The sequence below is a fragment of the Shewanella sp. 0m-6 genome, from assembly GCF_052977325.1.
The window spans coordinates 173,015-265,561 of the sequence record NZ_JBRIMD010000004.1 but is presented as its reverse complement, the minus strand read 5'-3'; the positions used below and the strand labels follow the sequence as shown (position 1 = coordinate 265,561).

At 44.1% G+C, this 92,547-nt stretch carries 92 protein-coding genes and 3 tRNA genes (1 of these 95 running past the window's edge); 37 read left to right on the top strand and 58 right to left on the bottom strand.

Annotated elements, in window-relative coordinates; genetic code table 11:
* Window position 1: 1 nt before the first annotated feature.
* From ACVBJC_RS05170 to orn, 4 genes are all read right to left on the bottom strand, one after another.
* Window positions 2–77: transfer RNA gene (locus ACVBJC_RS05170), tRNA-Gly, on the bottom strand.
* A gap of 48 nt (window positions 78–125) precedes the next feature.
* Window positions 126–201: transfer RNA gene (locus ACVBJC_RS05165), tRNA-Gly, on the bottom strand.
* Between the two features lie 48 nt (window positions 202–249).
* A tRNA-Gly gene (locus tag ACVBJC_RS05160) sits at window positions 250–325 on the bottom strand.
* A gap of 196 nt (window positions 326–521) precedes the next feature.
* Window positions 522–1,067 carry an oligoribonuclease gene (gene orn, locus ACVBJC_RS05155; protein ID WP_447159582.1) on the bottom strand — a complete coding sequence of 182 codons (546 nt, stop codon included), beginning with the start codon at window positions 1,065–1,067 and terminating at the stop codon, window positions 522–524.
* A 112-nt stretch (window positions 1,068–1,179) separates the two neighbouring features.
* Between orn and rsgA the strand changes: the two genes are divergently transcribed.
* The 5 genes from rsgA to ACVBJC_RS05130 all read left to right on the top strand — a co-directional run bounded on the left by rsgA (window position 1,180) and on the right by ACVBJC_RS05130 (window position 8,138).
* On the top strand, window positions 1,180–2,244 hold the full coding sequence (gene rsgA / locus ACVBJC_RS05150) for a small ribosomal subunit biogenesis GTPase RsgA (protein WP_447159583.1): 1,065 nt from the start codon (window positions 1,180–1,182) through the stop codon (window positions 2,242–2,244).
* A 159-nt stretch (window positions 2,245–2,403) separates the two neighbouring features.
* Window positions 2,404–3,267, top strand: a complete 864-nt coding sequence (gene asd, locus ACVBJC_RS05145) for an archaetidylserine decarboxylase (protein ID WP_447159584.1) — start codon at window positions 2,404–2,406, stop codon at window positions 3,265–3,267.
* Window positions 3,268–3,281: 14 nt separating this feature from the next.
* On the top strand, window positions 3,282–4,160 hold the full coding sequence (locus ACVBJC_RS05140; protein WP_447159585.1) for a DMT family transporter: 879 nt from the start codon (window positions 3,282–3,284) through the stop codon (window positions 4,158–4,160).
* 69 nt (window positions 4,161–4,229) lie between these two features.
* Window positions 4,230–7,418: a mechanosensitive ion channel domain-containing protein gene (locus ACVBJC_RS05135; RefSeq protein ID WP_447159586.1), complete on the top strand. Its 3,189-nt coding sequence runs from the start codon at window positions 4,230–4,232 to the stop codon at window positions 7,416–7,418.
* A gap of 24 nt (window positions 7,419–7,442) precedes the next feature.
* Window positions 7,443–8,138 carry a glycerophosphodiester phosphodiesterase gene (locus tag ACVBJC_RS05130; RefSeq protein WP_447159587.1) on the top strand — a complete coding sequence of 232 codons (696 nt, stop codon included), beginning with the start codon at window positions 7,443–7,445 and terminating at the stop codon, window positions 8,136–8,138.
* A 71-nt stretch (window positions 8,139–8,209) separates the two neighbouring features.
* Here ACVBJC_RS05130 and ACVBJC_RS05125 read toward each other — a convergent pair whose 3' ends face one another.
* Complete coding sequence (locus tag ACVBJC_RS05125) at window positions 8,210–8,554, bottom strand: DUF3392 domain-containing protein (protein WP_447159588.1); 345 nt, start codon at window positions 8,552–8,554, stop codon at window positions 8,210–8,212.
* Window positions 8,555–8,603: 49 nt separating this feature from the next.
* Between ACVBJC_RS05125 and ACVBJC_RS05120 the strand changes: the two genes are divergently transcribed.
* Both ACVBJC_RS05120 and ACVBJC_RS05115 read left to right on the top strand, forming a co-directional pair.
* Window positions 8,604–9,530, top strand: coding sequence for a D-2-hydroxyacid dehydrogenase (locus ACVBJC_RS05120; protein WP_447159589.1), 927 nt, complete (start codon window positions 8,604–8,606; stop codon window positions 9,528–9,530).
* Window positions 9,531–9,711: 181 nt separating this feature from the next.
* Window positions 9,712–9,903, top strand: a complete 192-nt coding sequence (locus ACVBJC_RS05115) for a bacterioferritin-associated ferredoxin (protein ID WP_447159590.1) — start codon at window positions 9,712–9,714, stop codon at window positions 9,901–9,903.
* 65 nt (window positions 9,904–9,968) lie between these two features.
* Here the strand turns inward: ACVBJC_RS05115 and parC are convergent, their stop codons facing one another.
* From parC to nudF, 7 genes are all read right to left on the bottom strand, one after another.
* Window positions 9,969–12,236: a DNA topoisomerase IV subunit A gene (gene parC / locus ACVBJC_RS05110; protein ID WP_447159591.1), complete on the bottom strand. Its 2,268-nt coding sequence runs from the start codon at window positions 12,234–12,236 to the stop codon at window positions 9,969–9,971.
* Complete coding sequence (locus ACVBJC_RS05105) at window positions 12,236–13,339, bottom strand: PQQ-dependent sugar dehydrogenase (RefSeq protein ID WP_447159809.1); 1,104 nt, start codon at window positions 13,337–13,339, stop codon at window positions 12,236–12,238. The genes parC and ACVBJC_RS05105 overlap by 1 nt, the downstream gene beginning before the upstream one ends.
* A 77-nt stretch (window positions 13,340–13,416) precedes the next feature.
* Window positions 13,417–15,303 (bottom strand): DNA topoisomerase IV subunit B, encoded by a 1,887-nt coding sequence (gene parE, locus ACVBJC_RS05100; RefSeq protein WP_447159592.1) that lies wholly within the window; start codon window positions 15,301–15,303, stop codon window positions 13,417–13,419.
* 55 nt (window positions 15,304–15,358) lie between these two features.
* A complete protein-coding gene (locus tag ACVBJC_RS05095; protein WP_447159593.1) occupies window positions 15,359–15,931 on the bottom strand; it encodes a YqiA/YcfP family alpha/beta fold hydrolase in 573 nt (190 codons plus the stop codon).
* A 27-nt stretch (window positions 15,932–15,958) separates the two neighbouring features.
* Window positions 15,959–16,798: a 3',5'-cyclic-AMP phosphodiesterase gene (gene cpdA, locus ACVBJC_RS05090; protein ID WP_447159594.1), complete on the bottom strand. Its 840-nt coding sequence runs from the start codon at window positions 16,796–16,798 to the stop codon at window positions 15,959–15,961.
* 21 nt (window positions 16,799–16,819) lie between these two features.
* Complete coding sequence (locus ACVBJC_RS05085) at window positions 16,820–17,254, bottom strand: DUF1249 domain-containing protein (protein WP_447159595.1); 435 nt, start codon at window positions 17,252–17,254, stop codon at window positions 16,820–16,822.
* Window positions 17,255–17,326: 72 nt separating this feature from the next.
* Window positions 17,327–17,929 carry an ADP-ribose diphosphatase gene (gene nudF / locus ACVBJC_RS05080; RefSeq protein ID WP_447159596.1) on the bottom strand — a complete coding sequence of 201 codons (603 nt, stop codon included), beginning with the start codon at window positions 17,927–17,929 and terminating at the stop codon, window positions 17,327–17,329.
* Window positions 17,930–18,220: 291 nt separating this feature from the next.
* Between nudF and tolC the strand changes: the two genes are divergently transcribed.
* The gene (gene tolC, locus ACVBJC_RS05075) at window positions 18,221–19,540 is read left to right on the top strand and encodes an outer membrane channel protein TolC (protein ID WP_447159597.1); all 1,320 of its coding nucleotides are present in this window, start codon (window positions 18,221–18,223) and stop codon (window positions 19,538–19,540) included.
* Between the two features lie 104 nt (window positions 19,541–19,644).
* On the opposite strand, the gene ACVBJC_RS05070 is transcribed toward tolC, so the two are convergent.
* The 3 genes from ACVBJC_RS05070 to ACVBJC_RS05060 are packed head-to-tail and all read right to left on the bottom strand — an operon-like array spanning window position 19,645 to window position 21,848.
* On the bottom strand, window positions 19,645–20,382 hold the full coding sequence (locus ACVBJC_RS05070; protein ID WP_447159598.1) for a TIGR04219 family outer membrane beta-barrel protein: 738 nt from the start codon (window positions 20,380–20,382) through the stop codon (window positions 19,645–19,647).
* A gap of 2 nt (window positions 20,383–20,384) precedes the next feature.
* Window positions 20,385–21,356 (bottom strand): DUF2333 family protein, encoded by a 972-nt coding sequence (locus ACVBJC_RS05065; protein ID WP_447159599.1) that lies wholly within the window; start codon window positions 21,354–21,356, stop codon window positions 20,385–20,387.
* A gap of 12 nt (window positions 21,357–21,368) precedes the next feature.
* A complete protein-coding gene (locus ACVBJC_RS05060) occupies window positions 21,369–21,848 on the bottom strand; it encodes a copper chaperone PCu(A)C (protein ID WP_447159600.1) in 480 nt (159 codons plus the stop codon).
* A gap of 33 nt (window positions 21,849–21,881) precedes the next feature.
* Between ACVBJC_RS05060 and ACVBJC_RS05055 the strand changes: the two genes are divergently transcribed.
* Window positions 21,882–22,619: an enoyl-CoA hydratase-related protein gene (locus tag ACVBJC_RS05055; protein WP_447159601.1), complete on the top strand. Its 738-nt coding sequence runs from the start codon at window positions 21,882–21,884 to the stop codon at window positions 22,617–22,619.
* Between the two features lie 228 nt (window positions 22,620–22,847).
* On the opposite strand, the gene ACVBJC_RS05050 is transcribed toward ACVBJC_RS05055, so the two are convergent.
* The 5 genes from ACVBJC_RS05050 to ACVBJC_RS05030 form a co-directional block, all read right to left on the bottom strand.
* Window positions 22,848–23,048, bottom strand: a complete 201-nt coding sequence (locus ACVBJC_RS05050; protein WP_447159602.1) for a PspC domain-containing protein — start codon at window positions 23,046–23,048, stop codon at window positions 22,848–22,850.
* 128 nt (window positions 23,049–23,176) lie between these two features.
* Window positions 23,177–23,485: a hypothetical protein gene (locus ACVBJC_RS05045; protein ID WP_447159603.1), complete on the bottom strand. Its 309-nt coding sequence runs from the start codon at window positions 23,483–23,485 to the stop codon at window positions 23,177–23,179.
* A gap of 230 nt (window positions 23,486–23,715) precedes the next feature.
* The gene (gene dusA, locus ACVBJC_RS05040; protein WP_447159604.1) at window positions 23,716–24,702 is read right to left on the bottom strand and encodes a tRNA dihydrouridine(20/20a) synthase DusA; all 987 of its coding nucleotides are present in this window, start codon (window positions 24,700–24,702) and stop codon (window positions 23,716–23,718) included.
* 226 nt (window positions 24,703–24,928) lie between these two features.
* Window positions 24,929–25,879, bottom strand: a complete 951-nt coding sequence (locus ACVBJC_RS05035) for a LysR family transcriptional regulator (RefSeq protein ID WP_447159605.1) — start codon at window positions 25,877–25,879, stop codon at window positions 24,929–24,931.
* Window positions 25,863–26,840 (bottom strand): LysR substrate-binding domain-containing protein, encoded by a 978-nt coding sequence (locus tag ACVBJC_RS05030; RefSeq protein ID WP_447159606.1) that lies wholly within the window; start codon window positions 26,838–26,840, stop codon window positions 25,863–25,865. The genes ACVBJC_RS05035 and ACVBJC_RS05030 overlap by 17 nt, the downstream gene beginning before the upstream one ends.
* 426 nt (window positions 26,841–27,266) lie before the next feature.
* Between ACVBJC_RS05030 and ACVBJC_RS05025 the strand changes: the two genes are divergently transcribed.
* Entirely contained in the window at window positions 27,267–29,447 is a 2,181-nt protein-coding gene (locus ACVBJC_RS05025) for an OmcA/MtrC family decaheme c-type cytochrome (RefSeq protein ID WP_447159607.1), read from the top strand.
* Window positions 29,448–29,595: 148 nt separating this feature from the next.
* Here the strand turns inward: ACVBJC_RS05025 and ACVBJC_RS05020 are convergent, their stop codons facing one another.
* The 3 genes from ACVBJC_RS05020 to dnaB all read right to left on the bottom strand — a co-directional run bounded on the left by ACVBJC_RS05020 (window position 29,596) and on the right by dnaB (window position 33,567).
* On the bottom strand, window positions 29,596–30,921 hold the full coding sequence (locus ACVBJC_RS05020) for a hypothetical protein (protein WP_447159608.1): 1,326 nt from the start codon (window positions 30,919–30,921) through the stop codon (window positions 29,596–29,598).
* A 69-nt stretch (window positions 30,922–30,990) separates the two neighbouring features.
* The gene (gene alr / locus ACVBJC_RS05015) at window positions 30,991–32,067 is read right to left on the bottom strand and encodes an alanine racemase (RefSeq protein WP_447159810.1); all 1,077 of its coding nucleotides are present in this window, start codon (window positions 32,065–32,067) and stop codon (window positions 30,991–30,993) included.
* Window positions 32,068–32,160: 93 nt separating this feature from the next.
* Entirely contained in the window at window positions 32,161–33,567 is a 1,407-nt protein-coding gene (dnaB, locus tag ACVBJC_RS05010; protein ID WP_447159609.1) for a replicative DNA helicase, read from the bottom strand.
* A 123-nt stretch (window positions 33,568–33,690) separates the two neighbouring features.
* On the opposite strand from dnaB, the gene ACVBJC_RS05005 reads away from it, so the two are divergent.
* Window positions 33,691–35,910 (top strand): S46 family peptidase, encoded by a 2,220-nt coding sequence (locus tag ACVBJC_RS05005; protein WP_447159610.1) that lies wholly within the window; start codon window positions 33,691–33,693, stop codon window positions 35,908–35,910.
* A gap of 219 nt (window positions 35,911–36,129) precedes the next feature.
* Here the strand turns inward: ACVBJC_RS05005 and rplI are convergent, their stop codons facing one another.
* Genes rplI through rpsF form a run of 4 tightly spaced genes read right to left on the bottom strand, consistent with a single transcriptional unit; the run spans window position 36,130 to window position 37,574 of the window.
* Entirely contained in the window at window positions 36,130–36,582 is a 453-nt protein-coding gene (rplI, locus tag ACVBJC_RS05000; RefSeq protein WP_012278732.1) for a 50S ribosomal protein L9, read from the bottom strand.
* Window positions 36,583–36,609: 27 nt separating this feature from the next.
* Window positions 36,610–36,837 (bottom strand): 30S ribosomal protein S18, encoded by a 228-nt coding sequence (gene rpsR, locus ACVBJC_RS04995; RefSeq protein WP_005497284.1) that lies wholly within the window; start codon window positions 36,835–36,837, stop codon window positions 36,610–36,612.
* Window positions 36,838–36,848: 11 nt separating this feature from the next.
* Window positions 36,849–37,154: a primosomal replication protein N gene (gene priB, locus ACVBJC_RS04990; RefSeq protein ID WP_447159611.1), complete on the bottom strand. Its 306-nt coding sequence runs from the start codon at window positions 37,152–37,154 to the stop codon at window positions 36,849–36,851.
* A 6-nt stretch (window positions 37,155–37,160) separates the two neighbouring features.
* Window positions 37,161–37,574 (bottom strand): 30S ribosomal protein S6, encoded by a 414-nt coding sequence (gene rpsF / locus ACVBJC_RS04985; RefSeq protein ID WP_447159612.1) that lies wholly within the window; start codon window positions 37,572–37,574, stop codon window positions 37,161–37,163.
* A 345-nt stretch (window positions 37,575–37,919) separates the two neighbouring features.
* On the opposite strand from rpsF, the gene ACVBJC_RS04980 reads away from it, so the two are divergent.
* On the top strand, window positions 37,920–38,663 hold the full coding sequence (locus ACVBJC_RS04980) for a DUF481 domain-containing protein (protein ID WP_447159613.1): 744 nt from the start codon (window positions 37,920–37,922) through the stop codon (window positions 38,661–38,663).
* 230 nt (window positions 38,664–38,893) lie between these two features.
* Here ACVBJC_RS04980 and rlmB read toward each other — a convergent pair whose 3' ends face one another.
* The 8 genes from rlmB to zapE form a co-directional block, all read right to left on the bottom strand.
* Window positions 38,894–39,634: a 23S rRNA (guanosine(2251)-2'-O)-methyltransferase RlmB gene (rlmB, locus tag ACVBJC_RS04975; RefSeq protein ID WP_447159614.1), complete on the bottom strand. Its 741-nt coding sequence runs from the start codon at window positions 39,632–39,634 to the stop codon at window positions 38,894–38,896.
* Entirely contained in the window at window positions 39,635–42,118 is a 2,484-nt protein-coding gene (gene rnr, locus ACVBJC_RS04970; RefSeq protein WP_447159615.1) for a ribonuclease R, read from the bottom strand.
* A 41-nt stretch (window positions 42,119–42,159) separates the two neighbouring features.
* On the bottom strand, window positions 42,160–42,783 hold the full coding sequence (locus ACVBJC_RS04965) for a tetratricopeptide repeat protein (protein ID WP_447159616.1): 624 nt from the start codon (window positions 42,781–42,783) through the stop codon (window positions 42,160–42,162).
* 169 nt (window positions 42,784–42,952) lie between these two features.
* Window positions 42,953–44,248 carry an adenylosuccinate synthase gene (locus ACVBJC_RS04960; protein WP_447159617.1) on the bottom strand — a complete coding sequence of 432 codons (1,296 nt, stop codon included), beginning with the start codon at window positions 44,246–44,248 and terminating at the stop codon, window positions 42,953–42,955.
* A 66-nt stretch (window positions 44,249–44,314) separates the two neighbouring features.
* Window positions 44,315–44,503 (bottom strand): DUF2065 domain-containing protein, encoded by a 189-nt coding sequence (locus ACVBJC_RS04955; protein WP_447159618.1) that lies wholly within the window; start codon window positions 44,501–44,503, stop codon window positions 44,315–44,317.
* A 665-nt stretch (window positions 44,504–45,168) separates the two neighbouring features.
* Entirely contained in the window at window positions 45,169–45,561 is a 393-nt protein-coding gene (gene rpsI, locus ACVBJC_RS04950; protein ID WP_249000655.1) for a 30S ribosomal protein S9, read from the bottom strand.
* A 14-nt stretch (window positions 45,562–45,575) separates the two neighbouring features.
* Window positions 45,576–46,007, bottom strand: a complete 432-nt coding sequence (gene rplM / locus ACVBJC_RS04945; protein WP_012278742.1) for a 50S ribosomal protein L13 — start codon at window positions 46,005–46,007, stop codon at window positions 45,576–45,578.
* Between the two features lie 364 nt (window positions 46,008–46,371).
* A complete protein-coding gene (zapE, locus tag ACVBJC_RS04940) occupies window positions 46,372–47,481 on the bottom strand; it encodes a cell division protein ZapE (protein ID WP_447159619.1) in 1,110 nt (369 codons plus the stop codon).
* Window positions 47,482–47,776: 295 nt separating this feature from the next.
* On the opposite strand from zapE, the gene ACVBJC_RS04935 reads away from it, so the two are divergent.
* The 3 genes from ACVBJC_RS04935 to degS all read left to right on the top strand — a co-directional run bounded on the left by ACVBJC_RS04935 (window position 47,777) and on the right by degS (window position 50,888).
* Window positions 47,777–48,142, top strand: coding sequence for a ZapG family protein (locus tag ACVBJC_RS04935; RefSeq protein WP_442529498.1), 366 nt, complete (start codon window positions 47,777–47,779; stop codon window positions 48,140–48,142).
* Window positions 48,143–48,307: 165 nt separating this feature from the next.
* The gene (locus ACVBJC_RS04930; RefSeq protein ID WP_447159620.1) at window positions 48,308–49,663 is read left to right on the top strand and encodes a DegQ family serine endoprotease; all 1,356 of its coding nucleotides are present in this window, start codon (window positions 48,308–48,310) and stop codon (window positions 49,661–49,663) included.
* Window positions 49,664–49,805: 142 nt separating this feature from the next.
* Window positions 49,806–50,888: an outer membrane-stress sensor serine endopeptidase DegS gene (degS, locus tag ACVBJC_RS04925; RefSeq protein ID WP_447159621.1), complete on the top strand. Its 1,083-nt coding sequence runs from the start codon at window positions 49,806–49,808 to the stop codon at window positions 50,886–50,888.
* A gap of 688 nt (window positions 50,889–51,576) precedes the next feature.
* Here degS and ACVBJC_RS04920 read toward each other — a convergent pair.
* The 11 genes from ACVBJC_RS04920 to ACVBJC_RS04870 all read right to left on the bottom strand — a co-directional run bounded on the left by ACVBJC_RS04920 (window position 51,577) and on the right by ACVBJC_RS04870 (window position 60,270).
* Window positions 51,577–53,247, bottom strand: coding sequence for an Ig-like domain-containing protein (locus ACVBJC_RS04920; RefSeq protein WP_447159622.1), 1,671 nt, complete (start codon window positions 53,245–53,247; stop codon window positions 51,577–51,579).
* 190 nt (window positions 53,248–53,437) lie between these two features.
* Window positions 53,438–54,076 (bottom strand): response regulator, encoded by a 639-nt coding sequence (locus ACVBJC_RS04915; RefSeq protein WP_447159623.1) that lies wholly within the window; start codon window positions 54,074–54,076, stop codon window positions 53,438–53,440.
* Window positions 54,054–55,202, bottom strand: coding sequence for a sensor histidine kinase (locus ACVBJC_RS04910; RefSeq protein WP_447159624.1), 1,149 nt, complete (start codon window positions 55,200–55,202; stop codon window positions 54,054–54,056). The genes ACVBJC_RS04915 and ACVBJC_RS04910 overlap by 23 nt, the downstream gene beginning before the upstream one ends.
* The gene (locus ACVBJC_RS04905; protein ID WP_447159625.1) at window positions 55,171–55,458 is read right to left on the bottom strand and encodes a hypothetical protein; all 288 of its coding nucleotides are present in this window, start codon (window positions 55,456–55,458) and stop codon (window positions 55,171–55,173) included. The genes ACVBJC_RS04910 and ACVBJC_RS04905 overlap by 32 nt, the downstream gene beginning before the upstream one ends.
* A 141-nt stretch (window positions 55,459–55,599) precedes the next feature.
* Window positions 55,600–56,862 (bottom strand): UDP-N-acetylglucosamine 1-carboxyvinyltransferase, encoded by a 1,263-nt coding sequence (murA, locus tag ACVBJC_RS04900; RefSeq protein WP_447159626.1) that lies wholly within the window; start codon window positions 56,860–56,862, stop codon window positions 55,600–55,602.
* Window positions 56,863–56,883: 21 nt separating this feature from the next.
* Window positions 56,884–57,135 carry a BolA family protein gene (locus ACVBJC_RS04895; protein ID WP_447159627.1) on the bottom strand — a complete coding sequence of 84 codons (252 nt, stop codon included), beginning with the start codon at window positions 57,133–57,135 and terminating at the stop codon, window positions 56,884–56,886.
* 13 nt (window positions 57,136–57,148) lie between these two features.
* The gene (locus ACVBJC_RS04890) at window positions 57,149–57,442 is read right to left on the bottom strand and encodes an STAS domain-containing protein (RefSeq protein ID WP_447159628.1); all 294 of its coding nucleotides are present in this window, start codon (window positions 57,440–57,442) and stop codon (window positions 57,149–57,151) included.
* Window positions 57,442–58,110, bottom strand: a complete 669-nt coding sequence (locus tag ACVBJC_RS04885; RefSeq protein WP_447159629.1) for an MlaC/ttg2D family ABC transporter substrate-binding protein — start codon at window positions 58,108–58,110, stop codon at window positions 57,442–57,444. Before ACVBJC_RS04885 ends, ACVBJC_RS04890 begins: the two co-directional genes overlap by 1 nt.
* A gap of 29 nt (window positions 58,111–58,139) precedes the next feature.
* Window positions 58,140–58,610, bottom strand: a complete 471-nt coding sequence (gene mlaD, locus ACVBJC_RS04880) for an outer membrane lipid asymmetry maintenance protein MlaD (RefSeq protein ID WP_447159630.1) — start codon at window positions 58,608–58,610, stop codon at window positions 58,140–58,142.
* A gap of 75 nt (window positions 58,611–58,685) precedes the next feature.
* Entirely contained in the window at window positions 58,686–59,471 is a 786-nt protein-coding gene (mlaE, locus tag ACVBJC_RS04875) for a lipid asymmetry maintenance ABC transporter permease subunit MlaE (protein WP_447159631.1), read from the bottom strand.
* Complete coding sequence (locus tag ACVBJC_RS04870; RefSeq protein ID WP_447159632.1) at window positions 59,458–60,270, bottom strand: ATP-binding cassette domain-containing protein; 813 nt, start codon at window positions 60,268–60,270, stop codon at window positions 59,458–59,460. Before ACVBJC_RS04870 ends, mlaE begins: the two co-directional genes overlap by 14 nt.
* A gap of 174 nt (window positions 60,271–60,444) precedes the next feature.
* Here ACVBJC_RS04870 and ACVBJC_RS04865 point away from each other — a divergent pair, with 174 nt between their 5' ends.
* The 12 genes from ACVBJC_RS04865 to mgtE all read left to right on the top strand — a co-directional run bounded on the left by ACVBJC_RS04865 (window position 60,445) and on the right by mgtE (window position 70,021).
* Window positions 60,445–61,404: a calcium/sodium antiporter gene (locus ACVBJC_RS04865; protein ID WP_447159633.1), complete on the top strand. Its 960-nt coding sequence runs from the start codon at window positions 60,445–60,447 to the stop codon at window positions 61,402–61,404.
* A 46-nt stretch (window positions 61,405–61,450) separates the two neighbouring features.
* Complete coding sequence (locus tag ACVBJC_RS04860; RefSeq protein ID WP_447159634.1) at window positions 61,451–62,428, top strand: KpsF/GutQ family sugar-phosphate isomerase; 978 nt, start codon at window positions 61,451–61,453, stop codon at window positions 62,426–62,428.
* Window position 62,429: 1 nt separating this feature from the next.
* Window positions 62,430–62,981, top strand: coding sequence for a 3-deoxy-manno-octulosonate-8-phosphatase KdsC (kdsC, locus tag ACVBJC_RS04855; RefSeq protein WP_447159635.1), 552 nt, complete (start codon window positions 62,430–62,432; stop codon window positions 62,979–62,981).
* Window positions 62,978–63,535, top strand: a complete 558-nt coding sequence (gene lptC, locus ACVBJC_RS04850) for an LPS export ABC transporter periplasmic protein LptC (protein ID WP_447159636.1) — start codon at window positions 62,978–62,980, stop codon at window positions 63,533–63,535. The genes kdsC and lptC overlap by 4 nt, the downstream gene beginning before the upstream one ends.
* Window positions 63,536–63,605: 70 nt before the next feature.
* On the top strand, window positions 63,606–64,145 hold the full coding sequence (gene lptA, locus ACVBJC_RS04845; protein WP_447159637.1) for a lipopolysaccharide transport periplasmic protein LptA: 540 nt from the start codon (window positions 63,606–63,608) through the stop codon (window positions 64,143–64,145).
* Window positions 64,142–64,873 carry an LPS export ABC transporter ATP-binding protein gene (gene lptB / locus ACVBJC_RS04840; protein WP_447159638.1) on the top strand — a complete coding sequence of 244 codons (732 nt, stop codon included), beginning with the start codon at window positions 64,142–64,144 and terminating at the stop codon, window positions 64,871–64,873. Before lptA ends, lptB begins: the two co-directional genes overlap by 4 nt.
* Before the next feature lie 136 nt (window positions 64,874–65,009).
* The gene (locus ACVBJC_RS04835; protein ID WP_447159639.1) at window positions 65,010–66,473 is read left to right on the top strand and encodes an RNA polymerase factor sigma-54; all 1,464 of its coding nucleotides are present in this window, start codon (window positions 65,010–65,012) and stop codon (window positions 66,471–66,473) included.
* A 29-nt stretch (window positions 66,474–66,502) separates the two neighbouring features.
* The gene (hpf, locus tag ACVBJC_RS04830; protein ID WP_447159640.1) at window positions 66,503–66,790 is read left to right on the top strand and encodes a ribosome hibernation promoting factor; all 288 of its coding nucleotides are present in this window, start codon (window positions 66,503–66,505) and stop codon (window positions 66,788–66,790) included.
* Window positions 66,791–66,792: 2 nt separating this feature from the next.
* Entirely contained in the window at window positions 66,793–67,236 is a 444-nt protein-coding gene (gene ptsN / locus ACVBJC_RS04825; RefSeq protein WP_447159641.1) for a PTS IIA-like nitrogen regulatory protein PtsN, read from the top strand.
* A gap of 207 nt (window positions 67,237–67,443) precedes the next feature.
* Window positions 67,444–68,298, top strand: a complete 855-nt coding sequence (gene rapZ, locus ACVBJC_RS04820; RefSeq protein WP_447159642.1) for an RNase adapter RapZ — start codon at window positions 67,444–67,446, stop codon at window positions 68,296–68,298.
* Window positions 68,285–68,560, top strand: a complete 276-nt coding sequence (locus ACVBJC_RS04815; RefSeq protein ID WP_447159643.1) for an HPr family phosphocarrier protein — start codon at window positions 68,285–68,287, stop codon at window positions 68,558–68,560. The genes rapZ and ACVBJC_RS04815 overlap by 14 nt, the downstream gene beginning before the upstream one ends.
* Window positions 68,561–68,656: 96 nt before the next feature.
* Window positions 68,657–70,021 (top strand): magnesium transporter, encoded by a 1,365-nt coding sequence (mgtE, locus tag ACVBJC_RS04810; protein ID WP_447159644.1) that lies wholly within the window; start codon window positions 68,657–68,659, stop codon window positions 70,019–70,021.
* Window positions 70,022–70,096: 75 nt separating this feature from the next.
* On the opposite strand, the gene ACVBJC_RS04805 is transcribed toward mgtE, so the two are convergent.
* Both ACVBJC_RS04805 and ACVBJC_RS04800 read right to left on the bottom strand, forming a co-directional pair.
* Window positions 70,097–70,888: a molybdate ABC transporter substrate-binding protein gene (locus ACVBJC_RS04805; protein ID WP_447159645.1), complete on the bottom strand. Its 792-nt coding sequence runs from the start codon at window positions 70,886–70,888 to the stop codon at window positions 70,097–70,099.
* A 333-nt stretch (window positions 70,889–71,221) separates the two neighbouring features.
* Window positions 71,222–71,896: an OmpA family protein gene (locus ACVBJC_RS04800; RefSeq protein ID WP_447159646.1), complete on the bottom strand. Its 675-nt coding sequence runs from the start codon at window positions 71,894–71,896 to the stop codon at window positions 71,222–71,224.
* A gap of 504 nt (window positions 71,897–72,400) precedes the next feature.
* On the opposite strand from ACVBJC_RS04800, the gene ACVBJC_RS04795 reads away from it, so the two are divergent.
* Entirely contained in the window at window positions 72,401–72,616 is a 216-nt protein-coding gene (locus ACVBJC_RS04795; protein WP_447159647.1) for a transposase, read from the top strand.
* A 148-nt stretch (window positions 72,617–72,764) separates the two neighbouring features.
* On the opposite strand, the gene ACVBJC_RS04790 is transcribed toward ACVBJC_RS04795, so the two are convergent.
* The 5 genes from ACVBJC_RS04790 to ACVBJC_RS04770 all read right to left on the bottom strand — a co-directional run bounded on the left by ACVBJC_RS04790 (window position 72,765) and on the right by ACVBJC_RS04770 (window position 79,075).
* On the bottom strand, window positions 72,765–74,132 hold the full coding sequence (locus ACVBJC_RS04790; RefSeq protein WP_447159648.1) for a hypothetical protein: 1,368 nt from the start codon (window positions 74,130–74,132) through the stop codon (window positions 72,765–72,767).
* A 244-nt stretch (window positions 74,133–74,376) separates the two neighbouring features.
* The gene (locus ACVBJC_RS04785; protein ID WP_447159649.1) at window positions 74,377–76,038 is read right to left on the bottom strand and encodes an FG-GAP repeat domain-containing protein; all 1,662 of its coding nucleotides are present in this window, start codon (window positions 76,036–76,038) and stop codon (window positions 74,377–74,379) included.
* Window positions 76,039–76,161: 123 nt separating this feature from the next.
* Window positions 76,162–76,590, bottom strand: a complete 429-nt coding sequence (locus ACVBJC_RS04780) for a GtrA family protein (protein ID WP_447159650.1) — start codon at window positions 76,588–76,590, stop codon at window positions 76,162–76,164.
* A gap of 8 nt (window positions 76,591–76,598) precedes the next feature.
* The gene (locus ACVBJC_RS04775; protein WP_447159651.1) at window positions 76,599–77,984 is read right to left on the bottom strand and encodes an ArnT family glycosyltransferase; all 1,386 of its coding nucleotides are present in this window, start codon (window positions 77,982–77,984) and stop codon (window positions 76,599–76,601) included.
* A 35-nt stretch (window positions 77,985–78,019) separates the two neighbouring features.
* Window positions 78,020–79,075, bottom strand: a complete 1,056-nt coding sequence (locus tag ACVBJC_RS04770; RefSeq protein ID WP_447159652.1) for a glycosyltransferase family 2 protein — start codon at window positions 79,073–79,075, stop codon at window positions 78,020–78,022.
* 130 nt (window positions 79,076–79,205) lie between these two features.
* Here ACVBJC_RS04770 and ACVBJC_RS04765 point away from each other — a divergent pair, with 130 nt between their 5' ends.
* Both ACVBJC_RS04765 and ACVBJC_RS04760 read left to right on the top strand, forming a co-directional pair.
* Entirely contained in the window at window positions 79,206–79,895 is a 690-nt protein-coding gene (locus ACVBJC_RS04765; protein WP_447159653.1) for a response regulator transcription factor, read from the top strand.
* Window positions 79,889–81,235, top strand: a complete 1,347-nt coding sequence (locus ACVBJC_RS04760) for a sensor histidine kinase (RefSeq protein ID WP_447159654.1) — start codon at window positions 79,889–79,891, stop codon at window positions 81,233–81,235. The genes ACVBJC_RS04765 and ACVBJC_RS04760 overlap by 7 nt, the downstream gene beginning before the upstream one ends.
* An 82-nt stretch (window positions 81,236–81,317) precedes the next feature.
* On the opposite strand, the gene ACVBJC_RS04755 is transcribed toward ACVBJC_RS04760, so the two are convergent.
* Entirely contained in the window at window positions 81,318–81,896 is a 579-nt protein-coding gene (locus ACVBJC_RS04755; protein ID WP_447159655.1) for an esterase/lipase family protein, read from the bottom strand.
* 231 nt (window positions 81,897–82,127) lie between these two features.
* Here ACVBJC_RS04755 and ACVBJC_RS04750 point away from each other — a divergent pair, with 231 nt between their 5' ends.
* The 4 genes from ACVBJC_RS04750 to ACVBJC_RS04735 all read left to right on the top strand — a co-directional run bounded on the left by ACVBJC_RS04750 (window position 82,128) and on the right by ACVBJC_RS04735 (window position 86,410).
* The gene (locus ACVBJC_RS04750; protein WP_447159656.1) at window positions 82,128–83,165 is read left to right on the top strand and encodes a class I SAM-dependent rRNA methyltransferase; all 1,038 of its coding nucleotides are present in this window, start codon (window positions 82,128–82,130) and stop codon (window positions 83,163–83,165) included.
* Between the two features lie 368 nt (window positions 83,166–83,533).
* The gene (locus ACVBJC_RS04745; protein WP_447159657.1) at window positions 83,534–84,703 is read left to right on the top strand and encodes an MFS transporter; all 1,170 of its coding nucleotides are present in this window, start codon (window positions 83,534–83,536) and stop codon (window positions 84,701–84,703) included.
* A gap of 192 nt (window positions 84,704–84,895) precedes the next feature.
* A complete protein-coding gene (rlmC, locus tag ACVBJC_RS04740) occupies window positions 84,896–86,050 on the top strand; it encodes a 23S rRNA (uracil(747)-C(5))-methyltransferase RlmC (protein ID WP_447159658.1) in 1,155 nt (384 codons plus the stop codon).
* A gap of 150 nt (window positions 86,051–86,200) precedes the next feature.
* Window positions 86,201–86,410: a TOBE domain-containing protein gene (locus ACVBJC_RS04735; RefSeq protein WP_447159659.1), complete on the top strand. Its 210-nt coding sequence runs from the start codon at window positions 86,201–86,203 to the stop codon at window positions 86,408–86,410.
* Between the two features lie 89 nt (window positions 86,411–86,499).
* Here ACVBJC_RS04735 and ACVBJC_RS04730 read toward each other — a convergent pair whose 3' ends face one another.
* From ACVBJC_RS04730 to ACVBJC_RS04715, 4 genes are all read right to left on the bottom strand, one after another.
* On the bottom strand, window positions 86,500–86,823 hold the full coding sequence (locus tag ACVBJC_RS04730; RefSeq protein ID WP_447159660.1) for a hypothetical protein: 324 nt from the start codon (window positions 86,821–86,823) through the stop codon (window positions 86,500–86,502).
* 110 nt (window positions 86,824–86,933) lie between these two features.
* A complete protein-coding gene (locus tag ACVBJC_RS04725) occupies window positions 86,934–87,449 on the bottom strand; it encodes a NifB/NifX family molybdenum-iron cluster-binding protein (RefSeq protein ID WP_447159661.1) in 516 nt (171 codons plus the stop codon).
* Window positions 87,446–87,742, bottom strand: coding sequence for a DUF134 domain-containing protein (locus ACVBJC_RS04720; protein WP_447159662.1), 297 nt, complete (start codon window positions 87,740–87,742; stop codon window positions 87,446–87,448). The genes ACVBJC_RS04725 and ACVBJC_RS04720 overlap by 4 nt, the downstream gene beginning before the upstream one ends.
* A 187-nt stretch (window positions 87,743–87,929) precedes the next feature.
* Window positions 87,930–88,715, bottom strand: coding sequence for an AraC family transcriptional regulator (locus tag ACVBJC_RS04715; RefSeq protein WP_447159663.1), 786 nt, complete (start codon window positions 88,713–88,715; stop codon window positions 87,930–87,932).
* A 110-nt stretch (window positions 88,716–88,825) separates the two neighbouring features.
* Between ACVBJC_RS04715 and ACVBJC_RS04710 the strand changes: the two genes are divergently transcribed.
* The 3 genes from ACVBJC_RS04710 to ACVBJC_RS04700 form a co-directional block, all read left to right on the top strand.
* Complete coding sequence (locus tag ACVBJC_RS04710) at window positions 88,826–89,950, top strand: multidrug effflux MFS transporter (protein ID WP_447159664.1); 1,125 nt, start codon at window positions 88,826–88,828, stop codon at window positions 89,948–89,950.
* A 287-nt stretch (window positions 89,951–90,237) separates the two neighbouring features.
* The gene (locus tag ACVBJC_RS04705; protein WP_447159665.1) at window positions 90,238–90,906 is read left to right on the top strand and encodes a YoaK family protein; all 669 of its coding nucleotides are present in this window, start codon (window positions 90,238–90,240) and stop codon (window positions 90,904–90,906) included.
* Between the two features lie 136 nt (window positions 90,907–91,042).
* On the top strand, window positions 91,043–92,547 hold the 5' portion of the coding sequence (locus ACVBJC_RS04700; protein WP_447159666.1) for a hypothetical protein. Its footprint extends 484 nt past the window's final position; 1,505 of the gene's 1,989 nt are visible here — the first part of the coding sequence; its start codon is at window positions 91,043–91,045; its stop codon lies beyond the right edge, outside the window.

Sequence of the window (92,547 nt, the reverse complement as noted above, 5' to 3'; positions counted from 1 at the left end):
TTGGAGCGACATATCGGGTTCGAACCGATGACCTATACCTTGGCAAGGTATCGCTCTACCAACTGAGCTAATGTCGCATAAATCTTTTTTACTTACCGAATGTAATCATCCCATAAGTTTTAATTTGGAGCGACATATCGGGTTCGAACCGATGACCTATACCTTGGCAAGGTATCGCTCTACCAACTGAGCTAATGTCGCATAAATCTTTTTTACTTACCGAATGTAATCATCCCATAAGTTTTAATTTGGAGCGACATATCGGGTTCGAACCGATGACCTATACCTTGGCAAGGTATCGCTCTACCAACTGAGCTAATGTCGCATAAATCTTAATTTTGCATCTTAGCTTGTAACCACTCACTAAAGGTATCGTTCTTTCCTCTAGCAACTGAGCTAATGTCGCATTTCAACTTTTATCAGTAATCACTAAGTTTGGTGCTTAGCGAAAAGTTGAGGCCGCATTATATGAAAATATCCCTACGGTGCAACCCCTTCTTGCAAATAAACTGACTGATTGGTCAAATTCTAAATACTTTCGCTCGATAAAACTGCAATTCGGCGATAGATTCTTCGATATCTTGTAATGCTTGGTGAGTATTCTTTTTACTGAAACCTTCCATCGCGGTTGGTTCCCAGCGACGAACTAGCTCTTTAATTGTACTCACATCGATATTGCGATAGTGAAAGTAATCTTCTAAAGCTGGCATATAACGATTTAAGAAGCGGCGATCTTGACCAATACTGTTACCGCACATAGGTGAAACACCTGCGGGTACATATTGCGATAAGAAGGCAATAGTCTCTGCAATAGCCTGCTCTTCATTAACAGTACTCGCTTTTACGCGGTCCACAAGGCCAGACTCACCATGATGTTTCTGGTTCCAGTCATCCATCAAAGCAAGCTGTTCATCTGACTGATGGATAGCAAAAACAGGCCCTTGCGCGATAATGTTGAGCTCTTTATCTGTCACTATTGTGGCAATTTCAATAATTCTGTCAACGTCAGGCTCTAGCCCTGTCATTTCCAAATCGACCCAAATCAGATTGTTTTCATCTATAGCCATAAAGCGACCTGTTATTCCTGTTAGCCTAAATTCAGGCTTTTTTGTTTTAGACCGTGTATCATACTGCTTTTTTAAGCAACACAAAATCACCTTTATCATTGAAGACTAATACGTGAGCAAAAAGAAACCGCTAAGCCATGGTCAATTACGCAGAATGCGGACCAACCAAAAAAAGAAATTACAGAGCCACGACGCAGGCGAAACGACTGACTTACAAGACAGTACGTTAGGCCCTGAGCAGCAAGGCACCATTATTTCCCGTTTCGGTCAGCACGCTGACGTTGAGACCGACGGAGGACATCTTGCTCGCTGTAATATTCGACGCAATATTAAAAGTCTGGTCACCGGTGATAAAGTTATCGTTCGTTTAGCCTTGACCAGTGAGTCGGGCGCTAGCCGTATCGAAGGCATTGTAGAGGCTGTTCATCCAAGACATTCGCTGTTATCACGCCCGGATCTTTATGATGGCGTGAAAATCATTGCATCAAATATCGATCAGATTTTGATTGTCACCTCTACACAGCCGGCGTTTACTACCCAAATCATCGACCGTTATTTAGTTGCAGCTGAAGACACAGGCATCCAACCTGTCATCATCTTAAATAAAGTTGACTTAATTACGCCTGAAGAAGCGCCTGAAATCGATGCTGCACTTGAACGCTACAAAGCCATTGGATACCAGATTTACCGCGTAAGCAGCATAACCGGTGAAGGTGTAGAGCAGCTACACGCGTTAATGGATGGCAAAGTCAGTGTCTTTGTGGGGCAATCGGGTGTCGGTAAATCTTCAATGATTAATGCCATGATGCCGGATGCAGAACTAATCACCGGAGATATTTCTCAAAACTCTGGCTTAGGTCAACACACAACCACCACAGCTAAACTCCTGCATATTGCAACTGGCGGAGATTTAATTGACTCACCAGGTGTGCGAGAATTCGCGCTCTGGCACTTACCTGCAGACAGAGTGGGCTGGTGCTTTATTGAATTTAGAGACTATTTAGGCACTTGCAAATTTAGAGACTGCAAACACTTAAATGATCCTGGTTGCTCAATTACCGAAGCTTTTAAAGCCGGTGAGATCACCGAAGACAGATACAATAACTACCACCGTATTATTGCTAGCTTAGACGAGCAAAGACATGCCCGTCATTTTAGAGCGGGTCCAGACGAATAATAACGACTCGATAACTGTCAAATCAAAATAGATAAAGCGGTACGATGGCAAACTTGAGTGACGCTGCACTTAACGCAGCCCACTTGTGAAAATGGCCCACCCGCTTTATTAAAAACAGATAGCACCTCAAAATAGGTGAAAGATTAAAGGATATTAAAATTGGATAAAGTTAAAATTGCCCTGCAGTACATGATGCCAAAGCATTTGCTTTCTCGCCTTGTAGGCAAACTTGCCGCTGCAGAAATGGGGTCAGTGACGACAGCCGCTATTAACTGGTTTATCAAGCAGTATAAAATTGATATGAGTGAAGCCGCGCAGCCAGAAGCCACTGCTTATGCAAGTTTTAATGACTTCTTTACTCGCGCATTAAAACCAGGGATTCGTCCATTATGTGATGACAATGATTATATCGTTCACCCTGTAGATGGCGCAGTTAGCCAACTCGGCCCGATTAAAGAAGGACGTATTTTTCAGGCCAAAGGACATGATTATTCTTCACTTGCATTGCTAGGTGATCAGGCTGATGATGCTAAGCGTTTTGAAGGCGGCGACTTTGCCACAATTTACCTTGCACCAAAAGACTATCATCGCATTCACATGCCAATTAAAGGCACCTTGTCTAAGATGACTTATGTTCCTGGTGAACTCTTCTCTGTTAATCCATTAACAGCTGAAAATGTGCCCGGTTTATTTGCACGTAACGAGCGTGTTGTCGCTATTTTCGAAACTGAAATCGGCCCTATGGCCATGGTATTAGTTGGCGCTACAATTGTGGCAAGCATTGAAACAGTTTGGGCAGGTACAGTCACACCACCAACAGGCAAAAAAGTATTCACTTGGGATTACCCAACTGAAGGCCCTAATGCATTGACGCTTGATAAAGGCGCTGAAATGGGCCGCTTTAAGCTAGGTAGCACTGTAGTGATGTTATTCGCTAAAGATGCCCTCGATGAATTTGCTACTGGAGTAGAACCAAAAAGCGTGACACGTATGGGTCAAGCTTTTGCAAAAATCGAAGACTAATCTCTAAGGTATGAATGGACAATAAAAAAACAGGGCTGTTAGAACTTCACTTCGCGGTGCTACTTTTCGGCGGCACCGCGCTGTTTTCAAAGCTTATCCCTCTTAGCGCACTCGATATCACCCTGCTACGCTGCGTTGTCGCTGCCACCGTATTAGCCTTAATCGTAAAGCTCAGTAAACAACGCCTGTCACTCAATGCTGGTAAAGACTACTTTATTGCCATAGGTCTAGGCATTCTTGTTAGTTTGCACTGGGTCACCTATTTTGCCTCTATGCAGCTATCATCGGTTGCCATAGGCATGATTGCCTTTTTTACTTATCCGGTTATGACCGTACTGGTTGAGCCTATCGTTACCAAAACAAAGCTTAAACTGGCTGATGTTGTCAGTGGCGTGGTGGTATTAATTGGTGTGTCTTTACTGATCCCGGAGGCGAGTCTAGGTAACGAGGTGACTTTAGGTATTGCTATCGGTATTTTATCTGCGGCACTATTTACAGCCCGCAATCTATTACATAAGCGATACTTTACCGCCTATAGCGGCCAGCAAGCCATGTTCTATCAGACCTCAGTTGCTGTATTCTTTCTGGCTCCATGGTTAAGTGTCGAGCTTAATACCATAGAGCAAAATGTATGGTGGTTAATTATTTTATTAGGCGTAGTGTTTACCGCTGCCCCTCATGCGCTATTTACTTCAGCATTAAGATTACTCAGCGCTAAAACGGTAGGATTAGTCTCATGCCTGCAACCTTTTTACGGCGCCATGCTGGCTTTATTCGTGCTTGGTGAAGACTTAGCAATGAAAACGATTATTGGTGGAATGCTAGTCGTCGCGACGGCCTTATTTGAAACCCAACAAAGTCACAGATCAAACCGAGCAAAAAAGAGTACATAGAGCGATTTATTTATCACGATAACTTGGCTACTATGAGCAAGTCCTTTTTGCCTTGTTCGTACTCTTATCATGCATCGTTTTTTATTACTCTTTCTGTGCTTATTCGCCTTATCCGCTAATGCGAACTCCCCACTCCAAATAGAGAAACGCCTTGGCCTGTCTCCCTCTAGTAGCGAGTCGACGCCACAAGAACAATTGAGCCTATTACAGGATAAAATTAACGATCTTGTCTTCACTGAAAATAGTGCCCGTGAACTACTGCAAAATTTTGATAAGCATAAACAAAACCTGCTCAATCAAATAAAAGATGCACAGAAGCCACTCACATCATCAAATCAAAAAGATATTAACCAACAAGCATCACTCGCATACCTACGCTTGTCGGAATTGAAAGAAGTAGAAATAAGCCTTAGTCAAAAAATCAATGCACTGATTAAATCCCATAATGAACTCCCAGATGCATTGGTAAAAGCTAGAGCTGCGCTGCAAAAGCACAAAAAAATCCGCATAGCTAAAGAACAAACGATTAATAACCAAATTTTGACGGCTCAGGGCGAACTGTACCAACAACATGTTAAGACCTTAGAAGCATTACTCGCAAGCAGCCAAAAAGAGATAGACCTTAATCAGTTACAGTTAAAGTTGGTACGTGAGCAACTCGCTCAGCAAGAACTTTTGATCGAACGCTTGAATCAACAAATCGTGCTACAGAGGCAAGCTCGCACTGAAGCGACCATTGCTGGCAGTCTTTTACCCAGTGGTAAAGACCACGACCCCGTAGCCCAAGAGCTCAGTGACAGTAACTTGCTTTATGGCGAAAGTTTAAAAAAACTGAATCACAAGATAAGCCTAGCACTGAGTCAACAAGAACAAGCCGAAGCCCTGTATCAAGCGCAAGCCATACAGTTAACCACTATTCAACAGCAGATTGGCTGGATTAAGCTCAACTCCGCCTTTGGTGAGCGTTTCTTACAGATGCTTCAAGCACTGCCTAAGCCGCCAAATCAGGATCCTGTACAGAACGAAATTGCCAATACTCGACTTGCTCGATATCAGGTAGAACAAGCGCAAACTCTTAATAGTCAGCAAGTGATAGATATTGGCGCCGATAACTCATTGCAAGCCAAACTGTTATCGTCTCAAGGCATGTTATTGCAGCAGTTGCTGCAAAGTTATGACCAATATTTAAGTGAACTGGCCGATCTTAGAGTTAGCTATGAGCAACTTAATCAGCAATATCTCACACTAAAAAGCACCTTAAATGAACATCTATTCTGGGTCCCCAATGCAAACAGTATTGGAGGTCTGTGGATCACCGACTTGCATCAAAGTATCCAATGGATGCTGCAACAAGCACCTTGGAATCAGATGCAAAGCTCTTTTAACGATCAAAGCTCGCTTTGGTCTTGGTGGCTGATCCTATTTGTCGTTAGCCTTGTCGCTCAGGATATCTTAACCCCTAAGTTTAAATCCGCCATGCGCCGCGAACTCGCTTTTGTGGGTAACGTTACCCAAGATAAGTTTATTTACACCTTCCATGTATTGGTTAACTCATTTTTCTATAGCCTATTAAAACCGCTACCAATAGTACTAGCAGGTGGCATTTTCCACCTTTCTAGCCATAATTTCGTCTCCGCAATTGGCATGGGGATCATGGCCCTTGGGATCTTGTATCAACTTTATCGATTTGTGTATCTACTAGCCCTAGACAGAGGCTTATTGATCAATCACTTTAAAGCCCCTAAAAGCATTGTAAGATCGGGACAAGAACGCTTCAGACAGTTCACCATTATGGCTACCCCATTTTTTGCCATCATGGCCTTTACTGAGATCATCGATACTTCATTGGTTCGAAACAGCCTAGGCCGTGGTGCATTTATCATTTTCTGTTTAATGCTGTTTTGGTTTTACAAAGATATGCTCAGCCTATCGAACAAACAAACCACTCCCGAACACAGCAAAAACAAAAAGCTCATTCAAAAACTCTTGTGGGCCATGTTAATCATTATGCCGCTTGCCTGTGCAGTTCTAGCATTTCAGGGCTATTACTACACTGCATTCCAGATGTTCCTGCAGTTGCAGCTATCATTAATTTTTGGCCTTGGTTTCCTACTGCTTTACCATCTCATTAAGCGTTGGATGTTAATTGAACGTCGTCGTATCGCCTTCGATCGCGCCAAAGCCAAACGTGCAGAAGTACTCGCGCAACGTGAAAAAGGTGATGTCGGTGTGAGTGAACAAGTCGATACCTATGAAGAACCGACGGTCGATCTGGAAACCATCTCTAGTCAGTCTTTAGGGCTAGTACGCTCATTGTTACTACTCGCGTTTCTTGCCAGTATTGTTGGTCTCTGGACCCAAACTCATACCGCACTGTTCTCACTACTTGATGGCGTCACGTTATGGTCTAGCAACACCACGATTAATGGTATTGAGCAACAGATCCCAATCACCCTTAAGTCCCTGCTGCTATCGCTAATAATCGTCGGTTTTTCGATGATGATAGCAACTAATCTACCTGGCCTTATTGAGCTAACCATTCTACAGAGGTTAGATCTCAGTCAGGGCACGGGTTTTGCTCTAACGACTGTAAGCCGTTATTTAGTCATATTATTTGGTGTACTCAGTGGCTTTTCAACCTTAGGGATGGAATGGTCGAAACTGCAATGGTTAGTGGCGGCACTGTCGGTTGGTTTAGGTTTTGGTCTGCAAGAGATCTTTGCAAACTTTATCTCAGGTTTGATTATTCTATTTGAAAAGCCTGTGCGAATAGGCGACACAGTCACCATTCGTGATTTAACCGGTACCGTGAGTAAAATTCAAATTCGAGCGACGACGATCGTCGATTGGGATCGCAAAGAGATCATCGTGCCCAACAAGGCCTTTATTACTGAACAATTGATTAATTGGTCTCTATCAGACCCGATTACACGCGTTATTGTTTATGTTTCTGTTGCACGAGACTCCGATCCTGCGCGTGTTGAAGCGGCACTTTATCAAGCGGTACAAGAATGTGATGATGCACTACTTTCACCTGAACCTGAAGTTTGGTTTGCAGGATTTGGCCAACACACCCAAGACTTTGAAGTTCGAGCTTATGCTAAAGACATGGGTGCACGCTGGCCATTAAGACATAAACTCCACAAGCAGATTAGCAAGAAGTTACGAGAGAACGACCTAGAGCTTGCTTATCCGCAGCTTGAAGTACATCTGTCCCCTACCCAGAGTAAGGACGTACAAAACTTGTTAAGAACCTAAACACAAGATTATTGAGAACTCGTTATGATGATATTTGCTCACCGCGGCGCCAGCGGTTATGTGGCTGAAAATAGTCTTGCAGCTTTTGCCAAAGCCGTTGAATTAGGTGCAAAGGCTGTAGAGCTTGATATCCACTTAGTCGAAGATGAGCTGTATGTATTTCATGATAGGCGCCTAGAGCCGAAAAGCTCAGGGACGGGTCTTATTGAACAATTCACTAAGGAGGCGTTAAGCTTAGTGACCATTGATGGTGAATCAATTCCAAGCTTAATCCAAGTGTTAAGCTTGCTTAACCCCCACAATACCTTAGTCAACATTGAACTAAAGGGACTAGCTTGCCTAGAAGCATTTATGGCTCTCTACCCAAAACTTCTTAGTGAACTTAAGTATGACGCTGACAAGCTATTGATCTCATCGTTTAATCATCCGTTTCTAGCGAGCTTTAAACAGCAATTTCCAGATGCGTTAGTTGCACCGTTAATCGAAGGTGTGCCACTCGAGCTCGCTCATATCGTCAGTCAACTCCATGCCTATTCAATCCATTTAGGGTTAAGTTTTACGACCCAAGAGATGGTTGATGATGCCCATAAGCGAGGTGCCAAGGTGTATGTTTATACTGTAGATAATCTTGACGATCTCGACATGCTAAAGCGAATGGGGGTCGATGGGATATTCACTAATTACCCAGACCGAGCACTGACTCATCTAGCGAAAAAATAGCGGCTCTGGCAAGCGAGACATTCGCTGATTTGCACAAAGTAAAAAAAATAAACTACACTAAAATTAACAACTTAAACTTGTCTATTGCGTTGTGCCCAGCTACCTATAGCGAAGAAAATGGTCACAAGCAAAACAAATAACCAGTGTAAGGGTATTTTGGCCATATATAGCGCTAACAATGGGCTTAAATTGATGATAATCAAACCATAGCCAAATGCATTCACAATCACAAAAATAAGTGTGCGTAGCAAAAACGAGCGCCCCGCAAAATATCGACGTAAAAAACGATTAATATCAGCGCCAAACACGACCAGACAGCAAGCGATAATTGCCGTTGAAACTTCAGCTAGCCAAGGGGTGATGAATCCGCCTAAATAGTTAAGAAATTCAATAGCATTAGATATTAGATTAGACATTGGCCAAGCAAGTTAAAACAAAGATAAATGTAGAATATAGGGAGTTAGTATGGGACACAAGCTACTATTGCTTACCAGAGAAAATGAGCGTTATCGCCAACTATTAAATTCGTGCCATCTTCCTAACACGCTCATTTTAGATGATGATCCTAAAAGTATTTTTAATGCCGATATCTGGTTAGCTGAACCACAATTGGCCGCTCCGCTGCTACCTCATGCTGCCAATTTAAAATGGATGCAATCGACTTTCGCGGGGGTCGACGCCCTGGTCAAACCTAGGCAAAGAAAAGACTATGAGCTCACCAATGTGAGAGGCATTTTCGGACCACTAATGAGTGAGTATCTGTTTGGTTACCTGCTGGCCTACCAAAGGCAGCATCGTAAGTATAAGACCCAACAGGAGCAGAAAATCTGGTTACCTGGCAGTTTTAAAACCCTACAAGGACAAACATTACTGTTACTAGGTACTGGCTCAATTGCCAAGCATATTGCTCAAACAGCCAAGCACTTTGGTATGCATGTTATTGGCATTAACCGTGGAGCTAAACCCACTAAAAGCTTTGATGAAGTTGATACTTTAGCCAACCTTAGCCGTTATTTACCCCAAGCCGATGCGGTTGCGAGTATCCTCCCCAGCACACCTGAAACACGAGGCGCACTAGACAAGCATACCCTGTCGCTCCTCAAAGAAGAGGTCGTGCTATTTAACCTAGGTCGCGGAGATGTACTGGATTTAGACGCGCTCTATCAACAGTTAATTTCGCACCCTGAGCAACAGGCGATTCTCGATGTATTTAATCAAGAGCCTCTGCCAGAAGAGCATCCAATTTGGTCCCTGGACAATGTTATCATTACACCGCATATTGCGGCGCCTAGCTTTCCTGAGCAGGTGGTAGAGATTTTTAGCAAAAACTTCCACAAGTGGATAAACGGCGAACAGCTTTCCCATAGAGTGCACTTTGAGCGTGGTTACTAATTAACGTCCAGTGGCGCACAAAATATGAGCAATACGGCAACCATAACAATAATGTGAGCTAAGCACGCTTTTTAATAACTGGCTTAGATGAAATGACCAATATCTATATCTAGTCGTTATTAGCATTGAGAATCATTTCCATTTATACTTCGGGCCATGTTCGATTTAGAGATGATATTCCATGTACGTTTGTCTTTGCCATGCAATCACTGATACCCAGATTAAAGAAGCTGTTAGCCAAGGTGACTCTTCTTTAGCTGACGTTAAAAGGCGTCTTGGTGTGGCTGATCAATGTGGGAAATGTGCCAAGATGGCGACGCAGATCATCCAACGACAAGTTGATATCGAACCGAATTTCTACGAAGTCGCATAAACACGATTCATAAAAAATGCAGCCAATGGGCTGCATTTTTTGTTTAACGGCTAGATAAATAAACCCTAAATTACAGGCTCTCCGTCTCCTAGCTCTACGCTATCAACACGTTGCAAGCCACGCGGTAACTTAGCACCACGGCGGCCACGCTCACCACGATAATGCTCCAAGTCACTCGGCTTTAAGGTTAGCTTGCGCTTACCAGCCCACAGGGTAACCGCAGTATCTTCTGGGATCACATTCAAATGCAATAGCAGTTCTTCACGGCTCTTAGCTCGTTCGCCAGGGATGCCGATGATCTTATTGCCTTTACCTTTAGAAAGCTGAGGTAGCGCATCAAGTGAGAACAGTAACATACGGCCCTCATTGGTAATCGCTAATATCGACTGTGCCTTTGACTTATCCACCTTCTGTGGCAACAACACCTTAGCATTAGCTGGCAAGCTCAGCAGCGCCTTGCCCGCCTTATTACGCGACACCATGTCTTTGTTGGCACAGATAAAGCCGTAACCCGCATCAGACGCTAATAAGTAGCATTGCTCCTCATCAGACAGAAGCAAATGCTCCATGGTCGCTCCAGGGGCTAAATTAAACCTAGTTGTAATAGGTTCCCCCTGAGATCGTGCTGACGGCAAGGTATGGGTTTCGGTGGCAAATGCCCTACCAGATGTGTCAATAAACACGCTCGGTTGATTACTGCGCCCTTGAGCAGAGCGTAAGAAGCTATCGCCTGCTTTGTAAGATAAAGTCTGACCATCAACATCATGGCCTTTAGCACAGCGCACCCAACCTTTCTCAGACAGCACAACCGTAACAGATTCTACTGCGACCAACTCTTGCTGAGTTAGCGCTTTAGACTCTGTACGCTCAACGAGTGGCGAACGACGCTCATCACCGTAATCTTCACCGTCTCTGATAAGTTCTTTCTTGATCAACGTCTTCATTCGACGCTCAGAGCTTAACAATAATTGTAACTTGTCACGTTCCTCTTCAAGCTCGCTCTGCTCACCCTTAATCTTAAACTCTTCAAGCTTTGCTAAGTGACGCAATTTCAAATCTAAAATAGCATCGGCTTGCTTATCTGATAAATCAAATCGAGAGATCAATTCAGCTTTAGGATCATCGTTATAACGAATAATCTCAATCACTTCGTCGATATTCAAAAATGCAATCATCAAAGCATCTAGAATATGTAATCTCGCTAAAATTTTATCTAATCGATATTCTAAACGGCGTTTAACCGTCGTCATTCTAAATGTGAGCCATTCAGTTAATAGCTCTAGCAAGCCTTTAACTTGCGGACGACCATTTAGCCCTAGTACGTTAAGGTTAACTCTAAAGCTTTTCTGCAGATCGGTGGTGGCAAACAGATGTGCCATCATCTGATCGCAATCAACACGATTAGAACGTGGCACTATGATAAGACGAACAGGATTCTCATGATCAGATTCATCACGTAGATCCGTCACCATAGGTAGCTTTTTAGCCTGCATTTGCGCCGCTATTTGCTCTAAAATCTTGCCACTACCCGCTTGGTGAGGCAAGGCGGTAATAACGACTTCACCATTTTCTACCGTATAAACAGCGCGAGCCTTAATCGAGCCTCGACCCGTCTGGTAAATTTTAGCGATATCGGCAGCAGGCGTAATAATTTCAGCTTCGGTCGGATAATCAGGCCCTGGTACAAACTCCATCAAGCGCGCTAAATCGGCTTTGGGGTTATCTAGTAGCTCTACACACGCGCCCACCAACTCTTTGGCGTTATGCGGTGGAACGTCAGTTGCCATACCAACGGCAATACCAGTAATACCATTAAGTAAGATATGCGGTAAGCGTGCAGGCAAAACCAGTGGCTCTTTCATGGTGCCGTCAAAGTTAACGCCCCAATCAACCGTACCCTGTCCTAGCTCACTGAGTAATACTTCTGAAAACTTTGACAGTCTCGCTTCGGTATAACGCATCGCCGCAAATGACTTAGGATCATCGGGCGCCCCCCAGTTACCTTGACCATCAACCAACGGATAACGGTACGAGAAAGGCTGCGCCATCAATACCATCGCTTCATAACAAGCACTATCACCATGAGGGTGATATTTACCTAAAACGTCACCGACTGTACGAGCTGACTTCTTATGCTTAGATTGAGCCGATAAGCCAAGCTCACTCATTGCATAGATAATGCGTCTTTGAACGGGTTTAAGTCCATCGCCAATATGTGGCAATGCACGATCCATGATGACATACATGGAATAGTTCAGATATGCCTCTTCCGTGAAGCGGCGTAGAGGCATTTGCTCAACGCCATCAAGGCTTAAATCTATCGCATCACTCATTAATCATTATCCTGTGACTGATTTTTTGCTGAGTCTCTATAGAACAAACGGTAAATATTGCCCTTTAGATCATCAGAAATATACATAGCACCATCGGGTGCAGTGACCAATGAATATGGTCTAGCGACGGGAAACTCTCCGTCTAAAAAACTCACTACAGTGCTTCTTTTGCTAACTTGGCCATCGTTAATCTCTAACATAACCACTTGATAGCCCACTTTACTTGAACGGTTCCAAGAACCATTTTCGGCAACAAACATCTGATTATGAAAACGTTCAGGGAACTGTGTACCACGATAGAAATGCAGCCCCTTAGCGCCAACATGAGCGGGTAACTCGTAATTTGGCGCAACCACTTTTAAGTTTTTAGGCTTATCATATGCGGGCTCTATAATGTCGGTAGCATGAATATATGGGAAGCCAAAATGACTTCCTTTGCGTTCAACTTTATTAATCTCATCCGGTGGTAGGTTATCCCCCATCCAGTCACGACCATTATCAGCGAACCAAAGCTGCTTATCTTCAACAGACCAATCAAAGGCAAGTACCTTTCTAACACCCGTAACGATTTGCTCACTCGCACCAGTTTCAATATCTATCGCCATAATACTGCTGTAGGGCGCTTCTGATTCGCACACATTACAGGGGGCTCCAATAGCAATATATAACAGCCCATCTGGGCCAAATTGCATGGCACGGCGGCTTTTCTTACTATTGCCCGGCAAGCGGTCGTAAACTTCTTTCGGACGTCCCGGCCTTTTTAGTCGAGACTCGATTTGATTGAAGCGTAAAATACGTCTCTGTTCAGCGACATATAACGCACCGTTATGAAATGCGATCGCCTCAGGATAATCTAAGCCTTTCGCTATCGTATAACGTTTGTCTACACGCCCGTCGTTATCGGCATCAACCAAAGCGGTAATAGTACCGTCTCGATAAGAGCCGACAAACAAAGTGCCTTTGTCGCCTATCGCCAACTGCTTAGCATCACCAAGATTGGAGGCGTATAAGGTTAAACCAAAGCCTTTTGATACAGTGATCATCACTGGATCGGCCGCTAAGGCACTACAGCTAAAAATAAAGTGAGCGCAAAGCAGCGACATCCCAACAGCTATTTGATTTCGATAGTTTTCAAACGTCATTATTATTCTTTTGTCTGATTAAAATCACAAACTACCGATTAGAGCAGGGCAAGATCACCCTTAGTCTCTAACCAAGTCTTTCTGTCTCCAGAGCGTTTCTTGGCTAAAAGCATATCCATAAGTGCCATTGTGTCATCGGCATCATCTATGGTTAATTGCACTAATCGACGCGTATTTGGGTCCATAGTGGTTTCACGTAATTGCAGCGGATTCATCTCACCCAATCCCTTGAATCGTGTAACTTGGACTTTTCCTTTCCGTTTTTCTGCGGTAATTCTATCAAGAATACCGTTTTTTTCCGCCTCATCGAGGGCATAAAATACATCTTTGCCGATATCGACACGAAACAGTGGTGGCATAGCCACATAAATATGTCCCAGCTCCACCAACACTCGATAGTGCTTCATAAAGAGCGCGCACAACAGTGTGGCAATATGCAGACCATCCGAGTCCGCATCAGCAAGGATACAGATTTTACCATATCTCAACTCTGAGATATCCGCACTATCTGGGTCACAACCAATCGCCACCGAAATATCATGTACTTCTTGCGAGGCTAATACTTGTGAAGCATCGACTTCCCAGGTATTTAAGATCTTACCACGTAGCGGCATAATCGCTTGAAACTCACGATCACGGGCCTGTTTTGCACTACCGCCCGCAGAGTCACCTTCCACCAGGAACAGCTCGCCGCGCATTGGGTCTTGGCCACTACAGTCCGTTAACTTACCCGGCAAAGCTGGGCCTGAAGTAATACGCTTACGCGCCACCTTCTTTGCCGCTTTCAATCGCTTTTGTGCATTATTAATACACATGTCAGCCAAGGCTTCTGCTTGCTCTGTATTGGTGTTTAGCCAGAGGCTAAATGCATCGCGTACGATACCCGATACAAACGCCGCACACTGCCTGCTAGACAGTTTCTCTTTGGTTTGACCGGCAAACTGCGGATCTTGCATCTTAATTGATAAAATAAAGGTGCTTCGATCCCAAATATCTTCAGGAGTTAGCTTAATGCCACGCGGCATCAAGTTACGAAACTCACAAAACTCACGCATAGACTCAAGCAAACCTTGCCTAAAGCCGTTTACGTGCGTACCGCCAAGTGGGGTTGGAATAAGGTTTACGTAACTTTCATTTAGGTAGTCACCACCTTCAGGTAACCATGTAATCGCCCAATCTGCAGCCTCTAAATTACCAGCAAAGCTACCGACAAATGGCACTTCAGGCAGTGTAGGCACGCCATTGATAGACGATTTTAAGTAATCTTCTAAGCCGCTTTCATAAAACCACTCTTGGGTTTCATTAGTTTGCTTATTAACAAACTTAATCCGCAGTCCGGGACACAGTACCGCTTTGGCTTTAAGTAAATAAGTCAGCTTGGAAATCGAAAAATTGCCAGAGTCAAAGTAGCTAGGATCTGGCCAAAAATGAACACTGGTACCGGTATTACGACGACCACAGGTACCCGTTACATGTAAATCTTCAACTTTTTCACCGTGCTCAAATGCCATCTCATAGACTTCAGCATTACGTCTCACGGTTATTTCGACGCGACTTGAAAGCGCGTTTACCACTGAGATCCCCACACCGTGGAGACCCCCTGAAAACTGATAGTTTTTATTGGAGAACTTACCGCCCGCGTGCAGCTTAGTTAAAATCAGCTCAACGCCTGGGATCCCTTCTTCAGGATGAATATCAACAGGCATACCACGGCCGTCATCGGTGACTTCCAGGGAATTGTCGGCATGCAAAATAACGTCGATACGGCTGGCATGCCCAGCTAATGCCTCGTCGACACTATTATCTATGACTTCCTGTCCTAAATGGTTCGGGCGCGAAGTATCGGTATACATACCGGGGCGACGTTTTACAGGGTCGAGTCCATTTAGGACTTCAATAGCATCTGAGGTGTATTGGTTTGTCATGGCACACATATTTTTATGTTATTCAGGCCATGTTGCGGCCCTACGGGTCTATTTGTCAAGAAAACAGATATTCACAGATAGAAGCAAGCTGGGCCTCATAACCAATAAAGCTATGGTCCCCATCCGGTTCTATTAAGAGCTTACAGCAGTGATATTTCTGCACGGCCTGTTTATAGTCGAGCACTTCATCGCCTGTCTGTAACAGCACATAAAAGCGATCTGGATTTAATATTGCGGGCGTATTGTAACGCGCGACGTCTTGCTTATGTTCAGCAACGACTTGGTAGGTCTCATCCGTATAGGGATTGTACTGAGTGCCAATGAATTCATCAAACAGTTCGAACGGTTTTACCGCAGGATTAATTAAAACTGCGCGTCCACCGTAAGTTTCTGCCAAATAACTTGCGAAATATCCGCCTAACGAAGAGCCAATATAGGTTAGAGACTCTCCCTCAGCTTTGGCTTTTTCAATAATATCGATCAAAAGTGCCATCGCTTCTAGCGGTTCGCTGGGCAGTTGCGGCTGTTGAAAATTCAGCTTGGGGTGATGTTGCGCAATAAAACGCGCGGTAACCACACCTTTGTCAGAAAGGGGAGAACTATTAAATCCATGTATATATAGCAGCATACTTCCTCACACTGCGGTTTTTCTTATCTAATAACCGCCAGCATCTTTATCGGGTGAAAATGTTTCGCCAGGTACCCGGTAAACATTAGTCAGAATGCTACCATCGGATTTAAGCTCCAGCAAACGGTATCCCGGTTGCAGTGCATCAAGGGCAAAGTATGGAGACTTGGGCTTAAACTGGATGCAGGTCGATGGGGTTGCCATCAGTTTAACGGCACCATGAGGACCTTTATGCTCAGTATCGATAGTTTGATGAATGTGCCCCCACAACAAACCTTTTACTTGAGGATACTGGACAACTCTTTCAATGAAGTCGCTGCCATTATCCATACAGTGTTGGTCAAGCCAGGTGCAGCCAGCAAGAACCGGATTGTGATGCATAACAAGTAAAGTATGACGTTCAGGCTCAGCCGCTATCGCGCTATCAATCAAGCCTAACTCGGCAGTGGACATATGGCCACCAGGGCGCCCTCTTACCGTCGAGTCCAACATAAGGATCTGCCAATTTCCAGCCAAAATACGCTTTTGACCAAATACTTTAGGCCCTTGCATATGTAGATTCATGATCCGTGGATCATCATGATTACCGGGAAGATAATGGCAAGGGAGCCCTAAAGGAGAAATAGCATCGACAAAATTGTGATACGACTCATTGGAGTAATCTTGACTAATGTCACCGGTTGCCAGCATGAAGTCGGCAGGATAGTTTACAGCTGAGATAGTATTAAGTACTGCCCCAAGACTTTGAGCAGTATTAACGCCGAGTAGCTGAGCTTCGGGATCGGCAAACAGGTGAGGATCTGTGACTTGCACGATTCTCACACTCTTAGCTTCAGTAATTGAATAAGAGATAGCCGTCTTTAGCAAATTAGTTACCCAATAATTAGATCAACTGACAAATTTAGTTAAGTTATCAATCTTCAATAACTCTTCTAGAAAAGCATTGACTTGGTACTTTTCATCCCGATGATGCATATGCATATTTGGATAATCATACACTGGTCGCAATTGGTAAATCTGTTGACTAGTTAACACTTCTGCTAATTTAGCATCATGGTAAATGCGCACAGAAACTTTAGGCGTTGAGATCAGCTGATGGTTACCGATGCAGCGGGAGATCTGTACCAATTGAGTGTATTTGGTATTTTCTAGCAAGCAAACATCGAGCTGACCAAACTCGCCTTTTACCCGCCATTGCATGCCCTCTGACGGTTCAAGGGTTAGCCAGCGCTGAATGTGCATATAGTTACGCCCACAAAGCGCCAAAAACTGACTGACATTAGGCTGATATTTTTTATTTTTTGCAAAGACGATATTTGACACGACTACATTCCAACACTTTCTCGTTAATTGCTTTAATACGGCGGTTTATCGTTAATCGACTTGTTTAGTGGATTATTTGGTGATTGTTTGATAATTAAGTTGCAACCAGAGCAAACCTATTACCGTAGAGGCGTTATCTATTCGTCCCTCTACCACCATGTTATACGCTTGCTCGCGACTGACAACATGCACCCGAATATCTTCATGCTCTTCATCTAGACCGTGAAGCCCCGTCGCATCTGCGGCGCACACTTTAGCCCAATAAAAGTCAAAACGCTCGCTCGTTCCACCCGGACTTGAAAAGTATTCATTAACCTTGCTCATACTCTGAGCGGTTAATCCGGTTTCTTCTTTTAACTCTCGATGCGCTATATCCATTGATGTTTGACCGCTATCAATCATCCCGGCCACCAGCTCAAATAACCAAGGTGATTTAGCACATTCAAGTACCGGAATTCGGATCTGTTCGATTAATACCACTTGGTCGGTAATGGGGTCGTAAGGTAGCACCACTACCGCATGACCACGCTCAAACACTTCACGTGACACCTCAGCGCTCCAGCCCCCGGCAAACAAGCGGTGTTTAAAGCGATATTCATCCATTTTAAAGAAACCTTTATACAAGGTTTTCTTACTGAGAAGCTCTACGTCGTTGCGATTAAAGGTACTGTTCATTTTTCATCCTAAACATACTTGTTTATAAAGGTATTTATGCCACAATAAATTCAAACAAAAAAATTAATACTATGATGAAAGCAGTACTAATCATAACGATTAAAAACTGTTACACTTCTGAGTTGACTTAGAATTTGTAGGTTTTTACTATTTAACCACTAAGTTTAGATGTATTGGGAAGCGTCGGGAAGCGCAAACCGTCTTACTTTTAGTTTTATAGGTAAGGCAAAGCTAAACATAACAAGTTAAATTCGCTCCTCAATGGAGAATTTTGTCTAAAAAGGACAGCAAATGAAATTCAAGATCCGTTCTCTATGTGCCGCACTGACACTTGCAGCTACCGCACAAGCAGCTAATGCTGATGACCTTCTACAAATATATCAACAAGCATTGACCAGTGATCCAATTGTGCTACAAGCTCAAGCCCAACGTGATGCTTTGTATGAACAGATTGAAGAAAACCGTGCGCCACTACTACCAACCATCAGTGCAAATGTAGGTTACGACAAAGCATGGAATGACCCGAGTGCTGACTCAAGTGGTATTGTTGGCGGCATAACGCTTAATCAAGTGATTTACGATCACAGCGCATGGGTAGGCTTAAACCTAGCCGAAAAAGCCGCTTCTCAAGCAGATTCTGCTTACGCATCGTCGCTACAGAGCCTTATTATCCGTGTAACTAACGCTTACTTTGACGTGTTAACCGCTATGGATGACTATGAGTTTCAAGGCGCAGAAAAGCGTGCTATTGGACGTCAGCTAGAGCAGACTAAACAACGTTTTGCTGTAGGTTTGACCGCAATCACTGACGTACACGAAGCACAGGCTCAGTATGACTTAGCTAACGCGCAAGAAATCCTAAGCCAAAATACCCTTGCTAATAGCTACGAAGCACTACGTGAAATTACAGGTATTGATCATAAGAGCATCGATATCCTAGATATGAATCGCTTTTCAGCAACAGCGGTTGCACCAGCATCTTCAAATGATTGGATTAAGATCGCAGAAACCAACAGCATTGACTTGATGACAACGCGTATCGGAAAAGATATTGCAGAAGAAACCATCACGCTTTATAAAGCGGGTCACATGCCATCACTAAGCTTAAATGCCGGTTACAATAAAGGGATTGAACAAAAGCCTGCCATGAATGGTAGTGACCAGTTTGATAACGGCACGGTTGGTGTAACACTGAGCATTCCTATTTTTGAAGGTTTCAAGGTCTCTTCACAAGTTAATCAAGCACAGTACCAATACGTAGAAGCAAGCGCAAAACTTGAGCAGACGCACCGTCAAGTGGTTAAAAATGTACGCAATAACTTTAACAACGTCGGCGCTTCTATCAGCTCTATCCGTGCTTACGAGCAATCAGTGATCTCTTCACAGAGTGCACTACAGGCCACTGAAGCTGGTTTTGAAGTCGGTACACGTACCATTGTTGACGTATTGAACAGTACACGAAACCTATATGACTCAAAGCGTAAGCTATCTGACGCACGTTATGGCTACATCAACTCTATTCTAGCGCTTAAGCAAGCGGCTGGTACATTAAACGAAGATGATGTTGCTTCAATTAACAATGGCCTTACTGCTCCTGTAAAAACTCAGTAACTCGTCTTGTTAAACATAAAAAAACCGCCAAATGGCGGTTTTTTTATGTGCGATTCTTAATAGTGATTAGTATTAAGAATCGCTGGAATTAGAATGCTAAATGATTAGAATACGAGTTCAACACCAGCAAAGTAACCTTTAAACTGCATGTCAGCCGTTACGCCATCGAAACCATTAACGTCAAACTTAAAGTCACGGTAACCGGCGCGAATACGGTAATCTAATGCTGCACCGTCAAAATTCCAGCCAAGGCCGACAGAGTAATCATAAACGCTAGACTCATCAACGCCCATCATTACATCAGCAAAACCATAAAGACCAAGACCTGGAACACCAACCTGCGCGTCGATATAACCCATTACAATGCCGCTATCGATATTTTTAGTTTCAGGGTGACCAGCATCAGATACGCGGAACTTACCGTCCATCTTCTTATAAGCTGCACCTAAATCCAGTGCTACGATATCGTTATCTAAGATCTCGTAGTAAAGCACGAAATCGGTGTTGCTTAAATCAGTGCTAGTATTCACATCACCTTGGAAATCGTGACCGTTATAGCTGAAATCAGCACCGCTCATCTTGCCATCAGCATCTAAGCTATTTTGTCTAATCTTCACATTTGGCACTAGCGGAATTGGATGCTCTACAGCAACCCAGATGCTTCCTTGCGAAGAGTCTTTATAATTAAACTCTTGCTGCGGTTGACCCTTCTCAGCAAAAGTTCCATTAGTATCAGCCTTCCAGTAGTCGCCACCGACTTTAAAACCTAAAACAGTAGCAGCCTGAGCTGAAGTGCCCACAAATGAACCTAATAGGGCACATACCAATAACGTCTTTTTCATAGTTAACCTTGAGTCAATAAGTTAGTTAGATCGATAACCGCAGCATTTGCGCGGGAGATGTAGTTTGCCATCACTAAAGAGTGATTAGCGACAACCCCAAATCCAGAACCATTAAGGATCATTGGGCTCCAAACAGGTTGTTGTGTTTCTTCTAGCTCACGAATAATCTGACGCAGACTAACTTGAGCATTTTTCTTTTCTAGTACATCGGCAAAATCGACTTCGATAGCCTTCATGAAATTCAGTAACGCCCAGGTGGCACCACGAGTCTCATAAAAAACGTCATCAATTTCCCACCAGCTGGTTTTGATCTCTTGCGCATCATAGCCAGGTGTAGATTGTCTGGCAGAACTATCGCCTGATAGATCGGTATTTAATCGTTCCTGCCCTACGCTTGCAGACAACCTTTGCGACATACTGCCTAAACGCTTTTGCACCTCTTTAAGCCACTCATTGAGGTTATCGGCGCGAGCATAAAACTGCGCATCAGGATTTTCAGCAGCCGTCATGCGAGCACGATAAAGCTTGAGTAACTTTACAGCGTCACGGTACTCACTCTCAGCACTAGGGACTAACCAACTTGTGTGCTCAATATTCAGTTTTGAATGCGCCGCTAATAAATCTTTATCAGCAGTTGATTGAGACTGTGAACGGCTAAACTCTTTGCGCATGATCAACGCAAGATCTCGCGTTTGCTCAATGGCTCCAAATTCAAATGCAGGCATGTTATCCATAAAAATAGCAGGAGGGGTCACATCATTTGACAGCCAACCACCAGGCTTATCCAACAAAGCTTCAATAGTCAAAATCAATGCGCTCGTTGTTGCATAACCAATAACATTGTCAACACTCTGCTGGTTATATGCGTTTTGCTCAATCGGTTCAGGCTCAACACTCCACCAGACACTAATCAGATAACCAATCAAAAAAACAACAATAACGGCTGCTAAGACTTTCTTCCATGTCACTTGCATTTGACTTGCTCCTTAGTGGTGATGATGCTGATGAGCACTATCGCTTGGTTTGGCTTGTTTCTTAACGGGTAAGTTAATCTTCTGCTTTGTTCCATCTGCAAATTTAAGCGTCATATCAACGCTAGAATCGATAACTAACGGCGCAACTAATCCCATTAGCATAATATGATTTCCTGATTCAGACAGTTCGAGGCGTCCATGAGAGTCTATGTCAAAGCCATCAACTTGACGCATTTTTATCATGCCATCTTCTTCTATTAGCGTGTGTAATTGCGCTTCTTTAGCAAAGGGAGCATCGACAGCGACTAAGCGAGTCGCATCACCATGATTCTCAATAGTGATATATGCTGCGCTGTTCGGTACGGTTGCAGGCATAGCGCGTACATAGCCATCAACAAGTACCACTTGCGCATAAGTTGTAAACGACAAACAGCTCAAAAGAACAAGGTTAAACAGTTGTTTGAATATTAGCTTCAATGTCTTAAACTCCATGTAAACCCAATTCGTAAAATGAGGACATAACGAATGAGCACGATTCAGGTTAGGGACGATAATGGGGTACGTATTATTACGTTTAATCGTCCGGATAAGCGTAATGCGCTTAACCTACAAATGTATACACAGCTAACAGAATACCTTATCCAAGGTGAGTCGGACAATGAAATTCGAGCCTTTATGTTTCGCGGTCAAGCAGATTGTTTTACTTCCGGTAATGATGTTGCTGACTTTTTACAAAATAGTGGTTTAGGTGCTGAACACCCAGCTTTTCGTTTCCTATTTTGCCTGTTAGAACTTAAAAAACCTGTCGTTGCCGCCGTAACCGGTGCAGCCGTTGGTATAGGAACGACCATGCTACTGCATTGCGATTTAGTTTATGCCGATAACAGCGCTAAATTTCAGCTGCCTTTTGTGCAACTGGCTCTCGTCCCTGAAGCGGGTGCGAGCATGTTACTCCCCCAAGTGGTAGGGCAAGCAAAAGCAAGCGAGCTGTTGATGCTAGGAGAAAGCTTTAATGCCGAACAAGCACTGTCTTACGGATTAATTAACGATATCATCGACAATGAAAGCATTTTTGATTTTGCTTTTAATCGTGCCCAGAAATTAGCGGCCTTGCCGCCTATATCGCTGCAAACAACAAAAAAATTGGTACGCTATAACAAGGATGCTGTACGAATACAGATGGAAAAAGAGCTTATAGAGTTTGAGGCGAGACTTGCAAGTGATGAGGCTAAAGCTCGATTTGCTGCATTTTTAAATCGTTAATCGGTTAAGGTTTAAGGTTTATTGCGCTTAGCTTTAATATGTTCAGCTTTAATGCGCTTGCTTCATCCAGTAGATACGGATGCTAATTATCAATGTTAGCATCCGTGTTTCATGGGTATTGTCACCGGATAATGACAATGCAGCTGATAACAAATTATGGTGATGCCTTTCGAGGGGGTCAGCACTCTCATTCAATTTTCCTCTTGCTCACTATTTTATACACTGGCATCAACATGGCTTTTCCCATTTTGGTAGCACTAAAGCTAATACAAAATAAGTAAGCAACCCCATAGCTGGATTACAAAATATAGCTACAGCACAGACCACTCGGGTCCACATGCAAGACCAATCAAACTTATCAGCCATTGCCGCTGCCACACCACATACTAATGAACGTGGATCTTTTAATCGATCAACAATATCACCCATAACAAACTCCCTTTTCTACTAATCTTCTAATTTGTGCCACTCTAGTGAACACACTAAACAAGCAAACATAACTAAACTAATCACTGGCAGTAGTAGCAATGCTATAAACTGAGCAAAGAACCACATGATTAATCCTTAATGACAGCACTTGTTACTAACGGCTTATCATTGTTTGTTGCAGTTAACTGCTCATTCACTAATTCATGCTCACTGCCTAAATCGAACATCATTTCAGACATTTGAGATTGGATAGACAGACTTAATTCAGTTTGCGCTTTACTCATCATCTCTTGCATCTGCGAAGAAATATTCTTTTCGATGTTGTTAGCCACATCGGTAATGATTGAGTTTTCAGCCTGAGCAGTGGTGCTTGCCGCTAGAAGTACAGCTGTGAATAGAGAAGCTTTAACAGTTTTCAATACAGTAGAATTAAACATAATGGATTCCTTTTCGAGTTTCACCTAGTTGTATGGTTCTTAATTACGTAAGAGCTAATTACATCGTAACTAATACAAGCTGTGTGCCAACTTTACAAAAATCAAATAACAATATGTTTTTAAAGGGGAATAACCGTAAAAGGCAGTTTTGTGTGGATGAGTAAAATTCAAACAATAAAAGATATTAGTGAAACTCACCAAGCGCTGGTGAATTTCACTAAATTGAATAATTACAAGCTAACGATGTCGTCCATAGCGGCTCGAGCTTGAGTGATAACCTCAATCCCAGCCCCTTGTTTGTGAGCATTTTCGCTTATATAACGGCGCCATATGCGTGAGCCCACCTCACCTTGGTAAAGACCAATAATATGGCGAGAAATATGGTTAAGGCGACCACCTTGCTTAAGGTGAGCTTCAATATAAGGCAGCAATCTTTCTAACACGTCATCACGGCTAAGTATCGGAGAGTCGATGCCACATAGCTTTTGATCGACTTCAGCTAGCATATATGGGTTTTGGTAAGCTTCACGGCCAACCATTACACCATCGAGATGCTGCAGATGTGTCTGACACTCTTCTAGGGTTTTAACACCACCATTGATACTGAGATTTAACTCAGGATAATCGCGCTTAAGTTGATACACGCGCTCATAATCTAAAGGCGGAATTTCGCGGTTCTCTTTTGGACTCAACCCCTGAAGCCACGCCTTACGAGCGTGAATAATAAATTCTTCACAGCCAGCAGCTTTTACTGTATCGATAAACTGCGTTAAAAACTCATAGCTATCTTGCTCATCAATACCAATACGTGTCTTAACAGTGACTGGAATATCTACCACCTGCTTCATTGCCGACACGCACTCGGCGACAAGTTCTGGCTCAGCCATTAAGCAAGCACCAAAGCGACCATTTTGCACTCTATCCGATGGGCACCCAACGTTAAGGTTAATCTCATCGTAACCACGCTCGGCAGCAAGCTTGGCACAAGCCGCTAGATCTACCGCATTTGAGCCACCCAATTGCAACGCCAACGGATGCTCTTCTTCGTTATAAGCGAGGTAATCGCCTCGTCCATGTAAGATTGCACCAGTCGTTACCATCTCGGTATATAGCAGGGTCTGAGAAGACATCAAACGCGCAAAATAACGATAATGCCTATCTGTCCAATCCAGCATTGGAGCGATTGAAAAGGTACGATTGATTGGTCTAACTGACATAAACTATTTATCCAACTCTATATAATGACTTATCTCACCGGAATCTAAGGGAGTGTCTATTTAGTAAAATACTCGCTCCCTAAACCCGCCGTGATAGATACCAGATTGAACAAGGTTATCAAGCAAGAAAAAGCAGCTGAAATGCAACAATGGCGCATTATAGCACTACATCGCGAGTTATAATAAAGCCCAGCAGCTAATGATTAGTGACTCATGGTTCTAAGCGCTATTTATGCGACGTCACAATATAGGACTCTAGTGTCTGTTGCAGCCACAAGGGAGCAACCACCCTTTTATCAATAGAACGTTTAAGCCATAAATAAACGGTGGGATGAGAAAAGCCTTCCAGTAGATACTTATCCTGGCTGAAATCGATTTTACTCGCATGTAAGCCATTAATATTTGATAAAAAATCTACAGCCCCCTGCACGCCAATAATCATAAATGCATCGGAATTTAGCAGACTGCTTGCCGCACTGCCTAAGTCTGGCGCGGTAGCATATACCTGCATTGGCTTTCCTTTCGCCTTAGCATAAACCCCTATCGGGGACTTATTGGCAGGAAATGGCATTGTCACCAGCTTAACCATGGGGTAGTCAATCATCTTGTCGATAGTCGGTGCATCCCAAATAGGATGCTCAGCACGCGCAATGAGATGGCCACCCCGGTGCTGAATAATCGACTTTGATAATAGCTCTTTTCTCGTTGATGGCTTAAAGCAAATTGCCGCATCGACTTCACCATCTACAAGCTGTTGCTCCGTATTTTCTGACCAAGCAACCGTCGAAATAGTAAAGTTAGGGTTGATACTATGCAGAGCGGCTTCTCTAATCACCTGCTGGGCTAACCCTATTTCTAATTGAGGCACCGTACTAATCACCACGGGGGGCTCTGCCACTGTAATACGACTAATCGCAGCGGTTTCTACCGAGATCGTGCATGAGATCATTTCAGAAAAGCAGGGGTATAAGCTATGAGTCAGCTCTGTAGGCACCTGTTTATTATTCTTGCGGATAAATAATGGATCATCAAATACCTCTCTTAATGCATTTAATGCGCGGCTGACTTTAGGCTGCGATAACCCCAGCGCATTAGCGACATCCTTGGTGCTATTTTTAAGGTAAAGCTGACATAAAATTTCAAGTGCACCAATATTGATACTAGATAACTTTTTCATTATAACCTCCACTTTCTGAGGCCATATTGGTTTGTATATACGCTTGGATCTCGTGGCCAATCCAATCTGGATAAGTCGTATTTTTTCGCATTTGCGTTAAGTAGTAGTGATAGCGACCGCTTCTTTGGTTAATCAACTCGCTAAGGCCGGAGCCGAGTTTCAACCCACCAATATTGCCCCGTTGACATAAAAATTCAATGGAATCTCGATGACATAAAAGTGCTACCGCATTGCTTTGCTCCAGTTGCAGCATTAGATCGGCCAGTAAACAAACCTTTCCCACCACGTCTAAATCCCTTGCACTATCTAAGGCATAACTCTCTAGAGGGTCAATCGCATCATAGTGCTCGTCGCCAGAAAAACTCATATATGGATAATCAAATATGTCCTCCACTTGCAGGAGCAGACCAGAATTCAGTAATGGGTGTTCCCGCCTAGCAACCAGCATATAAGCGTCTGACCTCGCGATTAAACTAGAGGTCAATTGCTCTGTATTATAAGCGCTATAGGTCACAGCGATATCCACATATTGCTGCTTGATAAGTTCAGCAACATTGCTAGTACAAGGCTTAATATGAAACAGATAGCTTTGCCGTTCTTGAGTCGCCCTTTGTTGCAGGTGCCGCAAAAGGTTGAGAGATAATGTGGGCGGACAAGCAATAACCACCTCACGCGTTCTCGTGTCATTACTGCTAACGTCTATACTCTCGCACATTTTCGCTAATTCAATCACGCGCTTCATTTTAGGATAGATTTCGTTAGCTAAATCGCTTCTCTCAAACCCTTGCTGCTTACGTATAAATAAGGGCGAATGCAGTGAATGCCTTAATGACTTTAAACTTCGACTGACTTTGGAGCTAGGAACACCTAAGGTTTGGCTAACCGTCGTGGCATTGAGTGATTCATACAATAGTACAAACACTTGAATATCAAATAAGTTATTAGCGTTTAGCTTGTTCATTTACCCTCAAATCAATCTCTTAGATTTACGTCCTAGATCCATTATTAATTAATCTAAACCAATCATTAACGCTTAGGTATACACTCCATCCATATTCGCGACACCAATATTAGTTAATACTCAATTTTGTGACCTAAGTTTAAAATTTCACACCCCGTGTAAGCCTCAAATTCTAGATTTGCAATATGTGAATTTTACACTTTCACATTTCAATATTCAGAGCAAACAACCAACTAAAAACCCAAGATCAAAATCAAACACCAAAAACCAAATGCCAAGGCAGTAGTAAAACCCAGCACCAAACCATTAAGCAGATTTAAAGACCAACGCCAACCAAACTGACTAAGTGATCAACTTCATATCAAATTACCACCTATAGCAATAACATTTTAGCAACCAAGAGTGGTTACCTTTAAGGAACGTATGATGATGATAACGAAAAGAAAAGCATCGTTAGCTCTATTGATTAGCTCTGCATTGCTAATCTCTGGCTGTTCAGATGGTGAAGACGGTAAGAATGGTGAAGATGGGGCACCTGGTGGTGGCGGAGAGCCGGGCACGTCAGGGCTGCATATCGACATGGCTGCAGATGCCATCGCCACAATCAATAACGCAAATTATTCCGACGGTATTATTAGCGTCGATTTTGAACTTGAAAACCAACAAGGTGTTGGCCTTTACGGCCTCAGTGCTGATAATCAATTTCATGATTTCCGCTTCTCTCTTGCCCAGCTTAAAACCAATGATGGCTCTGATCTTAAACAGTGGATCTCACTGTTAAATGAGACCACAAATGATGCTGGCACCACCTTTGAACAAGGCTTCGAAAAATTAAAGGATTGCGCTGAGTGCTTAGTCGACCATAAAGATGGTACCTATAGCTACACTTTCAATACCAACCTCACAACCGTAACCGATCCAGCAGGCGTAGTATTCGACCCCGCTTTGACTCAACGTATAGCGATTGAAATGCAGTTTGAGTATGACTCAGGCCATGAATTAGCAGAAAATGCCCACTATGACTGGCTGCCAGCCACAAATAGTACTGAGGGTGTTGAGACTCGTGAACTGGTCACACTAGAAACGTGTTATACCTGCCATCAGCCAGACAGTTTAAAAGCTCATGGTGGACGCCGTTTAGATATGGAAAACTGTCAGTCATGTCATAACGGCATAGTGTCAGACCCAAATGATGTGTCTGTTGAGCTTGGCCATATGGTGCACGCTATCCATATGGGACCAAATCGTGAAGGCAAAGACGCCGAAGGCAATGTCATCCCTATGCCTTACACCATTGCAGGTTACGGTGGCGATCACGCCTTTGACTACCCTGCATTCCCAACTAAGCCCTTTATGGACTGTGCGACTTGTCACGTGGAAGATGACACGCTTGCAGATAAAGACTTATGGTTAGCCAACGCCAACGCCAACGCGTGTACGGGCTGCCACACCGACTCACCTGCACAACATAAATCAGATAAAAACCCAGAGCTTGTCTGTACAGACTGCCACAGCGCCACTGTACATACCGATCATAAGAAACCTTATGAGGCGGCTGAAAACTACAGTGTTGAAGTCAGTAATGTCAGCATTAGCCCTGCAAACTTGATTGAATTTGACGTGAAAATAATGGATACAGCTGGTGCACTCGTCACTGAAGATGAAGTCTACAAGCAAGGTTATAGCAAGCCTTATATGGTTGTAAGCTGGGATGTAGAGAAAGACTATCCAGATTACAATCAATCTCCATACAGCGAGCGCCGTATCGACTTAAAAGATGATACTAAAGCCACTTGGAATACCGACAACACAGTCAGTGTTGCGGTAACCATGAACTTCCCAAGCGATATTGCTTCTCGCTCTTTAGAGGTTCTACCGGTCCTAAAAGTATGCTTCGAAGAAGGTAGTGAGACCCGCACAGATTGCAGTGCAGATAACGCCTACCCAGCTTATGTACAAACCGATGCTTACCGAGCGGTATTAAGCGATCCTGATGCGGTTGTCGCAGATAGACGATCTATCGTAGACACTGCGACGTGCTTTGGCTGTCACAGCAAAGAGTTCTACCATGATTCAAATGGCGTGAACTGTATTGCTTGTCATACCAATGATAAAAGCCTCAAAGGGAATGGCGAAGCTAGCAATGGCGTCGCACTACTGAAATCAACCAACTTCATGTACAAGGCGCACAAAGCTGAAGGCCATGATAATGGTCACGGTGGAAGTGGCACAATCCTTAAGACAGATTGTACGACTTGTCACTCAGCTGTTGAGGGTTGGGGTGGTCTAGCTTATGGCTTTGAATTAGGCCGTAATGCCGGTCAAGCCCACACAGTTCCTAGCACTCAAAGCCCTGCAGCCGATGAAACGGTTGAGACTTGGTACACCTCTTCTGATGCCGCTGCATGTATGAGCTGTCACCAGAAATACCTGTCTGATGCTGCCATGTCACATATTAGAAGCAATGGTGGTTACTTCGGTGCCAATAAAGATGCTGACCACATTGTTGATGTGAATGATGCGGGTAATGCTAAGGATGCTAAAGAAGCTTGTGCAACCTGTCATAGCCCACAGAAAGTCATGGAGCATCATGGATTTAGCTTATAGCTTTATCGTGTAAATTCTTATGCAAAAAACTGAGGTGCTAATTAGTCCCTAGCACCTCAATAAGCTCCATCCCTGCAAAAGTCAAAGGCACCTCAAGGTGCCTTTTTTGCATGTTTTGCATATACAGCCAACAAACCTTGCGGCTCGCTTAAAAAGGCTGGTTGACCATGATCCAGAATTGATTCGATTCAGCGCTAAAAGCAAGCTCAGCACGCACCACTATACTTTCAACTTCAAACCGAGCACCAAAGCCTGCAGACCACTTTAAGTCATCATGCAGTGCACTGGCGCTAAAGTCATCACTCACCTGCCCCGCTTCGGCAAATGCCACCCACTGCCACCAAGGCACATCATATAAGTTAAATACAGGCCATTCTTGCAGCGGCTGCCATCTAGGTTGGACGCGATATTCGGCGCTGTAAAGCACAGCTGAACGGCCTGTATAACGCTTACTCGTGTAACCACGCAGACGCTCAAAGCCGCCTAAACTAATACCGGCAAAACTTGGTGGACGATGATAATCACCTTGCGGTTCTGAAGTCCAAGTCGGGGTATCGGCTAAATAAAAGTTAAACGCTAAAATTTGTTGTCCAAACCATTCATTAGAGTCGATTGAAACAAACGCGCTTTGATCTAACTCCCAGGTGGTCCAGCTATTGCGCGAGCCACTACCAAAGTCACGGGTCACCTTAAAGCTGGTTTGCCCCCCCTGGGTGCTGTTTTTCCCGTTATCACGGTTATCCCAATCAAGCTCAACTGCCAGCCCCTTGGCTTCATCAGGCAAAAATTCATAGCCTTCGAGTTCACGGCTATGGGTAAAAGGGCTGAACTTAATACTGGTGACACCGGATTCCAACGGGTTCCAACTCGTTTCACCTCTGGCACGACCTAGACTGCGCACAGCACCTTGAGTACCTCGACCAATAGGCAATATATATCTGGCATGAAATTTAGTGAATGCCTCATCACCAAGCGTGATTACCCGCTCAGTATCGCCATAAGGCGCGGCTTGCTCTGGCACGTAATAGACGCCCTCTTTAAAGCGAGCCTGATACGTTTCTAACGAGAATAACCATTGGTCAACAGAGGGGAGCTGAAAGTCATTAAAACGCAGGTAGCTGACCCAGCTGTTGTTAGTGCTATATACACCAATGCCCAATATCGAAGACTGGATCTGCCCAGCGTGTTTGAGGACTCCTGCACCACCAAAAGCGGTACTTAAGCTTTCACTCGAAAACACGAAAGGCACGGCAGCAAACTCAGCATTATAATCAGCTATTGTTTGAGGGCTCTCTTGCTGTGATGAGCCAGGCTTATTCTGCTGTTGGCGTTTTGCCTTTGGTGTAACAGCTTCAATAATTACTGTTTCTTCACCGGATTGGCGTGCACTGCTTTGTTCTGCTGTAGAGGCTGCGATGGCCCAAGGCGACATAAAGCCTAGAGCTGCAATTGTACAGAGTTGATTCGTTTTCAATTTAAGACATCTTCTACTGCAACGGGCATCCAGCCTCAAATTGCAGCATCACATAAGTTGATTATTTGCTCAGTCTAGGCAAACTGCGACTCTTGGAGTCAATTTTGTTACAAGCTCGTAGGCGATAGTCCCTATATGCTCTGCCACCTCCTCTACTGGAAGGTCTTTCCCCCAAAGCACTGCGTTATCACCGACACAATCTTTAGCATCAGCGCCAAGATCCACCGTCAACATATCCATCGAAACACGACCAACAATAGGCGCTAATCGGCCATTAATTAATACTGGCGTACCGACAGGCGCGTTTCGTGGATAGCCATCTCCATAACCGATAGCAACCACGCCTAGCTTAGTATCTTTATCAGCAGTCCAATAACTGCCATAGCCAACTGGCTGCCCGGCTTTATGCTCACGTATGGCTATCAGCTGTGACACCAACTCCATCGCAGGAATAAGCCCATGCTTGGTACCCAGGTCGCCCACAACCGGTGACACACCATACAGTGCAATTCCAGGGCGGATCCAATTGGCCTGGCTTTGTTGCCAAAACAATGCCCCTGCAGAGTTAGCTAGGGTGCGATCGCCAGGTAAGTCTTTGGTTAGTTTATCAAAAGTGGCTAATTGTGCTGCAGTGTAAGGATTATCAGGCTCATCAGCGCAAGCAAAGTGGGTCATCAAGTTAATTGGCTTAGCGATGTTGTCACAGGCTAATAAACGCTGATAAACCTGATGGAACTCGTCAGGTACAAAACCTAAGCGATGCATACCAGAGTCGACTTTCATCCACACTGTGACAGGTTTGCTTAATGTTGCCTGTTCAAGCATTTCGATTTGTGATTCGTGATGAACCACAGTCTCAATATCATGCTCAACTAAGGTGGCTAAATCGGTTGCGCGAAAAAAGCCTTCCAATAATAAAAGCTTAGCTTTAACACCGCCAGCACGAAGCGCTAGGGCTTCTTCAAGACGCGCCAATCCAAAACCATCGGCATTATCTAAACATTGAGCCACGTTAAGTAAGCCATGGCCATAGCCATTAGCCTTAACAACTGCCATCACTTTACTTGACGGGGCAAGTGTATGTAGCCGGGCCAGATTATTCTTTAATGCGTGGCGGCTAATTTCTGCTCGTGGGAATGGTTTCAAAAGTAACCTTGTTCTATCTAATCTAAACATAAGAGCCTCATTGAGGCTCTATTGTAGGCAATCATGGTCGTAAAAGACCTTTATTGACGATAATTAATCTTCTTCGAATTGCGGACCGGCGTAATTATCAAAACGTGAGAATTGACCTTGGAAGGTTAAACGCACACGCCCAATGGGGCCGTTACGTTGCTTACCAATAATGATCTCAGCAGTGCCTTTATCTTCAGAGTCATTGTTATACACTTCATCTCGATAAATAAACATGATCAAATCCGCATCCTGCTCAATCGCGCCCGATTCACGCAAATCCGAGTTAACTGGGCGTTTATCGGCACGTTGCTCCAATGAACGGTTAAGCTGTGACAATGCAACCACTGGAATTTCTAGCTCTTTTGCCAAAGCTTTAAGTGAGCGAGAAATCTCTGAAATCTCTAACGTACGGTTATCTTTAAGCGCCGGAACCTGCATCAACTGCAGGTAATCGATCATGATCATCGACAAGCCGCCATATTCACGTGCGATTCGTCTAGCACGACTTCGAACGTCGGTCGGGGTTAAACCTGAGCCATCATCGATGTACATTTTACCTTGCTCAAGCATGATCCCCATCGTTGAAGACACGCGCGCCCAATCGTCATCATCTAGCTGACCAGTACGGATTTTAGTTTGGTCAACGCGGCCCAGTGACGCCAACATACGCATCATGATCTGTTCTGAAGGCATCTCCAAGCTGAAAATAAGCACGGGTTTGTCTTCGTGCAGTGCAGCTTGCTCACACAAGTTCATCGCGAAAGTGGTTTTACCCATTGATGGACGCGCGGCGACAATAATCAAATCGCCTGACTGAAAGCCAGCCGTCATTTTATCTAAGTCGCCAAAGCCACTCGAAACACCGGTTACACCATTACTTGGGTTATTGTAGAGCTCTTCGATTTTATCAACGGTCTTCTCAAGAATAGCTTTAATGCCTTCAGGACCTTCATTGGCATTGGCGCGCTGCTCAGCAATTTTAAATACTTTGGTTTCAGCTAAATCGAGCAGCTCGCTCGAGTTACGCCCTTCAGGGTTAAACCCCGCATCTGCAATCTCGTTAGCAACTTTGATCATATCGCGAACAACAGCACGCTCACGCACAATGCTGGCGTAAGAAAGAATGTTACCCGCACTTGGGGTATTCTTCGCAATTTCACCTATATAGGCAAAACCACCTACATCTTCGAGTTGGTCTTCAAGTTCTAGCTGCTCAGATACCGTGATCAAATCGATGGGTTGACCCGCGCTGACTAACGATTCCATCGCAGTAAAAATCGTACCATGAGCACGAGAATAGAAATCTTCCTTTACAACAGCTTCAGCCACTCGGTCCCAAGCATCAGAGTCCAACATCAACCCACCGAGAACCGATTGCTCAGCTTCAATTGAATGCGGTGGCATCTTCAGCGCGTCCATCTGAAGATCTCTTGGCTTCTCTTTGCCCTTAAAGGTGCGTTGTTGTGACATTAAATCTCCAAAATTCCAACGTTTAAGCAAAATGTGGTATAAAACTGGGGTCAGGCAAAGCAGGCATTTAACATCTAACGACCTGCAACTAAAAAAACACTATAACAATATTAAGGAAAGCACATGCGCAATGCATTGATTGCCGCCATCGCTCTATCGTCAGGGATGCTGCCATCAGCCGTAGCATTGGCCGATGAAGGACAATGGCAACCCTATCAAATGCCGTCTATCGCCGATAAGCTCAGCGAACGTGGCATCGATATTCCAGCTAAACAGTTAGCGGACTTAACTAGCTACCCAATGAACGCGGTAGTCGGACTGGGCTATTGTACCGCCAGTTTTGTTTCGCCCCAAGGCTTAGTTGTGACAAACCATCATTGCGCCTACAGAGCTATTCAATATAACAGCAAAAAAGAGCATAACTACCTTGCTGATGGCTTTTTAGCGACCAGTAAAGACAAAGAACCAACTGCTGGCCCAAATGAGCGCCTTTATATCACTGAAGCGGTTACCGATGTATCAGCGCGAGTAAAAAAAGATATTGGTGAAGACCCACTTAAGCGCTATGAAAACATCCAAGCTAATCGCAAAGCGTTAATTAAAGAGTGTGAAAGCAATGATAATTATCGCTGCTCAGTGCGAAGTTTCCACAACGGTTTAGAATACTACCTCATTAAACAGCTTATTATTCGTGACGTACGCCTAGTATACGCACCACCAGAAAGCGCTGGGGCATTTGGCGGTGATATCGACAACTACGAGTATCCTCGCCACTCAGCTGATTTTACCTTTTTACGTGCATACGTAGGAAAAGATGGTAAGCCAGCAGCCTTTGCTGAAGACAACGTACCTTATGTGCCAAAAAGCTATTTAAAGGTTAATGCTGACGGCGTTAAAGCGGGTGACGGTGTATTTGTTGCCGGCTACCCAGGCTCAACCAGCCGCTACCGTTTAACTAGCGAACTTAAGTTCGCTAGTGACTGGCTATATCCAACGCTTGCGACTCGCTATCAGCTGCGTATCGATACTATCGAAGCCATGAGCGCTAATGATAAAGACGTTAAAATCAAATATGCAGGCACGCTTGCAGGCATGGCAAACCGCATGAAGAAGTACAAAGGTTTGTTAGATGGCTTTAAAGCGACTGACATTGCAGGTATTAAGCAAGGCCGTGAAGATGATTTCAGTACGTGGCTTGCAAAAGATCCCGAGTATCAATCATTCCAAGCTCAGTTTGATGAGCTCGAAACCTTGTTAGTTGAGCAGCGCTTGCTGCGCCAAGGCCGTTATTACTTTGAAAACGCCCAAAGCAGCACACTGTTGTCGACGGCAAATAAACTATATCGTTTAGCTAAAGAAAAGCAAAAAAGCGATGCCGAGCGTGAAGAAGGTTATCAAGAGCGCGACATGAAGATGTTTAAGGCTCGCCTTAAGCGCTTAGACTCAAGCTTTGCGGTAAGTGTTGATAAGACACTTTGGATGCAAGACTTAGAGGCTTATTTAGCTCAAGACAACCGTGTCGCTCAGCTCGATGCCATGCTGAATGAAGGCGATAGCGATGTCAGCCTAAGTGAAAAACTTGATGCACTCTATGCGCTGAGCTCGCTAACCGATAAAGATAAGCGTATTGCCTGGATGGATGCCGACGCAACAGAGTTTGAAACCAGTGCCGACCCGTTTATTCGTCTCGCAGTCGCCCTGTACGCTCAAAACATGCAGGCCGAGAAAGATGCTAAAACATTGGCAGGTAAACTATCAAAAGCTCGCCCTGACTACATGAAGGCTATTATTGCTTATAACAAAGCTAATGGCTGGCCAGTATACCCTGACGCCAACGGTACGCTACGTATCACATACGGTATGGTTGATGGTTACCAATCAACCGATGCGCTTTATAAGCAGCCATTTACACGCTTAGAGGGTATTGTTGCCAAGCATACAGGTGAAGAGCCATTTAATGCGCCAACTAAGCTATTAGAAGCTATTGAAGCAAAGCGTTACGGCACACATGCAGTCGAAACTGTATATCAAGATCCCGCGTCTTGGTTATGCCGCCTATTCTCCTGCTTAGATAAGCCTGAGAGTTTTGGTTCTGTGCCCGTTAACTTCTTATCGAGTGTTGACACCACTGGTGGTAATTCTGGCTCACCGGTATTTAACGGTAAAGGCGAGCTAGTCGGCCTGAACTTTGACTCAACTTATGAAGCGATTACTAAAGACTGGTTCTTTAACCCAACCATCACTCGCGCAGTACATGTCGATATTCGTTATATCCTATGGATGATGGATGAGGTCGATAACGCACAAAACCTGATTGAAGAGTTAGATTTAGTGAACAACTAATCCGGTGCCATTGCACACTTAAAAGGCATATGAGCTACGCTTATATGCCTTTTTTATTTGCACTGCGACTCATGCTCTACCTTCTGCTTTCCTGCTTTCCTGCTTTCCTGCTTTCCTGCTTTCCTGCTTTCCTGCTATGCCATTTTCCAGACATAAAAAAACACCGCACTAATAAATTAGTGCGGTGTTTCAATTAAAGCATTTGCTTAGCGCAAATTATTAAGCTTCTGCAACTACAGAAAGTTTAACGATTGCTTTAACTTCAGTGTGAACTTGAACTTCAACTTCGAATTCACCAGTAGTGCGGATAGCACCTAGTGGAAGACGAACTTCGCTCTTAGCTAGTTCAACACCAGCAGCTGTAACTGCATCAGCGATATCACGGTTGCCAATAGAACCGAATAGCTTGCCTTCGTCACCAGCTTTAGAAGCGATAACAACAGACTCAAGTGCAGAGATTTTCTCAGCGCGTTGAGTAGCAGCAGCTAGGTCAGCAGCTAACTTAGCTTCTAGATCAGCACGACGTGCTTCAAAAACTTCAGTGTTAGCAGCGTTAGCAACAACAGCTTTACCTTGTGGTAAAAGGAAGTTACGTGCGTAACCCGCTTTTACTGAAACTTGGTCACCCAAGTTGCCTAGGTTAGCGATTTTATCAAGTAAAATAACGTTCATTTTATATTCCTCTAAATTAATGCAGTATTACTGATGTAAATCAGTGTACGGCAGTAGAGAAAGATAACGAGCACGCTTGATAGCGCGAGCTAGTTGACGTTGATATTTAGCATTTGTACCAGTGATACGACTAGGAACAATTTTACCACTTTCAGTGATATAGTTCTTCAAAGTAACGATATCTTTGTAATCGATCTCGGTAACGCCTTCTGCAGTGAAACGGCAGAACTTGCGACGACGGAAATAACGTGCCATGTGACAGTCTCCTAAGTTTTCAATTCGACATTTTCAGCGTGTAAAACCAAGCGATTTTGACCATTTCTGCTCTGTTGCAGATTAATGAAGCCTTCTACTTGTATTTCAACGCCGGCTGTTAGGTTTTTTGAAACGCTATTAAAGCGTTCTCCACTTAATACAACTTGGATTTGGCAATAAACGTTGCGGAGCATTTCTGCTTCATAACGCTGCGATTTGTGTTCTAACATCACTACCGTGTGGGCAATGCCTGCTGGACTATCAAACTGCCTGGAACGCGTAATGGTTCCTGCTAATACCAAATTGTTCGTGGTCAAAAAAACTTACTCAGCAGTGTTTTCAGCGCTTTCTTCTACTTCTTCAGTAGCTTCTGCACGAGGTGCACGCTCTTCAGATGAACGACGTGTGTCGCGCTCGTCTTTAGCTTTAGCCATTGGAGATGCTTCAGTGATGGCAGCTTTAGTACGCATAACCATGCTACGCAAAACAGCGTCGTTGAAACGGAAAGCTGTTTCAAGTTCTTCAACCGCTTCTGCAGTAGTCTCTACGTTCAAAAGAACATAGTGAGCTTTATGCAATTCGATGATTGGGTAAGCCAATTGACGACGGCCCCAATCTTCTAAACGGTGGATTTGACCGCCAGCTTGGGTAAGAATACCCGTGTAACGTTCGATCATACCTGGCACTTGTTCACTCTGATCAGGGTGAACTAAAAATACGATTTCATAATGACGCATTTTTTGCTCCTTACGGTTATCTAGCCTCGTTGTTGGCTCAGTCAGACCTAATAGAGGCAAGGAACTAATTAAAGTGACTGAATTAAGCCGCGGAATAGTACATAAACTCAAGCCAGAATTCAAGTAATAACTTAGCCTAGGCGTTAGCTATTTACACCCAATGATTAAATACACCAACAAAGCGCATAAGTAGCGGCTAACTCTTAGCTGTTACCGGGCTATCTCAGCTTGTGTTGTAGGATGAAAAGTGTAAGCAATCTAGTTTGCGTGCAGGCTGATTCTAGGTATTATGTCGCTACGACAAAGTAATGATCTCCAATTAGAAACACACCAAGAATAAGAATAATGCTAAAAACTCTCATTGTTGTAATTGCGCTAATGTTCTCGCAGGCGGCCTTCGCCCTCGTGCCACCAGACTACCAAGAGCCTCCTAGCGATCTGACGGCGGAAATTGAAGCGGGCTTCCAGCTCAATACCGGTAACACCGAATCCAGTAGCTTTAACGGCAGAACCAAATTGGTTTACGATACTAAGCAAACTCGGCAAGAGGGAACAGTTAAAGCTTACTTTGCTGCAGACGACGAGAAAACAACCGCAGAGAAATATGATCTTCAGTTGCAGTCTAACTATAAAGTTAATGGTGGTTACTTTTTTGGACGTGGTGACTTCACCTGGGATCAATTTGGTAGTTACACCCGCATAGCAACGGTTTCGGGTGGTTATGGTTTCGACACGATTAGCACGTCTAAAACTAAACTAAGTTTAGAAATCGGTCCTGGTTATCGTTATAATTTACCGATAGCAACTGATGACGCCCCTAATCCAGAAGCCTCGAAAGACATCATTTTGCGTACAGCGGCCAAATTTGAGATGAAACTACAAGAATACACCAGTTTAAATGCCGATCTAATCGCAGAGACAGGTGAAGACAATAATACTCTCACCCTAGATTTAGGATACAAGAATACCCTATTTCAAGACTGGGCATTTAAAATCGGCGTTAATGTAAAATATACTCAAGTGGTGCCTGAAGGGTCAAAGCAAACTGATACGATCACCGTGTTTAATCTACTCTATACCTTCCAATAGAGGCTTGCAGCACTCGGTTATAACGTTTCTAAACTCACATCAGTTTACATTACTCTTAATTGATGAGCTGAGTGAACTCGATATCAATCCGTATCTACCCGCTCCGTTCACTATCAATCTGTAGATACAAAAATGCCGATAAGAGTTTACTCTCATCGGCATTTTTAAACTGATGCTAACTTCAAAACTCAAGTTCAAACCTGAAACTCAAAGTTCATCACGCCCAAGCATTACGCAAGACGCTGGCGTACCGCTTCAAATAAGCAAACACCTGTCGCCACTGAAACGTTTAAGCTCGACACGCTACCCGCCATAGGGATCGATACCAAGGTATCACAGCTTTCACGTGATAAACGACGAAGACCTTTGCCTTCGGCACCCATAGCGATTGCTAGAGGGCCTGTCAGACTTGCTTGGTAAAGCTCACAGTCCGCTTCACCGGCTGCGCCGATGATCCAAATGCCTTTCTCTTGCAGGCTACGCATAGTGCGCGCAAGGTTAGTCACTTGATATAACGGCACCACTTCTGCTGCGCCACAAGCCACTTTACTGACAACTGGCGTTAAGCCCACTGAGTTGTCTTTTGGCACAATAACGCCATGTACACCTGCAGCATCAGCATTACGTAGACATGCGCCTAAGTTATGCGGATCGGTAACACCATCTAGAATCAACAAAAATGGTACTTCAGTTTTTTCTAGCATCGCTGACAAATCATTGTCACTCAGAATTTTTGCCGGCTTAACCTTGGCAACAACGCCTTGATGTTGGCCACCGTCAGACTTCTCGTCTAATGCTTTGCGAGAAGCGTACTGTACTGACACGCCCCACTCTGCAGCCATTTCAAGAATAGGAGTCAGTCTCGCGTCATCACGACCTTGAAGCACCCACATTTCAATTACACGCTCAGGGCTGTTTTTAAGTACCGCTTCAACTGCGTGTAGTCCAAAGGTCATATCTTGCTTTTTCATCTATTTCTTACTCGCTTTACGCTTGGCTGACTTAGCTTTATTTGCTGAAGATTTTTTTGCCGAAGCTTTTGTCTTTGTCTTGTTAGCAGCGCTGCTGCCGCTCTTATATTTACCGCTGCTAGACTTAGCGCCTGAGCGGCTCGGCTTGCGTTTCGCACCAGACTTAGATTCAGAGTCTGAACCACCGTCCGCGCCTTTGCCACTTGAAGACTCACGCTTAGAGCCAAGCTTTGCACCTTCGCGATTAACTCGCTCACGGGCCGTTAATGGCTTAGTTGGTCTACGACGTTTACCACCTGCTGAGTCACCTTCCATCATCAAGTCAATTTGACGGTCATCAAGATTAACCCCGGCAACTTTAACCGTTACCATATCGCCAATTTGATAAACCTGACCAGAGGCTTCGCCCACTAAACGTTGGCGCATATTATCGTATTGGTAATAATCACTGCCTAGACTTGAGATATGCACTAAGCCGTCAATAAACAGGTCATTAAGACGTACGAACATGCCAAAATGCGTTACAGAAGCAATAACCGCTTCAAATGTGTCACCGACATGGTCTTGCATAAACTCGCATTTAAGCCAGTCATTGACATCACGAGTGGCCTCATCGGCACGACGCTCTGTGGTTGAACACTCTTCACCAAGCTTATCAAGCTCTTCAATCTTATAATGATAACCACCATCAGCAGTCCACTGATCAGTTAAATTACCTTCTTGCTTAGCAAGTAGATAACGGATCACTCGGTGCAGTATCAAGTCAGGATAACGACGAATTGGTGAAGTGAAGTGTGAATACTCCTCTAATGCCAAACCGAAATGCCCTTCATTATCCGGGGTGTAAGTCGCTTGGCGCATAGAGCGCAGCAACATCACCTGAATAAGCTCGGCATCGGGTCTGTCTGCAATTTGCTCCATCACCGCTTGGTAGTCTTTCGGCTCAGGCTCTAGGCCACCAGCCATTGTTAAGCCACGCTCTTTAAGGAAGTCCTTAAAGTTCGTTAGCTTTTGCTCTGAAGGTGCCTCATGCACACGGTATAACACTTCACCTTTGTGCTTTTTAACAAACTTAGCTGACGCAACGTTGGCTAAAATCATACATTCTTCAATGATCTTATGCGCTTGGTTACGGTTACGCGGTACGATCTTGTCGATCTTACGTTGCTCATTAAAAATAAATTGCGTTTCTGTGGTTTCAAATGCAATGGCACCACGCTCTGCGCGAGTTTGTTCTAATGTCAGGTATAGCGACTGTAATGTCTGTAGGTGCGGGAATATCGGCTTGAGCTTATCGCTCACCTCTCCACCTTCAAGCATATCGGCAACCTGGGTGTAGGTTAAACGCGCATGTGAATGCATCACTGCTGGATAAAACTTGTAACCTGATAGCTTACCTACCGCCGAGATGGTCATCTCTGCAACCATACAAAGACGGTCGACTTCTGGCATCAAAGAACACAGACCATTAGAGATCTTCTCTGGCAACATAGGGATAACTTGCGATGGGAAATACACCGAGTTACCACGAGCGCGGGCTTCTTTATCGAGTGCCGATTCAGTGCGAACATAATGGCTCACATCTGCAATAGCCACCCATAAACGCCAGCCACCAGACTTTTTCTTCTCAGCGTAAACAGCATCATCAAAGTCACGTGCATCTTCGCCATCAATCGTAACTAGCGGTAAATGACGCAGGTCGACGCGGCCCTCTTTGTCAGCCTCGGTCACTTCATCAGGTATTTTACGTAGTTTTTTCTCAATCAAGCTAGACCAGGTGTGAGGTAGGTCGTAATTGCGTAGCGCAATCTCAATCTCCATCCCCGGCGCCATCTCTTTGCCTAGCACTTCAGTCACTTTACCTGCGGCTTTGACATAACGACCCGGTCTGCGTGTAAGCTCAAGTACCACGATATCGCCTTGACGCGCGCCTAAACGATCTTCTTCAGGGACTAGAATCTCTTGCGTAATGCGGCGGTCATCGGCAATCACAAAGCCCATGCCAGCGTCCAAGTGGAAACGGCCAACTAAAGCAGCGCTGCGCTCTTCCACTAAACGTACAATACGCGCTTCACGGCGACCTTTACGGTCGACACCCGCTTTTTGTGCAAGAACTCGATCACCGTGGAAATACATCAGCATGTCACGGTTATTAATATAAAGGTCGTCACCGCCTTCTTCTAGCTTCAAGAAGCCAAAGCCGTCACGGTGGCCAATAACGGTACCGGTTAGCAAGTCCATTCGTTCAGGTAAGCCATATGCTTTGCCGCGGGTAAAAACAAGCTCACCATCACGCTCCATCGCTCTTAGGCGACGACGAATAGCTTCTAGCTGTTCTTCACCTTCAATTTTTAAGGCTGTGGCAATGTGTTCACGGGTTAACGGGGACGTTTGCGAGCGCAAGTATTCCAAAATATACTCGCGGCTTGGGATAGGGTTTTCGTACTTCTCTTGCTCACGCTTAATATGCGGATCTTGTATCATTCATTTTCCAAATTATTGACATGACCTCTACTGGGGCATGCTTATTGTGGCGTTCTAAGGTGCTCTTTCTTTGCCCTAGCAACTGCGCTGGGCGGTATCTTTGCCTCTAACACCTTTAACAAATTAATTGCTTCGGCTTGCGTGGTTTCATCGCTAAACACTTCATTGTAAAGCCAATGAAAACCCACTTCGTAATCACGAGGACTACCATAGCCCTCACCAAATAACCGAACCAACATCATGCGAGCAGGCAGATCACCTGTCGCGGCAGCTGGCAATGTATATTGCACAGCGCGTTGTTTATCTTCGATGACAAATTTACCATCGTGATAATACTCAGCCATTCTAACCATGGCTTCAGCACTCCCCTGCTCAGCAGAGGTTTTTAACATAGCGATCCCACGCGGCGGGTTGGCCTTTACGCAGATCCCATAGTTGAGCATTTCCGCCCAAAGATACTGATACAAAGGCTGCTTTAGCACCTCAGCCCTTGCTTCAATATCCTGCACTATCTGGCAGTCATCACCTTTAACTTGCGTTAAATAACGTTTGCTCCGAATTAACTCAACCAGCTGCTCCTGAGTATAAACATCAACCGCCTTAGGAGTCGCAAAACTTGGTAAAGATAATATAGACAAAATTATAATCAATGCATAACGCAGCATAAGGATTCTCAATGACAATAGGGTTAATCTAATAACGTGTTATCAAGTGACCAATATTAAAGGATTACTCGAATATACTCTATTTAATGTCATCGGCAGTATAACGTATTTCTTGAGTACCGCTTTAGAGGAGTCAATAAAAAGGCCGCTAATTTGCGGCCTCTTGTTATTAACTAAACGGATTCACTAGAATCATGGTCTCGTTTCTATCCGGACCCGTTGAGATAATATCGATTGGCGTTTCTAACAACTCTTCTAGACGCTTAATGTAGTTCAATGCTGCTTGTGGCAGTTGCTCTACAGAAGTCGCACCAAAAGTTGATTCGCTCCAACCAGGCATAGTTTCTAGAACTGGAGTAACCAGCTCATAACCTTCAGCCGCTAGCGGTGTTGTCGTAGCAACAGTTCCATCTGGATACTGATAGCCAACACAAATCTTAACTTCTTCTAGTCCGTCTAGAACGTCTAGTTTAGTTAAGCAGAAACCGCTTACGCTGTTGATTTGAACTGCGCGCTTCATCGCAACGATGTCTAACCAACCTGGACGACGTTTGCGACCAGTAGTTGCGCCAAACTCGTGACCCTTAGTACCTAAGTAGTCGCCGATTTCGTTTTTCAATTCTGTAGGGAAAGGACCAGCACCAACACGTGTGGTGTAAGCCTTCATGATACCCAGAACGTAATCTAGATGACGAGGACCAAATCCAGAACCTGTTGCAACACCACCAGCAGTAGTATTAGAAGAGGTTACGAACGGATAAGTACCATGGTCAATATCTAGTAACGTGCCTTGAGCACCTTCAAATAGAATTGGTTCGCCAGCTTTACGTGCCTGATCAAGTAGCTCAGATACGTCAGTGCACATGCTCTTCAAGTAATCAGCAATCGCGAGAGCATCTTTCAATGTCTCTTCGTAATCAACTGCGTCGCACTTGTAATATTCAGTCAGCATGAAGTTATGGTAAGCCATCACTTCTTTTAGTTTAGTTGCAAACAATTCTGCATCAAACAGATCGCCTACGCGTAAACCACGACGAGAAACTTTATCTTCGTATGCTGGACCGATACCACGACCCGTTGTGCCAATTGCATTATTGCCGCGCGCTTTTTCGCGAGCAATATCAAGAGCACAATGGAATGGTAAGATCAGAGGACATGCTTCAGAAATTAATAAACGTTCCTCTACAGGTACGCCACGCTCTTTAAGCATGTTAATTTCTGTCATCAGAGCGTCAGGTGCTAGCACCACGCCGTTACCAATAATGCACTTAACATTATCGCGTAAGATCCCTGATGGAATAAGATGAAGAACGGTTTTATCGCCATCAATTACTAAAGTGTGACCCGCATTGTGGCCACCTTGGTAACGAACGACATATTTAGCCTGTTCGGTAAGAAGATCGACTATCTTACCCTTTCCTTCGTCACCCCATTGGGTGCCGAGAACTACAACGTTTTTGCCCATTATTTGCTGCACGGTAGTGGTTAAAACGGGATTTTAGCAGATCTATAGGGGCGGTAGGCAAGTAATTTATGAAAAAATAATCAATAACACCACACCAACAGTGACTAAAGAACCACCTAACCTTCGCAAAAGTTGCTGATTTTGATTGGAAATTTCTTTTAAGTAGGCCCGCCAACGATTTGGAAACAAAAGTGGCCCAATTCCTTCAATAATTAACACAAAACCCAATGACATCATGATTAACTCAAAAGACATAACAATGTGTTCCTTAGGGTGAACAATCTAGCGGATAAAACCGCAATAAAGTACTTAAACTAATCAAAAGCACTTCGGAGCCAAGCTATCAAACGAATACCTATTCTGTATCAAGATCTACTCGCTCTGCGAGAATTTAACGCTGCAGAGGCTGTGTTATTAGTTGCGTCTCGGTAACAGCTCCTGCGTTACTCTACTCCCTATATCCATATAGTCGTGCATTTATGGCATTCGCAGCGCCTGACCATCCAGATAGGGAGGAAATCTCTTATGTATGTAGAGAACATACAAGACCATGCTATTCGCAACAAGTGAAGAGACCTTTAAGCCTGTTAACACAACATCGTAAGCAGTAAAACTCGCCATTTAGAATGTGTTTTAGCTACTCATACCAATTGCACTAAGTATCTGTTCATTCAGTGGGAGGAAGCAAGCATTCTACCCGCCATTGGCCTTGAATTCGTTCGCCAACAAACACTCTTAAGTAGCTGACATTATTATACGGATTGGTATAAGCCCTAAAGCACTCGTGACAAGCTAGCACTTAACGCTTTTCAAGCTAACTGTTATAGCAAAATAAAGAGACACCATCAGCGATGATGGTAAATTTTAGGCAATAAAAAGCCCAGCATATAGCTGGGCTTTTTGAATTCTGAAAGCGAAAATTAACGCTTAGAGAACTGTGGCTTACGACGTGCTTTACGTAGACCAACTTTCTTACGCTCAACTTTACGAGCATCACGGGTAACGAAACCAGCAGCACGTAGAGAAGGACGTAGAGACTCGTCAAGTTCCATCAACGCACGGGTAATACCGTGACGGATTGCACCTGCTTGGCCAGTGTTACCACCACCCTTTACAGTTACCATGATGTCTAACTTCTCAGTCATTTCAACTAGCTCTAGAGGCTGACGAACAACCATACGAGAAGTTTCACGACCGAAGTATTCGTCTAGAGGTAGCTTGTTAACGATAATGTTACCAGTACCTGCTTTAGCGAATACGCGAGCAGTAGATGTTTTGCGACGGCCAGTGCCGTAGTATTGAGTTGCAGCCATTGCTATAATCCCGTTTAGATATCAAGTACTTGAGGTTGTTGTGCAGCGTGGTTATGCTCTGTACCAGCGTAAACTTTAAGCTTACGGAACATGGCACGGCCCAATGGACCTTTAGGTAGCATACCCTTAACAGCCTTTTCGATAATCATTTCAGGCTTATGAGCTTGTAGCTTCTCAAAAGTGATCTGCTTAATGCCACCGATGAAACCTGAGTGTGAATAGTAAACTTTGCCTTTAGCTTTGTTACCAGTCACAGCAACTTTATCAGCGTTAATAACGATGATGTAGTCACCAGTATCTACATGAGGCGTATACTCTGGCTTGTGCTTACCACGTAGGCGAGAAGCGATTTCAGTAGAGATACGACCCAAAGTTTTACCTTCGGCGTCAACGACGAACCAATCACGAGTGACTGTTTCTGGTGTAGCAGTAAAAGTAGTCTTCATTTACAAAAACCCAATGTTAAAATTCTGTCTCACATGCTTATGCCATTATTGGCAAAAACACAAAAAATGCCATTCCCCGCCCCTTCGAGCAAAGAATTAGGCTTTACAACTTCCACCTAAATGGTGGATAACGAGGGCAGGTTGCGGATTATAGACAAAGCTGAGTTAAAAATCACCTGTTTTTTTAGTTTAATTCTTATCAGTTTTAAATCATTGTTGGCCAACGCTTGCTCTATTTCAAAAAACGTTAACCTACTGTTTGCCGCTATCCGCATATCAAGGGCACTCGGTCCAAAAACGTGCCACATTGTCTGTCTCTACTCGGTTATTTTTAAAGAGTTTACGCTATTTAGCTGATTTACCTTTAGGGGATATGCTCTAAAGCAAGATAATCATGGGATTGCATCTCTGTTAGCCTTGACCGACAACGCCTAAATTCAAAGCTAAGTAAACCTTCTGTATAAATGTCTTCTAGTGATACCGCCGATGAGATAATCAACTTAACATTACGCTCATAAAACTCATCTACCATTGCCAGGAAGCGACGAGCAATATCATCTCCAGTCAAATGCTCACCCATCTGCTCAATATTACTGAGTAATACCGTGTGGTAAAGTCTGGCGACTTCCATATAGTCGCGTTGACTTCTTGGGCCATCACATAACGCTCTAAAGTCGATAAGCAAGACGCCCTGAGCTTGCTGACGTATATCGATCACTCTGCCGTCAATTTCTAATCCTTGGGTCGAGACCTCTGACTCTGGCGCTAACTTTTCAAAGTACTCATGCAAATTCTGCTCAGCTTTCGCATCAAGCGGTGAATGGAATATTTCAGCTTGCTCTAACGTTCTTAAACGGTAATCAACACCAGAATCGACATTTAATATATCGCAGTGCTTATTAATAGCCGCAATAGCGGGTAGGAAACGCGCGCGCTGCAATCCATTACGATACAGCTCATCAGGTATAATGTTAGAGGTTGCAACCAATGCTACCCCTTCTGCAAATAGTGATTCACATAAGGTGCCGAGCAACATGGCGTCTGTGATGTCTGAGACAAAAAACTCATCGAAGCAAATCACTTGGTATTGTGCCGCCATCTTTTTAGCGATGATAATCAGCGGGTCTCTTTGACCCTGTAGCTCGGCAAGATCAATATGTAATTGGTGCATAAAGCGATGAAAGTGTGCCCGTAACTTTTTATCGCCCGGCAAAGCATCAAAAAACGTATCCATAAGATAGGTTTTTCCGCGCCCTACTCCGCCCCACAAATATAAGCCTTGAACTGCAGGCTTGTGTTTTTTACTAAAAAATGAAAACAGACCGCCACTCTTTAGTGGGTGAGAATTTAAAGCAAGCAGATCATCATAGACCCGTTGTAACTGTTTTACGGCTTGTTCTTGTGCAGCGTCATGTGAAAAGTCATCTCGGGTTAAGTCTTGTTGATAATGCTGCCAGGGGGTTAATTGCGACACGTAAATCATTCTCTATATTGTAGGGGTTACACACAAATCAACTCAATGTGAGCCGTTTGACGTCTTTTTATGCGTAATATACTAGCACGCAACAAAGCCGCAATGCATATCTGCCCTATACACGTAAATCGCCCAATATTTATAGGAGATTGATACAAATCAGCTCTACTCTGCTAAACATTGATCCGTATGACGATTTATTTTTAGTGGATTCTTCAGTAAACAGTACCACGCTAGAAAGCTGCGATGTATATTTGGCAGCATCAACATCATATCAGTATATTTAGGAGTCTATATGGAGTGGGCATTAACCCTTGCCGCGTTTGTGATTGGTGGCGTATTCGGCTATCTAGGCCATACTTTATTAGCCAAAAATAATCGACATAAAAACAATAATGAACAGTTAGAGCAAACACAGCTTGAACTAAGCCAATATAAACAAGAAGTATCAGATCATTTCGATGACCACTATAAACAGCTTGCAGAGCTGAGCGCACAACTAAACCGAGTTAACCAGCAGTGGAATGCATCAGCTAAGCTGTTTACATCTCCGGCCACAGACAAACAACTACCAGAATTAAAGCTACTGTCTGCTGACAAAGGAAAAGATATCGATAATCAAGCAGAGCTGCTTGAAGAACCACAGCCTACCCTTGCCTGAGATTGTGGGGATAAATTAACCTTTATTAATAATTGATGAACTTTTTGATACTCACTTGAGTCCGAAACAATATGAATGAAAAGCTCTTTACGTATCAGTGTCTAGCGCAGCACTTATATTGAAGAGCCATTCAATTTAGTTTTGAAAAATTGGAGTAATATTTAAATGAAGACAAAATTATCCTTACTTTCAGCAGCGATATTAGGCGCAGCACTGACATTGGCCCCAGTGGTTTCCCAAGCCGCTATTCCCTTGGCCGTTAATGGGCAAGAGTTGCCTAGCTTAGCCCCAATGCTACAAAAAACAACACCTGCAGTTGTTGCTGTGGCAGTGTCCGGCACCCATGTTTCTAAGCAAAAAGTACCTGATGCTTTTCGCTATTTCTTTGGCCCTAATGCGCCACGCGAGCAAGTGCAGGAGCGCCCATTTAAAGGCTTGGGATCAGGGGTAATCATTGACGCAGACGAAGGCTATATCGTTACCAACAACCATGTAATTGAAGGTGCAGATGAGATCCTTATAGGCCTGCACGATGGCCGTGAAATAGAAGCAAAACTGATTGGCGCCGATGCCGAATCTGACATTGCCCTGCTGCAGATCAAAGCTAAAAACCTTACAGCGTTAAAGCGTGCTGATTCAGACGAGCTGCAGGTTGGCGATTTTGCCGTAGCCATTGGTAATCCATTTGGCCTTGGGCAAACCGTCACCTCAGGCATTGTCAGTGCCATGGGTCGAAGCGGCCTCGGTATCGAAATGCTAGAAAACTTTATTCAAACCGATGCTGCAATCAATAGTGGTAACTCAGGTGGCGCCTTAGTTAACCTTAACGGTGATCTTATCGGTATTAATACCGCTATCGTCGCTCCCGGCGGCGGCAACGTGGGAATAGGCTTTGCCATTCCCGCCAACATGGTGAACAACTTAGTCGAACAAATTATTGAACACGGTGAAGTACGCCGCGGCGTTCTCGGTGTTATGGGCCAAGATTTAACCAGTGAGCTAGCGAAAGGTTTTGGTATTGAAACTCAGCATGGCGGCTTTATTAATGAAGTTATGCCTGACAGTGCTGCCGATAAAGCCGGTATAAAAGTCGGCGACATTATCGTTAGCGTTAACGGGCGCAGCATTAAAAGCTTCCAGGAGTTACGAGCGAAAGTGGCGACTATGGGCGCGGGTTCAAAAGTTGAGTTTGGCCTTATTCGTGACGGAGACGAAGAAACCGTTACTGCGATTCTTGGTGAATCAACTCAATCTGCTGAGGCAGCAGCTGGAGCCGTACACCCAATGCTACAAGGGGCTAAACTTGAAACAAGCAACTCCTCTGGTGTTGAAATTACCGATGTCGCTCAGGGGTCACCCGCAGCTGCAAGTGGCTTAATAAAGGGCGATGTGATTGTTGGCGTCAACCGTACTAAAGTGAAAAATCTAAAGGGGCTTAAATCGGCACTCGAAGATCAAAAAGGGTCTGTCGCGTTAAAAATTAAGCGCGATAACACAAGTCTTTATTTGATCCTTAGATAGTCATCACTATGTTTGTAACAAACAGCCGAACGTAATGCTCGGCTGTCTTTTTAGCATTTAAAACGCATTATCATTGGGTACTAAGTACAAGCTAGTACAAACATGTTAATATAATTCATCTTTTCAGCATTTACTCTCAGACATGATCATCAAAGACGCTCTTATATATGTCGGTAAAGCCATTATTTTTGGCCTTATCATGGCTGCAGTTATTATTTTTGTTTTACCACTGATTACCGGCCAGAGCTTAACCAACGGCATTACCAGCCGAGTCTCCACAAGTAGCAACGAACTGTCTTTCTCTAAGGCGGTGCGCAGAGCAGCACCTGCTGTCGTCAATATTTATAGTCTGAGCATCGATCAATCTAAGCCGTTAAATCCTGGATCCCTTCAAGGATTAGGTTCTGGCGTGATCATGAGCTCTGAAGGCTACATATTAACGAACTACCATGTCATCAAAAGAGCCGATGAAATCGTTGTGGCTTTGCAAGATGGCAGAAAATTCACCTCTGAAGTGGTTGGTTCCGATCCTGAAACCGATTTAGCGGTACTTAAAGTTGAAGGTGATAACCTTCCTGTTGTACCTGTGAGCCTAGATATCCCGGCTCGTGTTGGTGATGTCGTACTGGCTATTGGTAACCCATACAACCTAGGACAAACCATTACCCAAGGGATCATCAGCGCAACGGGTCGTAACGGTTTGAGCTCTGGGTATTTAGACTTCTTGCAAACCGATGCAGCCATTAATGCCGGCAACTCAGGTGGTGCACTCATTGATACCGCTGGCCAACTTATTGGTATTAACACCGCAGCCTTCCAGATTGGTGGCGAAGGTGGTGGACACGGTATTAACTTTGCCATCCCAATTAAACTAGCCCACAGCATTATGGGTAAGCTGATTAAAAATGGCCGCGTTATACGTGGCGCACTTGGCATTAGTGGTGAAGCCGTCGGTCCTGTTATGGCGCAAATATTAAATATCCCCGATCTAACGGGTGTCGTGATTACCGAAATTGACCCTAATGGTCCTGCTGCAAAAGCTAAATTACAGCCTCGCGATGTGATAACCAAATATGAAGGCGAGTCTATTCCCGGCGTAGAGATGCTGATGGATAGAATTGCTGAAACCACACCGGGTAAACAAGTGATGATGACCGTTATTCGAGAGGGGAAATCCTACGAGGTCCCTGTAGTGATAGGCGAAAAGCCAGTTCACTATAATTAGGTTCTAGGCTTAAGCACTAACAGGTTCTAGGTTCTAGGTTCTAGGTTCTAGGTTCTAGGTTCTAGGTTCTAGGTTCTAGGTTCTAGGTTCTAGGTTCTAGCAAAACATAAAACGCGAAAAGGCAAAACAGCATCAGCTGTTTTGCCTTTTTCATTTAATGCTTATTCTCTTGCTGAATCGACTTGCTCTTGTACCAGCTTTAACAGTCTCAACCCAATTGGCCTTTACCGTCTTAGCTTTACCTTCTTGGCTTTACCTTCTTGGCTTTACCTTCTTGGCTTTACCTTCTTGGCTTTTCCTGCTTTCCTAGAACCGAGGATCTTTCTTAGCCTCTCCTAGAACCTGCTATTTTGTTTGAACAGACCAACCCAAAATGCCAATTCAGATAGCACGCCTAAAATAACGAAGCCTGTTACACCTTTTGCCATTCCCGCCACATAACACCCTATCGCTGCGCAAATTAACCCGGCTAAGATAGCGAGTCTCATCCATAAAACTATGATGTTCTCCTTTTCTACTTTCCCTAAATCTCAGCCTAACAAACTGTAGGCAACCGCTCATCTGTTTCAGATTAAACCTTATTCACTCTCGCGGTGTGTTACTCAGCGAAATCCCCACAGAAAAAGCCACGCTAAATAGCTTAGCGTGGCTTGCCGGGAGGGACTAAATAATGATGATGAGCTTATTGTTATTTATGGATTTTAGGTAACGCCTCAGCCCTCTGTGTATAGTCTGCATGACACTCACCACAAGAGTATTGTGCGGTAGACCATGGCATTTGGAACTTGCCATCTTCGGTGAACTGCTTCGCAGCGGGGTCAAGGTCAATAGTGAACAAGTGAGACTTCACATCACCAAATACTGTTGTGCCATCTTCACCTAAATGAGTGACGGCGCTCTTGGCAAGCTTTGGCATATGACAATCCGTACACTCAGCGGCTTTATGCGGCCCAGCAGCCCAAGTGTTTTCAGCAAACTCTTTATCATGACAAGTGGTACACTCTTTCACTGCACCAGTGTGTAAACCATCAGCGCTGTCTTGATTGACCGTTGATTTGTGAGAGTCATGACAAGTGGTACAAGTCATATCTTTCTTAGGACCAATCTCTTCGCCCGCTTTGTAAGTACCATGATCCTCAGGAACCACACCTAGCATTTCATCGCCAGTTTGGTGATGCTGCGCTAATCCACCTTTCGCAATAATACGGCCACCCACCTTGCTACCGTCAGGGAAGGCAACGTTATAAGCACTGACAAAAGTTGGATAATCTTTCTCACCATCACGAGTATGACACTCAGCACAAGTAACCGCTTTACCAAAAGCCATATCTTCAGCTAAGAAGTCTTCCGTAGTGCGGGCCATAACTATCTTAGTGATATTATCTTTTGATGGTGCAGCGATATGTTCACTACCCGCGCCATGACAAGATTCACACTGAATACCTTGCTCAGCAAATGTGCCGCCCATACCTGGTAGGTCATCTTGACGTTCTAGATTACGAACATCATCTCCTTCGGTAGTGCGTTTCCAACCAGTAGTATGACAATTACCACACTTGTATTGGTAGTTCATATCCCCCGTTTTATAGTTACCCATCACATCGGGGTCATTAAGGTGGTTATCGGGGATATTAAGCTCACCCTCTGCGTTACGTATGTTGTACTGCACATTGGTACCAGTAACGATATAACCATCGGCATCTAACCAGCGCATCTTCCAATGGTAACCACCGACGACATAAGTAACATCGTCATAGCTTGTTGGTGCACCTAAGGCATTGTTCGTTGTACCGTCAGCATCAGGGCCTGCAAATTGAAGTAAGTTAATAGCTCCTGTAATCGACTCCTCAGGAGTATAGGGGAAAGCAGGTTGCTCACCGTTAGCAATTTTTTGGATCTTAAAGTTATGACCTGTTTTACTAAAGGTCTCATATTTACCACTATGACATCCCGCACATGCCGCGCTGCCAACATAAGTAAGTGGCTCCGGCACAGGTTGTGCTGCAACTGTCACGTTCACCACAGCTGAAGCCTCATCAGTGCCGTCGGTTATTGTATAGTTAAACTTCACTTCGCCCGCTTCAGAGCCAGCCGTGAAGTCAACCTTACCGCCTTTTATCACGGCACTATCAGAGTCAACAGAAACAATAGTTAAGCTATCACCATCGGCATCGGTATCATTGGCAAGCACATCAATTGTAACAACCTCAGTTGCCAACACATTGGCAATATCGGCCACAGCGACAGGGGGAGTATTCTCAACGGGTAAATTTTCATTATCGTTATCACTACCACAAGCAACCAACATGGTTATCATGCTCGCGAGTAATAGTTTTTTACATGGAATTGTTGTGTTCATAAGTTCATCCTCAACATTGCTATTCACATCGCCAACGTTGCAGGGAATGGCGATTGATATGCCTCTTTGGACATGTTTCAAGTATTGAAGAGTTACTACTAAAGAGATAGATAACTAGAGTTCACTGCTACCAAAGAGTTGTGAACTATAGTTATCAACTACCGACTAGAGCATTGTTTAATAAGATATTTTAACCATGAGAAATGTTGTGATTTGTTATCACAAATTGACCAGTATTGGTCAGAATGTAGATCTTGTTCTCATTTTGCGTAACAAGCCCAGCCTTCTTTAACTGGCGTAGGTGGAAATTAAACTTAGTATGGTCCTCAATTTCAACTAAGCGGCAAAGATCCATAAATTTAACCCCTTTATGGGCAGCTAACACTTTAAGTGCTTTACGCCGGTAAGGGTTTGCCAGCGCGCTGTAAACTAAATCTGGATCAAGATCGCTACGACTCTTAAATAGTTGCTTCTCGGCTAGACTTCGTCTTATCGTTACGATCAGCTCATGGCTTTTAAAGGGTTTAGTCATCACACTGTCTGCGCCCTTTTTCATGGCATCCACAGCGGTATCGACAGTCGCATAGGCTGTGATAATTATTACTGCGATTAAAGGCTGGTTTTGACGCAAATTAGAAATTGCTTCAACCCCTGTCATACCAGACATCAACAAGTCCATCAATGCAATATCGAAGTGCTGCCTATCACTCGCCTCAATCGCTGCTTCAGCACTCGTCACTGCTGTAACGGAAAACCCTTCTAACTCTAGAATTTCAACTATATTTTCGCTCAGTTCAATATCGTCTTCAGCCAGTAAAATTGCGGTCATGAATGGTGCCCCCGATAAAAAGTGAGTTCAACTCGTGTGCCTTGTTCTTTACAAGGCTCACAATATGCATTTTCCCATTATGTAGAGACACGATTTGCTCGCAAATCGCTAAACCTAAACCCGCACCTTGCCCTATTGCCTTGCTGGAGTAGAACAGTTCTGTTGCACGAGACAGTTGCTCAGGAGTCATGCCGTTACCCGAATCTTCAACTGAAATATGGACCTTCTCATCATCTTGAGTGGCTTTTATAAGAATAGCGCTATGGGGATGAGAGGCGTCAATGGCATTGCAAAGCAAATTAATAAACAGCTCTTCGAGCTTAATTTTTTCTGCATATAAAATGATACTCGCACTGCATTCAAGCTCAATGTGATGCTGCTTAGTGCGGTGTGCCAGTAACTTTACGGCCGAATCGAGTACATTGTTAATGGCGATAAAACTACGCTTGCCCGAAGCAGGCCTCGCATAACTGAGTAACTCTTTACTAATTGAAGAGGCTCTTTCAATCCCTAGGCGGACGCGGCTTAAGTAATTGGCTTCAGACTCTGATCTTTGTGGGTGTTTTCGCTCCCAAAGATCGAGCGCTAATGTCGATGAGGCTAGCGGGTAATTAATTTCATGGGCAACCCCCATGGCCAACTGACCAATCGCCTTGTACTTATCAGCTTCAATAGCTCGCTTAAGTTTTGCTTCTGTGGCTTGCTCTTTTTCTACATCAAAGACTTTAAGCGCCTTAAACAGTGCAATTAAGATAAGACCACCGGCTAAGGTTCTTAACACAGGTACGCTATGATGATAATCCGTGGGCACCAAACCTGATAGCACTCCGTAGATCATTAACCCAACACCACAAAGAGCAAAGTACTGACCATAACCATGCTCATCTTGACGCAAACTGTTGCCATAAACCATCATACCAATACCCGCTAAAGCCGCAGAACCAAACCCGATCAAGCTACGCGTATAGCGGCTCGCTTCTTCAAACCCGGTTTTGTTCACTGAGAGGTGGTGCAAGTCAGGGATCACTAAATAACCGTAACTAAGCAACAAGGCGATAATCAGTCCATGTCCGATATAAGCAAGGCGTTTATTGCTAATGGTTAATATCAACCAAGCAAATACCATCAAGGCCGCGTAGGATAAAAATAGCTTTACCAAGCAGAGCCATTGTGTCAGGTGCGATATCATCGGAAAAAATGAGCACGTAAAGCTCTGACCATTCATGAAACGCATGGGAAAACCCAAAAACCGCTAGCGCCCATAATGTGGGGGCAATTTTTAGCTGACTATAACGAAAGTTACGAAACAGGACGGCGCAGCCCATCGAGAAAAAAACGAGGCCGTAGAAAAGATAAATATTAAACGTGACAAAAACAGGCATGGGTACACCTTAGCACCTACCTATTAAGTATGATTTGATCTGCTTCTTGTTTCGTCAGGTTGTAAGTTGCGTGAGTTCAAAAAATAAAAAGCCACTTAAGTAAAAAACTTAAGTGGCTTCTTTGTTGCACCAGGATTTATCTTAAGACTTAACGCGCTCGACGTGTCCGCCCAATCCCTTAAATTTGTCTTCAATATGCTCGTAACCACGATCTAAGTGGTAAATACGATCGACGATAGTAGTTCCTTCAGCCACAAGGCCTGCAATCACTAAGCTTGCTGACGCACGTAGATCCGTTGCCATCACCTGAGCACCATTAAGCTTTTCAATACCATGAATAATACACGTATTGCCTTCAAGCTCCATCGTTGCGCCCATACGGCTTAACTCAGGAACATGCATAAAGCGATTTTCAAAAATCGTTTCGGTAATGGTTGACGTGCCTTCAGCGAGTGCGTTTAACACACAGAACTGCGCTTGCATATCAGTAGGGAAACCTGGGTACGCCACTGTTTTGATATTGACAGCTTTAGGGCGCTTGCCCTGCATATCTAACTCAATCCAGTCATCACCTGTGGTGATGTTTGCGCCTGCATCTTCAAGCTTTGCCAAAACCGCTTCAAGTGACTTAGGATCCGCTTTAGTACAACGGATTTTGCCACGGGTCACAGCCGCAGCAACCAGGAAACTACCGGTTTCAATGCGATCTGGCATGACTTTGTAATCACAGCCTTTTAGCGATTCAACACCTTGAATACGCACGGTATCGGTACCCGCACCTTCAATTTTAGCACCCATAGCAATCAAGCAGTTTGCCAGATCGACCACTTCAGGCTCACGGGCAGCGTTTTCGATAATGGTTTCACCATCGGCCAATGATGCTGCCATTAGCAAGTTTTCTGTCGCGCCAACGCTAATCATATCCATAAAGATATGCGCGCCTTTTAGGCGGCCATCAACACGAGCCTTAATGTAGCCCTCTTGCACTTCAATCTGTGCGCCCATCTGCTCAAGACCTTGCAAATGCAAGTTAACTGGGCGCGCACCGATGGCGCAGCCACCAGGCAAAGACACATCGGCAGTGCCGTATCGTGCAAGTAAAGGGCCCAAAATAAGAATCGATGCACGCATGGTTTTTACTAACTCATACGGCGCGCAAAACTCATTTAGATTGGTTGTTGAGATACACACTTTATCTGTGCCAGAGCGAGTCACTTCAGCACCTAAGCAGCGAAGCAATTCGCAGCTTGTGTTCACATCTCTTAGATTTGGTACGTTAGAAACATTGAAGTCTGTCTCGGCCAGCACGCCCGCCATTAAGATTGGCAAGGCAGCGTTTTTAGCACCTGAGATAACCACGTTTCCAGCAAGTGCACCACTTGCTTCTATTTTTAATTTATCCACTTTAACTCTCTAAATCCGCGATTACATATTAAAAACTTTTTCACGCTTCCATTGTGTTGGCGTGAATGCATTAATCGTAATAGCGTGTAACTCACCGCTAGTAATGCGGGCCATTAATGGGCCGTAAATTGTCTGTTGTTGTTTCACTCGTCCCATGCCGTCAAAGCACTCACCTACAGCAACAATCTTGTAGTGTGTCCCTTCTTGGGTCACTTTAACTTCCTCTAAAGAAAGCGCGTCTAAAAGGATGGTTTCAATTTCTTTGCATTCCATGGAACTATTCACCTTACTTAGCTTCTTCAATAAAGAAGTCGTTTAAATCATATAATATAATAAATTTCTTAAGCTGCTCTGAAGGCGAGACTAACTTAAGGCTTGCACCTTTGGCGGCAAATATACTGACGAACTCAAGTAAAAATGCCACCCCGGCGCTGTCACAATACTCAATGCCAGAAAGCTGCAAAAATGCAGTCTCTGGCGCTAAAATACTATTGCGGCTATTCCATAGACTACGTACCGCATCTTGATCTAGTCGACCCGATACCGCACAGTTAATCCCTTGCTGCTTAAAACTTGCCACTAACTCTGTTTCTCTTTGGCGTTTAAGTCAATGCGCTCAGCGGTGCGTTCTTTGAGCATGGTTATCACTGACTCAATACCTTGTTGGCGAACAAGGTTAGTAATCTCTGATTGCTTCGATGATAACAAGCTTACCCCTTCAGCAACTAAGTCAAACGCTTTCCATGTACCGTTTTTTAAGCGACGCGCTTTAAACTGCAACTTAATTGGAGGGCGGCCTTGTTCAACAACTTGCACATTAACACTGACAAACTTTTCATCGGCAAAATCTTCAGCTCTACCATATTCTACAGTTTGGTCGGTATATTCAGTAAACGCTTGCGCATAGGTTGAAACCAAATAGTCTCGAAATGCCTCAACAAAACGGTCACGTTGATCTTTGCTCGTCTCACGTAAATACTGGCCTAACACCTTATAAGATGCGTATTTATAGTCGATATACGGCATCAACTCTTCCGTCACAATCACTTTTAAATGATCCGGATCTGAGGCAATCAGCTTTTCATCTTGATGAAAACGCGCAAAGGTCTTATTTGCGACCTCTTCAACCATAGTAAAAGGATTGGTTTGGTCGATATCAGCACTTGCCACTGCGTCTGCAGCCTGCGCACCTAGACTACACACCGCCATCAAGACGAACATAATGCTGCGATAAATACTTTTAAACATATTCGTATACTCCAATAGCTTACCGAAGGTTAATCCTTTGAACCCATGCTATACAGCAACTGACCAATCAAGTCTTCTAATACTAGTGCTGAGTGGGTGTCCTCAATACTGTCGCCATCGGCTAACAATTCAATATCGTCGTCCATAAACCCTGGCGTTAGCCCTAAAAACTGCTCACCTAACAGGCCTGAGGTTAAAATAGATAAGGTGCTGGTTTCAGGAAAATACTGATAACGCTTATCCATGGCGATGCTGACTACTGGCACCAACTTCTCAGGGTCAAGATTGATTTCGCTCACACGACCAACCACTACGCCACCCACTTTAACGGGAGAGCGTACCTTAAGACCACCAATATTACTAAACTTGGCGTACAGCGTATAACTGCTATCGCCCGATTTGACCTCGACGTTGGCAACGTTAAACACCAATACTAAAAAGGCTGCCAACCCGGACAATAAAAATAGACCGACTAGAATCTCAATTTTCCTTGTCAACATAACTCATTTACCACTCTATTCAATAAATCTAAACAATAATTAACGACGTGGAAGCTTCCTGCGTCACCGTAAAAATTACTGGCCAAACATCATCGCTGTCAGCAAAAAGTCCAATGCTAAAACTGCTAGGCTCGATTGAACTACCGTCTGCGTCGTTGCACGGCTAATCCCTTCAGGATTAGGGATAACATGATAGCCACGATAAAGTGCAATCCATGTCACCACCACCGCAAATAAAAAGCTCTTGATAATGCAGTTAACAATGTCTTGTCGCCACTCAACTGACGCCTGCAATATCGACCAAAAACTACCACTATCAATGCCCTTCCACTCCACACCAACTATGTGGCCACCATAGATCCCTACAGCAGTAAACATCAAGGCTAGCAATGGCAAACTGATCACTCCCGCCCAAAAACGTGGTGCAATAATTTGCCTAAGCGGGTCGATAGCCATCATTTCTAGACTCGCCAACTGTTCGGTACTCTTCATTAGACCAAGCTCTGCCGTTAGCGCCGAACCTGCTCGGCCAGCAAACAGTAGCGCAGTCACTACCGGGCCTAACTCCCTTAATAAGCTCAAAGCCACCATCGGCCCAAGACTTTCTTCAGTGCCAAAGCCCACAAGAATATTATAGCCCTGCAGCGCGAGTACCATGCCGATAAACAGACCCGAAACCAAGATGATCACCATCGACTGCACGCCCACAACATACAACTGCTTTAGCAGTAATGGGGTGCCTTTTCGAAATCTTGGGCGATGTGCAATTGCGCCCCATAGCATTAAGCCGGCTTGTCCAAGCCCTACCACTAACTCAATTGCAGACTTACCTAATCGCGCAATTTGATCAATCAAGCTCACGGAGTAGTTCCTTCTTATAATCTTCTGCAGGATAGTGAAACGGCACCGGGCCGTCGGGTTCGCCGCCAATAAATTGCTTTAATTGCGGATTATCGGCCAAACGCAGCTCTTCTGGTGTACCGTGAGCAATAATGCGCTTGTCTGCCAACACATAGACGTAATCTGCAATGCCAAGCACTTCTACCACATCATGAGATACCACAACAGAAGTGAGATTGAGTGCATCTGACAGTTCACGAATAAGCTTAACCAGCACTCCCATAGAGATCGGATCTTGCCCCGCAAATGGCTCATCGTAAAGCACCATCTCAGGTTCTAATGCAATTGCGCGTGCTAATGCTGCTCGGCGCTGCATACCACCGGACAGCTCTGTCGGCATCATCTGCGCGGCGCCTCTAAGCCCTACGGCTTCGAGTTTCATCAATACGATTCGGCGAATAATCTCTTCTGGTAGACCTGAATGCTCTCTTAGTGCAAAAGCAACATTATCGAATACATTCATGTCGGTAAACAGCGCACCACTTTGAAACAGCATACTCATACGTTTACGCAGAGCAAACAGTTCACTGCGGCTGCACTTATGTACGTCTACGCCATCGAATTTTACTGTTCCGCTATCAGGGGTTAACTGCCCACCAATAAGCTTAAGTAGTGTGGTTTTTCCGATACCGCTTGGGCCCATGATCGCGGTAACTTTACCCTGAGGTATCGACAGGCTGACATCTTGAAAAATGACACGTTCGCCGCGGCTAAAGGTCATACCTTGAGTTTCAACCAATGTTTTGGGGATTTCAGTCATGCAAGCACCCTGCATCTAATAATGGAAACTTCCGTTTTCCGTACCGGAAAGGGAGAAATTGTACGTAATTGACTAAAGAGGCACAACCAAATCAAGACTATCTCACCTCAATACTTTCATTTTTCTTCAATTACAGCGAAAATACGCGGCTATACCCCAAAATACTAAGAATCGATGTTATTTAATATTTTTATGTTAGTCGCAGGCTTAGGCGCCCTTGTTTGGAGTGCCGATAAGTTTGTTTACGGTGCAGCAGCCTTTGCTCGTAACCTTGGTTTACCGCCAATGCTTATTGGTTTAACGATTGTCGCTATGGGGAGTTCGGCTCCTGAAATGTTCGTTGCGGCGACCGCATCACTCGAAGGCATGACTGATACCGCAATTGGTAACGTACTAGGTTCTAACATCGCTAACATCACTTTAATTTTGGGGATCACCGCTTTGCTCGGCGCAATTTCGGTGAGCTCACAGACACTCAAACGTGAAATCCCAATGATGCTAGTCGCTACAGTGATTGTAGGTTACTTTCTTTACGATGGTTTTTTAACCCGTATCGAAGGCATTAGCTTATTAGTGCTATTTATCGCTTTAATGGGTTACCTAATCTGGCATGGCTTAAACAGTAAAGACAAAGATGCATTAGCCGTTGAAGCAGAAAGCGAAGTGCCTGCCGACGTCCCAACGGGTAAAGCCATTTTATGGCTGATTGTGGGTATGGTATTGTTACCATTATCCGCAGACTGGATGGTACAAGGTGCAGTAGGGATCGCTAAAGCGTATCATTTGTCTGATTTAGTTATCGGTTTAACCATTATTGCAGTCGGTACCAGTCTGCCAGAACTCGCCGCTTGTATTGCCGGAGTCTTAAAAAAAGAAGATGACCTTGCGATCGGTAACATAGTTGGTTCAAACTTATTCAATATTCTAGCGGTACTTGCTATACCTGGCATTATAGCGCCTGGCGCTGTTGATGCAGCGGCGAGTACCCGTGATTTTTATATGGTGCTTGCAACAAGCAGCGCACTTGCAATACTGATCTTATTATCTGGACGCGCCAGACAGCTAAAACCATGGCATGGCGTAGTATTACTTATTACATTTATCGCATACCAGGCATTACTCTTCCTATCTTAGCAATGGGTGCGATACGTTAAGCAGCAATTTAAAGAGAGACCAAGAAATGGTAGATGCAAATCAACTACGCCAATGGGGTACTAAGGTCATCGATATCGAGAAACAAGCACTCGATAATCTGTATCAGTACATTGACTCTTCAGAATTTGCCCAAGCTTGCCAATTAATATTGCAATGCACAGGTAAAGTTATCGTGATGGGCATGGGCAAATCAGGACACATTGGCAACAAGATTTCAGCCACACTAGCCAGCACAGGTACACCTGCATTTTTTGTGCATCCCGGTGAAGCTAGCCATGGCGACTTAGGCGTATTGAGTGAGAACGATATCGTACTTGCGATTTCAAATTCAGGTGAGTCGAGTGAGATCTTAACCTTAATGCCAGTCATTAAGCGCATGGGGCTGCCAATGATCTCTGTCACGGGTAAGCCAGATTCTAATATGGCGAAGCTGGCGCAACTGCACCTTTGCATTGAAGTACCAGAAGAAGCTTGCCCACTTGGGCTTGCACCAACGTCGAGCACCACAGCAACATTAGTCATGGGCGATGCCCTAGCGGTTGCGTTATTGCAAGCGCGCGGCTTTACTCAAGATGACTTTGCACTGTCTCACCCCGGCGGTAGCCTAGGGCGAAAATTGCTACTTAAAGTCAGTGATGTCATGCATAAGGGCTGTGAGTTACCAAGTGTGCAAAATGATATCTGTATTACTGAGGCGCTGTACGAGATCTCTAAAAAAGGCTTAGGCATGACAGCGGTTGTTGATGCCAGCAACACCTTAGTCGGTATTTTCACCGATGGTGACCTACGCCGGGTTATCGACGCTGAAGTCAATTTACGCACTACTCCTATCGCAGAGGTGATGACTAAAGGCTGCGTCACCATTACCGATAACGTGCTTGCAGCAGAAGCATTAAAAGTCATGGATACTAAGAGTATTAATGGTTTAATCGTGATTAACGACAAACAACAGCCTGTTGGCGCATTAAACATGCTAGATATGGTCAAAGCAGGAGTAATTTAATATGTCCAAGCAAGGTTTATACGGCCCTATTAGCGATGTAGTCTGGCAAGCAGCCAGCAAGATAAAACTACTCATTTGCGATGTTGATGGCGTGTTTTCCGACGGCCTAGTCTATATGAGCAACAGCGGTGAAGAACTTAAAACATTCCATACTCGTGATGGATATGGCGTACGCTCAGTATTATCTAGTGGCATCCAAGTGGCGATTATCACCGGTCGTAAATCACAAATCGTTGAAGACAGGTTTACCGCTCTAGGCGTTACCCACATCTACCAAGGTGTCGATAACAAGTTAGCCCCCTATAATGAACTGCTATCACTTTATAATGTTAGCCCTGAAGAGGTCGCTTATATTGGTGATGACATGGTGGACTTGCCCGTTATGCAGCAGGTTGGTCTTTCCGTTTGTGTGGCCGATGGTCACCCATATGTAAAACAACATGCAAAAATGACCACCCATATTAAAGGCGGCCACGGCGCCCTACGCGAACTCACTGATTTACTACTATTAAGCCAAGACAAGTTTGACTCAGCTCATGGGATGAGTATATGAACCGCGTCACCCTTGCGATAATCGCACTTTTTGGCACTGCACTTTTGCTCTATTGGCAAGTTCAGTCTAAAAAAAGCGAGCAGGAGCTGAATATCGATACAAGTCAGCGACCCGACTATATTATCGATGATCTACGTAGCATCGAATATAACGAGTTAGGCTTCATCAATAGCGAAGTAACAGCGAAACACATGGAACACTTTGATAGCGTCAATATGACCTATTTTACTGAGCCTGTTTATCTCATTTACCCTGATGATGGCCTAGCCGAATGGCGACTTAAAAGTGATAAAGGCAGCCTGAATAAAGTCACTGGCAAGGTAACGCTAGAAAACAATGTTATTATCGACTCGATTAGCCCAGAAGAGCCGATACAGACGTTAAGCACCAGCTATTTAGATCTTGATTTGAATACTATGATCATGACGTCAGATGAAATTATCCACGTCACTGGCAACGAATTCGTCATTCAAGGTGTAGGCTTATATGCCGACCTGAATGCCCAGAGCGTAAAACTAATCAGCCAAGTAGAAGGTATCTACGAAGCTCAGTAACGCCAACATATTGAACAATTTTACACTCATACTAGCTAAAGAAAACGCTTTAGCTGAGTAGAAGGACGCTATGAAATACAATCAATCTATCCTTGCAGGCCTATTTTGTCTGCTCAGTTTCAGCTCTGTTGCTAAAGTTGATGACCTGATGCAAGAGGTGAAAATTGCGGCCGCTAGCCAAGAAGCTGATATCAAGAATAATCAGGTTATCTTTTTTGGGCCTGTCGAAGTCACTCAGGGCACAATCAAGATGAATGCCGATAAGCTACGGGTTTTCTCAAAAGAAGATAAGAGCGGTAAAACGCTTGTGGCGACTGGTAACCCAGCCACTTACACCCAAATAATGGATGATGGACGCCCGGCAACGGCTAGCGCAAAAGAGATCCGCTACGAACTTGCTACGCGCACACTCACCTTAGTAGGCGAAGCCACCCTAGCGCAAGACGGTAGCCAGGTCACAGGTAACCGCATTAAATACAACATCAGTTTGCAACAGCTTATTGCAGAAAGTACTGGCAAGGGCGATGACAGAGTTATCACCATTATTCAGCCTGAAACCTATCAGGAAGAGAAACCAGAATCGCCAGCGAAAAAGCAGGAACAGCAATGAACCAAATCACCTTAAAAGCGGTCAATCTTGCTAAGAGCTATAAAAATCGTGCCGTCGTACAAGATGTTAGCTTAACCGTAAAGACAGGTCAGATTGTTGGTTTGCTTGGCCCAAACGGTGCAGGTAAAACAACGACATTCTACATGGTGGTTGGCCTAGTACAGAGTGATAAGGGTAAGATCTTTATTGATGATGACGATCTTACGCTCGATCCTATGCATTTACGCGCCCGTAAAGGTATCGGTTACCTACCTCAGGAAGCCAGTATTTTTAGAAAGCTGTCAGTACGTGACAACATCATGGCCGTCTTACAGACTCGTCATGACATCAATAACGAGCAACGTGAAGAACAACTTGAGCATCTACTCGAAGAGTTTCATATCACTCACATTCGTGACAGCCAAGGTATGGCATTGTCTGGAGGCGAACGCCGCCGGGTAGAAATTGCTCGGGCACTCGCAGCTAATCCAAAGTTTATCTTGTTAGATGAGCCGTTCGCGGGTGTTGACCCCATTTCAGTTATCGATATTAAAAAAATTATTGAACAACTTAAGAGTCGCGGTCTGGGCGTACTGATCACCGATCATAATGTTCGCGAAACTTTGGACGTTTGTGAGCGTGCTTACATAGTAAGCCACGGAAATCTGATTGCTGAAGGTACACCTGCCGAAATCTTGGACAACCAACAGGTTCGAGCGGTGTACTTAGGTGAACAATTCAGGCTATAGTTAATTCACAGTATGGAAGCTGAAAAACTCAATATGGAATTATTTCCAAAAAAAATCAACGTGTTGAGTTTTTGAGCAACCTTCGCCAGTTCAACGAGCTTTAACGTTTAACTACAGTGTAGGGAATAGCGGTAAAATGAAAGCGTCACTCCAGCTCAAAATGGGTCAACAGCTCACTATGACTCCCCAGTTACAACAGGCCATTCGCCTGTTACAACTGTCTTCTTTAGAGCTGCAACAAGAGATCCAACAAGCATTAGATTCTAATCCGTTACTGGAGCTAGATGAAGAGCAGTCAGATGGCGATATGATCAACGATGAAGATCACTCTGTAAATGACTCTAATAGTGAACTCACCCAAGATAGCGCAAGCGTTGACACCTCCGAAGCCCTCACCCAAGATTCCATGCCCGATGACCTGCCTATGGATACCACTTGGGATGAAGTCTACACCGTTTCCTCTAATGCTAGCTCAGGCGTAAGTCGTGAAGATGACATGCCATTCCAAGGCGAGACTAGCGAAGGCTTATATGAGCATCTTGAGTGGCAAAAGAACCTCACCCCATTTTCAGATAACGATCTTGCTATCGCCACCGCGATTATTGATGCGATCGATGAACGAGGTTATTTAACCCAGAGCTGTGACGAAATTCTCGAAGCGATGGGCGATCCTGAAACTGAACTCGATGAAGTCGAAGCCGTTTTAAAACGAATTCAACATTTTGATCCTATCGGTGTTGCCGCCCGCAACTTAAGTGAATGCCTACTTATCCAGCTAGCACAATATGCCGCAGATACACCGCACATTGAAAATGCAAGATTACTGATTAAAGACTATTTAGACCTTATTGCGGGGCGTGATTTTAGGCAGTTAATGCGTAAAACAAAACTCAAAGAGGATGATTTACGTGAGGCGATCACACTGATCCAAACTCTTAACCCAAGACCTGGGCTTGCCATTGCACGCAGTAAAGATGAATACGTCATTCCCGACGTGTCTGTCAGCAAGAAAAAAGGTCGCTGGGTGGTAGAGCTAAATCCTGACTATATGCCTAAGATTAATGTTAATCAGCATTACGCATCAATGGCGCGTAGCACAACGAATCAGGCCGACGGTCAATTTATCCGTGGCCACCTGCAAGAAGCTAAGTGGTTTATAAAGAGCCTGGAAAGCCGCAACGACACCTTATTGAAAGTGACAAACTGTATCGTCAAATTCCAGCAAGGCTTTTTTGAGTTCGGTGAAGAAGCCATGAAACCTATGGTACTCAATGACATTGCCGAAGCTGTTGAAATGCATGAATCTACCATTTCACGTGTTACCACACAGAAGTACATGCACACCCCAAGGGGCATTTTTGAACTAAAATATTTCTTCTCAAGCCATGTGGGTACCGACGATGGCGGAGAATGCTCATCGACAGCAATTAGGGCATTTATTAAGAAATTAGTCGCAGCTGAAAACCAGAGGAAACCGTTAAGCGATAGCAAAATGGCCCAGCTTCTGGCTGAACAAGGGATTAAAGTTGCTAGACGTACGATTGCAAAATATCGAGAAGCGATGCTGATCCCGCCCTCAAACCAACGTAAGAGTTTATAACTCAAAATTAGGCACATGGAGGATCGATAATGCAAATCAACCTGACAGGACATCACATCGAAATCACCGATTCACTACGCGGTTATGTAGAAGAGAAATTTACAAAGCTTGAACGACATTTCGATCAGATCAATAATGTGCACGTTATTTTGAATGTACAAAAAATGCAGCAGATTGCCGAAGCTAAAATTCACCTTAAAAAAGGGGAAGTATTTGCTATTTCGGAACATGCAGATATGTATGCTGCAATAGACTCCCTGATCGATAAACTAGATCGTCAGGTTATTAAACACAAAGAGAAGCTGACTAAACACTAACGATGGAACTAAGTACCATCCTGCAGCCGGAGTGCACTACCTGCGCCACTCCGGGCAGTAAGAAAAAAGTACTGGAGTTAATCAGTGACATTGCCGCTGTCCAGTACCCAACCCTTTCTTCACAAGAGATCTTTGAAAGTCTCTTGGCACGAGAGAAAATGGGTAGCACGGGAATAGGTAATGGTATAGCGATTCCTCATGGAAGGCTGTCGAATATAGAACGTCCAGTTGCAGTATTGGTTAAATGTGAAGTTCCTATCCCATTTGACTCATTCGATAAGCAGCCTGTCGATATTCTATTTGCTTTATTGGTGCCATCTGATCAGTGTGAGCAACATTTAGCAACACTGTCTTGTATGGCTGAAAAACTCAACGATAAAGCGGTGGTTAAGCAGTTGAGAAAGACCAGCAATGAATCAGAGCTATACCAAGTCATTACCCAATAGCTAACTACTCAGGTCTTTAAGTTATTTATTTTTTTACACAAAAGGTAAATGATTTAAAGACCTAAGTAATTATTACAGCAATATTATTTATTCTTATTCACCCGCTCAACTTCTTGCTTTCAGCCTTAAAAAAGTTAATCTATACACTTACACAATATAACCACAAAAATCATACATTTTGTTTAATGTCTATCAGGTAATCATACGATGAAGCTTGTTTTAGTCTCAGGTCGCTCCGGTTCAGGTAAGTCCGTTCTATTAAGAATGCTAGAAGATCTCGGCTATTATTGTGTCGATAACCTGCCCTTGCCAATGATGGGGACCTTACTCAAAGAGCTATCGGGTAACACTAAGCTTGTCGCCATCAGTGTCGATATTCGTAACCTGCCAGAAAAGAAAGATGAGCTGGTTAAGCACCTCACTTTTCTGCCTGATGGGGTCGAGTTATTAAGCTTTTTCCTTAACTCAAGCGATGAAGTGCTACTTAAACGTTATAACGAGACCCGTCGTCTGCACCCTTTATCGCACGATAACATTTCGCTTAAAGAGGCCATTGCGCTAGAAGGTCGCTTGTTAGAGCCGCTAGCCAACATTGTCGATCATTATATCGATACCTCAAATCTCAACATTTACGATCTTAATGATCAGGTGCGTGAGATCCTACTTGGCAATCTTGATAAAGAGTTGATGATCAACTTCGAATCGTTTGGTTTTAAACATGGTATGCCAACCGAAGCTGACTTTATGTTTGATGTACGATTTTTGCCAAACCCACATTGGGAGCCCGACCTGCGCCCTATGACTGGGCTCGACCAACCAGTACAAGATTTCTTAAATGAACGCCCAATGGTCAACCTGTTTATTAAACAGATTGAAGATCTACTCGAAACTTGGTTACCCGATCTAGAACGTAACAACCGTAGCTACCTTACCATTGCGATTGGCTGTACCGGTGGCCAACACCGATCGGTTTATATCACTGAGCGCCTTGCTGCTCACTTCAAAGATGGCAAACATAAAATACAAGTCCGCCACCGTGAGCTAAAAAATGCCGACCATTGAACGTGAAGTTACCATCTGCAATAAACTAGGTCTTCACGCTCGCGCTGCCACAAAACTCGTTGTTTTAGCCTCCGAATTTGATGCTGAGATCACCATCATTCAAGGTGAGAAACAAGCCTCGGCTACAAGTGTACTAGGCTTATTGATGTTAGAAACAGGAATGGGAAAAACGGTACAACTCGTTGCAACCGGGACAGACGCCCAAGCAGCGCTCGATGCCATTTGCCAATTAATTGATGCCAGATTTGATGAAGATAATTAATTCGTTATTTTCCTAATGAATTTCCTAGCTACCGCACATAAATACTCTTGAGTTACGTTATGATAAGCGCCTTTAAAACGACCCAGTGAGGGAGCTATGCCGATTGAAGTCTTAGATAATCAAACAACTGACCAACGTCTCAATCAGCTGACTCAAGCATTAGGCAACGGTATGTTTGTCCACGTCCGCAACATGTTGCAGGATATGGCTGCAACGGACATTGCTTTTATTCTCGAATCTTCTCCACCTCGTACTCGTCAAGTGCTATGGCAACTGATTGACCAGGAACACACAGGTGAAATCCTCGACGAACTCGGTGAAGAGCTTAAAGACAGTCTCATTGCTCAGATGAGTCCAGAGCGCGTTGCAAAAGCCGCCGAAAACATGGACACCGATGACTTAGCCTATATTTTGCGAAGCCTGCCTGACAGCATCTTTAAGCAAGTTTTGCAGTCAATGACCAAGCAAGATCGCGTGCGTGTCGAACAAGCGCTGTCATACCCTGACGACACTGCTGGCAGCTTGATGAATACCGATACGGTTACCTTAAGGCCAGACGTCAATATCGACGTGATTTTGCGCTACTTGCGGATCCGCGGTGAACTTCCGCAAGCCACAGACATGCTATATGTGGTCGATAAACAAGACAGCGTGTTAGGTGGTGTACGTATTGCAGATCTGCTGACCTGTGACCCAAACGCCTCAGTACGTGAAATAATGGTATCGGATCTTGAAGGGATCCCTATTGGCATGTCTGACAGCGAAGTGGCGCAGCTATTTGAACGACATGACTGGGTGTCGGCCCCCGTTATCGACGCTGACAACAAGCTACTTGGCCGTATTACCATCGATGACGTGGTCGACGTTATTCGTGAAGACGCCGAACACTCTATGATGGGCATGGCAGGTATGGACGACGATACTGATACCTTTGGTCCAGTATTAAAAAGTACCTTTCGCCGCTCACTATGGTTAACCGTTAACTTATTCGCGGCATTACTCGCGGCATCAGTCAGTAATATGTTCGAAGGCACGATTGAACAATTTGCCACGATCGCGATTCTGATGACTATTGTTCCCAGTATGGGCGGCGTTGCTGGTAACCAAACTTTAGCTCTGGTTATTCGCGGTATTGCCCTTGGCCAAATCGGTAAAAGCAATTCTCGCTGGTTGATAGGTAAAGAGCTCGCCATTGGCTTCCTCAACGGCTTGCTGTGGTCTGTTCTCGTTTTTGTCGCTGTATGGATATGGAAAGGCGATATCGCCTTGGGAGCCTTGATTGCTGGCGCTATGCTCATCAATATGACGGTAGCGGGTCTTGCAGGGGCAACGATCCCTCTTATGCTAAAGAGGATGAACATCGATCCTGCATTAGCAGGGGGGATGGTATTAACCACTGTCACCGACGTGATTGGCTTATTTGCCTTCCTAGGCTTAGCCACGATTTTCTTACTTAACTAGTTATCAAGTTCGTTATCAAATTAGTTATTAAAGACTAATCAAAAGGCCGCTATTGCGGCCTTTTGATTACAAATCCTATTGCTTTAATGGGGCATCAAAACCGTAGTCAGCGAGGATCATTTGCCCGGGTTCAGAGAGAATATACATCGCCAGTTTCCAGGCATCTTGTTGGGCATCATCGAGTACAATCAAACCATAATTAGCTCCAACACTTAAAGGCTCAGGCAGCTGAACAACTTGCAGATCTTTGACCTCTTTCTGAGCCAGCACCGCATTGGTGCAATAAGTCAAAAACAGATCGGCGCGTTTATTTTCCATCACCCAAGCATAGGTATTACGGCCTTTAGGCGCTTTTGCACTGTTTTCACCACCGGTGAGCTGCAATGCTTTGGCTTCTAGCTTAGCCGTCGCTCCAGCCTGTAAGTGGTCAGCCTTTGCAAATATTTTCCAGGCGTAGTCACCTGAAGGATCGGCTTTGGGCGTTGAGGTACCTAATCGCACGTTAGGATCAAGCATCGCAGCTAGCACCCCCTCGCTGTTGATTTTGACACTCGGCTGAGCAATGGCACACATCTGATTGCGCGCAAACATCACTACGCTACTGCCCTTCCCCCCAGCTTGTAATGCTTGTGGGTGCTTCATATTGGCAGAGGCAAACACGTCTGTGTTTTCACCTGACTCTATACGCTTAAGTAATAATCCTGACGGTCCAAAATCAGCATGAACGGTTTGCTCACTCGCTGCCTGATAGGCACTAACAATATCATTCATAGCATTTTTTAAACTGCCTGCCGCTCTCAACTCAATGGGGTTAGCATTAACAGCAAAAGGTAAGCTTAGAAGTGAAACTAGCATCCATTTTTTCATCATTTTTTCCATTATCAATATTCGTTTTTAAATAAAGGCACTCATTTTAAGCAATGACAAATCATCTATAACCAAATAACAATACTTGCCTTTTAGCAAACTAACTTTAGTTGCCAAACCCGAGAGTTCAATCACGGTATCATTAGGCAGACAAGACAAAAAGTCTCATCCCCCCCTCATATTACTGCCGCCATAAATCATAGCAGTCTTAGAGACCGACTTTAGCTCAATTTCATATATTGATAGGAATAAATAACACCGACACGACAGCAGGTTAGGACATAAAAAAGCCACTCAAGAGTGGCATTAATTCAACGCATTAACGATTGCACGTTATGCGTTTGGCATCGGGCTTAAAATAATCTCTACACGACGATTTTCAGCGCGACCTTGTTTCGTTTGATTCGAAGCAATTGGCTTTGACTCACCCATACCATGCGAAGCAACTCGCTGCGCTGGTACCTTTTGATGAGTTAAGTAGTTCGCCACCTCACTCGCACGCACTTGCGATAACCTTAAGTTATATGACTCGGCGCCAGAACTATCAGTATGGCCCATTACATTTAACTTGGTTTCATCATATTCAAGCGCGACCAACACAACGCTATTTAGCACTTGCTGAGCACGCTGACTTAAGTCCGTTTGATCGACACCAAACGTCACGTCATTTGGCATATTAAGGATAATGTTATCACCGCTACGTGTCACACTGACACCAGATGATTGCAGCTGCTTACGAAGCTCAGCTTCCTGCACATCCATGTAGTAACCAATACCGCCACCTAATGCAGCGCCCGACGCAGCACCGATCAATGCACCTTTACCGCGATCGTTTTTACTTGAAGACGCAACGCCAATCGCCGCACCAGCAATAGCACCAATCAGGGCGCCGTTGGTCGCTTTAGCATTTTGAGATTCGTTGGAATAAGGATTAGTTGTTTGACAACCAGACACCATCATGGCGGCGATAAGGCCACCAGCAAGATAAGAACTACGCTTTACGCTCATTTGAACCACTCCCAACCACTTGTGTGAGTCACAAAAGCGGCCACTTATAAGTTGTATTTGCAAAGCAGTATATAAACCACAGCAAATTAGACAATGGACTCGCTTGTTAAGTGATTCAAAATCGAGCAATTAACACTGAATTAATAGCGTAGCCAATAGCCTCTGCCGTAGCGCAGCTCTGCTGCCCCCCGACATATCTACGCACCAATATAGTGCGCACGCGCACCATTTTTGAGCAAGATTTCGCAGGTTCCATGCATAACAGTAAGCTCGGCAAATTTAACCTTATGAAATGTAATGATTTTAAATATATTGCGGCTTTGGCATATGTTAAGCATATATATTATTGAGTATTCACAGACACTAAAAAAATAATAACAAACTCTGTTTCGTGAGTAACGACAAGGTCAAGCTAGACAACCTTGCCATGGGAACTCCGTCACCACGCTCAAAGACGTCCAAACCACTGATGTTTTAACATTAGAACTTAAAAAGAGAATGCCGATGGATGCTATGAACCTGAACCTTAAAGTTATCAACGAAGTCAAAAATAACGGCCGTTTGTTATCGGACGTTGCTAAAGATTATGGACTGTCGACAAAAACCGTTTATCACATTATTCATGAAAATGAGCGAGGTTCAAAATCAACTTCTTTGCCCATTATGCAACAGACCAAACAGCTCGCTTTACGTATAAAGCAGCTACTCGGTCGTCGTTAAATTAACAGGCTGTACCCTGTTAAAGCAGAGGCGGGAAACACTATTTTTCGCCCCAACGAAATCAAAAAATTAACGCGCTAACTCTATTCAAATAAAATACGCTTAATGTGATTTTCGCCTCTGCACCCCATCATTAATCCATTAGCAACTATTGAAAGGTTGTCAGTCGATAGCCCAGAGACTCATCATCATCTTTGTTTAGCACCATGGTGTAATTCCCCGCTTGACTAAATTGCACAACATCTGACTGATACAATAAAGTTAATGTGTCATTTTCATCTTCAAAAACCACACTAATTTCATAGTCATCAGAAGGTAAGCTAATCACGCCTAGCTCAGTGAACTCGAGTCCTGTAAGCTTGTATTGGGCAGACTCAATCGTCTCGCTTGCTCGTACAAAATAGATCATCAATTCGTCAAAATCAGAGACCAAATTGGCCAAACTAATCTGGTGCTCATAGGCTCTTGGACGATGATCGTGACTGATGGTCATGCCATTGGTTTGGCCCATTTCATCTTCATACAATAAAATGGACTTGCTTTCGTCTTGATTGAAGGTCACCAATAGATTATTTGCAAGAACAGCGTTCGTTGTACTGTCGACAATACTCACGCCATAATCGTTATAGCCAATGTCCTTAAATTCTGTGAGTTGGTTTTGATTCAGATCATAAAGATATTGCGACTCTTCGTTACTCACAATCTGCGCATTGATTGTATGAGTCGCATTTAACCCGTTAAAGAAGCGAAACTCTGCATTAGCATCAATATTTGCATGCGTTTCAGGCGTCCCTGTAGAATCAACATTATCGACCGTCAGCTTAGGAACCCCAGGGCCAAAGCTATTGCGAATAATTAATTTATACACAGTGTTAGCATTCAGTTCGAGTGTCGCGGTGGTATAAATTGGTACTGTTTCCCCGCTTTTAGTGAGGTAGAGTACATATTCTCCGGTATCGTACATCTGCTCAGTGGTGTGCTCTTTGTAATTAAGAGAATCAAGCATTACTGCTGAGCCAAACTCCTCACCTTGTTTGGCAAAATACAGATCAAAACTGGGCTCTCCCATCGCAGCATGTGCAACTAATACCTGCATCTTACTGTAATCACCACTTTCATCATTATTAAGTTCATCCATTTCGCTACGGTTATAGTTAATATCGACAAACTCGGGCTCGCTATAATCTCCAACTAGCATAAAAAGATGGTTTTCAGTGTTACCCAACTCAACAATCGACTGATAGAGGGATTGCTCATCATTTGTCGCATCAAACCCTGTAATTTCTAACTCTACGTTCCCCGTCAGATACTCATATCTAGGCATAGTATCGGCGTATTCAACGTCGGAGTATGGATAGTCATCCAATACTAACCTTGTCGCAGTGCTATTTGGCGAAGCATTATAATATTGGATATAACTACTGTTGCTGCTTGATTCATTATCATCAGAGCTACAGCCTGCCATGCTTAGCAATACTAATGACAAACCAGCGCCTGCCCACCGTGTAAATTTCATTTATCTTCCTTAACTAATTAGCAATAAGTGCGTTACTTATGACACTCAAAATACGTCAAGAACTGTCAGATTGTGAAATGAACAGCAAGGCTTTGAATAGCTTTGTAAACTTGTGTGAGTTTTCGAAAATATGCCTGTAAAACGGCAAGATTGAACAGATAAATGGTCAGGAAACGCATTTCAGAAACAAAAAAGCAGCCTTACTAAAGCCGCTTATTTATGGGGTAAATATCAATCGGACGAGCTAACTTGCCAATAACACTCTAAATTGATTCGCGAGTTTCTTATCGTCTTGTCGACCATATTTGATCAACAGATCCTCTCGACCATCACCGTTAAGATCTTCTGTCTTTAACATGCCACCTTCGACAGGGAGTTTAAGCTCATGCTTTTGTGCGTCACGGCTAAACAAGCTATCACCGCGCTGGCCTAAATAGACTTTCAAGGTCGACTCATCATCAGACAGCAACAGATCTTTTAAACCATCACCATTGAGATCGGCCAGCTTCACCACTGGGCTACCGGTTTGTCCCGAGCTCAAACTAAAATTAAGCTCTACCTCTTTAGTGACGTTTGAGTCATCACTAAAACGACCATTCGCGTCCATCTTAAACAGATGAACATCTTGGTCTATACTGCCCGACAGTAATGCGCCGATAATTTGCGACACTCCAATATCGAAGCCAGCAACCATCACTTCATCTTTATCGTCATTATCGATATCGATAAACTCCAAGCCCGTTAATGTCCCCTCAGCCCTAACAACACTGCTAGCCACCTTCGGGAAAGCTAACTTTCCTTGCTTGTTTTCCCCCAGATAGATCTCATAATCGTTAACTCTATCGAACACGCCGCTGCTCTTGGTATAACGGATCACCATATCGGTGATACCGTCATTATTGAGATCTTTAAGCTCTTCGACTTTGCGGTACACCAGCTCACTTTGATCTAATTGCTCTCCATAAGCATCACGCTTATTCCACCAGTCAATTCCGCTGATAGGCTGGCTCACCGAAATAAACTCAGCAATAGGATCAAAGCCCCGAACACCTTCTGAAGTATTTCTACGTTCTAGGCTTTGAGCTTCGACTTGAGTTTCATTTTTGGCTTGAATTCTCGCTTGAGCTTTGCTTTGAACGCTGCTTTGAATTTTGACTTTAGCTTGAGCATTGGCTTGAGTTTCTATGCCAGCTTGAGTCTGCTTATAAACTTCCAGCTCCCCCTCACCAATTTTGACGATATCGACCAAACCATCGAGATCAATATCACTGACATAAAGTGTAGACTGAGTATAAGTCGCGCCATCATCAAACAAACGAGACTGAGGTTTAATCGGCAGAGTTTGGCGCACAAAACCTTGTTCTGCGGCCAAGAAAAGGTGTACTTGATTAAAATCATGGATCAAGATGTCATCGCGTTGATCGCCATTGAGATCCTCAATAAACTCGCCACGACTAATAAAATCGGGCCGATCTTTAAATGACAGAGAATCGATGTTAGCCACAGCTTCAATCTGCAATTGTCCGACACGATCATTATTAACCAATACTTGCAGCTTATCTTGAGAAAGAAAATATAGCTGCTGCAGTTCACCAGCCTGATACTGCGTGATATCAAAACTGTGCAGCATTTGAGGCAACTCAAGCTTAAAGGCCAGCGTATATTGACCCTGTTCGAGTTTATAGATAGCCATCCAGCGATGGCTCAAGCCATCAACGCCAAATGCAACTAACTCTTTACCCGGTTGCGATAACAGGTCGGCAGCGATAATCGGGTGAGTTAACTCAAAAGGCGCGTTAATGGTAGATTCGGTAAAGCTCAACGTCGAATTAGCACTAACATTGAAAGATAAGCAGCCCCCGAACAAAGCCGAGGCCGTAATAAATCCTTTGCAAACTGACCTCATATTGAAGCGCTCCATACTGTCCCTATCTCATCATGATTATCCTGTCTCTGAAACTAGCGGTTTTCCCAGCAGAGTAAAACCACTAGTTAACAGTTTGTAACATAAGGAGCCGCTAATTCAGAATTAATCAGCTTTAACGCCTTTAAAGCTCCAATAGTTAGCGCCTAACCAATTAATTATCAGTCCAGCCAACACGCCAGAGGCAAAACTAATAAAAGTGTTTATCGCCCCCCAGCCTAGGAGAAAGGTCAATAAGTAAAATACCGATAGGTTTAACATCGCAGCGATACTCCCCACCGTCATAGACATAAATAGTTGGCGCATATGGGGGGCTTGATGACGCCCCCTAAATGTCCAGTATCTATTCACAAACCACGACAATATTACCGCAACAGCAAACGCAGCGACTCTTGCTGGGAGCAAGGGCAATGCGAGGATGTTCACTAGCCCAAAAAATACGCTTGCATCGAAAATAAATACGCCGCCACCAACAATAAGAAAACTTAGTAGCGGTTGGTTTTCGAGCCCCAATGAAGCGCGCTTTGACGGCATATTCATGCTTAACGACGATGGCACTTGAGCAGCCCTCGATATTTATTACTCGCCACTTTAACGCAGCGAGAGAACGCTGGTTCAGTCAGCTTTTCATTGCTTAAAACGAGATAAAAAGTGCTCTCACTAACTTGCTTCATACTGTTGATTTTGGCCGCTTGACCAGCACTGTAAAAACGTGCTGAAAACGGTTGTTTCTGCCAATAATATGTTGCTAATGCATCGCTACGCTGGGCCAATAACCAGCGCTCACTCTTGTCTTTTCCTGCTCCAAAATGAAGTACAAAAGTGGTGGCCACCAGCAATACGGGAATACATAGAGCAATAATATTTAATCCCGGTAGTTTGCTCTTACGCCACGCGTATCCAAGCAACAAGGCTAAAGCTGGGATCCCAGGTAGCACATAAGCCGGAAGAATATTGCCTGCTAAAGTAAATAGCAGCATAGGAGCGATCATCCAGCAGACTAAATAGCCCACAAGTCCACAGGCTGGCTCACTAGCCCCCTCTTGAGTTTGCTTACCTTTAATCTCTGTCGCTATTTTGTAGAACGCTCTAGGTAAAAACAGTGACCACGGCATGGCAGCTACAACGAAGTAAAACCAGATAGTTCCTCTCACTTCATCATGAGCCGAGCCATATAGATCTCCTTTCCAGCCGCTATCAACAAATCTAGACCAGTGCTCTCCCACAAGAAAATAGTTAAGGAATCCTGGCGTTGCCTGCTCTGCAATCACATACCAAGGTAGCGCGATGGCTAGCATTAACAAGGTGCCTGTTAACAATGGAGTACGCTGCCACAATTCTCGCCACATTCTTATTGGCCCATATTGCCATAGCAGCCACAGGCCAACTCCTATCGAAAACAACACCAAAGCCACAGGCCCCTTGGCAAGTAAACCAATAGCTAACCCAATAAAAGCCAAATAGCCCCAGACTTTGCCCCCTTGCCAGCACAGATAAAATCCGCCCATAGCGAGGGTCAGCCCAAGGGTGAGTGCCATATCGGTCATCACGGCCCCCGCACTGATGGTAAATACCACAGTAGAAGCTAAGATAATCAATATTGAAATAACTGGTAGGCGTAGCCGTTTCGCAAAGGCTGCCACGACAACCAGTGTCAACATCGCTGCCAACCAATGGGGAAAGCGTACCGCAAACTCGTTAACCCCGAATGCCAATATCGATCCCGCACTCAACCAAGTGTGCAGTGGCGGTTTCCCCCAGAAGGGAACATGATAATCAAACAACGGGGTCACCCAGTTCCCCGTCTCTACCATTAAACGGGCCATCTCACCGTACCGTGCTTCGGTAGTATCCATGAGTGGATACCAAGGCAATAGCAGCAGTCGAGTTAACACCACCAATAACAGTACAGTAATACCTTTATACATATCCCGAGTTTTGCCTACCTCACAAGCCTGAAGCATTACTTGGCCTCCAGGTAACTAACATTATCTTTTTGAGCTCCATTAAAGGAAGGAGCCTGGAGGGTTCTCGCTTTCACCTGCGCTAAGGATTGCCTGTAAGCCACCTCTTCGATTAAATACAGTGGTCTTTGCTTTACTTCAACAAACACCCTGCCAAGATATTCACCAATTAAACCAAGTGCGAGCAGTTGCACCCCGGCAAGCGCCAATTGCACCACCATCAAAGACGGGTAACCCGCAACACTTTCGCCAAAAACAAGCGTGTTCGCCACGATCCAGCCGCCATAAATAAACGCACTCAGTGCAGTAAATACTCCGCACCAAGTTGCGAGCCTTAGTGGTTTAAAGCTAAAAGATGTAATGCCGTCCATCGCTAAACCAAATAACTTGCCATAATTCCATTTCGTTTCACCAACAAAGCGTGGATCACGGTCAAACTCTAAGGTCTTTTGTGAGAAACCGGGCCAGCTAAACAAGCCTTTCATAAAGCGGTTACGTTCCGGTAGCATCTTAATACTGTCTACCACCTGACGGCTCATTAGCCTGAAATCACCCACGTTTTCTGGCACTGGTGAATCTGAAACCCAATTCATCAGTTTGTAAAAACAACCTGCAGAGAAACGCTTAAACCAAGTCTCTCCCAAGCGCTTTTTACGTTTCATGTTGACTATCTCATACCCGGCGCGCCACTGCGCTAACATAGCAGGGATCAGCTCTGGCGGATCTTGCAAGTCAGCATCAAGCATAATCACCACTAACCCTCTTGCATGATCAATACCTGCTGACATAGCTGCTTCTTTGCCAAAATTACGACTCAATTTAATACATTGATATTCGTTATCAACCAGAGGTAATTGGCTCACGAGTTGCCAAGAATCATCATGACTGCCATCGTCAACAAATACGATTTCACTGCTATCATCAAGTTCAGATAACACCTTAGTTAATCGCTCAATTAAGGGAGTAATCATAAGAGATTCATTAAATAACGGCACTACAACTGACAAGCAAATCTCAGCACCACTCAGGTTTTTATGGGATGAAGAGTAAGGCATAAGTTTATCCAGCTACTACGAATGTGTTCGTAGCATGCCTAACCTCAAGTCGAAAAAATGTCATTGACATTTTTTCGACATAAAAAGTGCTAAAATCACCGCATATACAGCAGTAACAACCCTATAGATAATGACAATAAAATTACTGATAATTGAAGATAACAGCGATGTTGCAGGGATCCTCGGCGATTACTTTGAAGCGCAAGGAATGGAACTCGATTTTGCCGACAATGGTGAACTTGGACTGTCACTTGCACAAGCCTTCGATTTTGATGCCATTATTCTCGATCTGATGCTGCCAAAACTCGATGGATTAAGTCTTTGCAAAGCACTCCGCTCACTAGGGTGCTGCACCCCCATTTTAATGCTTACCGCGTTAGATAATAAAACCGACTTACTCAACGGTTTTGATTGTGGCGCCGATGACTACTTAGGCAAACCTTTTGATCTAGATGTTGTCGATGCTCGCTTAAAGGCATTGATAAAGCGACATCGTGGCCAAGTGGCTCAAGGCAGCTTAAAGTTTGGCGATATTGAGGTCAACATAGCCAAACACTTGGCTTACCGCCAAAACATGCAACTAGCTCTCACTCCTATCACCTACCAAATTTTGTTACTGCTAATCAAAAACGCACCCAATATTGTTAAGCGTGAACAGATAATTGATACCATTTGGGGGCAATTCCCGCCAAGCAGTGATATTTTACGCAGCCACATGTATCAGTTACGTAATCAGCTCGATAAACCTTTCAAACAACCTATGCTTGCCACCGTGCCTAAAATTGGCTTTAGGTTACAGCTAGGAGAACAGCCGTGTTAAATCGCTTATTTAATCGTAGGCATTCAGCCTCGAGTCTACCGCATAAATTGCTTCTCTATTTTAGCCTCATCGCGCTATTGATTGGGATGACCCTATACATATCGATACTGAGTTTAATGCAATGGATTGAAGATGAGGTTAATCAACACGAACTTGAAAGCAGCGCCCCCTTTGCCATTAGCTTATTTCAACAAGGTGCAAGACAACCACTGCAGATAGGCCTGCGCGTACAAGCCTACTTTTCCCATGAGCTTATACCCGAACATTATGGCGATTTAAGCCAATTTCCCAGAGGATTTTCAGGTGAAGTCGTCGATCGTGAGGCAGCAGGGATATTGCACGAAATATTCAGCTTCAAGCTTTTTGAAGATGACTCTCTTAGCCAACATCAAGAGATCTTCTTATACCGCAATGAATTTAAACTAGATGGAAAAGTACAGCCGCTGTACTTAATTATGCCTGCGGAAAATGTTGAGTTGAGCGATAGCAAGTGGCAATCAATAAACCTATTTGTGCTCAGCTTTATCTGCGTACTTTTTTTGTTATTTGGCTTTGCCATTCATAAGCTCAGCCGCCGCTTAGTTGAACCCGTGGAACAATTGAGCAAGCAGCTCAAGTCTCCCAGTAAGCACCCTAAGTTTACGGTCCCAGCACAATCTGCGACAGAGTTTAGCGAACTCGCCCATAGCCTAAACGACTATCGTCAGCAAAATGAGATGATGATAAAACAAGAGCAAGCCTTTGCCCGCTACGCTAGCCATGAGCTGCGTACCCCGCTGACAGTGGTTTGTGGAGCAGCAAAGCTGCAAGAGCAAAATGATTCTCCTGAGTTTCAAGCACGCCAACGAGACCGCATCCAACGTTCAGCCCATGATATGCAGCACACGGTCGATGCCTTATTAAGCTTAGTCAAACAAGATAAAGGTACTGAAAGTCACGATTTTAGAGCACTGCAACTCAAAGAAATTGAGCAGGTTATCGCGTCTTTATCACTGTTAGCCGAGTCAAAGCAAATTGCGCTGCTGCTTGATTTTAAACAATCTCCCCAGATCAAACCTAGCCCTGCCGTACTGCGGATGTTACTTAGTAACCTTATCAGTAACGCCATCAATGCTAGCGACGCTGGTGAAATAACAATTTGTGTCGATAAACACCAAATAGAAATAACCGATACCGGTCGCGGGCTGAACTCCTCTGAAAATAACGGTATAGATGGACATGGATTGGGGCTGTTAATTGTCGACAGCTTATGTCAGCGCTATCAGTGGCAATTTAGCTTAGTGGATATCAAGCCTCGGGGTTGTCGGGCAAGTTTAACCTTTCCAGCCGCCTCAGCATAACGGCGCATACTTGCTCCGTTAATGACTTGTTCGTGTAGCAAGTCATTATCGGTATAACTATTTGGTTTACAGCCTGGTTCATTCAATCGCAAGTCATTTTATTACAGATCTCTTTCGCAATACGCCGACTAAAAATCACCGACAAATGCAAAATAATGATGAAGCTTTTGTTTTCAGCAACTCGCCAACAAGAACTAGAGCTGGGTACAATCGTAAAATCGATGGGCGTCCAGTAAGAATAGAGCTTAACCCCAGCTAAAAGGGTTTCAGACTCGGCAAGTTCAGCAAGCAAGCGACTATTAGGCCTTAGCTGCTTAACGCCCATAGAAGGGTATGGTAGGTACGCTAAATAGCTGCCATTGTGAGGCGTAGATAGGCTAAAGAACTGACTCACTCGCCGAGCACCGCCTAGATGCTGCAAGTAATAACGCCCAACAATGCCTCCCATGCTAAAGCCGACTAACACTATCTCGGCGTCAACACCAAAATACTCATCAATTTGTTGCCTCAAATTTTGGGCGGCATGCTCAATACCATGGCGGCCATCAAAAGGGCTAATCGTTGGCGAAAAGCACTCATGCCCAGAGGCTTGCAGTCTTTTTTGCAGCAAGCGCATCACATGACCCGTATTAAAAATACCATGTACTAACACCACTTTCATCCGCTTACTCCCTAGCTAGACTCAATGACAACGTAGCACTTTCAATGCTTATTTGTGCGTCAATTTCCTATCCGAGTCAAATCTTATCAGCCCATATACTCATACTAATTGGTATAAGTCACCAAAGCCTTACTCTCATCGCCTTAGCTTTAAGATTGAGGGTATTTATTAATGCAATTTTGCTATCATTGACTGTCACCTCTGACCGTATTTCAAATGAGCCCAATATTTATGTCGGTAACTACATCGAACCCAACCGCTTTATCCGTTTCTCAAGCATTGAGCCAAGCCATTGCCAAGCGAGCTGATTTCTTACAGCGCTCTGCAGCGCAGCAAACTGATTGTTACCGTATCTTCCACGGTACGGTTGAAGGCTGTAATGGACTCAATATTGATCGTTACGGTAATGCATGGCTCATTCAAAGTTTTCACCAATCACTGACTGAAGATGAGTTAGCAGATGTGACAGAGCAGCTGATGGTGCTAGCTGAACAACCGGTGATCTATAACGATCGTTCAGATAAGAACTCTCGCGTACTGAACCCATTAACTGAGCAATTGCAAGAATTCGCAACCAGCGAACAACAGATGCAAGAGAATGGCATTCAATTTACCACCAAGCTGCGCCATGAAGGTCAAGACCCACTGCTGTTTTTAGATATGCGTATCGGCCGTGAATACGTTGCAGCAAACAGCCAAGGTAAGACGGTACTAAACCTGTTTTCTTATACTTGCGGTATCGGTACTGCGGCTGCAGTAGGTGGTGCTAAGCGCGTGGTTAACGTCGATTTTTCTTCTTTCGCCCTAGCCGCTGGCCGTAAAAATGCAGCCTTAAACCAAGCTGAGGATGTATGTGAATTTATTCAAAGTGACGCTTTTCCTGCCTTACGACAACTTGCAGGCCTTAAAGTGGGCGGTCGCCGCAACCAAAAGCTGCCCTCTTATCCAAAACTGAGTGCGACTCAATTTGACTTAGTGTTTCTCGACCCACCAAGATATGCCAAGAGTGCATTCGGCATTGTCGATCTCATTAATGATTACCAAGGCTTATTTAAACCCGCACTATTAACCACCAAAGCTGGCGGTACTATCGTGTGCTGTAACAATGTCGCTAAAGTTGACCGTAATACATGGTTTGAAAGCTTAGTGCGCTGTGTTGAAAAGCAAGGCCGAACAGTCACACAGTACACCTGGTTAGACTGTCATGCAGACTTTCCCTCATTTGATGGTAACCACCCATTAAAAATCGTAGCGCTGCAATTAAGCTAATACCTCTAAACCAGCTATAAACCAACCCTAAAAAGCGGCCTTAAAAGCCGCTTTTTAACCATCTATTAACCTATCCCCACTCAACCACCTATAAGTAAGCATTAACTTAAAAATAATAACCTATCCCTCATCCCCTGAGGCTTCGCTATATAACATCCATTTAAAAGCGAAAAAAAGATAAAACAAAGCTAAAGCCATCAAAAGATAAATAAAGCAAAATCATAAAGATAGAGCAATAAAATCCGCAAAATACGTTTTTTATCAGTCCGTATATAAATTAAGCTTTACTTTCTATATTAAAAGCATAAAATCCGCCTCCAAAGACCAACACTCAAACTTTAATAACTATCAATCTATAGGAGATAAAGGTGGACATTTCTGCCTGCAAACCACACAAAAACAGTACGTTCGTACCTGTTGCTGGTTTATCATTTTTTGCTGTCGCATCTGGCTTCTTAATGAGCCTTATCCCATTGTCATTAGCGTCATTTGGCATGGATAACTCATTGGTGGCGTGGTTAGCGAGCATCTTCTATTTGGGGATTTTAGTTGGTACAACTTGCATTCAAACTATCGTGGCTAAAGTCGGCCATCGATTTTCTTTGATGCTGTTTTTAGCCATGCTCACCCTAACCATCGTCGCTATGCTCGTCATGCCGACACCGACAGTTTGGTTAGTTGCAAGATTTATAGCAGGCTTTGCAGTAGCGGGGGTTTTTGTTGTTGTTGAGTCTTGGCTATTAATGGCTGATAACGCCAAGCAAAGAGCCAAACGCTTAGGACTGTACATGACCTCCCTTTATGGCGGTAGTGCACTTGGACAGCTGGCGATTGGGCCTTTAGGTGTTAATGGCGTCACCCCATTTTTATGGGTCATTGGCTTATTGATGTTGGCTATCTTGCCACCTCTTTTAGTCAAAAGAGGTCAGCCAGAAACACTAGAGCATCAAAAGATCAGCTTACGTGAAGTCAAGAAGATCAGCCTGCCTGCGATTATTGGCTGCCTTGTATCTGGCATGCTGTTAGGTCCTATTTACGGCCTAATGCCAAGCTATATTAATGGCCAATTTGCCAGTACAGAACGTACTGCGTTTTTAATGGCAGTGATTATTCTAGGCGGAATGCTAGTGCAGCCTTTAGTGAGCTATTTATCGACGAGGATCAGTAAGAGCCTGCTAATGGCATTGTTTTGCCTATTAGGTACTATCGGCATCGTCGGCATCGCCGATAGCGCATCTATCGCCTTTACAACAGCAAGCTACTTTATACTCGGTGCTAGCTGCTTTGCGCTATACCCTATCGCTATCACACTTGCTTGCGAGTCGATGGTGCTAGAAAAAATTGTGGCGGCAACAGAGTTAATGCTACTGAGCTACAGTGTCGGTTCGGTATTTGGCCCTATCATTGCTGAGCACAGCAGTAGCTCGGCGCACTCGTTGATCACCTACCTAGCGGTAGTATTAACGACTACGTCTATTTACATGCTGATTAAGAGCCTGCAAAACACCCGTAGCGGCCACACACCAGCTATTGGCTAATACCTAAAATGCGATAAAAAGCGCAGCGAAAGCTGCGCTTTTGCTATCCAGCAACGCAATAAAATATCCCCTCCCAACTAAAGGGCGATTTTTTAGTGAAAAACCACTAAAATGCGCACTAGATGGCTATGTAAATTCGGTTATCGAGAATAGTCAGCATAAATTGTCACCTTCGATGTAGAGTACCTATCAGTGAAATGCGCCCACTTTGATCAACAACAGTGTCTATCTTGCCGCCATATTCAGCAGCCTATGTCTGCGCAAGTTGACGCAAAAACACAAGTCCTAACCCAGCTTCTTAGTGACTTTGAGGTTGAGCAATGGCATGCCCCTGTATTTGGGCCTGATAGTGGATTTCGTAATAAAGCTAAAATGGTCGTTCTGGGCGCCGCACACCAACCTATTCTAGGTATTGTCACGCCTTCGGGGGCACCTGTGAGCTTATGTGATTGCAGCCTATATCCTGACGATATGCAGCAGTTACTGCATCGACTTGAGTTGTTTGTACGCCAAGCAGGGATCCCTCCTTATAATGTTGATAAAGCTAAAGGTGAGCTTAAGTTTATTTTGCTTACCCGCAGCCAAGTCAAAGGTGAATATCTGCTGCGTTTTGTGCTCAACTCTCATAAATCTATCGAACGTATCGAGCGTGAACTCCCTAAATTAGTCGGTGAATATCCACAGATAAAAGTGGTTTCGGTAAATATTCAACCAATACATATGGCGATCCTCGAAGGTGAAGAAGAGATCTTCTTAACTGAAGAAACCCGCTTAGCCGAACAATTTAATGATGTGCCTTTATTTATTCGGCCAAAGAGCTTCTTCCAGACTCACCCTGAGGTCGCAGCAAAACTCTATCAAACAGCCAGAGAGTGGGTTGCCGAGCTTAAGCCCAACTCTTTATGGGATCTTTTCTGTGGTGTGGGTGGTTTTGGCTTGCACTGCGCTGCCAAAGACATTGCTCTAACTGGCATTGAAATCTCAAGCGAGGCCATTGCCTGTGCCAAGATATCGGCAGAGGCTATGGGGCTAACCCAAGTCGACTTTACTGCACTGGACTCTACTGATTTTGCTCACGGGCGTGATGCCAATGATAAACCCGATGTGGTTATCGTCAATCCGCCGAGACGAGGCATTGGCCAAAGCCTATGTGACTCATTATCTATGTTTGCCCCCAAGGCCATTCTGTATTCGAGCTGTAATCCACACACTTTGGCTAAAGATTTAGCCAATATTAAGGGCTACCGAATTCAAAAAGTGCAACTGTTCGATATGTTCCCCCATACCGACCATTTCGAAGTGTTGGTGATGCTGCTAAAAGAAGCATCACTAGATAATCATCGATAAATTAATAACATATGACCCATGTCTCAAAAAATAAGATATGGGGTAAGCAAATGCGACGTGATTCAAGTAAATGCGACATATTGTCCGTGACAGATACTAATTTGCCAATAAGAACTTTATAATAACTCCTTTATTATTAAGGATATACTTATGAAAATCAGCGCACGTAACGCCCTAAATGGTACAATCAAATCAATCGATGAAGGTTCAGTAAACAACGAAGTTGTTATCGAACTAGCACCAGGTGTTGAAATCACATCTGTTGTAACTAAAAAATCTTGTGAGCAGCTAGGTCTAGTTGTTGGTGGTCAAGCATACGCGATCATCAAGGCAAGCAACGTAATGGTTGCTGTTGACTAAGCAATGGCTTAATAAAAAGCCGCAAACACGTCTGTGTTTGCGGCTTTTTTGTATCTTGATTTAGGTTTATACCCATTCCAGCGAGGAAATTACAATCCAAACAAAGCCGTTATCGCGCCTATAATAATCAGCGATACGCCGGTTAAGATCATATATTTGACTCGGGTCGCCTGCTTGTAAGCTAACAATCCCGCATACTGAATATCAATATTCTCTGAATTTTCAAAGCCTCGACTCAAAGTCCAGGTAAATAGCGTCATACGGTCAAAAGAAGACATAAAGCTGCCTTGAGATCCAAGTAATGCATCCCATTGCGCTCTGTCATGCTGCTTCAGCACTCGGTTAAGTTCTGGTAAACCCATAAAGGCAAGCCCCAGAAACATGATGATAAATCCCATTGCTATCACAGCCATAACGTCCTCCTTTGACGAAATACTGTTCTAAGATGGGATATTTTTCTAAAAATGTAAAGCGCTCAATTTGCATACAATTAAATACAAAATATCCCATAAAACCAAGTCACCTACTTTATGCTTCTAAAGCCTGCATATTGCACAACGCCTTGTTGGGCATTTACGCTCACTTTTTGAGGGATTTTGAGCAACCTTGAGTCTAGACTATGACCTGCACTCGGTGTTGTACTGCAGCCACAACCACCACTCGCTCCGCCACAGCAGCCGCCTTTCTTCTCATGGTTAAGTGATGCGCGCCCTTGACTTGCATCCACTAGACGACGATTTAAATCCTTTGCTGTGCAAATCAGCTCCGCTAAATCGAGCGAGTTATCCGCTTTACTTACGCTAATGCCCGCATCAAGTAATTTGCCCAACATGCGCTCGCCAATATGCTGCACTATCACGATATCGGCTTTATGCTCGATAATGAGGTTTAACATGGCCTTTTTAGCACTACAACCGCCATTAACCGCTGGGTTGCCATAACGAGCAATTAACTGCTGCTCATCATAAAAAGCGATTTCAGCGGCCTTGGTAAAGTGAGTAGCCAAACGATCTCGACTCATTGGAATTGCGATTATCATGGTAAATCCTTCTTCATGTTCTGAGGGAGTAAAAGCGCCTTTCCTTGAGTGACGGCTGTAGCAACCTTCTTGCGGGCACTCGCCAATAAATAACCGAATGTTTGCCTAGAGATCCCCATTGATGTCGCGGCATCGAGTTGACTCATTTTCAGTACATCACCTAAATTTAATGCTTCAAATTCATCAGCTTCTAATTGAATTTTTTCAAGTTCAGTCGATGCAATGCCATTGGGTTTAAATAAGCTACATGGCACGCAGCAGGAAAGATGACGACACTTCTTGGGTCTAGGCACTGTAAGGCTCGCTTCGATTAGTGGATTTCGCTTCTACTGTTGTCAGTCACCGATGAGTGACGGCTGACATTATTGGCCTACGCCAACAACCTGATTATTAGACATCTGTTGCAGGTAAACTGTGGCTAAACTCACACTCAAAAATATTCAAACAGGCTAAATAATGCTTACTTATAAAAGCGTTACCTTAACCTTTGCAGTACTGACTTGGCGTATTCCCAAGGTGCTGTTTAAAAAAGCTAATAAATGCGCTATCACTGGCAAAGCCCAGTGAAAATGCGACTGTCGATACACTCTTACCCTCAGCTAAGCGTTCTATCGCGGCTTGCAAACGCCATTGCTGCCGCCAAGCCTGATAACTCATGCCTGTTTCTTTGCTAAAGATCCGTGAAATAGTTTTCTCACTGGCGCCAATCTCACTCGCCATCAACTTAAGCTGCTCTGCTTGATGCTTGCCTGCGTGTAGCTGCTGTAGCCAATGTTGTAAGCGCTTATCAGCGGGCATAGGCAGTGATAATTTTATCTCTTTAGCCAAATTGAGCTCTTCAATAAATAAGGCGATAATCGCCGCTTGCTGCTGACTTGGCATATCCCAAGACCACTTTGCCATTCGCTCAATCAAGGCCCCAAGTAGCGGGTTCACCCCTAGCAATTTAACCGTTTGAGGAAGCTCAGGAAAAACCTCAATATCGAAATAGATAGAACGATAGGCCACCACGTTACGCATCTTGGCGCAGTGCTCTACTCCAGCCGGGATCCAAGCAGCCTTTGTCGGTGGCAGCACACATTGACGCTTAACTAATCCCGCTTGGCATAACGTTATCGACATACATCCGCGTGGTGCATACAACAGCTGAGCTTTTTTATGGGAGTGCATTCCCGAATCATGCTGGCCCACATCGGCGGCGATACCAACAACATTCGCCACAACACGGTCTGCATCAAATCTGGTTTCATGATCAATTAATGCCATAAACGCTTCTGTCCGATTTTAGCTGTTTTTAGTCTTTATTATTGTAATAGAGCAAATGTGGCAGCGCTATACTCTGCTCGTAATTGAGCTATTAGCGTTTAGGAAAGAATATGAACAACAAACCGGAGATCGGGTTAATCACCGCCTTGATGATGTTTCCACAAATCGTCGAGACCATTTACAGCCCTGTATTGCCCAATATTGCTAGCGCCTTTGACGTCAGTGAACATGCAGCCTCTCAGACCCTATCTATTTACTTTATCGCTTTCGCCTTTGGCGTGGTTGTTTGGGGACGCTTAGCCGATGTAATAGGTCGCAGACCCGCTATGCTATTAGGCTTAATGAGCTATGGGATAGGCACCATTATTGCCCTTTACAGCGTGCACTTTGAATGGCTGCTACTTGCGCGCAGCCTGAGTGCATTTGGTGCAGCCGTAGGCTCTATCATTACTCAAACCATGCTCCGTGATAGCTTTCAAGGTCCGGAGCTGGCTAAGGTATTTTCTATCATGGGTATAGGCATTGGGGTTAGCCCTGTAGTTGGGCTAATTAGCGGCTCGGTACTCACGAGTATCTGGGGCTATCAGGGGGTCTTTAGCGCACTGGCATTACTGGCAGGAGTATTACTTGGGATATCTATTTGGCGCCTGCCTGAAACACAAGCTTCATCTAACAAAGCTCCGCCCTTACTTGCACTGAGTATCTGTATGGCAAAAGACCTAACCCTGTGGCGCAGCGCTGTATTGGTCGCAAGTTTTAATCTGATGCTATTTAGCTATTACTCTTTAGCACCTTTCATATTTAATCAACTGGGTTTTAGTACGACGCAATTTGGAACCAGCGGCATTGTTATCGCCCTAGCTGTACTGTGTGGTAGTGCTTTAAATAAGTTTTTACTCACTAAAGGCTGGCGGCCTGAGCGACTTATCTCCCTCGCTAGCCTGTTAGCTTTAGTCGGCGCTATAGGGGTTTGCTTAGGTCAAAACAGCTTACTTTTTTTGTTGCCCATGGGCTTAACGGTAATCGGCTTTGGTATTGCGATCCCAAATATATTAAGCCAAGCATTAACCCAATATAAAGATGCTGCTGGCAGTGCTGGCGCACTCTTTGGTTTAGCTTATTACTTAATGCTAGGTGCTGGACTTGCGCTGGCTGCAATCAGCCATAACTTAGCTCAAGTGCTCTTGGCCAGTGCTGCACTCGCTTGTGGTCTATCATTCAAAAAACGCTATTAAGCAATAAGATTGTCTTTGATTGATGTGTAATAAAATAGGCTTAATTGCGACAGATAAAGTAATCGCATTTAAAAGTAGGCTCTCGCTGCAAGCCATCTGCCATCACGCAACTTTTGCGATCCAAGCAGCAGTTTAGTATGTTGATAATTGGCAAAATATAAGGTGCAAATTAAACCGTATGTCTCGAGCCGGTTTAACGCTCCCACGATCCTAATTTTCTGACCAATTGTCCGCATTCTTCTGCGCTCATAATAAGCGCTGTCTATGTGTGCAACTAAGGCAATACCGTGATTTCTAAACTACCTAAATGGGTTGAGTATGGCGCTTTCATTCTGGCTTTTACTGCGGGCAGCGTAAACGCCATCGGTTTACTGGGCTTTGAACATCAATCTGTATCCCACCTCTCTGGCACAGCCACTTTGGTGGGCACCCAGTTGTTAAGCTCATCACCTACAGTCCTGTTTCACCTGCTTGGAATATTAGCCAGCTTTACCCTTGGAGCAATGCTTTCTGGAGCATTTTTGTCCGGCAGCAGTGTCAAACTAGGCCGCCACTACGATACCCTGTTGCTCATTGAAGCTGGTTTCCTCCTATTTGCTATCTACTTACTCCAAGATGGCACCTATTACGGACACTATATGGCTTCAGCAGCTTGTGGTCTGCAGAACGCTCTGGCGACCACTTATAGTGGTGCCATCGTGCGTACCACACACGTTACTGGCATTTTTACAGATTTGGGCATCATGCTTGGTGGCACCTTCAAGGGTGAGAAATTCGACAAGCGCAAAGCCATACTGTTCCTGTTAATCATTGCAGGCTTTATCTCCGGTGGCACATTAGGCGCTTACCTTTTTGCCAAGTTGCAGTTCTTCGCCCTACTTGCCCCCGCTGCCATCTGTATCGCACTGGCTATAAGCTACCGATTTTATAAGGCTTTAAATCGCCCGAAGCCTTAATATCAGACCTTAGGTAACACCAAAGAAGAGTTGTTACCACTTTGTTACTATCAAATAAAGTGTGTACCATTATGGCTAATTAAAAATGAGCCATATCATTGAACATAAAATGCATATGGCCAAAAAGGACTTTGGCATGAAGCATACATCAACCTCCCTCGCTATTTTATTCCTCCTATCAGCCTGTGGAGGTGGCGGAGATGACGCAAAAATACCTCCAGTAACAGAGACTCCTCCAAATGTCGAAACACCCGAACCAAGTAAAGTGATAATCAATTCTGCAAACTATGAATTAATTAATATCTTCTCTTGGACAGTTCCAGAGGCGTCGATTCAGCTGGGAATGCTAACAAATAATTACTTAAATATTTTGCTAGCAAGCGATGATTTATCTGTCGAGCATATCTGCGAAAATAGCGGAAGCGCATCCATAGAACTGCTAGATAAAGACAATTCAAATGGCGTTTCTACTGGAGATGAAGTCAATATTGATTACGCTAATTGTCAAAGTAACGCACTGAATACTATTGTAAGTGGCAAACAACTCCTACTCATTAATGCCCTATCTTCAGACTCATCAGAGCTGATCTCTGATTTTGATATTAGCAGTGAGTCTAATGGTGATATCACCCAAGTTTTAGGCGCGTTTAAAGTGCTAAACCGTAACAGTACAAGCCAAGATTACCTTTCAGTTGAGCATAGCTCCAATGTTAAGTTCTCATATATAGATATGACTGATACTTGGTCTACGTTATTTGTTGAAAAAACCATAAACAACATCGATAAAACTTATGACATTACATTTAATTTCCAACTTTTATCTGATGGTTTAGAAAGCATAGTGAGCTGTGAAACGAAAGATGAAGTATCTGGCTTAATTTACGGCGAACCTAATATCTTTTCCATCTACTGCTATGGAGGGGAGAACTCACTACTACACGTTAAAAACTCATTTGAGACAGAGGAAGATGGTGTCGGTAGCGTTTCTAACAGCCAAGAAACTTTTACGTTTTCTCATCATTTTGAAGACACTACTGAAGGGGATTTATTTCAACCTATTACGCAGATTTATATGGATTTTATGTTTGATCTAGCAACAGCAAACATACAAGATCTGCGAATGGAATCTGTTATTGTTGACGGTATCCAGCATTTTGCATATGTCATTGGCTCTAGCTTCAGCGACGGCTCGAAAGGCAATATCCACAAAGTTAATTTAGCGACCATGCAATCAAAAGAGCTTGTATCGACTCAAGGTATTATCAAGCTAGCTCGGCTTTCAAAAAATGGTGATAGACTGTATCTGCTAGAAAAAACTGAAACAATCGAAGGCTACGACTATTCAAATGTTAGTATTTATAGCACCGAAAATCTGTCCACGGTTTCGAGTATAGATTTTAATCAAATCATTAAGGATACTTGTCATTCATGCGAAGCCACTCATATAACGATTTCAGATATCATTACCTCCCCAACAGAAAATGACACTTGGTTTGCAGCCGCTTATTTCTCAATAGGTGGAAATGATAAACACCAATTGTTTATGTTAGACACAAATGGTGTCGTTGCTTCTTCACCAATAATAGATAATAACAACTCTGTTTGGTACGGTGATCGAATAAGTCTAGCCATCAACTCAGA

Bases quoted from the DNA above. Each gene is read 5' to 3' on its own strand.
- orn (WP_447159582.1), bottom strand. From the start codon at position 1,067: ATGGCTATAGATGAAAACAATCTGATTTGGGTCGATTTGGAAATGACA.
- ACVBJC_RS05140 (WP_447159585.1), top strand. From the start codon at position 3,282: ATGGACAATAAAAAAACAGGGCTGTTAGAACTTCACTTCGCGGTGCTA.
- ACVBJC_RS05135 (WP_447159586.1), top strand. From the start codon at position 4,230: ATGCATCGTTTTTTATTACTCTTTCTGTGCTTATTCGCCTTATCCGCT.
- ACVBJC_RS05130 (WP_447159587.1), top strand. From the start codon at position 7,443: ATGATGATATTTGCTCACCGCGGCGCCAGCGGTTATGTGGCTGAAAAT.
- ACVBJC_RS05125 (WP_447159588.1), bottom strand. From the start codon at position 8,554: ATGTCTAATCTAATATCTAATGCTATTGAATTTCTTAACTATTTAGGC.
- ACVBJC_RS05120 (WP_447159589.1), top strand. From the start codon at position 8,604: ATGGGACACAAGCTACTATTGCTTACCAGAGAAAATGAGCGTTATCGC.
- ACVBJC_RS05115 (WP_447159590.1), top strand. From the start codon at position 9,712: ATGTACGTTTGTCTTTGCCATGCAATCACTGATACCCAGATTAAAGAA.
- parC (WP_447159591.1), bottom strand. From the start codon at position 12,236: ATGAGTGATGCGATAGATTTAAGCCTTGATGGCGTTGAGCAAATGCCT.
- ACVBJC_RS05105 (WP_447159809.1), bottom strand. From the start codon at position 13,339: ATGTCGCTGCTTTGCGCTCACTTTATTTTTAGCTGTAGTGCCTTAGCG.
- parE (WP_447159592.1), bottom strand. From the start codon at position 15,303: ATGACAAACCAATACACCTCAGATGCTATTGAAGTCCTAAATGGACTC.
- ACVBJC_RS05095 (WP_447159593.1), bottom strand. From the start codon at position 15,931: ATGCTGCTATATATACATGGATTTAATAGTTCTCCCCTTTCTGACAAA.
- nudF (WP_447159596.1), bottom strand. From the start codon at position 17,929: ATGAACAGTACCTTTAATCGCAACGACGTAGAGCTTCTCAGTAAGAAA.
- tolC (WP_447159597.1), top strand. From the start codon at position 18,221: ATGAAATTCAAGATCCGTTCTCTATGTGCCGCACTGACACTTGCAGCT.
- ACVBJC_RS05070 (WP_447159598.1), bottom strand. From the start codon at position 20,382: ATGAAAAAGACGTTATTGGTATGTGCCCTATTAGGTTCATTTGTGGGC.
- ACVBJC_RS05065 (WP_447159599.1), bottom strand. From the start codon at position 21,356: ATGCAAGTGACATGGAAGAAAGTCTTAGCAGCCGTTATTGTTGTTTTT.
- ACVBJC_RS05060 (WP_447159600.1), bottom strand. From the start codon at position 21,848: ATGGAGTTTAAGACATTGAAGCTAATATTCAAACAACTGTTTAACCTT.
- ACVBJC_RS05055 (WP_447159601.1), top strand. From the start codon at position 21,882: ATGAGCACGATTCAGGTTAGGGACGATAATGGGGTACGTATTATTACG.
- ACVBJC_RS05050 (WP_447159602.1), bottom strand. From the start codon at position 23,048: ATGGGTGATATTGTTGATCGATTAAAAGATCCACGTTCATTAGTATGT.
- ACVBJC_RS05045 (WP_447159603.1), bottom strand. From the start codon at position 23,485: ATGTTTAATTCTACTGTATTGAAAACTGTTAAAGCTTCTCTATTCACA.
- dusA (WP_447159604.1), bottom strand. From the start codon at position 24,702: ATGTCAGTTAGACCAATCAATCGTACCTTTTCAATCGCTCCAATGCTG.
- ACVBJC_RS05035 (WP_447159605.1), bottom strand. From the start codon at position 25,879: ATGAAAAAGTTATCTAGTATCAATATTGGTGCACTTGAAATTTTATGT.
- ACVBJC_RS05030 (WP_447159606.1), bottom strand. From the start codon at position 26,840: ATGAACAAGCTAAACGCTAATAACTTATTTGATATTCAAGTGTTTGTA.
- ACVBJC_RS05025 (WP_447159607.1), top strand. From the start codon at position 27,267: ATGATGATAACGAAAAGAAAAGCATCGTTAGCTCTATTGATTAGCTCT.
- dnaB (WP_447159609.1), bottom strand. From the start codon at position 33,567: ATGTCACAACAACGCACCTTTAAGGGCAAAGAGAAGCCAAGAGATCTT.
- ACVBJC_RS05005 (WP_447159610.1), top strand. From the start codon at position 33,691: ATGCGCAATGCATTGATTGCCGCCATCGCTCTATCGTCAGGGATGCTG.
- rplI (WP_012278732.1), bottom strand. From the start codon at position 36,582: ATGAACGTTATTTTACTTGATAAAATCGCTAACCTAGGCAACTTGGGT.
- rpsR (WP_005497284.1), bottom strand. From the start codon at position 36,837: ATGGCACGTTATTTCCGTCGTCGCAAGTTCTGCCGTTTCACTGCAGAA.
- rpsF (WP_447159612.1), bottom strand. From the start codon at position 37,574: ATGCGTCATTATGAAATCGTATTTTTAGTTCACCCTGATCAGAGTGAA.
- ACVBJC_RS04980 (WP_447159613.1), top strand. From the start codon at position 37,920: ATGCTAAAAACTCTCATTGTTGTAATTGCGCTAATGTTCTCGCAGGCG.
- rlmB (WP_447159614.1), bottom strand. From the start codon at position 39,634: ATGAAAAAGCAAGATATGACCTTTGGACTACACGCAGTTGAAGCGGTA.
- rnr (WP_447159615.1), bottom strand. From the start codon at position 42,118: ATGATACAAGATCCGCATATTAAGCGTGAGCAAGAGAAGTACGAAAAC.
- ACVBJC_RS04965 (WP_447159616.1), bottom strand. From the start codon at position 42,783: ATGCTGCGTTATGCATTGATTATAATTTTGTCTATATTATCTTTACCA.
- ACVBJC_RS04960 (WP_447159617.1), bottom strand. From the start codon at position 44,248: ATGGGCAAAAACGTTGTAGTTCTCGGCACCCAATGGGGTGACGAAGGA.
- ACVBJC_RS04955 (WP_447159618.1), bottom strand. From the start codon at position 44,503: ATGTCTTTTGAGTTAATCATGATGTCATTGGGTTTTGTGTTAATTATT.
- rpsI (WP_249000655.1), bottom strand. From the start codon at position 45,561: ATGGCTGCAACTCAATACTACGGCACTGGCCGTCGCAAAACATCTACT.
- rplM (WP_012278742.1), bottom strand. From the start codon at position 46,007: ATGAAGACTACTTTTACTGCTACACCAGAAACAGTCACTCGTGATTGG.
- ACVBJC_RS04935 (WP_442529498.1), top strand. From the start codon at position 47,777: ATGGAGTGGGCATTAACCCTTGCCGCGTTTGTGATTGGTGGCGTATTC.
- ACVBJC_RS04930 (WP_447159620.1), top strand. From the start codon at position 48,308: ATGAAGACAAAATTATCCTTACTTTCAGCAGCGATATTAGGCGCAGCA.
- degS (WP_447159621.1), top strand. From the start codon at position 49,806: ATGATCATCAAAGACGCTCTTATATATGTCGGTAAAGCCATTATTTTT.
- ACVBJC_RS04920 (WP_447159622.1), bottom strand. From the start codon at position 53,247: ATGAACACAACAATTCCATGTAAAAAACTATTACTCGCGAGCATGATA.
- ACVBJC_RS04915 (WP_447159623.1), bottom strand. From the start codon at position 54,076: ATGACCGCAATTTTACTGGCTGAAGACGATATTGAACTGAGCGAAAAT.
- ACVBJC_RS04910 (WP_447159624.1), bottom strand. From the start codon at position 55,202: ATGGTATTTGCTTGGTTGATATTAACCATTAGCAATAAACGCCTTGCT.
- ACVBJC_RS04905 (WP_447159625.1), bottom strand. From the start codon at position 55,458: ATGCCTGTTTTTGTCACGTTTAATATTTATCTTTTCTACGGCCTCGTT.
- ACVBJC_RS04895 (WP_447159627.1), bottom strand. From the start codon at position 57,135: ATGGAATGCAAAGAAATTGAAACCATCCTTTTAGACGCGCTTTCTTTA.
- ACVBJC_RS04885 (WP_447159629.1), bottom strand. From the start codon at position 58,110: ATGTTTAAAAGTATTTATCGCAGCATTATGTTCGTCTTGATGGCGGTG.
- mlaD (WP_447159630.1), bottom strand. From the start codon at position 58,610: ATGTTGACAAGGAAAATTGAGATTCTAGTCGGTCTATTTTTATTGTCC.
- ACVBJC_RS04870 (WP_447159632.1), bottom strand. From the start codon at position 60,270: ATGACTGAAATCCCCAAAACATTGGTTGAAACTCAAGGTATGACCTTT.
- ACVBJC_RS04865 (WP_447159633.1), top strand. From the start codon at position 60,445: ATGTTATTTAATATTTTTATGTTAGTCGCAGGCTTAGGCGCCCTTGTT.
- ACVBJC_RS04860 (WP_447159634.1), top strand. From the start codon at position 61,451: ATGGTAGATGCAAATCAACTACGCCAATGGGGTACTAAGGTCATCGAT.
- kdsC (WP_447159635.1), top strand. From the start codon at position 62,430: ATGTCCAAGCAAGGTTTATACGGCCCTATTAGCGATGTAGTCTGGCAA.
- lptC (WP_447159636.1), top strand. From the start codon at position 62,978: ATGAACCGCGTCACCCTTGCGATAATCGCACTTTTTGGCACTGCACTT.
- lptA (WP_447159637.1), top strand. From the start codon at position 63,606: ATGAAATACAATCAATCTATCCTTGCAGGCCTATTTTGTCTGCTCAGT.
- lptB (WP_447159638.1), top strand. From the start codon at position 64,142: ATGAACCAAATCACCTTAAAAGCGGTCAATCTTGCTAAGAGCTATAAA.
- ACVBJC_RS04835 (WP_447159639.1), top strand. From the start codon at position 65,010: ATGAAAGCGTCACTCCAGCTCAAAATGGGTCAACAGCTCACTATGACT.
- hpf (WP_447159640.1), top strand. From the start codon at position 66,503: ATGCAAATCAACCTGACAGGACATCACATCGAAATCACCGATTCACTA.
- ptsN (WP_447159641.1), top strand. From the start codon at position 66,793: ATGGAACTAAGTACCATCCTGCAGCCGGAGTGCACTACCTGCGCCACT.
- rapZ (WP_447159642.1), top strand. From the start codon at position 67,444: ATGAAGCTTGTTTTAGTCTCAGGTCGCTCCGGTTCAGGTAAGTCCGTT.
- ACVBJC_RS04815 (WP_447159643.1), top strand. From the start codon at position 68,285: ATGCCGACCATTGAACGTGAAGTTACCATCTGCAATAAACTAGGTCTT.
- mgtE (WP_447159644.1), top strand. From the start codon at position 68,657: ATGCCGATTGAAGTCTTAGATAATCAAACAACTGACCAACGTCTCAAT.
- ACVBJC_RS04805 (WP_447159645.1), bottom strand. From the start codon at position 70,888: ATGAAAAAATGGATGCTAGTTTCACTTCTAAGCTTACCTTTTGCTGTT.
- ACVBJC_RS04800 (WP_447159646.1), bottom strand. From the start codon at position 71,896: ATGAGCGTAAAGCGTAGTTCTTATCTTGCTGGTGGCCTTATCGCCGCC.
- ACVBJC_RS04795 (WP_447159647.1), top strand. From the start codon at position 72,401: ATGGATGCTATGAACCTGAACCTTAAAGTTATCAACGAAGTCAAAAAT.
- ACVBJC_RS04790 (WP_447159648.1), bottom strand. From the start codon at position 74,132: ATGAAATTTACACGGTGGGCAGGCGCTGGTTTGTCATTAGTATTGCTA.
- ACVBJC_RS04785 (WP_447159649.1), bottom strand. From the start codon at position 76,038: ATGAGGTCAGTTTGCAAAGGATTTATTACGGCCTCGGCTTTGTTCGGG.
- ACVBJC_RS04780 (WP_447159650.1), bottom strand. From the start codon at position 76,590: ATGCCGTCAAAGCGCGCTTCATTGGGGCTCGAAAACCAACCGCTACTA.
- ACVBJC_RS04775 (WP_447159651.1), bottom strand. From the start codon at position 77,984: ATGTATAAAGGTATTACTGTACTGTTATTGGTGGTGTTAACTCGACTG.
- ACVBJC_RS04770 (WP_447159652.1), bottom strand. From the start codon at position 79,075: ATGCCTTACTCTTCATCCCATAAAAACCTGAGTGGTGCTGAGATTTGC.
- ACVBJC_RS04765 (WP_447159653.1), top strand. From the start codon at position 79,206: ATGACAATAAAATTACTGATAATTGAAGATAACAGCGATGTTGCAGGG.
- ACVBJC_RS04755 (WP_447159655.1), bottom strand. From the start codon at position 81,896: ATGAAAGTGGTGTTAGTACATGGTATTTTTAATACGGGTCATGTGATG.
- ACVBJC_RS04750 (WP_447159656.1), top strand. From the start codon at position 82,128: ATGTCGGTAACTACATCGAACCCAACCGCTTTATCCGTTTCTCAAGCA.
- ACVBJC_RS04735 (WP_447159659.1), top strand. From the start codon at position 86,201: ATGAAAATCAGCGCACGTAACGCCCTAAATGGTACAATCAAATCAATC.
- ACVBJC_RS04730 (WP_447159660.1), bottom strand. From the start codon at position 86,823: ATGGCTGTGATAGCAATGGGATTTATCATCATGTTTCTGGGGCTTGCC.
- ACVBJC_RS04725 (WP_447159661.1), bottom strand. From the start codon at position 87,449: ATGATAATCGCAATTCCAATGAGTCGAGATCGTTTGGCTACTCACTTT.
- ACVBJC_RS04715 (WP_447159663.1), bottom strand. From the start codon at position 88,715: ATGGCATTAATTGATCATGAAACCAGATTTGATGCAGACCGTGTTGTG.
- ACVBJC_RS04710 (WP_447159664.1), top strand. From the start codon at position 88,826: ATGAACAACAAACCGGAGATCGGGTTAATCACCGCCTTGATGATGTTT.